At 66.5% G+C, this 110,847-nt stretch carries 107 protein-coding genes and 4 pseudogenes (1 of these 111 only partly in view); 76 read left to right on the forward strand and 35 right to left on the reverse strand.

What is annotated here, in order from left to right:
* On the reverse strand, window positions 1-214 hold a 214-nt coding region (locus ACTPOI_RS08985; RefSeq protein WP_030093369.1), incomplete at its 3' end, for a DUF4158 domain-containing protein.
* A 153-nt stretch (window positions 215-367) separates the two neighbouring features.
* Between ACTPOI_RS08985 and ACTPOI_RS08990 the strand changes: the two genes are divergently transcribed.
* From ACTPOI_RS08990 to ACTPOI_RS09005, 4 genes and pseudogenes are all read left to right on the forward strand, one after another.
* A complete protein-coding gene (locus tag ACTPOI_RS08990) occupies window positions 368-727 on the forward strand; it encodes an HNH endonuclease (protein ID WP_440108303.1) in 360 nt (119 codons plus the stop codon).
* 411 nt (window positions 728-1,138) lie between these two features.
* Window positions 1,139-1,819, forward strand: a complete 681-nt coding sequence (locus ACTPOI_RS08995) for a DNA/RNA non-specific endonuclease (protein ID WP_260669001.1) — start codon at window positions 1,139-1,141, stop codon at window positions 1,817-1,819.
* Window positions 1,820-1,862: 43 nt separating this feature from the next.
* Window positions 1,863-2,201 (forward strand): annotated as a pseudogene (locus ACTPOI_RS09000) (HU family DNA-binding protein); the annotation flags it as partial.
* 107 nt (window positions 2,202-2,308) lie between these two features.
* Window positions 2,309-2,422 (forward strand): annotated as a pseudogene (locus ACTPOI_RS09005) (IS5/IS1182 family transposase); the annotation flags it as partial.
* A 253-nt stretch (window positions 2,423-2,675) separates the two neighbouring features.
* Here the strand turns inward: ACTPOI_RS09005 and ACTPOI_RS09010 are convergent.
* The 3 genes and pseudogenes from ACTPOI_RS09010 to ACTPOI_RS09020 all read right to left on the reverse strand — a co-directional run.
* Window positions 2,676-3,557, reverse strand: a pseudogene (locus tag ACTPOI_RS09010) (MFS transporter); the annotation flags it as partial.
* Window positions 3,558-3,667: 110 nt separating this feature from the next.
* Window positions 3,668-4,564 carry an EamA family transporter RarD gene (gene rarD / locus ACTPOI_RS09015; RefSeq protein ID WP_440108304.1) on the reverse strand — a complete coding sequence of 299 codons (897 nt, stop codon included), beginning with the start codon at window positions 4,562-4,564 and terminating at the stop codon, window positions 3,668-3,670.
* Between the two features lie 268 nt (window positions 4,565-4,832).
* Window positions 4,833-5,408, reverse strand: a complete 576-nt coding sequence (locus ACTPOI_RS09020) for a flavin reductase family protein (protein WP_440108305.1) — start codon at window positions 5,406-5,408, stop codon at window positions 4,833-4,835.
* A 153-nt stretch (window positions 5,409-5,561) separates the two neighbouring features.
* Here ACTPOI_RS09020 and ACTPOI_RS09025 point away from each other — a divergent pair, with 153 nt between their 5' ends.
* The 6 genes from ACTPOI_RS09025 (at window position 5,562) to ACTPOI_RS09050 (ending at window position 9,440) form a co-directional block, all read left to right on the forward strand.
* Entirely contained in the window at window positions 5,562-5,951 is a 390-nt protein-coding gene (locus tag ACTPOI_RS09025) for a VOC family protein (RefSeq protein WP_291517704.1), read from the forward strand.
* Window positions 5,952-6,073: 122 nt separating this feature from the next.
* Window positions 6,074-6,685 (forward strand): class I SAM-dependent methyltransferase, encoded by a 612-nt coding sequence (locus ACTPOI_RS09030; protein WP_440108306.1) that lies wholly within the window; start codon window positions 6,074-6,076, stop codon window positions 6,683-6,685.
* Window positions 6,685-7,497, forward strand: a complete 813-nt coding sequence (locus ACTPOI_RS09035) for a tRNA-uridine aminocarboxypropyltransferase (protein ID WP_440108307.1) — start codon at window positions 6,685-6,687, stop codon at window positions 7,495-7,497. Before ACTPOI_RS09030 ends, ACTPOI_RS09035 begins: the two co-directional genes overlap by 1 nt.
* 78 nt (window positions 7,498-7,575) lie before the next feature.
* Window positions 7,576-8,454, forward strand: coding sequence for a PA4780 family RIO1-like protein kinase (locus ACTPOI_RS09040; RefSeq protein WP_440108308.1), 879 nt, complete (start codon window positions 7,576-7,578; stop codon window positions 8,452-8,454).
* Window positions 8,455-8,572: 118 nt separating this feature from the next.
* Window positions 8,573-8,824, forward strand: coding sequence for a hypothetical protein (locus ACTPOI_RS09045; protein WP_069104068.1), 252 nt, complete (start codon window positions 8,573-8,575; stop codon window positions 8,822-8,824).
* Window positions 8,825-8,867: 43 nt separating this feature from the next.
* The gene (locus tag ACTPOI_RS09050) at window positions 8,868-9,440 is read left to right on the forward strand and encodes a DUF1439 domain-containing protein (RefSeq protein WP_440108309.1); all 573 of its coding nucleotides are present in this window, start codon (window positions 8,868-8,870) and stop codon (window positions 9,438-9,440) included.
* A 232-nt stretch (window positions 9,441-9,672) separates the two neighbouring features.
* Here ACTPOI_RS09050 and ACTPOI_RS09055 read toward each other — a convergent pair whose 3' ends face one another.
* The gene (locus ACTPOI_RS09055) at window positions 9,673-9,810 is read right to left on the reverse strand and encodes a hypothetical protein (protein ID WP_440108310.1); all 138 of its coding nucleotides are present in this window, start codon (window positions 9,808-9,810) and stop codon (window positions 9,673-9,675) included.
* A gap of 798 nt (window positions 9,811-10,608) precedes the next feature.
* On the opposite strand from ACTPOI_RS09055, the gene ACTPOI_RS09060 reads away from it, so the two are divergent.
* The 3 genes from ACTPOI_RS09060 (at window position 10,609) to ACTPOI_RS09070 (ending at window position 13,020) form a co-directional block, all read left to right on the forward strand.
* Entirely contained in the window at window positions 10,609-11,211 is a 603-nt protein-coding gene (locus ACTPOI_RS09060) for an exopolysaccharide biosynthesis protein (RefSeq protein ID WP_440108311.1), read from the forward strand.
* A 202-nt stretch (window positions 11,212-11,413) separates the two neighbouring features.
* The gene (locus ACTPOI_RS09065) at window positions 11,414-12,457 is read left to right on the forward strand and encodes an SDR family oxidoreductase (RefSeq protein ID WP_440108312.1); all 1,044 of its coding nucleotides are present in this window, start codon (window positions 11,414-11,416) and stop codon (window positions 12,455-12,457) included.
* Between the two features lie 110 nt (window positions 12,458-12,567).
* Window positions 12,568-13,020 carry a hypothetical protein gene (locus ACTPOI_RS09070; RefSeq protein WP_440108313.1) on the forward strand — a complete coding sequence of 151 codons (453 nt, stop codon included), beginning with the start codon at window positions 12,568-12,570 and terminating at the stop codon, window positions 13,018-13,020.
* A 170-nt stretch (window positions 13,021-13,190) separates the two neighbouring features.
* On the opposite strand, the gene ACTPOI_RS09075 is transcribed toward ACTPOI_RS09070, so the two are convergent.
* Genes ACTPOI_RS09075 through ACTPOI_RS09085 form a run of 3 tightly spaced genes read right to left on the reverse strand, consistent with a single transcriptional unit; the run spans window position 13,191 to window position 17,334 of the window.
* On the reverse strand, window positions 13,191-15,542 hold the full coding sequence (locus tag ACTPOI_RS09075; RefSeq protein WP_440108314.1) for a xanthine dehydrogenase family protein molybdopterin-binding subunit: 2,352 nt from the start codon (window positions 15,540-15,542) through the stop codon (window positions 13,191-13,193).
* Window positions 15,539-16,663, reverse strand: a complete 1,125-nt coding sequence (locus ACTPOI_RS09080) for an FAD binding domain-containing protein (protein WP_440108315.1) — start codon at window positions 16,661-16,663, stop codon at window positions 15,539-15,541. The genes ACTPOI_RS09075 and ACTPOI_RS09080 overlap by 4 nt, the downstream gene beginning before the upstream one ends.
* On the reverse strand, window positions 16,660-17,334 hold the full coding sequence (locus ACTPOI_RS09085; RefSeq protein ID WP_440108316.1) for a (2Fe-2S)-binding protein: 675 nt from the start codon (window positions 17,332-17,334) through the stop codon (window positions 16,660-16,662). The genes ACTPOI_RS09080 and ACTPOI_RS09085 overlap by 4 nt, the downstream gene beginning before the upstream one ends.
* A gap of 238 nt (window positions 17,335-17,572) precedes the next feature.
* Here ACTPOI_RS09085 and ACTPOI_RS09090 point away from each other — a divergent pair, with 238 nt between their 5' ends.
* The 4 genes from ACTPOI_RS09090 (at window position 17,573) to ACTPOI_RS09105 (ending at window position 23,386) form a co-directional block, all read left to right on the forward strand.
* On the forward strand, window positions 17,573-17,632 hold the full coding sequence (locus ACTPOI_RS09090; RefSeq protein WP_440108764.1) for a hypothetical protein: 60 nt from the start codon (window positions 17,573-17,575) through the stop codon (window positions 17,630-17,632).
* Between the two features lie 44 nt (window positions 17,633-17,676).
* Window positions 17,677-21,303, forward strand: coding sequence for an IPTL-CTERM sorting domain-containing protein (locus ACTPOI_RS09095; RefSeq protein WP_440108317.1), 3,627 nt, complete (start codon window positions 17,677-17,679; stop codon window positions 21,301-21,303).
* A 289-nt stretch (window positions 21,304-21,592) separates the two neighbouring features.
* Window positions 21,593-22,675 carry a pirin family protein gene (locus ACTPOI_RS09100; RefSeq protein ID WP_440108318.1) on the forward strand — a complete coding sequence of 361 codons (1,083 nt, stop codon included), beginning with the start codon at window positions 21,593-21,595 and terminating at the stop codon, window positions 22,673-22,675.
* 240 nt (window positions 22,676-22,915) lie between these two features.
* Window positions 22,916-23,386 (forward strand): FKBP-type peptidyl-prolyl cis-trans isomerase, encoded by a 471-nt coding sequence (locus ACTPOI_RS09105; RefSeq protein ID WP_440108319.1) that lies wholly within the window; start codon window positions 22,916-22,918, stop codon window positions 23,384-23,386.
* A 248-nt stretch (window positions 23,387-23,634) separates the two neighbouring features.
* Here the strand turns inward: ACTPOI_RS09105 and ACTPOI_RS09110 are convergent, their stop codons facing one another.
* The 4 genes from ACTPOI_RS09110 to ACTPOI_RS09125 all read right to left on the reverse strand — a co-directional run bounded on the left by ACTPOI_RS09110 (window position 23,635) and on the right by ACTPOI_RS09125 (window position 27,471).
* Window positions 23,635-23,994 (reverse strand): hypothetical protein, encoded by a 360-nt coding sequence (locus tag ACTPOI_RS09110; RefSeq protein ID WP_440108320.1) that lies wholly within the window; start codon window positions 23,992-23,994, stop codon window positions 23,635-23,637.
* A gap of 237 nt (window positions 23,995-24,231) precedes the next feature.
* Entirely contained in the window at window positions 24,232-25,125 is an 894-nt protein-coding gene (locus tag ACTPOI_RS09115; RefSeq protein ID WP_440108321.1) for a TIGR03915 family putative DNA repair protein, read from the reverse strand.
* A 15-nt stretch (window positions 25,126-25,140) separates the two neighbouring features.
* The gene (locus ACTPOI_RS09120) at window positions 25,141-26,412 is read right to left on the reverse strand and encodes a putative DNA modification/repair radical SAM protein (protein WP_440108322.1); all 1,272 of its coding nucleotides are present in this window, start codon (window positions 26,410-26,412) and stop codon (window positions 25,141-25,143) included.
* A gap of 171 nt (window positions 26,413-26,583) precedes the next feature.
* Complete coding sequence (locus tag ACTPOI_RS09125) at window positions 26,584-27,471, reverse strand: gamma-glutamyl-gamma-aminobutyrate hydrolase family protein (RefSeq protein WP_440108323.1); 888 nt, start codon at window positions 27,469-27,471, stop codon at window positions 26,584-26,586.
* A 334-nt stretch (window positions 27,472-27,805) separates the two neighbouring features.
* Between ACTPOI_RS09125 and ACTPOI_RS09130 the strand changes: the two genes are divergently transcribed.
* A complete protein-coding gene (locus ACTPOI_RS09130) occupies window positions 27,806-28,156 on the forward strand; it encodes an HPF/RaiA family ribosome-associated protein (protein ID WP_440108324.1) in 351 nt (116 codons plus the stop codon).
* Between the two features lie 206 nt (window positions 28,157-28,362).
* On the opposite strand, the gene ACTPOI_RS09135 is transcribed toward ACTPOI_RS09130, so the two are convergent.
* Both ACTPOI_RS09135 and ACTPOI_RS09140 read right to left on the reverse strand, forming a co-directional pair.
* A complete protein-coding gene (locus ACTPOI_RS09135; protein ID WP_440108325.1) occupies window positions 28,363-29,340 on the reverse strand; it encodes a PDR/VanB family oxidoreductase in 978 nt (325 codons plus the stop codon).
* Entirely contained in the window at window positions 29,337-30,392 is a 1,056-nt protein-coding gene (locus ACTPOI_RS09140; RefSeq protein WP_440108326.1) for an aromatic ring-hydroxylating dioxygenase subunit alpha, read from the reverse strand. Before ACTPOI_RS09140 ends, ACTPOI_RS09135 begins: the two co-directional genes overlap by 4 nt.
* 268 nt (window positions 30,393-30,660) lie before the next feature.
* Here ACTPOI_RS09140 and ACTPOI_RS09145 point away from each other — a divergent pair, with 268 nt between their 5' ends.
* The 7 genes from ACTPOI_RS09145 to ACTPOI_RS09175 all read left to right on the forward strand — a co-directional run bounded on the left by ACTPOI_RS09145 (window position 30,661) and on the right by ACTPOI_RS09175 (window position 37,478).
* The gene (locus ACTPOI_RS09145; RefSeq protein ID WP_440108327.1) at window positions 30,661-31,428 is read left to right on the forward strand and encodes a GntR family transcriptional regulator; all 768 of its coding nucleotides are present in this window, start codon (window positions 30,661-30,663) and stop codon (window positions 31,426-31,428) included.
* Between the two features lie 150 nt (window positions 31,429-31,578).
* On the forward strand, window positions 31,579-32,763 hold the full coding sequence (locus tag ACTPOI_RS09150) for an ABC transporter substrate-binding protein (protein ID WP_069104048.1): 1,185 nt from the start codon (window positions 31,579-31,581) through the stop codon (window positions 32,761-32,763).
* A gap of 242 nt (window positions 32,764-33,005) precedes the next feature.
* Window positions 33,006-33,878 (forward strand): branched-chain amino acid ABC transporter permease, encoded by an 873-nt coding sequence (locus ACTPOI_RS09155; RefSeq protein ID WP_440108328.1) that lies wholly within the window; start codon window positions 33,006-33,008, stop codon window positions 33,876-33,878.
* On the forward strand, window positions 33,878-34,834 hold the full coding sequence (locus ACTPOI_RS09160) for a branched-chain amino acid ABC transporter permease (RefSeq protein WP_440108329.1): 957 nt from the start codon (window positions 33,878-33,880) through the stop codon (window positions 34,832-34,834). Before ACTPOI_RS09155 ends, ACTPOI_RS09160 begins: the two co-directional genes overlap by 1 nt.
* Window positions 34,835-35,000: 166 nt before the next feature.
* Window positions 35,001-35,774, forward strand: a complete 774-nt coding sequence (locus ACTPOI_RS09165) for an ABC transporter ATP-binding protein (RefSeq protein ID WP_440108330.1) — start codon at window positions 35,001-35,003, stop codon at window positions 35,772-35,774.
* Window positions 35,767-36,492, forward strand: a complete 726-nt coding sequence (locus tag ACTPOI_RS09170) for an ABC transporter ATP-binding protein (RefSeq protein ID WP_440108331.1) — start codon at window positions 35,767-35,769, stop codon at window positions 36,490-36,492. Before ACTPOI_RS09165 ends, ACTPOI_RS09170 begins: the two co-directional genes overlap by 8 nt.
* Window positions 36,492-37,478 (forward strand): tripartite tricarboxylate transporter substrate binding protein, encoded by a 987-nt coding sequence (locus ACTPOI_RS09175; protein ID WP_440108332.1) that lies wholly within the window; start codon window positions 36,492-36,494, stop codon window positions 37,476-37,478. Before ACTPOI_RS09170 ends, ACTPOI_RS09175 begins: the two co-directional genes overlap by 1 nt.
* Window positions 37,479-37,512: 34 nt before the next feature.
* On the opposite strand, the gene ACTPOI_RS09180 is transcribed toward ACTPOI_RS09175, so the two are convergent.
* Entirely contained in the window at window positions 37,513-38,502 is a 990-nt protein-coding gene (locus ACTPOI_RS09180; protein WP_440108333.1) for a LysR family transcriptional regulator, read from the reverse strand.
* A gap of 142 nt (window positions 38,503-38,644) precedes the next feature.
* On the opposite strand from ACTPOI_RS09180, the gene ACTPOI_RS09185 reads away from it, so the two are divergent.
* From ACTPOI_RS09185 to ACTPOI_RS09235, 11 genes are all read left to right on the forward strand, one after another.
* Window positions 38,645-39,838, forward strand: a complete 1,194-nt coding sequence (locus ACTPOI_RS09185) for a muconate/chloromuconate family cycloisomerase (protein ID WP_440108334.1) — start codon at window positions 38,645-38,647, stop codon at window positions 39,836-39,838.
* Between the two features lie 70 nt (window positions 39,839-39,908).
* Entirely contained in the window at window positions 39,909-40,844 is a 936-nt protein-coding gene (gene catA, locus ACTPOI_RS09190; protein WP_440108335.1) for a catechol 1,2-dioxygenase, read from the forward strand.
* 113 nt (window positions 40,845-40,957) lie between these two features.
* Complete coding sequence (benA, locus tag ACTPOI_RS09195) at window positions 40,958-42,322, forward strand: benzoate 1,2-dioxygenase large subunit (protein WP_440108336.1); 1,365 nt, start codon at window positions 40,958-40,960, stop codon at window positions 42,320-42,322.
* Window positions 42,319-42,807, forward strand: coding sequence for a benzoate 1,2-dioxygenase small subunit (gene benB, locus ACTPOI_RS09200; RefSeq protein WP_291517681.1), 489 nt, complete (start codon window positions 42,319-42,321; stop codon window positions 42,805-42,807). The genes benA and benB overlap by 4 nt, the downstream gene beginning before the upstream one ends.
* 17 nt (window positions 42,808-42,824) lie before the next feature.
* Window positions 42,825-43,856 carry a benzoate 1,2-dioxygenase electron transfer component BenC gene (benC, locus tag ACTPOI_RS09205; protein ID WP_440108337.1) on the forward strand — a complete coding sequence of 344 codons (1,032 nt, stop codon included), beginning with the start codon at window positions 42,825-42,827 and terminating at the stop codon, window positions 43,854-43,856.
* Between the two features lie 16 nt (window positions 43,857-43,872).
* Window positions 43,873-44,649, forward strand: coding sequence for a 1,6-dihydroxycyclohexa-2,4-diene-1-carboxylate dehydrogenase (locus tag ACTPOI_RS09210; protein WP_440108338.1), 777 nt, complete (start codon window positions 43,873-43,875; stop codon window positions 44,647-44,649).
* A gap of 74 nt (window positions 44,650-44,723) precedes the next feature.
* Entirely contained in the window at window positions 44,724-46,091 is a 1,368-nt protein-coding gene (locus ACTPOI_RS09215; RefSeq protein WP_440108339.1) for an MFS transporter, read from the forward strand.
* A 70-nt stretch (window positions 46,092-46,161) separates the two neighbouring features.
* A complete protein-coding gene (gene pcaD, locus ACTPOI_RS09220; protein ID WP_440108340.1) occupies window positions 46,162-46,974 on the forward strand; it encodes a 3-oxoadipate enol-lactonase in 813 nt (270 codons plus the stop codon).
* Between the two features lie 50 nt (window positions 46,975-47,024).
* Window positions 47,025-47,303, forward strand: a complete 279-nt coding sequence (gene catC / locus ACTPOI_RS09225) for a muconolactone Delta-isomerase (RefSeq protein WP_300458049.1) — start codon at window positions 47,025-47,027, stop codon at window positions 47,301-47,303.
* A 61-nt stretch (window positions 47,304-47,364) separates the two neighbouring features.
* A complete protein-coding gene (locus ACTPOI_RS09230) occupies window positions 47,365-48,357 on the forward strand; it encodes a tripartite tricarboxylate transporter substrate binding protein (RefSeq protein ID WP_440108341.1) in 993 nt (330 codons plus the stop codon).
* Between the two features lie 37 nt (window positions 48,358-48,394).
* Window positions 48,395-49,570, forward strand: coding sequence for a benzoate/H(+) symporter BenE family transporter (locus ACTPOI_RS09235; protein WP_440108342.1), 1,176 nt, complete (start codon window positions 48,395-48,397; stop codon window positions 49,568-49,570).
* 30 nt (window positions 49,571-49,600) lie between these two features.
* Here ACTPOI_RS09235 and ACTPOI_RS09240 read toward each other — a convergent pair whose 3' ends face one another.
* Window positions 49,601-50,581 (reverse strand): LysR substrate-binding domain-containing protein, encoded by a 981-nt coding sequence (locus ACTPOI_RS09240; protein WP_440108343.1) that lies wholly within the window; start codon window positions 50,579-50,581, stop codon window positions 49,601-49,603.
* Window positions 50,582-50,731: 150 nt separating this feature from the next.
* On the opposite strand from ACTPOI_RS09240, the gene ACTPOI_RS09245 reads away from it, so the two are divergent.
* From ACTPOI_RS09245 to ACTPOI_RS09280, 8 genes and pseudogenes are all read left to right on the forward strand, one after another.
* The gene (locus tag ACTPOI_RS09245; RefSeq protein WP_440108344.1) at window positions 50,732-51,424 is read left to right on the forward strand and encodes a substrate-binding domain-containing protein; all 693 of its coding nucleotides are present in this window, start codon (window positions 50,732-50,734) and stop codon (window positions 51,422-51,424) included.
* A 35-nt stretch (window positions 51,425-51,459) separates the two neighbouring features.
* On the forward strand, window positions 51,460-52,494 hold the full coding sequence (locus tag ACTPOI_RS09250; RefSeq protein ID WP_440108345.1) for an amidohydrolase family protein: 1,035 nt from the start codon (window positions 51,460-51,462) through the stop codon (window positions 52,492-52,494).
* 1 nt (window position 52,495) lies between these two features.
* Window positions 52,496-53,179, forward strand: coding sequence for a 4-carboxy-4-hydroxy-2-oxoadipate aldolase/oxaloacetate decarboxylase (ligK, locus tag ACTPOI_RS09255; RefSeq protein WP_440108346.1), 684 nt, complete (start codon window positions 52,496-52,498; stop codon window positions 53,177-53,179).
* Window positions 53,180-53,334: 155 nt separating this feature from the next.
* Window positions 53,335-54,336, forward strand: a complete 1,002-nt coding sequence (locus ACTPOI_RS09260) for a Bug family tripartite tricarboxylate transporter substrate binding protein (RefSeq protein WP_440108347.1) — start codon at window positions 53,335-53,337, stop codon at window positions 54,334-54,336.
* A 57-nt stretch (window positions 54,337-54,393) separates the two neighbouring features.
* Window positions 54,394-55,326 (forward strand): amidohydrolase family protein, encoded by a 933-nt coding sequence (locus tag ACTPOI_RS09265; protein WP_440108348.1) that lies wholly within the window; start codon window positions 54,394-54,396, stop codon window positions 55,324-55,326.
* Window positions 55,327-55,488: 162 nt separating this feature from the next.
* Window positions 55,489-55,857: pseudogene (ligA, locus tag ACTPOI_RS09270) on the forward strand (protocatechuate 4,5-dioxygenase subunit alpha); the annotation flags it as partial.
* 159 nt (window positions 55,858-56,016) lie between these two features.
* Window positions 56,017-56,880, forward strand: coding sequence for a class III extradiol dioxygenase subunit beta (locus ACTPOI_RS09275; RefSeq protein WP_440108766.1), 864 nt, complete (start codon window positions 56,017-56,019; stop codon window positions 56,878-56,880).
* Window positions 56,881-56,893: 13 nt separating this feature from the next.
* Window positions 56,894-57,847 (forward strand): Gfo/Idh/MocA family oxidoreductase, encoded by a 954-nt coding sequence (locus tag ACTPOI_RS09280; protein WP_440108349.1) that lies wholly within the window; start codon window positions 56,894-56,896, stop codon window positions 57,845-57,847.
* 102 nt (window positions 57,848-57,949) lie between these two features.
* On the opposite strand, the gene ACTPOI_RS09285 is transcribed toward ACTPOI_RS09280, so the two are convergent.
* Window positions 57,950-58,384 (reverse strand): hypothetical protein, encoded by a 435-nt coding sequence (locus ACTPOI_RS09285; protein ID WP_440108350.1) that lies wholly within the window; start codon window positions 58,382-58,384, stop codon window positions 57,950-57,952.
* Between the two features lie 322 nt (window positions 58,385-58,706).
* Entirely contained in the window at window positions 58,707-60,023 is a 1,317-nt protein-coding gene (locus tag ACTPOI_RS09290; RefSeq protein ID WP_440108351.1) for a flavin-dependent oxidoreductase, read from the reverse strand.
* 126 nt (window positions 60,024-60,149) lie between these two features.
* Between ACTPOI_RS09290 and ACTPOI_RS09295 the strand changes: the two genes are divergently transcribed.
* The 8 genes from ACTPOI_RS09295 (at window position 60,150) to ACTPOI_RS09330 (ending at window position 67,604) form a co-directional block, all read left to right on the forward strand.
* Window positions 60,150-60,857, forward strand: a complete 708-nt coding sequence (locus ACTPOI_RS09295) for a TetR/AcrR family transcriptional regulator (RefSeq protein ID WP_440108352.1) — start codon at window positions 60,150-60,152, stop codon at window positions 60,855-60,857.
* 89 nt (window positions 60,858-60,946) lie between these two features.
* Window positions 60,947-61,492 carry a TRAP transporter small permease gene (locus tag ACTPOI_RS09300; protein ID WP_440108353.1) on the forward strand — a complete coding sequence of 182 codons (546 nt, stop codon included), beginning with the start codon at window positions 60,947-60,949 and terminating at the stop codon, window positions 61,490-61,492.
* Between the two features lie 21 nt (window positions 61,493-61,513).
* Window positions 61,514-62,791: a TRAP transporter large permease subunit gene (locus tag ACTPOI_RS09305; protein WP_440108354.1), complete on the forward strand. Its 1,278-nt coding sequence runs from the start codon at window positions 61,514-61,516 to the stop codon at window positions 62,789-62,791.
* 54 nt (window positions 62,792-62,845) lie between these two features.
* Window positions 62,846-63,850 carry a TRAP transporter substrate-binding protein gene (locus tag ACTPOI_RS09310; RefSeq protein WP_440108355.1) on the forward strand — a complete coding sequence of 335 codons (1,005 nt, stop codon included), beginning with the start codon at window positions 62,846-62,848 and terminating at the stop codon, window positions 63,848-63,850.
* A 54-nt stretch (window positions 63,851-63,904) separates the two neighbouring features.
* On the forward strand, window positions 63,905-64,738 hold the full coding sequence (locus ACTPOI_RS09315) for a shikimate dehydrogenase family protein (protein WP_440108356.1): 834 nt from the start codon (window positions 63,905-63,907) through the stop codon (window positions 64,736-64,738).
* 28 nt (window positions 64,739-64,766) lie between these two features.
* Window positions 64,767-65,645, forward strand: a complete 879-nt coding sequence (locus ACTPOI_RS09320) for a 4-hydroxyphenylpyruvate dioxygenase (RefSeq protein ID WP_440108357.1) — start codon at window positions 64,767-64,769, stop codon at window positions 65,643-65,645.
* Between the two features lie 4 nt (window positions 65,646-65,649).
* Window positions 65,650-66,588, forward strand: a complete 939-nt coding sequence (locus ACTPOI_RS09325; protein ID WP_440108358.1) for a sugar phosphate isomerase/epimerase family protein — start codon at window positions 65,650-65,652, stop codon at window positions 66,586-66,588.
* Window positions 66,585-67,604, forward strand: a complete 1,020-nt coding sequence (locus ACTPOI_RS09330) for an aldo/keto reductase (protein WP_440108359.1) — start codon at window positions 66,585-66,587, stop codon at window positions 67,602-67,604. The genes ACTPOI_RS09325 and ACTPOI_RS09330 overlap by 4 nt, the downstream gene beginning before the upstream one ends.
* Before the next feature lie 89 nt (window positions 67,605-67,693).
* Here ACTPOI_RS09330 and ACTPOI_RS09335 read toward each other — a convergent pair whose 3' ends face one another.
* Both ACTPOI_RS09335 and ACTPOI_RS09340 read right to left on the reverse strand, forming a co-directional pair.
* Window positions 67,694-68,614, reverse strand: a complete 921-nt coding sequence (locus ACTPOI_RS09335; protein WP_440108360.1) for an OmpA family protein — start codon at window positions 68,612-68,614, stop codon at window positions 67,694-67,696.
* 182 nt (window positions 68,615-68,796) lie between these two features.
* Window positions 68,797-69,174 (reverse strand): DUF4398 domain-containing protein, encoded by a 378-nt coding sequence (locus tag ACTPOI_RS09340; protein WP_069104017.1) that lies wholly within the window; start codon window positions 69,172-69,174, stop codon window positions 68,797-68,799.
* Window positions 69,175-69,619: 445 nt separating this feature from the next.
* Here ACTPOI_RS09340 and ACTPOI_RS09345 point away from each other — a divergent pair, with 445 nt between their 5' ends.
* Window positions 69,620-70,783: a mechanosensitive ion channel family protein gene (locus tag ACTPOI_RS09345; protein ID WP_440108768.1), complete on the forward strand. Its 1,164-nt coding sequence runs from the start codon at window positions 69,620-69,622 to the stop codon at window positions 70,781-70,783.
* Between the two features lie 172 nt (window positions 70,784-70,955).
* On the opposite strand, the gene gap is transcribed toward ACTPOI_RS09345, so the two are convergent.
* Both gap and tkt read right to left on the reverse strand, forming a co-directional pair.
* Window positions 70,956-71,954, reverse strand: coding sequence for a type I glyceraldehyde-3-phosphate dehydrogenase (gene gap, locus ACTPOI_RS09350; protein ID WP_440108361.1), 999 nt, complete (start codon window positions 71,952-71,954; stop codon window positions 70,956-70,958).
* 87 nt (window positions 71,955-72,041) lie between these two features.
* The gene (gene tkt / locus ACTPOI_RS09355; RefSeq protein ID WP_440108362.1) at window positions 72,042-74,123 is read right to left on the reverse strand and encodes a transketolase; all 2,082 of its coding nucleotides are present in this window, start codon (window positions 74,121-74,123) and stop codon (window positions 72,042-72,044) included.
* Between the two features lie 112 nt (window positions 74,124-74,235).
* Here tkt and ACTPOI_RS09360 point away from each other — a divergent pair, with 112 nt between their 5' ends.
* A complete protein-coding gene (locus ACTPOI_RS09360) occupies window positions 74,236-74,628 on the forward strand; it encodes an S-adenosylmethionine decarboxylase family protein (protein ID WP_440108363.1) in 393 nt (130 codons plus the stop codon).
* Window positions 74,625-75,392, forward strand: coding sequence for a nucleotidyltransferase family protein (locus ACTPOI_RS09365; protein ID WP_440108364.1), 768 nt, complete (start codon window positions 74,625-74,627; stop codon window positions 75,390-75,392). The genes ACTPOI_RS09360 and ACTPOI_RS09365 overlap by 4 nt, the downstream gene beginning before the upstream one ends.
* Before the next feature lie 27 nt (window positions 75,393-75,419).
* Here the strand turns inward: ACTPOI_RS09365 and ACTPOI_RS09370 are convergent, their stop codons facing one another.
* Window positions 75,420-76,166: a hypothetical protein gene (locus ACTPOI_RS09370; RefSeq protein WP_440108365.1), complete on the reverse strand. Its 747-nt coding sequence runs from the start codon at window positions 76,164-76,166 to the stop codon at window positions 75,420-75,422.
* A 209-nt stretch (window positions 76,167-76,375) separates the two neighbouring features.
* On the opposite strand from ACTPOI_RS09370, the gene ACTPOI_RS09375 reads away from it, so the two are divergent.
* From ACTPOI_RS09375 to pyk, 3 genes are all read left to right on the forward strand, one after another.
* Window positions 76,376-77,770, forward strand: a complete 1,395-nt coding sequence (locus ACTPOI_RS09375; protein WP_440108366.1) for an aminopeptidase P N-terminal domain-containing protein — start codon at window positions 76,376-76,378, stop codon at window positions 77,768-77,770.
* A 15-nt stretch (window positions 77,771-77,785) separates the two neighbouring features.
* The gene (locus tag ACTPOI_RS09380; protein ID WP_440108367.1) at window positions 77,786-78,598 is read left to right on the forward strand and encodes a CPBP family glutamic-type intramembrane protease; all 813 of its coding nucleotides are present in this window, start codon (window positions 77,786-77,788) and stop codon (window positions 78,596-78,598) included.
* Window positions 78,599-78,716: 118 nt separating this feature from the next.
* Window positions 78,717-80,153 (forward strand): pyruvate kinase, encoded by a 1,437-nt coding sequence (pyk, locus tag ACTPOI_RS09385; RefSeq protein ID WP_440108368.1) that lies wholly within the window; start codon window positions 78,717-78,719, stop codon window positions 80,151-80,153.
* 35 nt (window positions 80,154-80,188) lie between these two features.
* On the opposite strand, the gene ACTPOI_RS09390 is transcribed toward pyk, so the two are convergent.
* Window positions 80,189-80,938, reverse strand: a complete 750-nt coding sequence (locus ACTPOI_RS09390; RefSeq protein WP_440108369.1) for a phosphatase PAP2 family protein — start codon at window positions 80,936-80,938, stop codon at window positions 80,189-80,191.
* 112 nt (window positions 80,939-81,050) lie between these two features.
* On the opposite strand from ACTPOI_RS09390, the gene ACTPOI_RS09395 reads away from it, so the two are divergent.
* The 8 genes from ACTPOI_RS09395 to ACTPOI_RS09430 all read left to right on the forward strand — a co-directional run bounded on the left by ACTPOI_RS09395 (window position 81,051) and on the right by ACTPOI_RS09430 (window position 91,156).
* Complete coding sequence (locus tag ACTPOI_RS09395; protein ID WP_440108370.1) at window positions 81,051-81,755, forward strand: response regulator transcription factor; 705 nt, start codon at window positions 81,051-81,053, stop codon at window positions 81,753-81,755.
* A gap of 59 nt (window positions 81,756-81,814) precedes the next feature.
* Complete coding sequence (locus ACTPOI_RS09400) at window positions 81,815-83,140, forward strand: histidine kinase dimerization/phospho-acceptor domain-containing protein (protein ID WP_440108371.1); 1,326 nt, start codon at window positions 81,815-81,817, stop codon at window positions 83,138-83,140.
* A 105-nt stretch (window positions 83,141-83,245) separates the two neighbouring features.
* Entirely contained in the window at window positions 83,246-84,310 is a 1,065-nt protein-coding gene (fba, locus tag ACTPOI_RS09405; protein WP_300476738.1) for a class II fructose-bisphosphate aldolase, read from the forward strand.
* A gap of 415 nt (window positions 84,311-84,725) precedes the next feature.
* Window positions 84,726-85,355: a hypothetical protein gene (locus tag ACTPOI_RS09410; RefSeq protein WP_440108372.1), complete on the forward strand. Its 630-nt coding sequence runs from the start codon at window positions 84,726-84,728 to the stop codon at window positions 85,353-85,355.
* A gap of 61 nt (window positions 85,356-85,416) precedes the next feature.
* The gene (locus ACTPOI_RS09415) at window positions 85,417-87,018 is read left to right on the forward strand and encodes a Re/Si-specific NAD(P)(+) transhydrogenase subunit alpha (protein WP_440108373.1); all 1,602 of its coding nucleotides are present in this window, start codon (window positions 85,417-85,419) and stop codon (window positions 87,016-87,018) included.
* Between the two features lie 35 nt (window positions 87,019-87,053).
* Complete coding sequence (pntB, locus tag ACTPOI_RS09420; protein ID WP_440108374.1) at window positions 87,054-88,466, forward strand: Re/Si-specific NAD(P)(+) transhydrogenase subunit beta; 1,413 nt, start codon at window positions 87,054-87,056, stop codon at window positions 88,464-88,466.
* A 95-nt stretch (window positions 88,467-88,561) separates the two neighbouring features.
* Window positions 88,562-90,241, forward strand: a complete 1,680-nt coding sequence (locus ACTPOI_RS09425; RefSeq protein ID WP_440108375.1) for a long-chain-fatty-acid--CoA ligase — start codon at window positions 88,562-88,564, stop codon at window positions 90,239-90,241.
* Between the two features lie 144 nt (window positions 90,242-90,385).
* Window positions 90,386-91,156 (forward strand): 5'-methylthioadenosine/adenosylhomocysteine nucleosidase, encoded by a 771-nt coding sequence (locus ACTPOI_RS09430; protein WP_440108376.1) that lies wholly within the window; start codon window positions 90,386-90,388, stop codon window positions 91,154-91,156.
* Between the two features lie 388 nt (window positions 91,157-91,544).
* Here the strand turns inward: ACTPOI_RS09430 and corA are convergent, their stop codons facing one another.
* From corA to ACTPOI_RS09455, 5 genes are all read right to left on the reverse strand, one after another.
* The gene (corA, locus tag ACTPOI_RS09435) at window positions 91,545-92,531 is read right to left on the reverse strand and encodes a magnesium/cobalt transporter CorA (RefSeq protein ID WP_440108377.1); all 987 of its coding nucleotides are present in this window, start codon (window positions 92,529-92,531) and stop codon (window positions 91,545-91,547) included.
* 190 nt (window positions 92,532-92,721) lie between these two features.
* Window positions 92,722-93,528 carry a uracil-DNA glycosylase family protein gene (locus tag ACTPOI_RS09440; protein ID WP_440108378.1) on the reverse strand — a complete coding sequence of 269 codons (807 nt, stop codon included), beginning with the start codon at window positions 93,526-93,528 and terminating at the stop codon, window positions 92,722-92,724.
* A gap of 48 nt (window positions 93,529-93,576) precedes the next feature.
* A complete protein-coding gene (gene rimI, locus ACTPOI_RS09445) occupies window positions 93,577-94,062 on the reverse strand; it encodes a ribosomal protein S18-alanine N-acetyltransferase (RefSeq protein WP_440108379.1) in 486 nt (161 codons plus the stop codon).
* Between the two features lie 89 nt (window positions 94,063-94,151).
* Window positions 94,152-94,862: a tRNA (adenosine(37)-N6)-threonylcarbamoyltransferase complex dimerization subunit type 1 TsaB gene (gene tsaB, locus ACTPOI_RS09450; RefSeq protein WP_440108380.1), complete on the reverse strand. Its 711-nt coding sequence runs from the start codon at window positions 94,860-94,862 to the stop codon at window positions 94,152-94,154.
* A 45-nt stretch (window positions 94,863-94,907) separates the two neighbouring features.
* Window positions 94,908-95,924 carry a DMT family transporter gene (locus ACTPOI_RS09455; protein WP_440108381.1) on the reverse strand — a complete coding sequence of 339 codons (1,017 nt, stop codon included), beginning with the start codon at window positions 95,922-95,924 and terminating at the stop codon, window positions 94,908-94,910.
* A 120-nt stretch (window positions 95,925-96,044) separates the two neighbouring features.
* Between ACTPOI_RS09455 and dacB the strand changes: the two genes are divergently transcribed.
* The 3 genes from dacB (at window position 96,045) to ACTPOI_RS09470 (ending at window position 99,353) form a co-directional block, all read left to right on the forward strand.
* The gene (gene dacB, locus ACTPOI_RS09460) at window positions 96,045-97,535 is read left to right on the forward strand and encodes a D-alanyl-D-alanine carboxypeptidase/D-alanyl-D-alanine endopeptidase (RefSeq protein ID WP_440108382.1); all 1,491 of its coding nucleotides are present in this window, start codon (window positions 96,045-96,047) and stop codon (window positions 97,533-97,535) included.
* 88 nt (window positions 97,536-97,623) lie between these two features.
* Window positions 97,624-97,893 (forward strand): SemiSWEET transporter, encoded by a 270-nt coding sequence (locus ACTPOI_RS09465; protein ID WP_440108383.1) that lies wholly within the window; start codon window positions 97,624-97,626, stop codon window positions 97,891-97,893.
* Between the two features lie 152 nt (window positions 97,894-98,045).
* Entirely contained in the window at window positions 98,046-99,353 is a 1,308-nt protein-coding gene (locus ACTPOI_RS09470) for a lipase family protein (RefSeq protein WP_440108384.1), read from the forward strand.
* A gap of 151 nt (window positions 99,354-99,504) precedes the next feature.
* Here the strand turns inward: ACTPOI_RS09470 and ACTPOI_RS09475 are convergent, their stop codons facing one another.
* The 4 genes from ACTPOI_RS09475 to purE form a co-directional block, all read right to left on the reverse strand.
* Window positions 99,505-100,458 carry an SGNH/GDSL hydrolase family protein gene (locus tag ACTPOI_RS09475; protein ID WP_440108385.1) on the reverse strand — a complete coding sequence of 318 codons (954 nt, stop codon included), beginning with the start codon at window positions 100,456-100,458 and terminating at the stop codon, window positions 99,505-99,507.
* A gap of 134 nt (window positions 100,459-100,592) precedes the next feature.
* Window positions 100,593-101,609, reverse strand: a complete 1,017-nt coding sequence (locus tag ACTPOI_RS09480) for an L-threonylcarbamoyladenylate synthase (RefSeq protein WP_440108386.1) — start codon at window positions 101,607-101,609, stop codon at window positions 100,593-100,595.
* A gap of 39 nt (window positions 101,610-101,648) precedes the next feature.
* Window positions 101,649-102,821, reverse strand: coding sequence for a 5-(carboxyamino)imidazole ribonucleotide synthase (locus ACTPOI_RS09485; RefSeq protein ID WP_440108387.1), 1,173 nt, complete (start codon window positions 102,819-102,821; stop codon window positions 101,649-101,651).
* A 79-nt stretch (window positions 102,822-102,900) separates the two neighbouring features.
* The gene (gene purE / locus ACTPOI_RS09490; protein ID WP_440108388.1) at window positions 102,901-103,389 is read right to left on the reverse strand and encodes a 5-(carboxyamino)imidazole ribonucleotide mutase; all 489 of its coding nucleotides are present in this window, start codon (window positions 103,387-103,389) and stop codon (window positions 102,901-102,903) included.
* A gap of 151 nt (window positions 103,390-103,540) precedes the next feature.
* Here purE and trxA point away from each other — a divergent pair, with 151 nt between their 5' ends.
* Together trxA and ACTPOI_RS09500 are read left to right on the forward strand one after the other, a co-directional pair.
* On the forward strand, window positions 103,541-104,449 hold the full coding sequence (gene trxA / locus ACTPOI_RS09495; RefSeq protein ID WP_440108389.1) for a thioredoxin: 909 nt from the start codon (window positions 103,541-103,543) through the stop codon (window positions 104,447-104,449).
* A 20-nt stretch (window positions 104,450-104,469) separates the two neighbouring features.
* On the forward strand, window positions 104,470-105,360 hold the full coding sequence (locus ACTPOI_RS09500; protein WP_440108390.1) for an META domain-containing protein: 891 nt from the start codon (window positions 104,470-104,472) through the stop codon (window positions 105,358-105,360).
* Between the two features lie 73 nt (window positions 105,361-105,433).
* On the opposite strand, the gene ACTPOI_RS09505 is transcribed toward ACTPOI_RS09500, so the two are convergent.
* Window positions 105,434-106,354 carry a phosphoribosylaminoimidazolesuccinocarboxamide synthase gene (locus tag ACTPOI_RS09505; protein WP_440108391.1) on the reverse strand — a complete coding sequence of 307 codons (921 nt, stop codon included), beginning with the start codon at window positions 106,352-106,354 and terminating at the stop codon, window positions 105,434-105,436.
* 317 nt (window positions 106,355-106,671) lie between these two features.
* On the opposite strand from ACTPOI_RS09505, the gene ACTPOI_RS09510 reads away from it, so the two are divergent.
* The 4 genes from ACTPOI_RS09510 (at window position 106,672) to hprK (ending at window position 110,049) form a co-directional block, all read left to right on the forward strand.
* Window positions 106,672-107,898, forward strand: a complete 1,227-nt coding sequence (locus tag ACTPOI_RS09510) for an MFS transporter (RefSeq protein WP_440108770.1) — start codon at window positions 106,672-106,674, stop codon at window positions 107,896-107,898.
* 238 nt (window positions 107,899-108,136) lie between these two features.
* Window positions 108,137-108,472: a ribosome hibernation-promoting factor, HPF/YfiA family gene (hpf, locus tag ACTPOI_RS09515; RefSeq protein WP_069103986.1), complete on the forward strand. Its 336-nt coding sequence runs from the start codon at window positions 108,137-108,139 to the stop codon at window positions 108,470-108,472.
* A 112-nt stretch (window positions 108,473-108,584) separates the two neighbouring features.
* Entirely contained in the window at window positions 108,585-109,052 is a 468-nt protein-coding gene (locus ACTPOI_RS09520) for a PTS sugar transporter subunit IIA (RefSeq protein WP_291518666.1), read from the forward strand.
* Between the two features lie 40 nt (window positions 109,053-109,092).
* Window positions 109,093-110,049, forward strand: coding sequence for an HPr(Ser) kinase/phosphatase (hprK, locus tag ACTPOI_RS09525; RefSeq protein ID WP_440108392.1), 957 nt, complete (start codon window positions 109,093-109,095; stop codon window positions 110,047-110,049).
* Window positions 110,050-110,148: 99 nt separating this feature from the next.
* On the opposite strand, the gene fur is transcribed toward hprK, so the two are convergent.
* Window positions 110,149-110,565 (reverse strand): ferric iron uptake transcriptional regulator, encoded by a 417-nt coding sequence (gene fur / locus ACTPOI_RS09530; protein ID WP_440108393.1) that lies wholly within the window; start codon window positions 110,563-110,565, stop codon window positions 110,149-110,151.
* 82 nt (window positions 110,566-110,647) lie between these two features.
* Between fur and ACTPOI_RS09535 the strand changes: the two genes are divergently transcribed.
* Window positions 110,648-110,847, forward strand: partial view of an outer membrane protein assembly factor BamE gene (locus tag ACTPOI_RS09535; RefSeq protein ID WP_440108394.1) — the 5' portion only. Its footprint extends 361 nt past the window's final position; 200 of the gene's 561 nt are visible here — the first part of the coding sequence; its start codon is at window positions 110,648-110,650; its stop codon lies off the right edge, out of view.

Genomic DNA, 110,847 nt, shown 5'->3' on the forward strand with positions numbered 1-110,847 from the left:
GTACTGGAATTACCCGAAAGGCACCGAGCAAACGCCCACTCATGCGCAGGAAACCAATATGGAGCGCCAGACCAAGCTTGTGGGAATCACCTCGGCGTGCATTGATTGCGTCGCGCTCGGCACCATCGAAGGTGAAAAATGCCTTCATCTCGAAGTCGCTGATATCGCGGGGGAGCCCACGCATCCCCAAAAACGTTGTGTGCCAACCCTGCATCGTGAACCTCAAAAGTGGGAGGCCACCATACCCGTTTACAAAGCGAACAGGAAAGTCAATGAAATCAACGGTCTACCCAGACCACCCCCGCGCCAGTGCTAGCTTTGCGTACCGTCACTTATTGCACTGAAAACGAGGAGACCCCAACCTGCGTTGCCTGAGTTCACGCCCAAAGAACTCAAGCCTAAATTCCAAAAGTACCTTCGTTGCACGGCTGAGCATCTAACTGCTCGCCAGGATCAAGGGCGCGATTCCGCACAAAACATCGTTGCTGCATGTTGGTGGTGCAACACTCGGCGACACAAAGGGCGTGAGGAGAATGCGCCAAATCCACAGAAATATCGGCAACGGGTGCAAAGCTTGATGAAAAAGGGCCGTTGGCACCCAGTTAGCGCGATAGCTGCCGCTTTCCGAGCCAACGCCTACGGAGTGGGCGAGCCTTCAAAACCAAGGGCAAGCGTGACTTCAGCAAAACTGACGAACCTGCAGGCGTTCCCGCAAGGCGGCTTGTGAATGCCTGCGTATCTGGCAGACCAACTGTTTGAGTTGGATTAAAGCAGTTGCGGGACTTCCATGGCGGTGGCACTTCGCGCGGTGCGGGTGCTGCTGCCATGGGAAGTATTAATTGAATCGCAGGGGCGGGCAGGCAGATCGGGCTCCCTTTGGGGGCCCTCTCTGTTAGTGGACTCCATCTCTGCAAGCAGCTGTAAAACCCTGCGGGATCCGAGCATTCGGGCCAGAAGCGAGAGGTGAACGGTGCTCCAATCGGGCTCCGTCAAATTCGACTCGAATGCCTCTTCTGTGAATCGCTTCCTCTCTTGGCCAGGCCGTGTGCGCCTGGCAGCTGTGCTGGCCCTGTCTCTCGTCAGCGTTGCTCTCCCGAATCTTTCCTGGGCGCGGTCTCCGCAGTTCGACAGCACAGCCCTGCTCACACCCGAGCCCAGCTCCTTTGCGCAGTGTCCGCAGTTCTTTGCGAACGGCGCGCCACCCGCCATCACGCCCCGGCCGCAGCTGCGCGAGCTTTGCTATGAAGCCTTTGCGGTCCTGCACTCTGGCGCCACAAAGACACCGGTGTTTGTGGCCCAGCGGTTGAACCGCAGGCTCATCGAGGATGCCGATGAGAAGCGGGCCAAGCGGTTCTTTGCAGATGCGCGACTCCCGAGTGGCGAGCGGGCGGAGCTGGAGGATTACAAAAACTCAGGCTATAGCCGTGGGCACATGGCCCCTGCAGGAGATATGCCAACGCCAACGGCCATGGCGCAAAGCTTCAGCTTGGCGAACATGGTTCCCCAAAACGCTCAGCACAACGGGGGCGCCTGGAACAAGATCGAGCAGGACACGCGGCACTATGTGAAGCGGGCCAAGGGAGATGTGTTTGTGATCACGGGGCCGGTGTTCACGGATGCGGGGCCACGTATTGGGGCCAATGGGGTGAAGGTGCCGACCTATCTGTACAAGCTGGTCTATGACGCCACGACCAACAAGGCCTGGGCGCATTGGCAGGAGAATCGCGAGGGCGAGACGGTGGGGCGGCCGATCAGCTACCAGGAGCTGGTGAAGAGAACCGGAGTGGAGTTTTTGCCAAGAAGTGCACTGCAGCATTGAGTGGTAGCAAGAGCCGTGTCAGGGGCGGCGGTATAAATCGGTCCTTTCCAACCTCTACACGCGAGCATCCATGAACCGCGCAGAACTCGTTGAAATCCTGGCTTCCAAGAATGATCTGTCCAAGGCCGCAGCCAATGCGGTGCTGGAAACGCTGATCGACACCATCCAGACCGCCGTCAAGAAGGGCGACGCCGTTCAGCTGGTGGGCTTTGGCACCTTCAAGTCCGCCAAGCGTGCAGCACGCACGGGCAAGAACCCATCGACTGGTGCTGCGCTCAAGATCCCTGCGAGCACGGTGCCGAAGTTTGTGGCGGGTGCGAAGTTCAAGGCGGTGGTGGACCCCAAGGCTGCCAAGCGCAAGGCGGACAAGGCTGGGAAGTAAGTACAGCGTTCTCGGTCGCTACCAAAACAAACCGCCACAGGCTCTTGCCGCTGGCGGTTTTGTTTTTGGGGGGCGCAGAAGGATTGCGACACCGGCTGTGCACCAGATACACCAAGGTGCGCTACCGGGGGCTGAAGAAGAACACGCTGCAGCTCAAGACGCTGTTTGCGCTGTCCAATCTGTGGATGGTGCGCCACCAATTGCTGGGGGCGCAGGGATGAGTGCGCCTGAAAACAGGCAAGGGGCCGCGAAAGCGGTGCAAGCGCCCCGAAATGGGGCCGCAAAACAAGGCTCAAGTGCTGCCAAAACGGCATCCATCGCCTCATCTGAAAACATCGGACTTGTAGCACTCACGAATCCGAGTTATTCAGGACATCCTTAGAGCAACGCGATCCATTCGACGTTGAGAACACCAGAGTACCCCATGGTTGAAGTATTTGAGCAATTCTTCTTGGGAAAAATTTCAAAAATACCGTTGACACATTCCATAACACCGTGCGGCATTGCCATGGCCACGCAGCACGCCACGGCCGCTACGCACAGCAGCAGCTGCGCGTGCAGCGGGCGCAGGCCAAACGGGCGGCTGCGGTCCAGTGCCAGCGGCGCGGGTGCGGCCGCTGTCGCAACCGCTGATGCGGCGGTCGCAGTGGAAGCCATTGATGCCGCAGAAGCGCCTGCAGCAGGCAACGCGGAAGCCGCAGGCGATGCGGATGCAGCCACCGCATCCAGCAGCACCAGCGGCGCCCTTTGCCGCATGCGCAGCGCCAGCAGCAGCATGCCCACGCCACACACCAGCCCCAGCAGCACATAGGTGTGGCGCCAGCCGATGGCGTCAATGCCATGCTGCACGATGGGCGGCCACAGCGCGCCCGCAATGTAGTTGCCGCTGGCGCAGATCGCCACCGCAATGCCGCGCCGCCTGTTCCACCACAGGGCGGTGTCGGCCATCAGCGGCGCAAACGTGGCCGAGCTGCCCACCAGCCCCATCAGCCCGTGCGCCAGCCCGAATATCCAGATGCTGCCCGACAGCCCCGCCCACACAAACCCGCCACACACTGCCACCGCCCCCACGCACAGCACCGGCATCAGCCCGTGCCGGTCGGCCATGCGCCCCGTCCACAGCCCGCCGATTCCCAGGCACACCATCATCAGCGTGTAGGGCAGCGATGCATCGGCACGGCCCACGCCAAACTCTGCCTGCACGGCGGGCAGCACCACCGAGACGACGTACATGCTGCTGTTGCCCAGCACCACCAGGCCCAGGGTGGTCAGCAGCCGCCACGCAGCCTGCGGGGAGTCGATGAGGGAGGCCGGGGCGGCGGCTGCGGCTGTGGTGGAGACGGGTCTGCGGGGCATCGGTGCAATTTACTCCAGGGTGTGGCAGGGTCAGGCGCAACTGGCGATCGAAAAAGGCGAGCAAGCGCTGTCCTGACAAGAGCGCCGGTCCTGGACCTGCGCGCTACCTTCTAAGCTGCGCGCGGTTCAGTTGTCTTGGCCGCTGCCGCCCGCCGCCCAGCCCACAACCCCTCCGCGCTGTACAGCGCCAGCGCCACCCAGATCAGCGCAAACCCCACGGCGCGCGGGCCGCTGAAGGTTTCGCCGTACAGGAACACGCCCATCAGCGCCAGGATGGACGGTGTGATGTACTGCAAAAAGCCCATGGTCGACAGTGGCACGCGCCGCGCGCCGGCGGCAAACAGCAGCAGCGGGATGGCAGTGACGGGGCCGCTCAAGATGAAGAACAGCCAAGTGTGGCTGTCGTGTGCGGGTAGCTGGCCGGTGTGGTTGCCCCACAGCAGCGCAGCGAGGGCCAGGGGCGCCAGCAGCATGGTCTCCAGCGACATGCCCTCCAGCGCGCCCAGCGCGGCTGTCTTGCGCATCAGGCCGTAGAAGCCGAAGGTCAGGGCCAGCAGCAGGGCGATCCAGGGCATGCGGCCGGTCTGCAGTGCCATCCACAGCACGCCGCTGGCGGCCAGCGCAAAGGCCACCCACTGGGCCTTGCGCGGGCGCTCGTGCAAAAACACAAAGCCCAGCGCCACGTTCACCAGCGGCAGGATGAAGTAGCCCAGGCTGGCGTCCAGTACATGGCCGTTGTTCACCGCCCAGATGTAGGTGAGCCAGTTGGCTGCCAGCAGCACGGCCGACACCGCAAACTTGCCCAGCAGCGCAGGGTTGCGGCGCACATCGGCCAGCCAGGCAAAGCGGCGCAGCGCCGCCAGCACGATGAGCACAAACACCAGCGACCACACCATGCGGTGCAGCACCACTTCGGTGGCGGCAGCGGCCTGCAGCTGCTTGAAGAACAGGGGGAACAGACCCCACAGGACATAGGCCGACAGGCCGTACAGGATGCCGCTGGACATGGAAGTGGATGAGGTGGAAAGGAAGAAAAACCGGGGCGGTGCGGGCCCGCAGCGCTAGCGGCGCATTCGCAGGCAGCGCCCGGAATAGCCACTCAGCGAAGAGGGAATGGACGGTACCACGAATGCCGCAGGGGCATCGGCCACCGCGGCGCTGCGGGAGGGCTGGCGCGGCGACGCCAAACGGGCATCTCTGCGGCCCTGTCGCGTACCGCGTGCGGCCGGGCTTTGGCAAGGGAGACGGCGCGTGAGCGCTGCCTATCCTTTTTAATCAGCCCACCTTCACCGATGCCCCGGTGGCATAGAACTGGCCGCCTGCCACGTAGTGCAGGGTGCGCAGCGCGTCCGGGGCGCCATCAAACTCCCAGTGGCCGTTCCTGAACACGCGGTCATCCGCCCAGGCGGCCTCGACCTCGCCGATGAAAAGGTCGTAGGCCTGCTGGTTGTGCGGCTCGGGGACCACGCGGCATATCAGCCACGCAGCGCAGCCCTGCACCAGGGGCGTTTCGTGCCCAGGCACCTCCAGCCACTGCACGCCGTGGCGCTCGGCTTTGTCGGGCGTGGTGCGGGCGCTGTCGGTGCCCACACCCAGGGTGAGCGTCGCCATGGCCACCGTGGGCAGCTGCAGCGCAAAGTGGCCGCTGGCCTCCACCAGTTCGCGCGTGCGGGTGGCCTTGTCCAGCACCACCGTCACCTTGGGCGGCACAAAGTCGAGCGCACAGGCCCACGCGGCGGCCATCACGTTGCGTTCGCCTCCGTGCGCGGCAGACACGAGCACGGTGGGGCCGTGGTTGATAAGGCGGTAGGCCTTGTCCAGGGGTACGGGGCTGAAATGGGTGGGCAGCATGCGCCCATGATGCCAAGGCCCCCTGCGCTGTGCCGTTGTGGGGGCGTTTCGTGCGCGACATGCGCTTGCGCTGCACCGCACGTACGATCGCCACCGGCCCCCTGCGGTTTGTCGGGGCGCCGCCGTTTCACTTATCAGAATCAAGGAGCAGGCATGTTCAGCCATGTGATGTTGGGGGTCAACGACCTCGAGGTTTCGCGCAAGTTCTATGACGCCGTGCTCGGCACCCTGGGCGTGGCCCCGGGCATGGCCAACAAGAACCGGTATTTCTACCGCAGCGCTGCCGGTACGTTTGCCATCTCCACCCCCATCAATGGCGAGCCCGCCTGCCATGGCAACGGCACCACCATCGGCTTTGCGGCGGCCTCGCCCGAGCAGGCCGATGCCTTCCACGCTGCAGGCGTGGCAAACGGCGGTGTGACGTGTGAAGACCCGCCTGGCTACCGCGAAGGCCCCACAGGCAAGCTGTACCTGGCGTATGTGCGCGACCCCGACGGCAACAAGCTGTGCGTGCTGCACCGCCCGGCGAAGCCTGCGCAATAACTGGCGACAAAGGGGCATGCCGGGGCGCCCTGGGCCCCGGCACCGCGCGGTGGGGGATACTCTGCGCCCCTGCCGCACTCACTGCCGCATGTGCGCAGGGCCTCCACCACAGGACCCCGCCTTTGAAATCCGCCAGCCCCACCACCTTCGACGAGGCCTACTACCAGCGCTTTTACTTCGACAAGAAGACCAGCGTGGTGGACCCGGAGCACATGGAGCGGCTGGGCAATTTCGTGTGCAGCTACCTCAAGTACCTGCGCGTGCCGGTACAGCGCGTGCTGGACGTGGGCTGCGGCATCGGCCTGTGGAAGGGCATTGTCGAGAAGCACTTTCCCGGCGCCAGCTACCAGGGCGTGGAGTTCAGCCCGTACCTGTGCGAGCGCTTCGGGTGGCAGCAGGGCTCGGTGGTGGACTACACGGCCAGCGCGCCGTTTGACCTCGTCATCTGCCAGGGCGTGCTGCCCTACCTGAGCCCGCCCGATCTGAAAGCCGCACTGCTCAACCTGGGCCGCCTGAGCAAAGGCGCGCTGTATGTCGAGGCCGTCTCGCGCGACGATTACGAGCAGGACACCATCGACGAAGACCTGACCGACAACCGCGTGTTCCGCCACCGGGCCGAGCTGTACCGGCGCGGGCTGCGCGAAGGCTTTGTGGAGCTGGGCGGCGGCGTTTGGCTGAGCCGGCAGGCGGAAGTGCCCACGTTCGCACTGGAGCGCACGGGCGGGCCTGGCTGATGCCCGGTCCTTCGGGCTTGCCTCGTCCATCCGCTGCCGCAGGCACGCCCGCTGCGCCCCACGCCGTATCGCGCCTGCGCACCGCGCGCCTGGCCCGCAGCGCCAAGCCCTTCCTGGCGCGCGGCGGCATCAAGGGCGAGCGCTGCCCCGGCTGCCGCCTCGTGCCCAGCCATTGCCTGTGCGCATTGCATCCCCTGGTGCCTACCCGCGCCGGCATGTGCCTGCTGATGGCCGACATCGAGCCCCTGAAGCCCAGCAACACCGGGTGGCTGATTGCAGACGTGGTGCCCGACACCTTCGCCTTTGCCTGGGCCCGCACGGAGGTGGACCCGGCCCTGCTGGCGCTGCTGGCCGACCCGCAGTGGCAGCCGTATGTGGTGTTCCCTGGCGAGTTCGTGGCACCCGAGCGTGTGGTGACGCAGGTGGCGGTGCCCCGAGCTGGAGTCGAACCGGCACGCGGCAAGCGCCCGCTGTTCGTGCTGCTCGATGCCACCTGGGCCGAGGCGCGCAAGATGTTTCGCAAGAGCCCATACCTGGCCCAGTTGCCGGTGCTGAGCCTGCAGCCCGAGCAGATCTCGCGCTACCAGCTGCGCCGCTCCCACCGCAGCGACCATTTCTGCACCGCCGAAGTGGCCGCGCTGTGCCTGGACCTGGCCGGAGAGCCGCAGGCCGGCGAGACCCTGCAGGCCTACCTGGACGTGTTCACGCACCACTACCTGCAGTCCAAGCACCAGTTGCCGCCGGATTGGCAGGGCGAAGCGCACGCGCGCCTGCGTGCGGCCCGCACGGCGTCCCCCACAGCGCTGCTGTAGCCGCTGTCCGGCCCCGCGCGCCCCGGTTCGGGTTTGCAACGACGACAATCCAGCGTTCCCCTTCCCTCACAGGACCCGATGAAAGCTCCCCCCCGCCTGCAGTCCCTCATCGAGGAAGGCCTGATCGACACCGTGGTCCGGCAGCTCATGAGCGGCAAGGAGGCCATGGTGTTCGTGGTGCGCAGCGGCGACAACACCCTGTGCGCCAAGATCTACAAAGAGGCGAACAACCGCAGCTTCCGCCAGGCGGTGGACTACACCGAAAACCGCAAGGTCAAGAACTCGCGCTCGGCCCGCGCCATGGCCAAGGGCAGCAAGTTCGGCCGGCAAGAGCAAGAGGCCGCCTGGCAGAGCGCCGAGGTCGATGCGCTGTACCGCCTGGCCGCTGCGGGCGTGCGCGTGCCCCAGCCCATCAACTTCCATGACGGCGTGCTGCTGATGGAGCTGGTGACCGATGCCCACGGCGACGCCGCCCCGCGCCTGAACGATGTGAGCTTTACCCCCGAAGACGCGCGCACCCACCACGCCACGCTGGTGGCCGAGGTGGTGCGCATGCTGTGTGCGGGCGTGGTGCACGGCGACCTGTCGGAGTTCAACATCCTGCTGGCGCACCTGCCGGGCGCGGATGGTGAAGAAGGCCACGACGGCCCCGTCATCATCGACCTGCCGCAGGCGGTGGACGCCGCCGGCAATAACCACGCCCAGCGCATGCTGATGCGCGACGTGGCCAACCTGCGCGACTTCTTTGGCCAGTTCGCGCCCGAGCTGCGCAGCACCCAATACGGCCCCGAGATCTGGAGCCTGTACCAGAGCGGCCTGTTGAGCAACGAAACGCCCCTGACCGGCCGCTACGCGCCCGACCGCGTGGATGTGGACATGCAGGCCGTACTGCGCGAGATTGACGACGCCCGCGATGAAGAGGCCGCACGCAGGCTGCGCATGGCCTCGCCCGCCTGAGCGTGCCCGCGCCCTTGCCGTACATTAGCCGCCCGCGCCGACGAACCGCTGCCACACACCCACTGCCGCACACTCCGTCGAACCCCGCCTACACACAACACGCCCCACCTGCCTCACCATGACCAAAGACCTCGCGCGACAGAACGAACTCAAGCCCATGGCCCTGTGCGAGCCCTGCCAGGGCATCCAGCGCAACTGGCGCAAGGCCCCCGGCCATGCCGAGCTGGTGCAGCGCGGCAACCGCAAGGAAGCACGCGACCATGGCGACGTAACCATCACCCGCTATGTGTGCGACCGCTGCGGCACCGCGTGGGAATACGAAAACGACAAGTCCAACCAGAAGGCGGGCTGGTCCGTGGTGGGCCGCTGAACCTGCGCGGCCATTTCCGGCCCCGCACGCCACGGAGCCCCACATGCTGCAACGCCGACAACTGCTGACCGCCGCCACCCGCACAAGCCTGGCCGCCACCGCACTGGCGCTGGGCCTGCCGCACGCTGCGCAGGCGCAGCCGGCCTACACCGTGTCGGCCCAGCAGCTGCACGACATGCTGGCGCAGAAGTTTCCGCGCACCGTGCCGCTGGCAGGCCTGCTGGACCTGACCCTGCAGGCACCGCGCCTGCGCCTGCTCCCCGCCACCAACCGGCTAGGCGCCACCATGGATGTCCAGGCCGCGGGCCCTGCGCTGCGCCGCAGCCACCCCGGCTCGTTCGACGTGGAATTTGCGCTGCGCTACGAGGCCAGCGACCGCACGCTGCGCGCGCACCAGCTGCGGCTGGGCCGGCTGGAGCTGGAGGGCCTCAAGCCCTCTGCGACCGAGCTGCTCAACGTCTACGCCCCTGTGCTCGCCGAGCAGTCGCTGCGCGAGGTGGTGCTGCACCAGCTGCGCCCGCAAGACACCGCGCTGCTCGACGGCCTGGGGTTGGAGCCCGGGCCCATCACCGTGACCGAAAAGGGCCTGAGTGTGGCCTTTGTGCGCAAGCCGTAGGCAGCGCCCGGGCCGCATCACCGCGCGCATGTGGCCCGGCAGCTCGCAGCGCAACCCAACACGGGTGCTATCGCTGCTTTGCCCAGGCGGGGCCCGCCTTCACGGTGCGCGCCGCTTGCCCGCAAATCTCTCCGCCTCATGAAAAAGGGCCGGCACCTCGCGGTGCCAGCCCTCGAAGGCGCGGGTTCTGCCATGCCTGCATCACAGGCAGGTCACCCGTGCGCTGGTGCATTTACATGCAGCAGTCCAGCATCTGCATGCAGCACTCGGCCAGCGTGTCGCAGCAGCAGCAATCGGCCGCGGCCATGGCAGCGCCAGAGCCCAGCAGCAAGGTGGCCAGCGTGGCCAGTTGGATGAAACGTCGCTTCATGATGGAAGTCTCCGAATAACGAATGGATGGATGGGACCAGGGGATTCAGGGCCTGTGCCGCGGTGAAACGCAGGCACTGGCGCGGCGCAAAAGCCGCTATCCCGGGGGCCGCCAGGGCATGAGGAAAGGTGCCGCAATCGCCGGGCCCAGCACCGCAAGCCCGTGGGCTGCAGGCACGGCCTGCGCCAGTTGCGCGCTGTGCGGGGCGGCGGCAGGTTGTGCGCACGCGGTGCAGGCAGCTTCGCACGCACCCGCAGCGTCCTGGCAGTCAAGGATGCAGCACAAGTCGTAGCGCTGTGCCACGGAAACGGTGGCGTGGGCTGCAAAAACACAGCCCAGAAACAATACGCATACAGCCCACCATGAACGCATGGCGCACTGTAAGCGGGCTGGCGGGCACATGCGCGCCGCGCGCACAGTAACCCGTGGCGACGGCGGGCCAAACGCTCCTTTGCCACGGGCGGCATGGGCACTGCCAGGCAGGCTTTGGCCATGGGATGTGGGGTCTATCTGACACCGGCGCACGCCGTTCACTGTCAGCCATCAACGTGCGGGCGGGGGATGCTGCGATAGCTGGCCTTCTGTCCGCGCTAGGAACCCTCTGCACGAATCGAGCGGGAAGTGTGCGCTGCGGATCGGGATGGGCTGCGAGGCGCAAAACGCAGCAATAGCCGTAGCTATTGCGAGTATTTGCAACTACGCAGACCACCCGAGACCGCAGATGCGCACGGCGCGGTGATTCGTGCAGAGGTTCCCTAGAGGTCCGCTCCACCACTGCCTTTGCCGCATTCGTTGCCCATGCCTTCCTGTCCCATCCCGCCACCCCGTCCGGAATCACTGGGCGACATCCTCGACTGCATGAGCGCTTTGGCATGCCGCGACGAACGCGTGGCGGTGGAAGACATGGTGGACGTGATCGGCACGCGCAGCTACGGCCCTTTTCTGGTGGTGCCCGCGCTGATCGAGCTGTCGCCCGTGGGCGGCATACCCGGCGTACCGACTGTGCTGGCCGCGGTGGTGGTGCTGTTTGCCGCGCAGATGCTGTGGGGGCGCAAGCGCCTGTGGGTGCCCGCCATGCTGGCGCGGCGTGCGGTGGCTGCGCGCCAGCTCATGCGGCTGGTGTCCGCCGTGCGGCCGGTGGCGCAGCGGGTGGACCGCTGGTTCCACGGCCGCCTGCATGCGCTGACCACCGGGGTGTGGATGCGGCTGGCAGCGCTGGTGTGCGTGGCCCTGGCCGTGCTGGTGCCGCCGCTGGAGCTGTTTCCGTTTGCCAGCTCGGCCCCCATGGGCGCCATCGCGCTGTTTGGTCTGGCGCTGATGGTGCGTGATGGCCTGCTGATGATCGGTGCCACGCTGCTGGCCGGTGCGGCCGTAGGTGTAGTGCTGGTGCTGCTGATCTGATCGTGCATGCCGGGTTGCGCTGTGCCTTTTGCCGCAGGCAAGCTTCTGGCGCCGTCCTACATCACCGCCGCGGCGGCCGCCCTACAAACGGATGGACCGGAGCGCGGCACACCACCGGGCTGCGCTGCCCCGTCACCTGCACCCGGCCGGCATGCCTGGTACCCGTGCAGCACCCATCCGACCCAACCCGAAGAAGAATCCCATGGCTTTTCTCCGCAAGAATTCCCCCGTATCCAGCCTTGCCGCGTCTGCCGGTACCGCGCCCGCATCTGCCCAGGTGGTGGTGATCACGGGTGCGTCCAGCGGCATCGGCCACGCCACAGCGCTGGCCTTTGCAGCACGCGGCGCCAGCCTGGTGCTGGCCGCCCGCAATGCCGACACCCTGGCCCCGGTGGCCATGGCCTGCCGCAATGCGGGCGCGGCCGCCGCGCTGGGCGTGCCTACCGACGTGACCGACCCCGAGGCCGTGGCCAACCTGGCCAGCACGGCGCTGCGGCACTACGGGCGCATCGACGTCTGGGTGAACAGCGTGGGCGTGGGGGCGGTGGGCCGGTTTGACGAAACGCCGCTGCAGGCGCACCGCCAGGTGGTGGAGGCCAACCTCATCGGCCACCTGAATGGGGCGCACGCGGCACTGCGGCATTTCCGCGAGCGCGGGCGCGGCATGCTCATCAACATGATCTCGGTAGGCGGCTGGGTGCCCGCGCCGTTTGCCGCGGCCTACACCGCCAGCAAGTTCGGCCTGCGCGGCCTGTCCGAATCGCTGCGGGCCGAGGTGGCCGACCTCCCCGATGTGCATGTGTGCGATGTGGCGCCCACGTTTGTCGATTCGCCGGGCCTCTCGCACGGCGCCAACTACACCGGGCACAACATCCATCCCAAAATTCCGCTGCTGGACCCGCGCCGTGTGGCCAGCACCATAGTGGCCCTGGCGCAATCCCCGCGCCCCCGCGCCGTGACGTGGATAGGCGCCGCTGCGCTGCCCGGCCGCGTGGCCCATGCCGTGGCGCCGCAGAGCCTGGGCGCGTTCATGCGCTGGGCGACCAGCCGCGCGCTGAACAAGGCCCGGCCTGTGCCGCAATCCGACGGCAACCTGTTTGCCCCATCGCGTGGCACAGGGATTGACGGTGGGCAACGCAAAGCGCAGCGCACGGCCGTGGGCCGCGTGGCCGCACTGGGCGCGCTGGGGTTGGCTATCGGCATCTGGGCCGCCCGCCGCGCACCCGTGCCGCGGCGTGGGTACTGACCGACGCGCTGAACGACGCTGCGCCGAGCCAGGAGGTTCGCGTTGGGTGGCACCCGCCGCGCACGGCAAGCGCACTGACTGACTTTTCTGTCCATTTCCAGGAGTCCCCCGTGGCTACAGCATCTCCCGATCCCACGACCCCATCCTCGCAGTCGGCCGCAGAGCGCGCCGAGGCGCCCTTCGCAGACACCTCATCTGCAGCTTCGCCATCCGGCGGCGCGCCTGCCGGGATTCCCTTTGTGCTGTACGCCCTGCGTGGGCGCGTGTACGCGGGCAACATCAAGCACAAGCTCATCGACCTGGGCCGCATGGGGCCCGAGCAGGACGGTGCCTGGTCATACCTGCTGGACGGTGACAAGGCCACCGGCAGCGGCTTTGTCGGCCCCGAGGAGGCGATGGAACATATTGCGGCCACCACCACGTTCCTGTTTCTGGATGGCCAGTTCACCGCGTTGGAAGACTTGGGCGGAACCGACCGGCCCGACCTGCAGGACGCGCCCAAGTGCGAGGTCACGCTCGACCCGCTGGGGCGCGGCGAACGGATGATCGACACGCAGGCTTAGCGCGATTGTGGTTGCCTTATTGCTATGTAAATAATAGCTAGTAGGGCAATTAAAACAAACGCTACAGCCTGTTTTTGCTCAAATTCTTGCGACCAACGGAAGTTTCAGGCGCATTGGTCGCCGGAAAGGCTGCCAGGAGGCACGGGGCACAAGGCTCGCCCCTCATCCACTCATACCTTGCCGGGCGCGTTCCGCGCGGGCAGCACGGCCGAATCGCCCGCCGCCCAGCCATCGCCGGGCGCCATTACCTTGTCCGGCGTCATCGGCGTGCTGCGCAGGCGGCGGCCGGTGGCGTGGTGGATGGCGTTGCTGATGGCGGCGGCCACGCCCACGATGCCGATCTCGCCCACGCCCTTGGCGCCCAGGCGGCTCACGATGCGGTCGTCCTCTGGCACAAAGATCACGTCGATGTCGTGGATGTCGGCGTTCACCGGCACGTGGTATTCGCCGTAGTTGTGGTTCATGAAGCGGCCCAGCGACTGGTCGCACAGGGTTTCCTCATGCAGTGCCTGGCTGATGCCCCACACCACGCCGCCCACCACCTGGCTGCGCGCGGTCTGCGCGCTCAGGATGCGGCCGGCTGCCACCGCGCTCACCACGCGCGTCACGCGCACGGTGCCAAACGCCTCGTCCACCCGCACCTCCACAAACACGGCCGAGTGCGTGGCGCGGGTGTATTTCTTTTGCTTGAGCACGTTGGGCAGCAGTAGGTGCTTCGACTCGATGCGGTCTTCGCCCGCCGCTGCCAGCGCAGCGGCGTACGTCACGCCAGACGATGGCTGGCCGCGCAGCTGCACGCACCCGTCCACAAACTCGACCTGTGCAAAACGCGAGTGCACCAGCGGGGATTCGGGCACGCGCCGCGCCAGCGCCCACAGGCGCTTTTGCAGCTTCTCGCACACGCCCTCCACCGCCGATCCCACGGTGGCCACGTGCGACGAGCCGCCCTCCACGGGCGCTACCGGCAGGCGCGAATCGCCCAGCCGGAAGGTGACGTTTTCCAGCGGCAGGCCCAGTGCCGCGGCGGCGATCATCGCCATCACGGTGTAGGTGCCGGTGCCGATGTCCGACGCGGCGCTGGACACCTCCAGCCGGCCATCGGCATGGAAGACTGCATGCGCGCGCGCAAACATCTGCATCGCGTCCCACTGGCCAGTGGCCATGCCCCAGCCGATCAGCTCGTGCCCCTCGCGCATGCTGCGCGGCTCGGGGTTGCGCCGCTCCCAGCCAAAGCGCTCGGCCGCCTGCGCGTAGCAGGCGCGCAGCTCCTTGGTCGAATACGGCAGGCCCTTGGCCTGGTCGCGTTCGGCGTAGTTCTTCAGCCGCAACGCCACCGGGTCCATCTGCAGCGCGCAGGCCAGCTCGTCCATGGCCACTTCCAGCGCGTGCATCCCGTGGGCGCCGCCGGGCGCGCGCATGTCCATGGGGGTGTACTGGTCCAGGTCCACCAGCTGGTAGCCCAGCCGCACGCTGGGGCATTGGTACAGCTGGCCCGACCAGTTGACCACCACCTCGCAGTAGTCTTCCTTGCGCGATGTCTCGGCAATGGCCTCGTGCACGACGCCTTGCAGCGTGCCGTCCGCGGCGGCGCCCAGCTTCACGCGCTGCCACGTTTCGGGCCGGTGGCCGAAGGTGAACATCTGCTGGCGCGTGAGCACCACGCGCACCGAGCGCTCCAGGTGCAGCGTGGCCATCACGGCCAGCACCAGGTTGTATTGCGGCCGCAGGCCCGAGCCGAAGGCACCGCCCACAAACGGGTTCATCACCGTGACCTTGTGCTTGCCCAGCCCGAACACGCGCGAAACCAGCCAGCGGCAGTTCTGCGAGCCCTGCGTCTTGTCGTAGATGGTCAGGTGCCCGTCTGCGCCGCGGATGACGGTGCTGGCATGCATCTCCATCGGGTTGTGGTGCTCAGCGCCGCTGTAGAACTCGGCATCTACCTTGGCTGCGGCCTGCGCCAGCGCTGCATCGGCATCGCCGGTGGGCTTGGGCGGGGGTGAGTACCCGGCCTTGAGCGGTGCGGGCTTGTGCCCCCGTGCCAGGCTGCCCAGCAGGTCGGTGTCGTGCGGCGCGGTGTCGTACTGCACCCGCACCAGCGATGCGGCGTAGCGCGCGGTCTCGAAGGTCTCGGCCAGCACCAGCGCCACGGGCTGGCCGCTGTAGTGCACCTGGTCATCGGCCAGCGGCTTGAAGGGTGACCCGGCCGGTGCCGTCATGTCCTTGTAGAACAGGTCCATCTTGCGGATGTGGGGCCGGTGGGCGTGGGTGAGGATGTCCAGCACGCCGGGCACGGCCAGGGCGTCATCCAGCTGCAGCGCCGTGATGCGCCCGCGCGCCACGCTGCTGTTGACCACCACGCCCCACACCAGGTCGGGCGCGGGGTATTCGGCGGCGTAGCGGGCCTGCCCGGTCACCTTGGCTTCGCCGTCGATGCGCGGCACGGCATTGCCCAGCGCAACGCGCCCGGTGCCCTGCGGCGCCAGCGGCTGCACGGGCTTCATCGGTTCGAAATATCCGTTCATGGTGCGGTGTCCTGCGCGAAGGGGCTGCCGTTGCTGTCATGGCTGTCCTGACGGTCGTGGTTGGCTCCGGTGTCGCCGGTGTTGGCCACCGTGCCCGCTGCCGCAGTGGCCAGCGCCCGCACCACGGCGCGGCGCGCGAGCGGGATCTTGAAGCCGTTGTGGCCTACGCCGCTGCCATGGGGCGTGGCGCCTTCGGTCAGCAACGCAGCGGCGGCTTCAAATGCGGCGGTGTCGGGGAGTTGGCCCTGCAGCAGGGCCTCAGCCTCGGGGCGGCGCCAGGGCTTGTGGGCCACGCCGCCCAGGGCAATGCGTGCACGGGCAATGCGGCCGTCGGCGCCGATCTCCAGCGCGGCCGCCACCGACGCCAGCGCAAACGCATACGAGGCCCGCTCGCGCAGCTTGAGGTACACCGAGTGCGCGGCAAAGCCGCCCGGCCCGGGCAGGTCGATGTGGGTGATGAGTTCGTCGTGGCGCAGCACGGTGTCCTGCTCGGGCCGGTCGCCGGGCAGGCGGTGAAAGTCGGCAAACGCAATGTCGCGCGCGCCAGCCGGGCCCTGCACATGCACCACGGCTTCGAGCGCGGCCAGCGCCACGCACATGTCGGACGGGTGCACGGCAATGCAGTGCGCGCTGGCCCCCAGGATGGCGTGTTGCCGCGCAATACCGGCCTGGGCCGGGCAGCCCGTGCCGGGCTCGCGCTTGTTGCAGGGCGTGGCCGTGTCGTAGAAGTACACGCAGCGCGTGCGCTGCAGCAGGTTGCCGCCGTTGCTGGCCATGTTGCGGATCTGCGGCGACGCGCCCGCCAGAATGGCCGACGACAGCAGCGGGTAGCGGCTGCGCACCAGTGGGTGGTAGGCCGTGGCCGCGTTGCGCGCCAGCGCGCCCAGGCGCAGGCCGCCACCGGGCAACTCGGTGATGTCGGCCAGATGCAGGCGGTTGATGTCGACCAGCGTGGCGGGCCGCATCACGTTTTCCTTCATCAGGTCGAGCAGGTTGGTGCCGCCCGCGATGGGCCGCGCCGTGCCGGCTGCGGTGGTGGACGGCGGCTGCGTGCCCACCATGGCCATGGCGGCCACCGCGGAACCCACCGAATCGGCCGTGCGAAAGCTGAAATTGTTCATGCCGGCACCGTGCCGGTGACCACGGGCGTGTGCGCCGTGCGGGAGGCCGGGTGGGCATCGCCCAGCGCCACCTGGCACACCGCGGCGGTGATCTGCGGGTAGGCGCCGCAGCGGCAAAGGTTGCCGCTCATCAGCTCGCGCACCTGGTCCACGGTGCGCGCTTCGCCCTCGCGGATGAGCCCTACGGCTGAACACAGCTGGCCCGGGGTGCAGTAGCCGCACTGGAAGGCGTCGTGCTGCATGAAGGCCTGTTGCAACGGATGCAGCGGGATGGTTTTGTCGGCGTCTTGCCCATTGGGCGCCGCTGGCGCACCGCCGGTCTCCAGCGCCGCCAGCCCTTCCACCGTGGTGATGCGGCAGCCATCGCGCATCACTGCCAGCGTCAGGCACGAGAGCACGCGTTCGCCGTTGACCAGGACGGTGCACGCACCGCACTGGCCCTGGTCGCAGCCCTTCTTGGTGCCGGTGAGGTTCAGTCGATCGCGCAGCAGGTCCAGCAGGCTCACCCAGGTCTCGACAGGCAGGGAATGCGGCTGGCCGTTGACGGTGAGCTGCACTGTGTGCTTTTCCACCGCTGCAGCAGGCGCCGCGGGGACGAAGCCCGGGGCTGCATGCTTCGGTGTCGGTAAGGCTGCGGCTGCCGCAGCAGCAGGGGGCGTGGCGAGGCTCATGCGGGGGCTCCTGGGGCAGGGACCCTGCAGGGTCCGGCTTTGTTGCGATGATTTTTGGACCGCGGCCCGCCGGACGGCTGTCAGACAGGGCCGCTATTGCCCCGTGGTGCGGGTGGTGGGTCGCCTGAATTCCATCACCCGGTCGCGCAGTGGATGCGGCCAGCTGACGGGCGACGCTGGGGTACGACCCTTCAGATAACGTGTTCGCTGCACCTGGGTGGGATCGATGATGGCCCACATGTTTGTGTACCAAGGCACGTTCGACGCAAGCCAGAAGGGGCTGATGCTGGAGGCTTAAGGCCCAGCTTCAAGGGCGATGGCCAGACCGCGCGCTACCGTGACGTGATCACGCTGGTGCGCGCGAGCGAACGCACGCTGACCTCCTTCGGCCACCAGCCGGACGGGAGCTGGTACGGGCCTGGAAATAAACCGTGGTTATTTGTGGATATCCATGGTGTACTGCTTTTCTACATACACATCCGGATCGCGCCAGTGAAAACATTCATGAGAAATCTGGCCGGTCTGCACGCGCTTTGGTGCGCGACATTCGCGTGGGCCTTGCTTGCCTTGGCCTCGCCGGTCTCCGCCGGGTCGCACCCTCTTCCAGTGGTTCAACCCGCCGGCATCCTTTTCATCGTGAGCGATGTGGGCGACCACCAGCAATTGGCGGCGGCGGCGGGCCCTTCGCTTGAGGTGGTGGTGCTGGATGCGAAGGGAGACGGGCTGGACCAGATGGCCGATGCCTTGGCCGGGCGCACGCATGTTCCTGCTGTGCATCTGATCTCGCACGGCAGCAGCGGCGCATTGAATCTGGGATCTGTAACGCTGAACCGGTCAACGCTTGCGCAGCGTGGTGCAGCCCTGGCGCGCATAAGGGCAGCGCTGGCAAACGATGCAGACCTGCTTTTGTACGGCTGTGAAGCCGGCCTGGGGCAGGAGGGGCAGGAGTTTGTGGCCATGCTGGCGAGCGCAACCGGGGCCCGGGTGGCCGCCTCCACCAACCTGACGGGTGCGCGCGAACTGGGCGGTGACTGGGTGCTGGAGCGCACGACGGGAGTGTTGCGCAGTGCGGCGCTGGACTTCCCCGATTACGGCGCCGTCCTGGCCACGGTGGCGGGAACGGTGGCGATTCCCTTTGGTCTTCCGGATGGGAGTTTTTTCACCCCGAAGATGGTTGATGGCCAAGCGTCCACGGGGACCGCCGACATTTCTGGTGTGGTTTACGAGTTTTACTTTGCGGATTTTGGAAATGTCCAGACCGGCCAAGTGACCAACTACGACCTGACGGGGGGCACAGGTTCGATGCTGCTGTATTCCAGCAATGGCATTGGCCAGTACGACCCTGTGGGCGCTTTGATCATCAAGACACAGCTGAACCGGCTGTTCGGGTTGTCCAGCTTTCGGATCCAAGATGCGCAAGGGTTAAGCTCGACCTACATCGCGACCGGATATCGCAACAACGCGACGGTCGGTGCGGCCTGGACCTTTACGACAGGCGGCAATTTGAATCCGGTCCTCATCACGTTGCCAGCCCAGTTCAAGGATGTCGACGAGGTCCGTATCACCAGCAATGGCGGGATAGGCGGGGTGGGGCCCAAACTTTGGCAGGAGGGATTCAACTACTTCGTGTTCATTGATCCCACCACGAATGCTGACCTGGCCGGACTGAGCGCCTCCGCCGCTGCCTTGAGCCCGGCGTTCACGAGCGGCACGACCAGCTATGGTGCTACGGTAGCGTTCGCGACTACGAGCACGACCATCACGCCCACGGCCGATATCCCCGGCTCCACCATCACGGTCAATGGCGTGACCGTGGCCAGTGGCGCCGCGTCAGGCGCGATCGCATTGAGCCCTGGGGCGAACACGATCACAACCATCGTCACATCCAGCGGCGGTACCACCAAAACCTACACCCTCACTGTCAACCGTGTGCCGTCGACCAACGCCAACCTTTCAGCGTTGAGTCTGTCGAGCGGTACTCTGGCGCCTGCCTTTGCTGCGGCTACCACCAGTTACACAGCCAGTGTCAGCAACGCCACGACCTCAATGACGGTCACGCCAACGGTCGCTGACAGCACGGCGACGGTGACGGTCAACGGTGTGGCGGTGACCAGTGGCAGTGCTTCGGGTGCGATTGCGCTTGCCGTTGGTGCCAACACCATCACCACGGTGGTGTCCGCCCAGGACGGCACCACCACCATGAGCTACACGATCACTGTGACGCGTGCGGCCTCCGCCAATGCAAACCTGAGCGCGCTGTCGCTCTCAAGCGGCACTCTGTCTCCCGTCTTCAACGCCGCCACGACCGGCTACACGGCCAGCGTCGGCAACGCCACCACTGCTCTGACGGTGACACCATCGGTTGCCGACGCAAATGCGTCCGTGACGGTCAATGGGGTCGTGGTCAGCGGCGGTAACGCGTCTGGCGCCATCGCCCTCAATGTCGGCAGCAATACCATCACCACCGTGGTCACGGCACAGAATGGCGCTACCAAGACCTATACGGTGACGGTGACGCGCGCCGCGTCGTCCAACGCGGATCTGAGTGCGCTGTCATTGTCAAGCGGTACCTTGGCGCCAGCCTTTGCTGCTGCCACCCTGGGCTACACAGCCACCGTGGGTAACGCCACAACATCGCTGACCGTCACCCCCACCCTCGCTTCGGGCGCCGCCAGCGTTACCGTCAACGGAGTCGCTACTACCAGTGGGAGTGCGTCTGGAGCCATCGCCCTGGCCGTTGGTAACAACATCATCACGATAGTCGTCACGGCGCAGGATGGGGTGACCACCAACACCTACACCGTCACGGTGACCCGTGCTCTCTCATCCAACGCCGACCTGAGCGCGCTGTCACTGTCGGGCGGCACACTGACCCCCGCCTTTGCCTCGGCTACCACTAGCTACACGGCCAACGTGGGCAACGCTACGACGTCACTGACCATCACACCCACCGTCGCGTCTGGCTCATCCAGCGTCACCGTGAACGGTGTTGCCACCACCAGCGGCAATGCCTCTGGTGCGATCGCACTCAATGTCGGCGGCAACACCATCACGACCGTCGTCACGGCCCAGGATGGTGTGACCACCAAGACGTATACCGTCACGGTGACACGTGCTGCGTCCACCAACGCGGACCTGAGCGCGCTGTCACTGTCAAACGGCACGCTGGCGCCGGCCTTTGCCGCGGCCACCACGGGCTACACGGCCAGTGTGGGTAGTGCCACGACGGCTCTGACTGTCACCCCTACCGTGGCTTCGGGCTCGTCTAGCGTCACCATCAACGGGGTCGTTACCGCCAGCGGCAGCGCCTCGGGCCCGATCGCACTCAACGCTGGCAGCAACACCATCACCACCGTGGTCACCGCCCAGGACGGCATCACCACCAAGACGTACACCGTGACGGTGACACGGGCTTATCCGATCACGGCAACGGGCACTAGCCCTGCCGGCGGGGGTAACGTCAATGCCAGCCTTGCCGGCCCCGCGGGGTGCGGCTTCGGTCGCGCAGCTTTCATTCCCCGCACGGGTGGGGCCAACTCGCCACCGGTGGGCGGCGCCGCGGGGTATGTTTTCTCTCAGGGGTTGTTTGATGTGGTCGTGGACGGATGCCCCGGTGCGGCGGCGGTCACGATCACCCTGACCTATCCGCAAGCCTTCCCGGCGGGCGCGGTGTACATGAAGTACGGGCCGACGCCCACGCAGAACGCCCCGCACTGGTATCCGTTTCCAGCAGCGACCATCGCCGGGAACACCGTGACATTGCCGCTCACCGACGGTGCGGTGGGCGATGACGATCTGGCGGCAAACGGTTCCATCGCCGATCCGGGCGGAGTCGGCTTGGCAGTTGCCGCGAGCGGGGGCGCCTCGATTCCGACGCTCTCGCAGTGGGGGATGCTGCTGCTCTCGTTGTTGCTGGCGGCGTGCGGGCTGTATGCAGCACGCCATCAGCGACTGGGCAGGAGCACTTGACGAAATTAGCGAACGCAGCGGAAAGAACGCGCAAGTCGATGTGGCGTCTCCTGCTTTGCTATGCAAGTAATAGCGTGCAGGGCGTATAAGAAGAGCGCTGGGGCCCAATTCAGCTAGTAATGCTGCCTCTCGGGGGGGCATGGGGTCCTCAAGGGGCGCAACATCCTGCCCACCGTCCCACGCACGCACCGCACTGTTCCATCTCCGGCACTTCTGCCCGGGCACCATTGGCGGCATATTCGGTAGACCTGCCGCCCGTCCGGGGCGGCGCCACCTTCAGGAGCCCCGCATGTCGTCGCCCACCACTTCTGCACCCACTCTGGTCCCCATCGTGCAGGCCCAGTTGCTGGGGCCGCAATGGCCCACGCTAGACCCTTTTTTGTTCTGCGCCCACCACGACGATGCCTACCCGGCCGGCAACGCCGCCTTTGGCCCCGCCGTGCCCATTGACGACCGGCAGATCGGCAGCGACTTCAGCCGCAAGGATGGCTGGAGCATGTACCACGGGGATACCGTGCCAGGCTTTCCGGGCCACCCGCACCGCGGCTTTGAAACCGTGACGCTGGTGCGCAAAGGGCTCATCGACCACTCCGATTCGCTGGGCGCCGCAGCGCGTTTTGGCGGCGGCGACGTGCAGTGGGTCACGGCGGGCAAGGGCATCGTGCATTCCGAGATGTTTCCGCTGCTCAACGCCACCGCGCCCAACCCGCTCGAACTCTTCCAGATCTGGCTGAACCTGCCTGCCAAGAGCAAGATGGTGGAGCCGCACTTCACCATGCTGTGGAACGAGCGCATTCCGCGGCTGGAGCACCTCGACGCGGCGGGCCGCAAGACCACCGTCACCGTGGTGGCCGGCGCGCTGCCGGGCACACCCGCGCCGCTGTCGCCCCCGCCCGAGTCCTGGGCGTCGCAGCCCGAGGGTGACGTGGCGATCTGGACCCTGCATCTGGAACCTGGTGCTGCATGGACCCTTCCCGCTGCAACGGGTGCCGGCACACAGCGCATGCTGTACTTCTTTGTGGGCGACAGCCTGCTCGTAGGCCCGCAAGAGGTGGACCGCCACGCAGCGCTGCAGCTGCGGGCCGGGCACGACTGGCTGCTGGCCAACACCGGTACCACGCCGGTGGAATGCCTGTTGCTGCAGGGTCGGCCCATTGCGGAGCCCGTGGCGCAGTACGGCCCGTTCGTGATGAACACGCAGGCCGAGATCATGCAGGCCATGAACGACTACCGCCGCACGCAGTTTGGCGGCTGGCCCTGGCCCGATCAGGACCCCGTGCATGGCACGGAAGCGCGGCGCTTTGCGCGTTACCCGGGGCGGAGCGACGAGGAGATTCCCGAGGCATCGCAGGCCACTACTGCGGCAAGCTGACGGCGGCGCAGACCCCGACGCGAAGCGCGGGCTGCGCTGGACGTTCCAGCACGTGAGCGCCGGGGGGGCTGCCTGCCCTGCGAATCCGTTGCCCGTGCTCCCACATCTCGGCGCTGGCGCCTCGTGGACAATGCGCGGTCCCGGCCCACGCGCGGTGGTCTGGCCTGGCCCGTTGGGCTGGTGCCGCATCCAGTTGCCGCGCCCTGGCGGGCCCCACCGATTGATTGAAAGCGCACAACCATGAACATCACCAAAGACTCCGCCGTCACCATCACGTACAAGGTGACCAGCCCGCAAGGCAAGCCGCTGGACGCGGGCAGCCTGGCCTACCTGCACGGTGGCTATGAAAACATCTTTCCCAAGGTCGAGGCCGCCCTGGAAGGCCAGACGGTGGGCTTTGCCACCACGCTCGACCTGGCGGTGGAAGACGCCTTTGGCGCGCGCGATGAAAGCCTGGTGCGCACCATTCCCAAGAGCGAGTTTCCACCCGGCGTGAAGGTGGGCGGTCAACTGCAGGGCGTGGGCAATGACGGCCAGCCCGCCGTGTTCAATGTGGTCAAGATCAAGGGACCCGAAGTACACCTGGACGGCAACCATCCGCTGGCCGGCCAAACGCTGAAGTTCAGCTGCAAGGTCACGGACGTGCGCGCTGCATCGGCCGAAGAAATTGCACACCGCCACGTACACGGCGCGCACGGGCACCAGCATTGATGCTGTGCGGCTGCAGCTGGCTGTACCTGGCTGTCGGCGAATTGCCGGAGCGGGTGACGACGGCTGCAGCGGCTGGGCGCTAACCCCGCGGCAACTGCGCAAGGTGCACCTGCCGTGGCAGTGCCCGCTGCCCTAAACTGTTGCTTGCGTTGCCCGCGCTTTCGCGCGTTGCGCCTCTCGCTGCGCACGGCGCATAAAAAAGCCCGCTCATGCGGGCTTTGTCACGAGAGGCGGGGGCGCTGCACAGGCTACTTGGTGGTGCCCGTGTGTCCGTCTGCAGCGGCGTTGGTCTTGGCCTTGGCCTTGTGGTCTTTCTTGTCGACCTTGTGGCTGGCGTCTGCGGCCTTCTTGTCAGCCTTTTTAGCCGCTGACGCAGGAGCTGCAGGTGTCGTGGCACCGGCCGTGGTATCGGGCTTGGCTGCGGGTGTTGCCGGTGTCGCCGGTGTTGCAGGAACTGCTGGCGTTGCTGAGGTCATCGCAGGCGTTGCAGGCATTGCCGGCTTGGCAGGAGTCGCTGGCGCTGCCGGGGTTGCGGGTGCGGCAGGCGCCTGGGCAAACGTGGACGCAGCAAAGAAACCGGCGAGCAGGGCAGCGAAAAGCTTGTTCATGAGAAATCCTTTCAGATCGGACCAGCGGCCCGGCAAAGTGCCTGACCTGTGTATGCAACGGCCCCGTGCCAACGCGCGCTGACGCAGCGGGCAGCAACTTGGCAACCGGGTGTTACGGAGCCCGCTCGCCGCGTGCACGTACCGCAGCGGCGCTGGTGCGTGTTGTGCATTCGGCGCGCGTCGATGCAGCCGGTGCTGGTGCGTTCAGACTGCGGGCCGCAGCACGCGCAATGGCTCTCACCCGCGTTGGCGGTTTGCATCTACCGGGCGCTGCATTGGCGCGATGCGCTTGCGCGGCGTGGTCGGACCGGCGGCCACCATCTGCCCGCTGCGCTCGTGCGCTGTCTGCGCCAGCTCGGTGATGAGCGCGGCTTCCGGCAGGTTGTGCCAGTAGCGCGTGGGCATCTCCTTTTTCATCATGTTGAGCTTGAGCCGCGCAGGGTTGAAGATGTGGCGGTAGTAGGTGAGCCACAGCGCCTCGCCAGCATCGGGCGGCGGCGCGTCGCTGCGCTGGCCCCCGGGGCCGGTGTGCAGGTGCGTGCCGTCCCAGCGCACGCTGGCGTCGGGCGTGAGGATGGCCCAGCGCATTTGCGTGAAGCGGCGGATGAAGAAGCCCGCGTTGGCCTCGGTGATGTAGTGGTCGGGCTCGAACCACGCCATGTGCAGCGTTTGCCCGTCGGGCTCCACCACGGGGCGAAAGCGCACAAAGGCGTGCATCTTGTGCTTGTCGCGCGCCACGGCCCGGGCCATGTGGTGGGCCTGCATGCGGTCGGCGTCCAGCGGGTCGTTCCGCGCGGCTTCGGCGTCCGCTCCGCCCTGCGCCATGCGCCACAGCAGTCGGTACATCAGCGTGAAGCGGGCCGGGTCGCGGTGCAGGATGAGCTGTTCGCACAGGCGCACAAAGTCGGGCGACACGCGCAGACGCGGTGCCTCGGGCGCCGGGCTGGGCAGGCGGTTGCCCACGATGCCGCTGCCGGGGGCTTCTGGCGCGAACAGGTCTTCGGCCGTATCGGCCGGGCAGTGCCAGTCCACCGCATGTGGCGGCACGTTGGCCTGCACCAGGGCGCGGGCGGCAGTGCGGAAACCGGCCCAATCGGTGGGGTGTTCCAGTGTGATGGTGTGGCGCTGCATGCGGACCTCACGCGCTCAAAACAGGCTGCGCTGTAGCGGCGGCGCCAGTTGCGCGGCGAGGTCCGTGGCATCCAGCGCGCGGCCGGGGCGGTAGTCGGCGGCTTCCACAAACGGCAGCACTTTCTTCAAAGGCACGTGCAGCCTCGCCAGATCGGCATGGCGCAGGCGGCGCACGCGGCGGGCGGCCAACAGGCGCTCGACTGTCTGCACGCCAAAGCCGGGCACGCGCAGCAGCAGCTCGCGCGGGGCGGTGTTGAGGTTGACGGGAAAGCGCTCGCGGTGCGCCAGTGCCCAGGCCAGCTTGGGGTCCATGTCCAGTGACAGCATGCCCGCCTGGGCAGGGGGCACGATCTCGTCATGGGTGAAGCCGTAAAAGCGCATCAGCCAGTCGGCCTGGTACAGCCGGTGCTCGCGCACCGTGGGCGGCGCGGCCAGGGGCAGGGCGCGCGCGGCGTCGGGGATGGGGCTGAAGGCCGAGTAGTACACCCGCCGCAGCTGGTGCGCGCCATACAGCCGCGCGCTGGTGGCCAGGATGGTGCGGTCGCTGGTGGCGTCGGCCCCCACGATCATCTGCGTGCTCTGCCCGCCCGGCGCAAAGTGCGGCACGCTGGCGCGGCGCGTGGTGCGCGACTGCGGCATCGACACGATGGACTGCGCGGCCTGCTCCTTGCGCGCGCCGCGCGATTCACCAATGTGCACGGCCATGCGGGCCATGGACCGGTCGATGGCGGCGCTGTCTTTTTCGGGCGCCAGCGCCTTCAGGCCTTCGGCCGTGGGCAGCTCGATGTTGATGGACAGCCGGTCGGCATAGCGGCCTGCGCGCTGCATCAGCTCGGGCGATGCATCGGGAATGGTCTTCAAGTGGATGTAGCCGCGAAAGTCGTGTTCCTCGCGCAGTACGCGGGCCACCTCCACCACCTGCTCCATGGTGTAGTCGGGGCTCTGGATGATGCCGCTGGACAGGAACAGCCCCTCGATGCAGTTGCGCCGGTAAAAGTCCAGCGTGAGTTGCACTACCTCATCGACCGTGAAGCGCGCCCGGGGCACGTTGCTGGTCACGCGGTTCACGCAGTACAGGCAGTCGTACTGGCAGAAGTTGGTGAGCAGAATCTTGAGCAGCGAGATGCAGCGTCCGTCCGGAGCGTAGCTGTGGCAGATGCCCATGCCCTCGGTCGAGCCCATGCCGCGCCCGCCCACCGAGTTGCGCGGCGCAGCGCCGCTGGAGGCACATGAGGCGTCGTACTTGGCGGCGTCGGCGAGGATGGCGAGTTTGGACTGTAATTGCACTGTATGAATTTACAGCTTTTTGATCCCTTGTGCCATTCAAGGGTCAAATCATGGCCCTCAATTGCTATTTAATAAATAGCAATGGGTGCAATCAAATAAAGGGCTTCTGGCTGATTTTGCCCATTTTTCGGTGGCGGACGGCCGCAGTGGCTTCGAGCTGGCCTTTCGGCGCTACCGGGCCACTTCACGGTTGCGCCGCAGCGCCGTGCGCAGCAGCCGGGTGGCGCGGTCCCGCAGGCCTACCGGCTTGTCGGACGGTTGCACGGGAGCGCGGCCCCGAGCCTCGTGGCACGCCGCCAGAAAGTCGTTCAGGATGGCCGTGTCGTCCAGCGTGTCGGAGCCCTGGGTGTGGAACTCCGGGTGCCACTGCGTGGCCGCGATGTAGCTGCGCCCCGGTGCGGGCTTGAGGCGAATGGCTTCGGGCACGCCATCGGGTTCACTCAGGGCCTCCACCACAAACTCGGGCGCCACGCGCTTGATGCCCTGGTGGTGGATGCTGTTGACCCGCGCACGCGGCATGCCGGGGTAGAGCTGCGCCAGGCGCGAGTCGGGCACGATGTGGATGTCGTGAAAGTGCTGGTCGTACGTGGTGGCGTTGCGGTGCTGCAGCGCGCCGGGGTGCTGGGTTTCGATGTCTTGGTACAGCGCGCCGCCAAAGGCCACGTTGATGAGCTGCAGGCCCCGGCACACGCCGAAGATGGGCTTGCCCACCTCGGCAAAGGCCTTCACCAGTGCCAGGTCGTAGATGTCGCGCACGCGGTCGCCCGTCCACTCGTCGCGCAGGGGCTCCTCGCCATAGTTGCCGGGCCACACGTCGGCGCCGCCGTGCATCACCACGCCATCGAGCCACTGGGCGTAGTGCTGCAGCGTGACATCGCCGCGCGCCGTCTCGCCCGTGGGGCAAGGCACCATCACCACGATGGCGCCCGACGACATGATCCAGTGGGCAATGGACTGCTCCACGTACTGCAGCGTCTTGTTGGTGAACAGCGGGCGGGTGGGGTCGGCATGCTGAAAGCAGGCCGACAGGCCGATCTTGAGGCGGGGTGCGGAGGCCATGGGGATTGGGGGCTTGGGGCAACGTTGCTGCGCACAGCGCCGCTGCAAAAGAACAGGGTGAAGGTCGTCCTGCATTCTGCGCGGCGCGGCGCCAGGCAGGTGTAGGAATTGGGCTTGCCCGGTGCGTGGCACGCGGTGTGGTGCGATGCCATGAGGGGCGGCAGGCCCGTGTCTGCGTTCGGGCGGCTGCGCGGCGTGCGGCCCTAAGCCCCGCCGCTGCACATGTTCTTACCCGCAGGGTTGCCGTTCGGTGCGACGATGCGCCTTACGCGGGGCATGCCCGGCTCACCTCGCCGGGCCGTCCCAGGCCTTCACCCTTTTCACAGGAGATTCCATGCAAGTCCAAGTCAACACCGACGACCACATCCAGGGCGGCGAGTCGCTCGCGCAGTGGATCAGCGATGAGTGCAAGAGCCGCCTGTCGCGCTTTCAGGACCATGTGACGCGGCTCGAAGTGCACCTGTCGGATGTGGACGCCGGCAAGTCGGGCGCCAACGACAAGCGCTGCCGCATCGAGGCCCGCGTGACCGGCCGGCAGCCCGTGACGGTGAGCGACGACTCGGACAAGATGGCCACCGCCTTCATCGGCGCCTCCGACAAGCTCGCCCGCGCGCTCGACACCGACCTGGGCCGACTCAAGGACCGCCACGGGCGCGACACGATCCGTACGGCTGTGGAAGAGTAAATTTGGAATGAAATTAGCCGCTAGCGCTTGTTGAATAAGCGCTAGTAGCTACACATTCAGGAGCAATCCGGCCTCCATCTTTTGAGGCCCTGCCGCATGAAACTGGCGCGCCCCACGCGAGGGACGCCGAGCAAGGGCCGCCCCGCAGCGAGGGCGTCGTCCCCTTGGGGGGAAGGCGCCGCAGGCGACTCAGGGGGGCACCACATTCACAAATCCAGCACCAGCACCTTGCTGCGCGCCCGCGAGCAGCAGGGCATGAATTGCTCGTTGCCCGCTTTTTCTTCGTCGGTCAGGTACATGTCGCGGTGGTCCACCTCGCCCTCCAGCACGCGGGTGATGCAGGTGCCGCACACGCCCTGCTCGCAGGAAGTGAGGATGTCGATGCCCTCGCAGCGCAGTGCCTCCACCACCGAGGTGTCGGCCGCAATGGTGTAGGCCTTGCCGGTGCTGGCAATGAGCACCTCAAAGGCCTGGTCGCCCGAGGTGTCCTGCGGCGGCGCGCCGAAGTATTCGAGGTGGATGCGGTCCTGCGGCCAGCCCATGGCCTTGGCGGTGTTCACCACATGGTCGATGAAACCCGCCGGACCACACACGTACACGCGCTGGTCGCTGCCGGGCGCGGCCAGCACGGCCGCCAGGTCGAGCTTTTGTTCGGGTGGACCCGCATCGAAATGGAAATGCACATGTGGCGCCATGGCCGATGCCGCAATCTCGGCGGTAAAGGCCGTGCGTTCGGCAGAGCGTGTGCAGTAATGCAGTGCAAAGTCGGCTCCCGTGCGCGCCAGCCGGTCGGCCATGCACAGCAGCGGCGTCACCCCGATGCCACCGGCCAGCAGCAGCGTGCGCTGTGCCGGGTGCAGCGGGAAGTGGTTGCGCGGCGTGCTGATGGTGACCACGTCGCCCTCGTGCACGCTGTCGTGCATGGCCATCGAGCCGCCGCGCGATGCTGCATCGCGCAGCACGGCAATGCGGTAGCGATGCAGTTCGTGCGATGCGTTGCACAGCGAGTACTGGCGCACCAGGCCACCGTTTTGCCCGTGTGGAAGGTGCACGTCGATGTGCGAGCCCGCGCTGAACGGGGGCAGTGGCGCGCCGTCCACACGGGCCAGCTCGAAGCTGGCGATGCCTTCGGCCTCGGCGTGCTTCTTGACGACGCGGACCTGGAAGGTTTCCTGCGCGGTCATGCAGCCACCGTCAGGGGTGATGCGGCGGCCTGCTCGGCGGCGATCAGGCGGTCCAGAATCTTGCGCGATTGCACGCCGCCTGCGTCGATGTTGAGCATGAGCAGCTTGCGGTCTGGGTAGCGCAGCAGGTTTTGCTGCTGCATCTCCAGCATGTCCTGGTCTTCGGCAAAGATCTTGCCCTGGCCTTCGCGGATCTGCGTGGTCAGCGCCGGGTCCTGCGGCTTGAAGTTGCGCGCCATGCCCCAGAAGTAGTGGATCGAGGTGTCGGTTTCGGGCGTGATGAAGTCCACCACGATGCTCGATGCCTTCTTGTCCGCCGGTGCGTTGTAGCCGCCATGGCCGGCCAGCGCAACGCCCACTTCAATGAGCACATGGCTGGGCGGCGTGAAGTGGCAGATCTGCCAGCGGTCCACCGGCTGGTCGTCGGGCAGGCCGTTCATGCGCATGGCCATCTTCCAGAAGGGCGGCGCCTCAATACCCTCCATGAAGCGGCTGGTGATGACTTCATCCCCCTCCACGCGGGTCTTGCACGGCACCTCGTCGATTTCCTTCTGGCCGATGCTGGTGGAGTGCACGTACGTCTCGTGCGTCAGGTCCATCAGGTTGTCGATCATCAGGCGGTAGTCGCACTCGATGTGGTACAGCCCGCCGCCGTAGGCCCACTCCGGGTTGTCGGCCCAGTGCAGGTGGTGGATGGTGGTCGGGTCGGCCTTGTCGGCATCGCCGGGCCACACCCAGATGAAGCCGTAGCGCTCCACCACCGGGAAGCTGCGCGCCTTGGGGAACCCCTGCACGCGCTGGCCGGGCATCGACACCGACTTGCCCGTGCATTCCACCCGCAGGCCGTGGTAGCCGCATTGCAAATGGCCTTCGCACACCGAGCCCAGCGACAAGGGCGCGCCCCGGTGCGGGCAGAAGTCGTCCAGCGCGGCGACCTGGTCGGGCGCGGGGCGGTAGAACACGATTTTTTCATTGCAGATGGTGCGCCCCAGGGGCTTGTCGGCAATTTCGTCGGCGGTGCAGGCAACGTACCAGGCGTTTTTGGGGAACATGGCGGGCTCTCGTTTCGTGGGGCGGGGCGGCAGCCCCGTTGCGTTGACCGGGCTGCGGTGCATCGCATTGTGCGAAAAGGCCGGATCGCTGTATACAGAAAAAACCTGCACATCAGTTATGCCAATGCGGCATTTCTCATAAGTTACTGATTTATATATATTTCCTGATTTTTGGATTTTATTTCAGTGATGTTTGTGTATACATTAGGTGCTGACCGCGCGCCTCGACCAGGGGCGCTTGGCAGCCTCCTTCCCTGGATACAACCCTATGCACCCTGCTGACGAAGCCCCGACCTCCCCTCTGGCCGAAGCCGGTACATCGCAGGCCGTGAAAGCCCAGCTGCGCCTGCGCGAGATGGTGCTGGCCGGCGAGCTGCCCGGCGGTGCGCGCATTGCAGAGCTCACGCTGGTCGAAAAGCTCGGGGTCTCGCGCACGCCCATCCGCGCTGCCCTGATGCGGCTGGAGCAGGAGGGGCTGCTGCACCGACTGCCCGGCGGAGGCTACGCGGTGCGGACGTTTTCCGAGACCGATGTGGCCGATGCCATCGAACTGCGCGGCACCATGGAAGGCTTGGCCGCGCGCCTGGCGGCCGAGCGCGGCGTGCCTGCCGACCTGATGGCCGAGGCAAATGCGTGCCTGGATGCCATCGATTCGGTGCTCGCGCCGCCCACGCTGGACGATGAAGGCTTTGCCAGCTACGTCAAGCTCAACGCCGAATTCCATGTGCTGCTCAGCCGCATGGTGGGCAGCGACGTGATCGCCCGCGAGCTGGACCGCGTCAAGAGCCTGCCCTTTGCATCGCCTTCGGCCTTTGTGGTGGTGCAGACCCATTCATCGCAGGCGCGCGACATGCTGGTGGTGGCGCAAGACCAGCACCGCCAGGCACTCGACGCCATCGCTCGCCGCGAGGGCGCCCGGGCCGAGGCCATCCTGCGCGAGCATTCACGCATTACCCGGCGCAACCTGCTGGCGGCGGTGCAGGCGGCGCAGGTGCAGGGCCTGCCGGGTGTGCAGCTCATCCGCGAAGCGGCCTGAACCAGGCATTACGCTGGGCGTTGGTAACGCAGCCGGATATTGCATTTGGTGATACCTGAATGCTTGATTTCTTGCTTGTGCAATAACGGCCCGCGGGACACACTCGCCGCAGCATTTTTCTGTATACAACGACACCCACAGGAGACAACGATGCACAAACGCCACCTTCTTCGCGCCTCGGCCGTCGCCGCCATGGCCCTCGCCACAGGCATCGCTGCGCTGCCTGCCGCGGCCCAGGACAACGTCTTCAAGATCGGCCTTGTGCTGCCCATGACGGGCCAGCAGGCCACCACCGGCCGCCAGATCGAAGCGGCAGCCCGCCTGTACATGGCGCAAAACGGCGACACCGTGGCCGGCAAGAAGATCCAGCTCATCATCAAGGACGACACCAGCCTGCCCGACGTGACACGCCGCATGGCCCAGGAGCTGGTCGTGAATGAAAAGGTCAACGTGCTGGCCGGCATGGGCATCACCCCATCGGCCATGGCCACGGCGCCTTTGGCCACCCAGTCGAAGACACCGCTGGTGGTGATGGCCGCCGCCACGTCGAGCATCACCGAAGCATCGCCTTATGTGGTGCGCACCAGCTTCACGCTGCCGCAGGTGTCGGTGGCCCTGGCCGACTGGGCGCCCAAGAACGGCATCAAGAAGGTCGTCACCCTGGTGAGCGACTACGGCCCGGGCATCGATGCCGAGAAGTTCTTCAACCAGCGCCTCACCTTCAACGGCGGGCAGGTGACCGAATCGCTTCGCGTGCCGCTGCGCAACCCGGACTTCGCACCGTTCCTGCAGAAGGTGCGCGACGCCAAGCCCGACGCGCTGTTCGTCTTCGTGCCCTCGGGCGCGGGCGCTGCGGTGATGAAGCAGTTTCTGGAGCGCGGCATGGACAAGGCCGGCATCAAACTCATTGGCACCGGCGACGTGACGGACGACGATCAGCTAAACGACATGGGCGACGGCGCGCTGGGCGTGGTTACCTCACACCACTACTCGGCTGCGCACCCTTCGCCCATGAACAAGAAGTTCGTTGAAGCGTTTGAGAAGGCCAACAAGGGCCTGCGCCCCAACTTCATGGCCGTGGGCGGATATGACGGTATGCGCGTGATCTACGAAGCACTGCGCGCCACCAAGGGCGCCGGCGGCGGCGACGCACTGCTGGCCGCCATGAAGGGCCAGATCTTCGAGAGCCCGCGCGGCCAGGTGTTCATCGATGCGCAGACCCGCGACATCGTGCAGAACGTGTACCTGCGCAAAGTGGAGCGCGTGAACGGACAGCTCTACAACGTGGAATTTGACGTGATCAAGGACGTCAAGGATCCCGGAAAAACCAAGTGACCCCCCTGAGCCGCTGCGCGGCTTCCCCCGGAGGGGGACGCCGCCCCTGCGGCGGGGCGGCCCTTGCACGGCGGCGCTGGCCTAGGGCGCGCCGGTTTTTGTGGGTGGGGGCTTATCCCGATCTGTTTGGGCCGAGCCCGTCGAAGCCGGGGGCGAGTTCATTGCGCGCACAGCCTCGGTAGTTCCGGCACCGCCACAGCCCTAACGCCGTGGCCCATTCTTGTCTTCAATGAAGTGATTTCATGCTGACCATACTTTTCGACGGCGTGGCCTACGGCATGCTGCTGTTCATCCTGGCGGTGGGCCTCGCCGTGACCATGGGGCTGATGAACTTCATCAACCTGGCTCACGGTGCGTTTGCCATGGCAGGCGGGTACATCACGGTGCTGCTCATGCAGCGTCTGGACGTGCCGTTTCTGCTGTGCCTGCCCCTGGCGTTTGTCGGCACGGCCGTGCTGGGCGGTGTGCTGGAGCGCACGTTGTACCGGCCGCTGTACCACAAGCCCCATCTGGACCAGGTGCTGTTTTCCATCGGCCTGGTGTTCATGGCCGTGGCCAGCGTGGACTACTTTGTGGGCTCCACGCAGCAGATCATGCAGCTGCCCGAATGGCTCAAGGGCCGCACCGAGATCGGCAGCGGCGCGCTGATGCTGGGCATGGGGCACTACCGCCTGTTCATCATCGCGGTGTGCGCGGCGCTCACGGTGGGCCTGCAGTATGTGCTGACCAAGACGCGCTTTGGCAGCCGCCTGCGCGCGTCGGTGGATGACCAGCGCGTTGCTGCCGGCATGGGTATCAACGTGAACATCGTGTTCCTGTCGACCTTCGCGTTCGGCTCGGGCCTCGCGGGCCTGGGCGGTGCCCTGGGGGCGGAAGTGCTGGGGCTCGACCCGAGCTTTCCGCTCAAGTTCATGATCTATTTTCTGATCGTGGTGGCCGTGGGCGGCACATCGTCGATCACCGGCCCGCTGCTGGCTGCGCTGCTGCTCGGCATTGCCGATGTGGCGGGCAAGTACTACATCCCTAAGCTGGGCGCTTTCATTGTGTACAGCCTCATGATCCTGATCCTCATCTGGCGCCCGCAGGGCCTCTTCGTGCGCAAGGGAGGCAAATGATGGTGAACCATTCCAACCCCCTGCTGCAGGCGCGCCGCTTTCGCTGGTGGGAACCCGTGCTGTGGCTGCTGGCCTTTGTGGCGCCGCTGGCGCTGCCCAGCCACGCGCTCATCATCAACGAGATCGCCATCGTGGCGCTGTTCGCCATCTCGCTGGACCTGATCCTGGGCTATACCGGCATCGTGTCGCTGGGCCATGCGGCGTTCTTTGGCCTGGGCGGCTACGCGGCGGCACTGCTTGCCAAGCATGTGATGCCCGACCCGCTGGTGGGCCTGGCCGTGGGCATTGCCGCCGCTACCCTTCTGGGCGCCGTGGCGTCGCTCACCATCATGCGCGGCACGGACCTCACGCGGCTCATGGTCACGCTGGGCGTGGGCCTGGTGATGCTGGAGCTGGCCAACAAGCTCGACTGGCTGACCGGCGGCGCCGACGGCCTGCAGGGCGTGATGATGGGGCCCGTGCTGGGCCAGTTTGAGTTCGACCTGTACGGCCGCACGGCTGCCTGGTATTCGCTCACCGTGCTGCTGGTGTTCTTCCTGCTCGCGCGGCGCATCGTGCAGTCGCCGTTTGGCGCCACGCTCAAGGCCATCCGCGACAACCGGCTGCGCGCCATGGCCATCGGCATTCCGGTAACCGTCAAGCTCGCGCAGGTGTACACGCTGGCCGCTGCGCTGGCGGGGGCTGCGGGGGCGCTGCTCACGCAGACCACGGGCTTTGCCTCGCTGGACCTGTTCGAGTTCCACCGCTCGGCCGACGTGATGCTGATCCTGGTGATCGGCGGCGTCGGCTGGCTGTACGGCGGCATCCTGGGCGCCATCGGTTTCAAGCTGCTGCAGGACGTGATCTCGTCCATCACCCCGCAGTACTGGACGTTCTGGATCGGCTTGTTCCTCGTGGTGCTGGTCCTCGTGGGGCGCGAGCGGCTGTTCCGCCCGTGGACCTGGTTTAGGAAATGAAACACCCCCTGAGTCGCTTCGCGCCTTCCCCCTCTCTCTACGCGCTGCGCGCTAGGGGAGGGGGACGCAGCCAGCGCGGCGGGGCGGCCCTTGCGCGGCTGCCCGCGCAATGCGCCGCGCCAGTTTCACGGGGTGCGTGCTGTGCGCAGTGCAATGGATCACCGACATGAATATCTCTACCTCCAACACCGTGCTGTCGGCCCAAGGCCTGGTCAAGCGTTTTGGCGGCATCACGGCCACCAACAATGTCACGCTGAACCTGCAAAAGGGCGCGCGCCATGCGCTGATTGGCCCCAACGGCGCAGGCAAGACCACGCTCATCAACCTGCTGACCGGCGTGCTGGAGCCCACCGAGGGCTCCATCACCCTCGAAGGTCAGGACATCACGCGCCTGGCGCCGCACCAGCGCGTGCAGCGCGGCATGGTGCGCACGTTCCAGATCAACCAGCTGTTCGACACGCTCACGCCGCTGGAAACCCTGGCGCTCACCGTCTCGCAGCACCAGGGACTGGGCGGAAAGTGGTGGCAGCCGCTGGGCGCGCGCAGGGCCGTCACCGAGCGCTGCGAGCAGCTGCTGGAGCAGTTCCACCTGACCTCGGTGATGACCGAGGAAACGCGCGTGCTGGCCTACGGCAAGCGCCGCCTGCTGGAAATCGCCATTGCCCTTGCGTGCGAGCCGCGCGTGCTGCTGCTCGACGAACCCGTGGCCGGCGTGCCTGCGGGCGAGCGTGAGGAACTGCTGCAGACCGTGGCAGCCCTGCCCGCCGATGTGTCGGTGCTGTTGATCGAACACGATATGGACCTGGTTTTCAGCTTTGCCAACCGCATGACCGTGCTGGTCAACGGCACCGTGCTCACCGAGGGCGACCCCGAGACCATTGCCAACGACCCGCAGGTGAAGGCGGTGTACCTGGGCCATGGGGAGCAGGCTCATGTCTGAGTTGCTGCGCATTGAAGGACTGAGCGCAGGCTACGGCGAAGCCGTGGTGCTGCAAGGCGTTTCGCTGGCCCTGCCTGAAGGCGAGACGCTGGCGTTATTGGGGCGCAACGGCACGGGCAAGACCACGCTGATCAACACCCTGGCCGGGGCCACGCGCCAGCATGGCGGGACCATTGCCCTGGGCGGTGCGGCACTGCACAAGCTGCCCTCGCACGAGCGCGCGGCAGCGGGCATCGGCTGGGTGCCGCAGGAGCGCAACATCTTCAAGTCGCTCACGGTGCATGAGAACCTGACCGCCGTGGCACGCCCGGCTCGCAAGGGCTCCAGCGCCCGGCAGTGGACTCCTGAGCGCGTGTACGAAATGTTCCCGCGCCTGGCCGAGCGCAAGACCAACCTGGGCACGCAGCTGTCGGGCGGCGAGCAGCAGATGCTGGCCGTGGGCCGCGCGCTGGTGCTCAACCCGCGCCTGTTGCTGCTCGATGAGCCGCTGGAAGGCCTGGCGCCCATCATCGTGGAAGAGCTGCTGCGCGCCATCCGCCGCATCACCCGCGAGGAGGGCCTGTCGGCCATCGTGGTGGAGCAGCACCCGCAGGCCATCCTGGCCATTTCAGACCACGCTGCCGTGCTGGACCGTGGCACCCTGGTGCATACCGGATCGGCCGACGACCTGGCGTCCCAGCCGGCCCTGCTGGACCGGCTGCTGGGCGTGGCGCGCTGATGCCACTGCCGATGCAGTCCGGGCGGCGTCGCCTGCTGGCTGCAGCCGCCCTCGCGACGCTGAGCCCTTTCGCGCGTGCGCAGGCCTACCCCGTGCGCCCGGTGCGCATCGTGGTGCCCAACGCGGCCGGCGGTGCGGCGGACATCACTGCGCGCACGGTAGGGCAGAAGCTGGCCCCAGCACTGGGCCAGAGTGTGGTGATCGAGAACAAGCCCAGCGCGGGCGGCGTGGTCGCCGGCGAGCTGGTGGCGCGCGCCGAGCCTGACGGGCACACCCTGTTGCTCGTGAGCAGCGGCACGGCCGTGAGCGCGGCGCTTTTCAACACCCTGCCGTTTGATGCGCTCAAGGACTTCGCGCCCATCTCGCTGCTGGCCACGTTCGATCTGGCCATAGTCGTACGAGAAGGCGGGCGCTTTGCCACTTTGGCCGACCTGTTGGCCCACGCCCGCGCGCATCCCGGCCAGCTCAACATCGGCACGCCGCAGATCGGCACGACGCAACATCTGGCGGCCGAACTGTTCAAGGCCATGGCGGGCATCGACGCGCAGACCGTGCCTTTCAACGGCACGCCGCCGTTGATCACGGCCGTGCGCGGCGGCGAGGTGGACGTGATGGTCGACATCCTCGGCGGGCTCATGCCGCAGATCGCCGCCAAGGCGCTGCGCCCCCTGGCCGTGCTGGGCGCGCAACGTGCGCCGCAGTTGCCCCAGGTGCCCACCGTGCGCGAAAGCGGCGGGGCACTTGCCTCGTTCAACGTCACGTCCTGGAATGCCCTGGCCGCACCAGCCCGCACGCCGCCGGCGGTGGTGGAGCGACTGGCGCGCGAGGTGCAGGCCGCGCTGTCACAGCCCGACGTGAAGCAGCGCCTGCAGGACCTGAACCTCCATGCGCAAGGAAGCACTCCTGCGCAGCTGGCTTTGCATCTGGCGGCTGATGTGCGCCGCTGGAGCGACGTCATCGCACGGGCCCGCATCCCGCGGCAGTAGGCGGGCCATCCCATGCCGGGAAACGGTTCGCGCCTCAGGCTGCGGGCTGCTTACGTACGCGGGGCGGTTTTGCAGGCGGCGCGTCCTCGGGCTGCGCGTCGCCGCCCTGGAACACGCTGTGCTCCACATCCAGCCAGGGCGGGTTCTCTGCGTACATGGCCGCCACCATCTCCTTGAGGGCTGCGATGTACCACGCGTTGTCGTTGAGGCGGTGACTCATGATGATCGGCGAGGTGATGCGCGGGTCATCGATCAGGCGGTAGTGCACGTCGCTGCGCAGCCTCGCAGACGCCGGGATCACGCAGATTCCCGAGTCCGCAGCCACCAGTCCGAGTGCTGTCTGGATCTCGCGCACCTCGTGCACTGTAGCGGGCCGCACGGCGTGGTCGTTGAGCAGGCTCAGCACATGATCAGCGAAGCTGGGCCGCGGCTCCTTGGGGTACACGATGAGTTTCTGGCCCTGTATCGCACTGAAGGGAATGCGGCTGGATGCCCCTGCCAGCGGTGAATCAGGCGGCAGCGCCAGCACCAGTCGCTCCTCACGCAGGATGGTGCGCGCCACCGTGGCATCGTTACCCCGCACACGCCCGAAACCCACATCGATGCGGCCGGAGGTGAGCGCCGCAAACTGCTGCTGCGAGGTCAGCTCCACCAGCTGGATGTCCACATCGGGGTAGTGCTGGCGCAGCTTGCGCACCAGCATCGGTAGCCCGCCGTACAGCGTGGACGCCACGAACCCGATGGACAGCGTGCGCTGCTGGTTCAGGCCGATCTGGCGGGTGGCTGTCTTGAGCTGGTCGAGCCTGCTGATGATCTGCAGCGCTTGCTCATAAAACGTGCGGCCCGCTTCCGTCAGGCGCAGCGGGCGGCTGTTGCGCAGGATGAGCTGCACGCCCAGTTCTTCCTCCAGCAACTGGATCTGCCGGCTGAGCGGCGGCTGTGCAATGTGCAGCACCTCGGAGGCCCGCGTGAAGTTGCGCGCATCGGCCACGGCCACGAAGTATTTGAGCTGGCGGATATCCATCAGGGTAAACCATAGGTGTGCAGATGGTTGGTCTGCAAGTCGTTGATTTGATTGGCTGAAAAGCTCAACTATACCTGCAGGGTATCGAATCAGACCTATTTGGTGTTGGATCGTTTTGGGGCTGCGCGGTCCAATCCAAACCATGCAACAAACACCACGCCCTGAATCCCTCGCAGGCTCGGCCGTTGTCGAGCGTGTCGAGACCCTGCTGCTGGACCTGCCCACGATCCGCCCGCACCAGCTGTCGATGGCCACCATGAACGGCCAGACGCTGATGATCGTGCGCCTGTACTGCTCGGACGGCACGGTGGGCGTGGGCGAAGGCACCACCATCGGCGGCCTGGCCTACGGCGCCGAGTCGCCCGAAGGCATGAAGCTGGCTGTGGACACCTACTTTGCCCCGCTGCTGATCGGTGCCGACGCCAACCACGTGCCCGCCATCATGGCCCGGCTCAACAAGGCCATCAAGGACAACCGCTTCGCCAAGTGCGCCATCGAAACCGCACTGTTCGACGCACTGGGCCACCGCACCGGCCTGCCCGTCTCGCAGCTGCTCGGCGGCCGGGTGCGCGACAGCCTGCCCATTGCCTGGACCCTGGCCTCCGGCGACACCGCCAAGGACATCGACGAGGCCGAGCGCATGCTGGCCCAGCGCCGCCACAACATCTTCAAGCTCAAGATCGGCCGCCGCAGCGTGGCCGATGACGTGGCCCACGTGGCCGCCATCAAGAAGGCCATGGGCAGCCGCGCATCGGTGCGTGTGGATGTGAACATGGCCTGGAGCGAGCTCGATGCCCAGCATGGCATGGCCGCACTGGTGGACGCTGGCTGCGATCTGGTGGAGCAGCCCGTGGCATCGGTCGATGCGCTGGCGCGCCTCAAGGGCCGCTACCCCATCGCGGTGATGGCCGATGAATCGCTGACCGGGCCCGCCTCGGCCTTTGCCCTGGCCCGTGTGGCGGGCGCGGATGTGTTCGCAGTGAAGATCGAGCAATCAGGCGGCCTGCTGGAAGCCCTGCAGGTGGCCGCCATTGCCGATGCCGCCGGCATCGAGCTGTACGGCGGCACCATGCTCGAAGGCGCGGTGGGCACCATGGCCTCGGCCCATGTGTTTGCCACGTTCCGCCAGCTGCAGTGGGGCACCGAGCTGTTCGGCCCGCTGCTGCTGACCGAAGAAATCCTGGCAGAGCCCCTGCAATACAAAGACTTCCAGCTGGCGGTGCCGACGACGCCAGGCCTTGGAATTGCGCTGGACGAAGACCGGCTCCAGCACTTCCGTCGCGACCGCAAACGCAGCAATGCCGTGGGGGTGGGGCAACCCGCCGCCGCGCACTGATCCCGGCACGCGTCTTTCACGTTCCCCCAGTCCAGTTCCCGTACCCATCCCACGATCCGAGGAGACAACCATGACCACCCACATTTTCAACACCCCTGAAGTCCAGGACTTTCTGCGCATGGCCAGCGGCCTGACCCAGCCTGGCGGTGACGCACGCGCCAAGCAGATCGTGCACCGCCTGCTGTCGGACCTGTTCAAGGCCATCGACGACCTGGACATCACCTCGGATGAATACTGGGCGGGCATTGCCTACCTGAACACGCTGGGTGCGCGCAGCGAAGCCGGCCTGCTGTCGCCCGGCCTGGGCCTGGACCGCTTCCTGGACATGCGCATGGACGCCAAGGACGCCGCACTGGGCATTGAAAACGGCACGCCCCGCACCATCGAAGGCCCGCTCTATGTGGCCGGTGCGCCTGAAGCCACGGGCTTCGCACGCCTGGACGACGGCAGCGACAAGGCCGGCCACACGCTGATCATGCACGGCACCGTGCACGGCGCCGACGGCAAGCCGCTGCCCAATGCCAAGGTCGAGGTGTGGCACGCCAACACCAAGGGCTTTTACTCGCACTTCGACCCCACGGGCGAGCAGCAGGGCTTCAACATGCGCCGCACCATCATCACCGACGCGCAGGGCCGCTACAAGTTCCAGAGCATCGTGCCCAAGGGCTACGGATGCCCGCCCGACGGCCCCACGCAAGCCCTGCTGACCACGCTGGGCCGCCACGGCAACCGCCCTGCGCACATCCACTTCTTCGTCACAGCCGACGGCCACCGCAAGCTGACCACGCAGATCAACATCGACGGCGACCCGCTGGTGAACGACGACTTCGCCTACGCCACCCGCGAAGGCCTGGTGCCACCGCTGGTCGAGCGCACCGATGCCGCCAGCATCAAGGCGCAGGGCGTGGATGGCCCGTTCGCCGAAATCGTCTTTGACTTCACGCTGAGCGCGCTGGTCAACGGCGTGGACAACCAGCTGGTGGACCGCCCCCGCCTGGCGGCCTGATCGAGCGCGGCCGGGCCCACACCCGCCCGGCTGCTCCCTGCTCCCTTTTGCTTTCTCCCCTGTACTGCCGCGCACGGCGCGGCGGGGGGACAGCTGCACCCTGAGGAATCACCATGAACACCACCGCTGCCCCAGCCGTGCGATCGGATGTCGAGACACTGATCGAAGGCGCCCTGCAGGACGACAAGGAAAACGGCGTTTTCCGCTGCCGCCGCGACATCTTCACGGACCCCGACCTCTTCGAGCTGGAGATGAAGCACATCTTCGAAGGCAACTGGGTCTACCTGGCACACGAAAGCCAGATCCCCGAGATCAACGATTACTTCACCACACACATCGGCCGCCAGCCCATCGTGATCACGCGCGGCAAGGACGGGCAGCTGAACGCCGTCATCAACGCCTGCGCCCACCGCGGCGCGATGCTGTGCCGCAAGAAGCACGGCAACAAGGGCAGCTTCACCTGCCCCTTCCACGGCTGGACGTTCAACAACACCGGCAAGCTGCTCAAGGTCAAGGACGAGAAGACCACCGAGTACCCGGTGCAGTTCAACAAGGAAGGCTCGCACGACCTCAAGAAGGTGGCGCGCTTTGAAAGCTACAAGGGCTTTCTGTTCGGCAGCCTGAACGCCGACGTGCAGCCCCTGCAGGACTACCTGGGCGAGACGAAAGTCATCATCGACCAGATCGTGGACCAGGCCCCCGATGGCCTTGAAGTGCTGCGCGGCAACTCGTCCTACATCTACGACGGCAACTGGAAGCTGCAGATGGAAAACGGCTGCGACGGCTACCACGTGAGCTCGGTGCACTGGAACTACGCCGCCACCATGGGCCGCCGCAAGGAAGGCGGCACCAAGGCCGTGGACGCCAATGGCTGGAGCAAGAGCGTGGGCGGTGTGTACGGCTTTGAAAACGGGCACATCCTGCTCTGGACCAACACCATGAACCCCGAGGTGCGCCCCGTCTACAACCGCCGCGAAGAGCTGAAAGAGCGGCTGGGCGAGGAGAAGGCCGAGTTCATCGTCAAGCAGACGCGCAACCTGTGCCTGTACCCCAACGTGTACCTGATGGACCAGTTCTCCACGCAGATCCGCGTGGCGCGCCCCATCAGCGTGGACAAGACCGAAATCACCATCTACTGCTTTGCCCCCAAGGGCGAGAGCGCCGAAGACCGCGCTATCCGCATCCGCCAGTACGAGGACTTCTTCAACGTCTCGGGCATGGGCACGGCCGATGACCTGGAAGAGTTCCGCTCGTGCCAGAACGGTTACGCCGGCAAGGCCGCGCCCTGGAACGACCTGAGCCGCGGCGCACCGCTGTGGATCGAAGGGCCGGACGAAAACGCCCGCAAGATGGGCATGAACCCCCTGCTGAGCGGCGAGCGCAGCGAAGACGAAGGCCTGTTTGTTTGCCAGCACGAATACTGGGCGCAAGAGATGCGCAAGGCCGTGGCCGCCGAGCGCAAGGGAGACGCAGCATGAACGCCGACTACAACGCCATCTGCACCTTCCTGTACCGCGAAGCGCGCCTGCTGGACGACCGCCAGTGGGACGAATGGCTGGAGCTGTACGCCGAAGACGTCGAGTACTGGATGCCCTCTTGGGATGACGACGACCGCATCACCGAAGACCCGCACAGCCAGATCTCGCTCATTTACTACGGCAACCGCCATGGTCTGGAAGACCGCGTGTTCCGCATCAAGACCGAGCGCTCCGGCGCCTCCACGCCCGAGGCCCGCACGGGCCACGCGGTGCTCAACGTCGAGGTGCTGGCAGACCGTGGCACCGAGGTGGACGTTCGCTACAACTTCCACACGATGTGCCACCGCTACAAGGCCACCGACGCGTTCTTCGGCACCATGTTCGTGACGCTGCGCCGCCAGGAAGGCAGCTTCCTCATCGGCCGCAAGAAGATCGTGCTGAAGAACGACTACATCCGCCAGGTCATCGACGTGTACCACGTCTGACCAGCCAGGAGACCATGATGAGCAGCAGCTACAACATCGCCCTGAATTTCGAAGACGGGGTCACCCGCTTCATCGCCTGCGGTGCCCAGGAGAAAGTCCTGGATGCCGCCTTCCGCCAGCGCATCAACCTGCCCATGGATTGCTCCGACGGCGTGTGCGGCACCTGCAAGTGCCGTGCCGAAAGCGGTGACTACGACCTGGGCGACGATTTCATCGAAGACGCGCTGACGGCCGAAGAGGCCGGGCAGCGGCTGGTGCTGACCTGCCAGATGGTCCCCCGGTCTGACTGTGTGATCGCGGTACCCGTGCCCTCCACGGCCTGCAAGACCGGCACGGCCAAGTTCAGCGGCACCGTGGGCAGCGTGGAGCGTTTCAGCGACGCGGCCTATGAGCTGGCGCTCGATGTGCCCGGGGACGCACCCGCCTTCCTGCCCGGGCAGTACGTGAACATCGGCGTGCCCGGCAGCGGGCAGCATCGCTCGTACTCGTTCAGTTCGGCCACCGGCGCACGCCGCATGACGTTCCTCATCAAGCATGTGCCCGAAGGCCTGATGAGCAGCTGGCTCACGCAGGCGCAGCCCGGCAGCAAGCTGGAAATGACCGGCCCGCTGGGCAGCTTCTACCTGCGCCCCGTGGCGCGGCCGCTGCTGTTCCTGGCTGGCGGCACAGGTCTGGCACCGTTCCTGTCGATGCTGGAGACGCTGGCCGTGGAGGGCTGCGCGCAGCCCATCCATATGCTGTACGGCGTGACGCGCGACCAGGACCTGGTGCTGGTGGAGCGCCTGGAAGACTACGCGCGCCGCATCCCTGGCTTCACCTTCGGCACCTGCGTGGCCGACGCTGCCACCACCCATCCGCAGCAGGGCTATGTGACCGACCACCTGCCACCGCAGGCTCTGCATGAAGGCAATGTGGATGTGTACCTGTGCGGTCCGCCGCCCATGGTCGATGCGGTGCAGCGTTATTTCAAGGCGGCGGGAATTGCACCTGCCAGCTTCCACTACGAAAAGTTCACGCCCACGCAGGCCGCAGCGCCAGCCACCGCGTGAACCAGGAGTCGAGAAAATGACCAAGCGATTTGAAGGCAAGGTGATGCTCATCACCGGCGCTGCACAAGGTATTGGCGAGCGCGTGGCCGAGCGCGCCGCCGCAGAAGGCGCCACGCTGGCCCTGGTGGACCGCTCGCCCCTGGTGCGCGAGCTGCGCGACCGGCTGGCCGAGATCACCCGCGTGATCGCCATCGAGACCGACCTGGAAAATTTCGAAGGCGCAGTGCAGGCCGCCGAGGCCACGCACAAGGCCTTTGGCCGCATCGACGTGCTGGTGAACAACGTGGGCGGCACCATCTGGACCAAGCCCTACGAGCACTATGGCCCCGACGAGATCGAGGCCGAGGTGCGCCGCTCGCTGTTCCCCACGCTGTGGGGTTGCCGCGCGGTGCTTCCCTACATGCTCAAGAAGAAAAAGGGTTCCATCGTCAACGTGTCGTCCATCGCCACGCGCAGCGTGAACCGCGTGCCGTACGGTGCAGCCAAGGGCGGCGTGAACGCCATGACGGCCTGTCTGGCATTCGAGAACGGCGAGCGCGGCATCCGCATCAACGCCGTGGCGCCCGGCGGCACCGAGGCACCGCCCCGCCGTATTCCGCGCAACAGCGCCAGGCAGAGCAAGAAGGAACAGGGCTGGTACCAGCAGATCGTGGACCAGACCGTTTCCAGCACCCACATGAAGCGCTACGGCACCTTGGACGAGCAGGCATCGGCCATCCTGTTCCTGGCGTCGGACGAGTCGTCCTACATCACCGGCACTGTCGTCCCCGTCGGCGGTGGTGACCAGGGCTGACCTGCCACCGCAACCCTTCCTGGCAAGGCGCCCGCCACAGGGCGCCGGTCCATCCTTTGAGGAGACAGAGAGACATGAAAACGATCGAGATCAACCCGGTCATCGACAACGCCCGCTTCACGCGGTTCCACTGGATGGTGGTGGCGCTGTGCGCCCTGCTGCTGATTTTTGACGGCTACGACCTGTTCATCTACGGCGTGGTGCTGCCTGTGCTGATGGCCGAGTGGGGCCTCACGCCCGTGCAGGCCGGCGCTTTGGGCAGCTATGCGCTGTTCGGCATGATGTTCGGCGCCTTCATCTTCGGCCCGCTGGCCGACCGCATCGGCCGCAAGAAGGGCATTGCGATCTGCTTTGTGCTGTTCAGCCTGGCCACGTTCCTCAACGGCTTTGCGAAGACGCCCACCGAGTTCGGCATCTTCCGCTTCATCGCCGGGCTGGGCTGCGGCGGTCTCATGCCCAATGCCGTGGCGCTGATGAACGAATACGCCCCCAAGCGCGCCCGCAGCACGCTGGTGGCGCTGATGTTCAGCGGCTATTCGCTGGGCGGCATGCTGTCGGCCGGGCTGGGCATCTACATGCTGCCGCGCTTTGGCTGGCAGGCCATGTTCTTTGCGGCTGCCGTGCCACTGGTGCTGTTGCCGCTGATCCTGTGGAAGCTGCCGGAATCGGTGGGCTTTCTGGTGCGCCAGGGCAAGGACAAGGAGGCGCGCGACATGCTGGCCCGTGTGAACCCCGAGGTAAAGATCGGCGCCGATGTGCAGCTGGTGGCCACCGACGCCAAGGGCGCCGGCGTACCCATGCTCGATCTGGTCAAGGACGGCCGCGCTGCCGGCACCATCATGATCTGGCTGGCGTTCTTCTGCTGCCTGCTCATGGTGTATGCGCTCGGTTCGTGGTTGCCCAAGTTGATGGCGGGCGCGGGCTACAGCCTGGGTTCGAGCCTGTCGTTCCTGCTGGCGCTCAACTTTGGCGGCATGGCCGGGGCCATTGCCGGCGGCTGGCTGGGTGACCGCTTCAGCCTGCCCAAGGTGGTGCTCGCGTTCTTTGCCGTGGGCACGGTAGCCATCGCCCTGCTGGGCTTCAACAGCCCCATGCCGGTGCTGTACCTGCTGATCTTCATTGCCGGCGCCACCACCATCGGCACGCAGATCCTGCTGTATGCGAACACCGCACAGTTCTACCCGCTGGCCATGCGTTCCACCGGGCTGGGCTGGGCTTCGGGTGTGGGCCGCACGGGCGCCATCGTAGGCCCGCTGCTCGGGGGCTCGCTGCTGGCTGCCGCCCTGCCGCTCAAGCTCAACTTCCTGGCGTTTGCCGTGCCGGGGCTGGTGGCGGCACTGGCCATGGTGGCCTTCATCATCTGGTACCGGCGTGACGACAGCCAGGCCCAGGCGGCCTCTGTCGGGAGCCTGCAGCCTGCCCGGGCCGGTGCAGCGCGCTGAAATACAGCGCAACATAGACAGCCGCCAGTGACTGCAAAGCGCTGGCGGTTTTGAGTATTCAAGGAGAACCATGAGCAACCCACCCACCGCACTCGCCACCGCGCGGGGCACCTTCCGGGTCGCCGTCGATGGCGATGCCACCGCGCCCGCACTGGTGCTGGGCAACTCGCTGGGTACCACCCTCGAGATGTGGGAGCCCCAGGTGCCTGCGCTGTCCCAGGCGTTCCGCGTGATCCGCTACGACACGCGCGGCCACGGCGGCAGCCCCGTGACGCCCGGGCCCTACAGCTTTGAAGAGCTGGGCCGGGATGTGCTGGCTGTGCTGGACGCACTGGGCGTGGACAAGGCATCTTTTTGCGGCATCTCCATGGGCGGGCATACCGGCTTGTGGCTGGGTGTGCATGCCGGCCACCGGCTGCAGGCACTGGCGGTGTGCAACAGTGCCGCCCGCATTGGCGCACTGGGCCCGTGGATGGAGCGCGCAGCCATGGTGCGCAGCGCGGGCGCAGCCGGCATGCGAACGCTGGCCGACTCTGCCCCCGGGCGCTGGTTCACCCCCGAGTTTGCGCAGGCGCACCCGGCAGTTGTGCACGCCGCCCAGGAATGGCTTGCAGGCATTGACCCCGAAGGCTATGCCGCCTGCTGCGAGGCACTGGGCGCATCGGACCTGCGCAGCGCGCTCGGCCGCATTGCCACGCCTACGCTGCTGGTGGCGGGCGATGCCGACCCCGTGACTACCGTGGCCGATGCACAGGCCATGGAGGCTGAGATCCGCGGGTCCAGGCTGGTCGTGCTGCCCGCGTCACACCTGTCCAACCTGGAAACACCCCAGGCGTTTTCCGCCGCTTTGCTGGGCTTCTTGGCCAGCGCGCTCGCTGCCTGACGAGGCTCCGGATTGCCGTTCCCCTTTCTCAAAACCCCTGAAGGAAACCTATGCTGTACCTCGTCCACATGATTGTCGATATCCCCGCAACCCTGGCTCCCGAGGAGGCCGCGCGCATCAAGGCCGAGGAGAAGGCCTATTCGCAGCAGCTTCAGCGCAGCGGCCAGTGGGCGCACCTGTGGCGCGTGGTGGGCGAATACGCCAACTACAGCGTGTTCGATGTGCCGGGCAACGACGAGCTGCACGACATGCTGAGCAAGCTGCCGCTGTTCCCGTACATGAAGATCAGCGTGACGCCCCTGGCTCGGCATCCATCGTCGATTGCCTGACTTGCCTGGCTGGCCCACGCGCACCGCGGCCAGCTGTTTCCGCACGCATCAGAGAGACGCCATGAACCCCACCCGCCGAATCCTTGCAGCCGCGGCAGCCGTCGCTGCCACAACGCTGTTGCTGCCCGCACCCGCATGGGCCCAGACCGATGCGGCCTGGCCTTCCAAGCCCATCAAGTGGGTGGTGCCGTTTCCGCCCGGGGGCGCCATGGACGTGATCGCCCGCACGCTGGGCGAGAAGGCCGCGCGTGAACTGGGGCAGGCCGTGGTGGTCGAGAACCGGCCGGGCGCGGGCGGCAACATTGGCGCCGACTACGTGGCCAAGCAGCCGGCCGATGGCTACACCATCATGATCACGTCCATCGGCATGGCGACCAACCGGGCGCTGTACCCCAAGCTCACGTACGACCCGGTCAGGGACTTTGCCCCCATCAGCCTGCTGGCCGTGGTGCCCAACGTGCTGGTGGTCAACGCCGCCAACACCAGCGACCGCAGCGTGAAGGACGTGGTGGCGCGCGCTGGCAAGGAGCCAGGCAGGCTCACCTACGCGTCGGCGGGCAACGGCACATCGATCCACCTGGCGGGAGAGGTGTTTGCGTCCATGGCGGGTGTGCAGATGACGCACATCCCCTACAAGGGCAGCGGCCCCGCCGTGACCGACATGCTGGGCGGCCAGGTGGACCTGATGTTTGACAGCATCACATCGGCACGCCCGCACATCCAGTCGGGCAAGCTGCGCGCCCTGGCCGTGACGACGGCGCGGCGCTCGCCCGCGCTGCCCGACGTGCCCACCGTGGCCGAAGCCGGCGTGCCCGGCTACGAGGTGTCGCCGTGGTTTGCCGTGTTTGCCCGCACGGGGACGCCGCCCGAGGTGATTGCGCGCCTGAACAAGGTGCTCAACGACGCCATGAAGCAGCCCGAGACACTGCGCAAACTCGAAGGCGTGGGCGCAGAGCCCATCGGCTCCACGCCGCAGGAACTGGCCACGCACCTGAACCGCGAGCTCGAGCGCTGGGGCAAACTCATCCAGCAGCGCAACATCCGCGCAGACTGACACGCGGCCCGCGGGGCGCACAGAAAGGCGTACACACATGCGGTTCCAAGACTGGTCTCTGACCGCCTGGGTGGCGGGCTTTCTGGCGGTGCTCATCTCGTACTGCGGGCCGCTGGTGATCTTCATCCAGGCGGCGCAGGCGGGGCACATTCCTGCGGAGCAGGTGTCGTCGTGGATCTGGGCGATCTCCCTGGGTGCGGGCGTCAGCGGGCTGCTGCTGAGCTGGTGGCTGCGGCTGCCCATCGTCACGGCGTGGTCGGCGCCGGGCACAGCGCTGCTGCTGACGCTGTTCCCGCGCATCGGCATGCCCGAGGTGGTGGGCGCCTATCTGGTGGCGGCAGCCATCGTGGTGCTGCTCGGCGCCACCGGCTATTTCGAGAAGGTGGTCCGCCGCATTCCCAAGGGCATTGCGGCCGGCATGATGGCCGGCATCCTTTTCCAGTTTGGCGTGCAGGCCTTCCGCGTGAGCGGCGATGCGCCTGCGGTGGTGCTGGCCATGCTGGCGGCCTACCTGCTGGGCCGGCGCCTGTGGCCGCGCTATGCGGTGGTGGGGGTGGCCTGCACCGGCTTTGCCGTGGCGTGGGCGCTGGGCACCACGCACCTGCAATCCCTGTCGCTGGCACTGGCGACGCCAGTGGCCATCACGCCCCGGTTCGAGGCGGGCGCCATGCTTAGCCTGGCGGTGCCGCTGGTGCTGGTCAGCCTCACCGGGCAATACCTGCCCGGCATGGCCGTGCTGCGGCTGGCCGGCTACCCGGTGCCCTCGCGCGCCATCGTCACGGGCACCGGCGTCGCATCGCTGGCCGTGGCCTGCTTTGGCGGCATCTCCATCGTGCTGGCGTCCATCACGGCAGCGCTGTGCACCGGCAAGGACGCGCACCCTGACCCTGAAAAGCGCTATGTGGCCGGCATGGCCAACGGGGTGTTCTACATCGTGGGCGGCACGTTTGCGGGCACCATCGTGCAGGTTTTTGCCGCGTTCCCTGGGCCGCTGATTGCGGCGCTGGCGGGGCTGGCGCTCATCGGCGCGGTGGTGTCCAACATCCGCGCGCTGGCAGACGAGGGCGCTTACATCGAGCCCTCGGTCATCACGTTTGTGGCCACGGCGTCGGGCATGTCACTGTTTGGCCTGGGCGCCGCGTTCTGGGGCGTGGTGCTGGGCATGGCGGCCTACTGGCTGATCCCGCGCACGGGCGGCACGGCGGCCCGCTGACGCCGCGTCCGGCGCGTGACCCACGCCGCATCAGGCGACGACGGACGAGGGGTACAGCGTGCGCAGCGTGTGGCGGATCAGCTCTGCCATGGCCTGCTGTGTGAGCGTGGCCGGGCGCTGGGAACTCACGGCCAGAAAGAGCTTGCTGCGCAGGCGCGCACCGCCCTCGGAGGCATTCACGGAATCGCCCGCGCCTTCGGGGCTGGCTCCCTGGATCGGCCGGGTGTGGAACACCTCGGGCTTGCCCGACGTGGTGACTGCGTTCATGGGAAGCACGGCACAGCCTGCGCCATCGGCCACCAGATCCAGGATGGCGGCCACGCCATCGATCTCCAGGCTGATCTGCGGGCGTTTGCCGCGCGCGGCCAGTTCGGACTCCACCAGCATGCGGATCGAGTTGGGTCGGGTGGGGATGACCAGCGGGTAGCGGGGCAATTCATCCAGCGGCAGGGCGCGGTCGGCCAGTGCATCGTCGGGCGCGCCCGTAGGGCCTGGTGCACGGCGCTGCACCAGAAAAAGGTCTTCCTCCAGCAGCGCGGTGGTCTCGATGCCGGGCGAGGGCGTGGTGTTGTAGAGCAGGGCAATGTCGAGCAGCCCGGTGGTCAGCGATTCGCGCATGGCTACCGTCAGGCCCTCGCTGATCGCCAGGGCGGCGTCGGGCATCTTCACGCGGAAGGCACGGGTGAGCGGCACCGTCAGCACCTTGGCAATGCTGGGCGGCAGGCCGATGGCCACGCGCCCTGCCAGCGCACCGCGCACGCGGCCCAGCTCTTCGCGCGCGCGCTCCACCTGGTGCAGGATGCCGCGGCCGTGTTCCAGCAGCAGCCGGCCCGCCTCGGTGGGTGTGGCACCGCGGCCGTTGCGCACCAGCAGGTTCTGGCGCAGCTCCACTTCCAGCAGGCGCACCTGCCGGCTCAGGGCAGGCTGGGCAATGTCGAGCATGACGGAGGCACGGGTGAAGCTGCCCAGTTCGGCCACGCGGACGAAATACTCGATCTGCTTGAGATCCATGCGAAAACGCTCTCTGCTATTTGCAATAGCTCTGGGGTTGCAATCACACAATGATATATCTGGTAGTGGCGGTGATCCCTTCATCCAGAGGGCGCTGCTGCCCACAATCGGCAGGATGAACAAAAGCCGCTTGAGTGGGGGAGACACGCCATGACGCAAGGGCAGATCCGCGGAATTTCATCCATGGCCACGCGGCAGGTGCTGGCCGATCTGGTGGCTGATTTCACGCAGCAGTCCGGCACCGGTGCCGCCATTGAGTCTGTGGGCGGTGTGGACGCTGCCAAGCGCGTTGCGGCCGGTGAAGCCTTTGATGTGGTCATCCTCGCGTCGGACGCCATCGACAAGCTCATGGCTGCCGGCCACCTGCTGCCCGGCACCAAGGTGGACTGGGTGCACTCCGGCGTGGCCGTGGCCGTGCCTGCAGGCGCGCCGCTGCCCGACATCGCCAGCGAAGACGCCGTGCGCAACGCCGTGCTGGCCGCGCCCAGCATCAGCCTGTCCACCGGCCCCAGCGGGGTGGCACTGGCCAGGCTGTTCGAGCGCTGGGGCATTGCCGATCAGATCGCGCCGCGCATGGTGCAGGCGCCCCCCGGCGTGCCCGTGGGCTTGCTGGTGGCCAGGGGCGAGGTGGCGATGGGCTTTCAGCAATTGAGCGAGCTGCTGCATGTGCCCGGCATCCAGATCGTGGGGCCGCTGCCGCCGGCGATCCAGATCACCACCACTTTTTCAGCGGGTATCGGCGCGTTGTCTCAACAGGCCGAAGCCGCGCGCGCCTTGCTGGCCTATCTGGCCTCCCCAGCCGCGGAAGAAGCCAAACGCAAGCAGGGCATGGAGCCCGCCTGACCGATCACAAGAACACATCCCAGGAGCACCCCGACATGAGCCTCATCATCGACTGCCACGGCCACTACACGACGGCCCCCAAGGCGCTGGAGAACTGGCGCAATGCGCAGATCGCCGGCATCAAGGACCCGGCGGCGATGCCCAAAGTGGCAGACCTGCGCATCAGCGACGACGACTTGCGCGAGTCCATCGAAGCCAACCAGCTCAAGCTGATGAAAGAGCGCGGCAGCGACATCACGCTATTCTCGCCACGCGCGAGCTTCATGGCCCACCACATTGGAGACTTCAACGTCTCCAGCACCTGGGCCGCCATCTGCAACGAGCTGTGCTACCGCGTCTCCACCCTGTTCCCAGACCACTTCGTGCCCGTGGCCATGCTGCCGCAGTCGCCCGGGGTAGACCCGGCCACCTGCATCCCCGAGCTGGAAAAGTGCGTGCACGAATACGGCGCCGTGGGCATCAACCTGAACCCCGACCCCTCTGGCGGCCACTGGACCAGCCCGCCGCTGACCGACAAGCACTGGTACCCCATTTACGAAAAGATGGTGGAGTACGACCTGCCCGCCATGATCCACGTGAGCACCAGCTGCAACGCGTGCTTTCACACCACCGGCGCGCACTACCTGAATGCCGACACCACGGCCTTCATGCAGCTCATCCAGGGCGATTTGTTCAAGGATTTCCCCACGCTCAAGTTTCTGATTCCGCATGGCGGCGGCGCGGTGCCTTACCACTGGGGCCGCTTCCGGGGGCTGGCACAAGAGATGAAGAAGCCGCTGCTGGACGACCATGTGATGAACAACGTGTTCTTTGACACCTGCGTGTACCACCAGCCTGGCATCGACCTGCTCAACACCGTGATCCCGGTGAAGAACGTGCTGTTTGCCAGCGAGATGATCGGCGCGGTGCGGGGCATCGACCCCACCACCGGCAATTACTACGACGACACCAAGCGATACATCGAGGCCTCCACCATCCTGAGCGCCGACGACAAGCACCAGATCTACGAAGCCAACACGCGCCGCGTGTTCTCCCGACTCGACTCACGCCTGAAGGCGAAAGGGCTCTGACATGTTTGAACTGGGCGTTGTCTACCGCAACATCAACCGCGCCGACCGCGCAGCCGCTGACGGCCTGGCCGCCCTCGGCTCCGCCACCGTGCACGAGGCCATGGGCCGCGTGGGCCTGCTCAAGCCCTACATGCGCCCCATCTACAGCGGCCAGCAGGTCAGCGGCACGGCCGTCACCGTGCTGCTGCAGCCCGGCGACAACTGGATGATGCATGTGGCGGCCGAGCAGATCCGGCCCGGCGACATCGTGGTGGCGGCCGTCACCTCGGAGTGCACCGACGGCTACTTTGGCGACCTGCTGGCCACCAGCTTTCAGGCCCGTGGCGCCCGCGCGCTCATCATCGATGCGGGTGTGCGCGACGTGAAGACGTTGCAGGAAATGAGCTTCCCCGTGTGGAGCCGCGCGATCAGCAGCAAGGGCACCATCAAGGCCACGCTGGGCTCGGTCAACATCCCCGTGGTGTGCGCTGGTGCGCTGGTCACGCCGGGCGATGTGATCGTGGCCGACGACGATGGCGTGGTGTGTGTGCCCGCCGCCCGCGCGGCAGAGACCCTGGCCGCAGCGCAAAAGCGCGAGAGCTTTGAAGGCGAAAAACGCGCCAAGCTGGCCAGCGGCGTGCTGGGCCTGGATATGTACAACATGCGCCCCGGGCTGGAGAAGGCGGGCCTGAAGTACGTCGATTGAGCACGTTTCAGGCGTTTTTGGCCGCTAGCGCTTGTTCTGTAATGCCCGATAGCTATAAAAACAATAGTGAATCCCATGGCGATGGGCTGATGCATCGGCACCTCGCCCTGCCAGGTCACTCCCCTACGACAACGGTTCCGGAGACACCCTCGCCCATGTTCACACTTGCCACGTCAACGTACCGCCGCCTGCTGGGCGCGCTAGGAGCCTGCCTGGTGGTGGCAGGGGTCGGCCCTCTGGCCGCCACCGCGCAGGCGCAGGAATATCCGGTCAAGCCGGTCAAGGTCATCGTGGGCTACTCGGCCGGGGGGGCGGTAGATGCCGTGGCGCGGACCGTGGGGAAAGCCATGCAGGGCAGCCTGGGCCAGCCGTTTGTGGTGGAGAACAAGCCCGGGGCCGGCACCAACATTGCAGTCAGGGCCGTGATCGATGCGCAGGCCGACGGCTACACCCTGCTGATGGCGGCCAACGCCCTGGCGGCCAACATGGCGCTGTACCAGCCCATGCCGTTCGATGCCGAAAAGGACCTGGTGCCGGTCTCGCTGGTGGGCCGCGTGCCCGTGGTGATTGCGGCCAACGCCAGCGCGCCGTTTGGCACCATCAAGGAGCTGATCGCCGCAGCCCGTGCCAAGCCCGGCAGCATCTCGTTTGCCAGTCCGGGCAACGGTTCCACGCCGCACATGGCGGTGGAGTTCTTCAAGCGTGCGGCGGGCATTTCGCTGTTGCACATACCGTACCGCGGCGGCTCGCCCGCGCTGACCGATGTGATCGGCGGGCAGCTTCCGCTGGTGGCCGTCAACGCGCTGGAGGTACAGCCCCATGTCAAGAGCGGGCGCTTGAAGGTGCTGGCGGTGCTCAGCACCAGCCGATCCAGCGTTTTTCCCGATGTTCCCACCATCGCCGAATCTGGCTTCCCGGGCTTTGAGGCCTCCGTCTGGTACGGCCTGGTGGCACCGGCGGCAACGCCCAGGCCCGTCGTGGCCAAGCTGCACGCCGAAGTGCAAAAGGCGCTCCAGACCAAAGAGATTCGCGATCGCATGGCGGCAGTGGGCGGCGAGGTGCTGCCCGGTAGCGCCGACATGTTTGCAGCGTTGATCCGATCAGAGCGCCAGCGGTACGAAAAGCTGGTGCGCGAAGCCAACATCAAACCCGATTGACCTGACCCACCCTGCCCTGGCTGGCGATGGCTACCTGGGCTGTTCATGAGCGTAGAAATGTCCCAACCCACTTCCGGTGACTTCACCAAAACCCCCGGCTGGATCGATTGGTACACCGGCCCCAGCCAGCCGCGCTTTCAGGTGCCTGCAGGCGCTGTCGATGCCCATTGCCACGTGTTCGGCCCTGGCGCTGAATTTCCGTACGCCCCCGAGCGCAAGTACACCCCGTGCGATGCCAGCAAGCAGCAGCTCTATGCGCTGCGCGACCACCTGGGCTTTGCGCGCAACGTGGTCGTGCAGGCCACCTGCCACGGTGCGGACAACCGGGCCATGGTCGATGCGCTGGTGCATTCGGGCGGCAAGGCGCGCGGCGTGGCCACCGTACGGCGCACGGTCACCGACGAGGAACTGCAGGCCATGCATGCAGCCGGGGTGCGTGGCGTGCGCTTCAACTTCGTCAAGCGCCTGGTGGACTTCACGCCCAAGGACGAGCTCATGGAGATTGCCGCGCGCATCCACCAGCTCGGCTGGCATGTGGTGATCTACTTCGAGGCGGTGGACCTGCCCGAGCTGTGGGACTTCTTCACCGCACTGCCCACCACCGTGGTGGTGGACCACATGGGACGGCCCGATGTGAGCAAACCGGTGGACGGGCCCGAGTTCGAGCTGTTCCTCCAATTCATGCGCCAGCACCCGAATGTGTGGAGCAAGGTGAGCTGCCCCGAGCGCCTTTCCGTGACCGGCCCCAGGGCGCTGAACGGCGAACAGAACGCGTACACCGACGTCATCCCCTTCGCCCGCCGCGTGGTCGAGGAGTTCCCCGACCGCGTGCTCTGGGGCACCGACTGGCCGCACCCCAACCTCAAGGATCACATGCCCGACGACGGCCTGCTGGTCGATTTCATTCCGCACATCGCGCCCACTGCCGAGCTGCAATACAAGCTGCTGGTGGACAACCCGATGCGGCTCTATTGGCCTGAGGAAGCATGACCCCCCCCGCTGAGTCGCCTGCGGCGCCATCCCCCAAGGGGGACACGGCCTTTGCTGCGGGGCGGCCCTTTCTCGCCGTCCTCGCGGCGGCAGCGCCGGTTTCAATCTCCGCGTGACATGTCCGCGCGGCGAACCAATGACGAGGTCTGAATAGGAAACACGATGGCCCTCCACAAACCCTACCTGGACGTGCCCGGCACGACCATCTTCGACGCAGAGCAAAGCCGCAAGGGCTACTGGCTCAACCAGTTTTGCATGAGCCTGATGAAGGCGGAGAACCGCACCCGCTTCAAGGCCGACGAAGACGCCTACCTGGCCGAATGGCCCATGACCGACGAGCAGCGCGCAGCAGTGCGCGCCCGCGACCTGAACTGGGCCATGCGCACGGGCGGCAACATCTACTTTCTGGCCAAGCTGGGCGCCACGGACGGCCTGTCGTTCCAGCAGATGGCCGGCAGCATGACCGGCATGAGCGAGCACGCCTACCGCGACATGATGATTGCCGGTGGCCGCAGCGCCGAGGGCAACCGCGTCACGGGCGAAGGCGGTAACGCCCAGGGCCCTGCAGCCCAGTCAGACGCCTGGAAACAGTGGGAACTGACGCAGCAGCAAGCGCTGGCTGCGCAGATCATGAGCGACCACGCCACGCAGCAAACCGCCACCGGCAACGCCGCAGCTGGACCGGGTGCGGTGGAGCACGCGCGCATCACGGCATCGGTCTACACCTCGCACGTGCCCGCCATCGGCGCCGCCATCGACCTGGGGAAAACTGGTGAGCCCTACTGGCAGCCCCTGTTTGCAGGCTACGAGCCGTCCAAGCAATGGATGCGCGAGAACCAGCCCGACGTCGTGTTCCTGGTCTACAACGACCACGCCACCAGTTTTGACCTGGGGCTGATCCCCACGTTTGCCATCGGCACCGCCGCCGAGTTCGAGCCGGCGGACGAGGGCTATGGCCCGCGCCCCGTGCCCAAGGTCATGGGCCACCCCGACCTGGCCGCACACATTGCGCAGTCGGTGATCCAGCAGGACTTTGACCTCACCATCGTCAACGACCTCAAGGTGGACCACGGCCTGACCGTGCCCATGAACCTGCTTTTTGGTTCGCCCGATGCGTGGCCCGTGAAGGTCATTCCGTTTGCCGTTAACGTGGTGCAGTACCCGGTGCCATCGGGTGCGCGCTGCTTTGCGCTGGGCCAGGCCATCCGCCGCGCCATCGAGTCGTACGACGCGCCGCTCAAGGTGCAGATCTGGGGCACGGGCGGCATGAGCCACCAGCTGCAGGGCCCGCGTGCAGGCCTGATCAACAAGGAATGGGACAACAGGTTCCTGGACCGGCTGATCGCCGAGCCCGCCGAGCTGGCCAAGGTGCCGCACATCGAATACGTGCGCGAAGCCGGCAGCGAAGGCATCGAGCTGGTGATGTGGCTGATTGCCCGCGGCGCCATGAGCGACGTGGCCGGCACGGGGCCTGCGCCCACCGTGAAGCACCGTTTCTTTCACGTGCCCGCCAGCAATACGGCGGTGGGCCACCTGATCCTTGAGAACCAGTAAAGGAAACCACAGCATGACCATCAAAGTAGCCCTGGCCGGCGCAGGTGCCTTCGGCATCAAGCACCTGGACGGCATCAAGAATATCGACGGCGTCGAAGTCGTCTCGCTCATCAGCCGCGATCTGGACAAGACCCGGGAAGTGGCCGCCCAGTACGGCATTGGCCACGTCACCACCGACCTGAACGACAGCCTGGCGTTGAAGGAGGTCGACGCCGTCATCCTGTGCACTCCTACGCAGATGCACGCCGAACAGACCATCGCCTGCCTGCATGCGGGCAAGCACGTGCAGGTAGAGATCCCGCTGGCCGATAGCCTGAAGGGTGCGCAGGACGTGGTGGCGCTGCAAAAGCAGATCGGGCTGGTGGCCATGTGCGGCCACACCCGCCGCTTCAACCCCAGTCACCAGTACGTGCACCACCAAATCCAGAAGGGCGAGTTCAACATCCAGCAGATGGATGTGCAAACCTACTTCTTTCGCCGCACCAACACCAACGCGCTGGGCCAGGCCCGCAGCTGGACGGACCACCTGCTGTGGCACCACGCCGCTCATACCGTGGACCTGTTTGCGTACCAGGCCAACAGCCCCATCGTCAAAGCCAACGCCATCCAGGGCCCCATCCACCCCGTGCTGGGCATCGCCATGGACATGAGCATCCAGCTCAAGGCGGCCAATGGCGCCATCTGCACATTGAGCCTGAGCTTCAACAACGACGGCCCGCTGGGCACGTACTTCCGCTACATCGGTGACACGGCTACGTACCTTGCGCGCTATGACGACCTGTACAACGGCAAGGACGAGAAGATCGACGTGAGCCAGGTGGACGTGTCGATGAACGGTATCGAGCTGCAAGACCGCGAGTTCTTTGCCGCCATCCAGGAAGGCCGCGAACCCAACGCCAGTGTGGGCCGGGTGCTGGCCTGCTACGAAGTGCTGCACGGGTTGGAGCAGCAGCTCAACGCGGGCTGACAGTCCAACGCGTGCGGGAGACCGGGCCTTTCGGCTCGGCAAAAGGCACAGGGACTCTGGGCACCAGAGACGGGGCCAATTCGGCAGCGATCCCGTTTGCTCTCAGGCCGACATCGCACGCGACAGCGCAAGAAGTCCCCAGACCACCACCACCAGCTGCGCGAGGTTGATCAACAGCACTGCCGTGTGGATGCGGCGAAACCGCTGCACTGCTTCCGCCTGGCCTGACTCGATCTGGCGGCCCAGCTGCTGCATCAGCGGCAGCACGTATTTGCGCAGGAGTGTGGCTGCCACACTGAGAATCGCAGCGCCTATTGCAAAGACGTATCGGCCCCACAGCGCATAGCTGACGGCGGCACCTATTGCCACCCAGAAGGCAGCCCGGTAATGGAGATCGAAAAAGCTGCGGACGAACCGGGCATCCATGGGCTCGTCGTGCTTGAGGATCAGCAGAGGCAGTCCGCCCAGCAGAAAGTAGCCCATGTTCACCAGCATTGCCACGGTAAACAACAAGGATGCAAAAGTAGCTGAGGTCATGGTACTCACCGGACGTTTGCTTACCGTTGGGGGGTGAACGAGGCTGTAACGCAGTGTATCTGCTGCGGGGGGCACGATGCCAGGGATGGGCTGATGCGAGCCAAATTGGCCTGTAGCCCTTTCGATAAAAGCCGTCACTGCTATCTAAGTAATAGCATGTGGGCCTGCGCATGCGTGGTGGCAACCAGTCGCCTCAGCGGCTCTGCGCTGCTGGCGTCCAGTGCAACCGAGGGCCTGCCGACATCGGCCAATGCGCATCGGGGCAGGCAGACGCCACCCGGTACGGCGGGGCGGCCACGCTGCGCAGTGCTGGCGGGGCCGCTCAGCCCGCGGCCACCCGCTGCCCCGGCGAGATGGTGGGCGGTGCCGCATTCAGCGTTTCAATGGCAAACCCCGCAGCCGCCTTGTAGCGCGCCATGAAGCCCTCGCGCTCCTCGCGCGGCAGCACATCGTCGATGTGGTCGAACACCCCGCCGCAACGCTCGTCCACCAGCCCCAGCAGGCCAAACGGGCCGGAGCCGCGATTGCGCAGTACCAGGGCAGAGATGTCCTTGCACAGCCTGTCGTCGTAGGCGCGCAGCGCCTGCGGTCCCACGCCGTGCGCAATCAGCTGCGCACCCAGCACCCGCGCATCCACAATGGCCTGGCTCGCGCCATTGGAGCCCACGGGGTACATCACATGCGCGGCATCGCCCAGCAGCGCCACGCGGCCGTCCACCCAGGTGGGTACCGGGTCGCGGTCGATCATGGGGTATTCAAAAACATGTTGGGCGCCGCGCAGCATGGCGGGTATGTCGAGCCAGCTGTAGTTCCAGTCCTCGAAGTGGTGGATGAAATCTTCCAGCGCCACGCGCCGGTTCCAGTCGCCCTGCTGCCAGCCGCCCTGGTTGTCCACCGTGATCTCGGCGATCCAGTTGATGGTGGCCAGGCCCGTGGCCGGGTCGGGTGGCGTGATGGGGTAGCACACCACGCGGTGCCGCAGCGAGCCCACACCCACAAACGAAGCCCCCGTGCGCACCGGCACGCCCGGTGTGGTGCCGCGCCACATGATGGCGCCACCCCACTGGATGGGCGGCTGCGCGGGGTGCATCTGCGCCCGCACGGCCGAGTGCAGGCCATCGGCCGCCACCAGCAGCGAGCCGGCCACCTCGCGCCGCGTGCCGTCGCGCGCCTCTACGATGGCCGTCACGCCGTCGGCATCCTGCCGGTAGCCCACCACGCGTTGCCCCAGCTGCACGGCATCGCCGCCCAGGCGGTCCTTGACGGCCTGGTACAGCATCATCTGCAGCTGCCCGCGGTGTACCGCGTACTGCGGCCAGCGGTAGCCCGCCTGCAGCCCGCGGGGCTCGGCATAAACCTCGTTCCCGTTGCGGCCCACCAGCGCCCACTCGCGTGCCTGCAGTCCGATGGTGTCGAGCACATCGTTGCCAAACCCCAGGTCGTGCAGTTCGCGCACAGCGTTGGGCTGCAGGTTGATGCCCACGCCCAGCGGCTGCAGTTCCGGTACCGATTCAAAGACGATGCAGGGCACGCCGATCTGGTGCAGGGTGAGGGCAGTGGCCATGCCAGCGATGCCGCCGCCGGCGATCAGCACAGGGTGAGGGGAAGAAGCGTATGAAGGTGTAGGTGCGACGGACATGCGGCGATTGTCCATGCAAGAGCGCGCTATGGTCTGCGCGAGCAGTGGGTGAGAGGAGGTGCTGCTGTAGGCAGTTTGGCGTGCTGGCACAGGCAGTCACGCCAACGCCCGTCCTATACTTTGGCAATGAACCAGACGGTACATTCCCCTGCATCCCGGCCCGCAGCCAGGGCGGCGGCCAAGCCTGCCCCCAAGCGCGCCACCACCCGCACGAACGATCCCGAACGCACCATGGCGGGCATCCTGGAGGTGGCCACTGCCGAGTTTGCGGCAAAGGGGTTTGACGGTGCGCGCATTGATGCGATTGCCGATGTCACGCACACCAGCAAGCGCATGATCTATTACTACTTCGGCAGCAAGGAAGGCCTGTACCTGGCCGTGCTGGAGGAGGCCTACCGCCGGATGCGCTCGATCGAGTCGCAGCTGCACCTGGATGACCTGGCGCCCGAGGCCGCCATGGCGGCGCTGGTGGGGTTCACCTTTGACCACCACCTGGACAACCAGGATTTCATCCGGCTGGTGATGACCGAGAACATGCAGCGGGGGCAGCACCTCGCGCGAAGTGCCATGATCCAGGAGCTGAACGTGCCGGCGATCGAGGCCATCCAGCGCCTGTATGACCGCGGCGTCGCGCAGGGCGTCTTCAGGCCGGGGCTGCACGCCATCGACCTGCACGCGTCCATCTCGGCGCTGAGCTTTTTCAACGTGTCCAACCAGTACACGTTCGACCTGATCTTCAAGAGCCAGACCCTGTCGCCCGCCCAGCGCGCCCTGCGCCGCCAGAGCGTGGTGGACATGGTGCTGCGCTTTGTGCGCCATTCCAATCCGGCATAGCTGCTAGCACGGCCAAGGTGGCCGGGGTAGGGAAAAACACGCATGCATAAGAACTAACCAGTTCGTACATTACGGGTTGGAGACCTTGCATGACCCGACTCATCTCACGCATCTGCTGGCTGCTGGACCAGACCCTTGCTGCCATGCTCGCCCTGATGGTGGTGCTGGTGTTTGGCAACGTGGTGCTGCGCTATGCATTCAACTCGGGCATCAGCGTGTCTGAAGAACTGTCGCGCTGGCTCTTTGTCTGGATGACGTTCATGGGCGCCGTAGTGGCGCTGCACGAACGCGCGCACCTGGGTACCGACATGCTGGTCGGCCGCCTGGGGCCCGCCGGGCGCAAGGTGTGCCTGGCGATCTCGTACCTGGCGATGATGGGTATCTGCTGGCTGATCTTTCGCGGATCGCTGGACCAGACGCGCATCAACTGGGAGACCACCAGCGCCGTGATGGAAGTGCCCGTGGCGGGGTTCTATGCCTGCGGCGTCGTGTTTGCCGTGCTGGCCTCCTGCATCCTCGCGCTGGATCTGCTGCGGCTGCTGCGCGGCGAGATGGCAGAGAGCGAGCTGCAGATGTTCCAGGAAAGCGAAGAGCGTCCCCACCCGGACAACGTGGATAGCGCCAAGCCCCGCTGAACCCGACCCGAGGCCACTCCCATGACGATCACGATCTTTCTCGCCTCGCTGCTGGGTGCCATGGCGCTGGGCATCCCCATCGCGTTTTCGCTGCTGATCTGCGGTGCGGCGCTGATGTGGCACCTGGACCTGTTCGATGCGCAGATCTTGGCGCAAAACCTCATCAACGGGGCCGACAGCTTCCCACTCCTGGCCGTGCCGTTCTTCATGCTGGCGGGCGAGCTGATGAATGCAGGCGGCCTGTCGCGCCGCATCGTGCAGTTCGCGATGGCGCTGGTGGGCCACATCAAGGGCGGGCTGGGCTACGTCACCATCGTGGCCGCTGTGATCATGGCGGCGCTATCGGGCTCGGCGGTGGCCGATGCGGCGGCGCTGGGCGCATTGCTGCTGCCCATGATGGTGGCCGCAGGCCATGACAAGGCGCGCTCGGCCGGGCTGATCGCATCGGCCAGCATCATCGCGCCGGTGATCCCGCCGAGCATCGGCTTCGTCATCTTCGGCGTGGCGGGCAATGTGTCGATCTCCAAGCTGTTCCTGGCGGGCATCGTGCCCGGCATGCTGCTGGCTGTGGCCCTGTGGGCGACCTGGTGGTGGCTGGCTCGCGGAGAAGCCGTGACACCCCCGCCGCGCAAGAGCCGCGCCGAAGTCCTGCTGGCCCTGCGCCAGGCGACCTGGGCGCTGGTGCTGCCCGTGATCGTCGTGTTCGGCCTGAAGTTCGGCATCTTCACCCCCACCGAAGCCGCCGTGGTGGCCGCTGTCTATGCGTTGCTCGTGTCGATGCTGGTGTACCGCGAGATCGGTCTGCGCGACCTGCGGCGGCTGTTCATCAACGCCGCCAAGACCAGTTCCGTGGTCATGTTCCTGGTGGCTGCTGCCATGGTGTCCGCGTGGCTGATCACCGTCGCGCAGCTGCCGGCCCAGGTGGTCGCCCTGCTGCAGCCGCTGCTCGACAGCCCGCGGCTGCTGATGCTGGCCATCATGGTTCTGGTGATCGTAGTGGGCACCGCGCTCGACATGACGCCCACCATCTTGCTGCTCACGCCCGTGCTGATACCCGTCGTCAAGGCCGCTGGTATCGACCCGGTGTACTTCGGCGTGCTGTTCATCATCAACAACGCCATCGGCCTCATCACCCCGCCCGTGGGCACTGTGCTCAACACGGTGGCGGGGGTGGGCAAGGTGTCCATGGACGAAGTCACCCGCGGCGTGATGCCTTTCATGCTGGCCCAGTTTGCCGTCATGTTCCTGATGGTGGCGTTCCCGCAAATCGTGATGGTGCCAGCGCGCTGGTTCTATTGACAGCGCGCCACCGCAGCTTCCAGACACAACCGATTCAACCCACGGAGACAAACCATGAAACGCCTGTTCCTCAAGACCCTGGTGGCCGCCCTGGCCTTGGCCGCTGCCGGTATCGCCACCGCGCAGGACATCCGCGAGCGCAGCTTCAAGCTCGCGCTGCAGAACCCCAAGGGGCACCCGCTGGCCAGCGGCGCAGAGAAGTTTGCCGAAATCGTGGCGGCGCGCTCGGGCGGCAAGCTCAAGGTCAACGTGTTCCCCGGTGGCACGCTGGGCGGCGATGCCGCCAACGTGAGCGCACTGCAGGGCGGCACCATTGAATTCGTGGTCTTGAACTCCGGCATTCTGGCCGCGCAGGTCAAGGACTTCGTGGTGTACGACTTCCCGTTCATGTTCGCCAACGCCCGCGAGGCCGATGCCGTGGTGGACGGGCCGCTGGGGCAAAAGCTGCATGCCAAGCTGCAGGACAAGGGCATCGTGGGCCTGGCGTACTGGGAGCTGGGCTTTCGCCAGCTGACCAATGGCCGCCGCGCGGTGAACAAGGTCGAGGACATCGCGGGCCTGAAGCTGCGCGTCATTCCCAACCCCATCAACATCGACTGGGTCAAGGCGCTGGACGCCAACCCCACGCCGCTGGCTTTCCCCGAGCTCTACGCTGCGCTGGAGCAAAAGGCAGTGGACGGTCAGGAGAACCCGGTCAGCGTGATCCAGGCCAACAAGTTCAACGAGGTGCAGAAGTTCATCACGCTGACCAACCACCAGTACAACCCGCAGTCCGTCATTTTCAGCAAGAAGGTGTGGGACGGCCTGAACGCTGCCGAGCGCAAGGTGCTGCAGGACGCCGCTGTGGAGGCTGGCAAGTTCCAGCGCCAGCTCACACGTGACCAGGCCGGTGGCAGCCTGGACGAACTGCGCAAGGCAGGCATGCAGGTATCCGAGTTCTCGCCGGCCGAAACTGCGAAGCTGCGCGACCGCATGAAGCCCGTGATCGAAAAGCACGGCGCCGCCGTGGCAGACACCGTCAAGGAGCTGCAGGCCGAGCTGGACAGGCTGCGCAAGTAAGCCCGATCGCCGCGCACACAGCTGCGCGGCATTGCAACCCACCCTTGCGTCTCCATGATCTGCGGAACCACCTCGCTCATTGCGCACATCGGCTACCCGACTTTCACCTTCAAGTCGCCGATGATCTACAACCCCTATTTCGAGCACGCCGGCATTGACTCGGTCGTCGTGCCCATGGGGTGCCAGGCGGCCGACTACCCGGGCTTTCTGCGCGCGGTGTTCCGCCTCACCAACATCCAGGGCGCCCTGATCACCATGCCGCACAAGGTGACCACGGTGGGCCTGCTCGACCATGCCAGCACGGCTGTCCGCATTGCGGGCTCGTGCAATGCCGTGCGCCGTGATGCGCAGGGCCAGCTGCATGGCGACCTGTTCGATGGCGAAGGCTTTGTGCGCGGCGTGCGCCGCAAGGGCCACCTGCTGGCGGGAGCCCGTGCGCTGGTGGTGGGGGCCGGCGGGGTGGGCTCGGCCATTGCCGCATCTCTGGCTGCCGCCGGCGTGGCGCAGCTCAAGCTGTTTGATGTGAACGCCGAATCCGCCCAGGGCCTGGCGCATCGCCTGCGCGAGCACTACCCGGCGCTGGATGTGACCACGGGTGACCGCGACCCGGCAGGCATGGGCCTGGTGGTCAATGCCACGCCGATGGGCATGCATGAAGGCGATCCGCTGCCGCTGGATGTGGACCGGCTCGCGCCCGGCACCTTCGTGGGCGAGGTCGTGATGCGTGCCGAGATGACGGCGTTCCTTCAGGCCGCGCAACAGCGCGGCTGTCCCATCCAGGTCGGCTCGGACATGCTGTACGAGCAGATCCCGGCCTACCTCGAATACTTTGGCCTTCCCGTCACCACGCCCGAACAGCTGCGGGCGCTGGCGGCAGCGGGGGCCTGATCCTGTTGCCCGCAACCGAGCCCCGACCATGATCCAGCCCCACCGGGAAGATGTTCCCGACCTGCCCAACCGCCTGGGCATCGACGGCATCGAGTTCGTTGAATACGCCACCACACGCCCGCAGGCGCTCGGGCAGGTGCTGGAGCGCATGGGCTTTCGCCCGGTGGCCAGGCACCGCTCCCGCGAGGTGACGCTGTACCGCCAGGGAGCGATGAACCTGGTGGTCAATGCGCATCCCGAAGACGCGCGGGTGAGCGCCACTGTGGACGGCCAGCCCGTGATCTCGGCCGTGGCACTGCGCGTGCGCGACGCACTGCAGGCCCACCAGCGCTGTATCGAGATGGGCGCCTGGCCGGTGGCCACGCACGCGCAGGCGATGGAGTTGCACATTCCGGCCATCCACGGCCCCGGAGCCAGCCGCTTTTACTTTGTGGACCGCTGGCAGGAGTTTTCGATCTTCGACATCGACTTCACGCCGATCCCCACGGTGGAGCAGCATCCTCCGGCCCTTGCCGGCCTGGGCTACTTTGGCGTGGTGCAATACATCGGTTGCGACCGCGCGCCCGACTGGATCGCTTACTTCGAGCAGATGTTTGATTTCCAGCTGCTGCCCGACGACGAACGCTTTGGGATCCTGCCCAAGGGGTACCTCATGCGCAGCCCCTGCGGCGGCTTCCTGTGGCAGCTGGTCGAGCCCGAGCCCGCGCTGGAGCAGTCCCTGGACGCACCCGAATGCCTGCAACGCCTGGGGTTGGGTACGCCCGATGTGGGCACCGCGGTGGCGGCGCTGCGGGCGCGCGGCGTGGAGTTTGTCGAGTCGAGCCGGCTGCACCCGGAGGACCGCGGGGCGTTGACCCGCAGCACCCTGGGCAGTGTTGCCTTTGAACTGGTGCACCGCGATGCCTGAGCGGATGACCAGCGCACCGGGTCCCCTGGCGGGCTTCGGAATGGACACGATCACGCTGGCCGGCACGCTGGAGGCCAAGCTGGCCGCGATGGCGCGCGCCGGCTTCAGCCAAGTGATGCTCAGCGCGCGCGACCTGGTGGGCCATGCAGGCGGCGTGGAGGCCGCTGCGGCGACGGTGCGCGCCAGTGGCCTGCGGCCCACAGGCTTTCAGGTGCTGCGCGACTTCGAGGGGCTTTCGGGCCACCTGCACGGCTACAAGGTCGACATTGCCAAGGCCATGCTCGAGATGTGCGTGGCCACAGGCAGCCGCGTGTTGCTGGCGTGCTCGTCCACGTCGCGCCACGCCACCGACGACCTGGACGCCATCGCCCGCGACCTGCGCAAGCTGGCCATGCTGGCGATACCGCTGGGCATCCGCATTGCCTACGAAGGGCTGTCGTGGGGGCGCACCGTCAACGAGTTCACCACCAGCTGGGACGTAGTCTGCCGCGCCGATTGTCCCAACCTGGGCGTGGGGCTGGACTCGTTCCACATCTTTGCGGCCAACACCCCGCTGGAAAGCCTGGATGCCATGGATCCCGACCGCATCTTTCTGGTGCAGCTGTCGGACTTCATGTGGCACGAGGCCCCCACCTTTGAAGAGCGCATGACCACCGCCCGTACCTTCCGCGTCTTTCCCGGTGAGGGCGTGCACAGCGATCAGCTGGCCGACCTGGTGCTGCGGCTGGAGCGCCTTGGCTACCGCGGGGACTACAGCTTTGAAGTCTTCAATGACGACTACCAGCAGCTGCCGCTGGAGGTGGTGGCAGCGCGCGCGCGGCGCAGCGCGCTGTGGCTGCACGACGACGTGCTGCACAGGCCTTCGCCCCTGCCGCTGTGGACGCGCGCGCCGTCGCCTTTGCAGCCGTCAGCACATCTGTTGAGCAGCACAATGGCGCCATGAAAACACGCTCTCTTGGCCCCTTTTCCGTTTCAGCCATTGGCCTGGGCTGCATGAACCTCTCGCACGCCTACGGCGCGCCGGTCTCGCCCGAGCAGGGCGAACGCGTGCTGCTGACGGCGCTCGATGCCGGCGTGACCCTTTTCGATACAGCCACGCTGTATGGCTTTGGTGCCAACGAAACGCTGGTGGGCCGGGTGATGAAGCCGCACCGCAGCCGCTTCACCCTGGCCAGCAAGTGCGGCATGCAGGGCGTGGATGTGAATGGCGACGGCAAGCTGGTGCGCGTGATTGACGGCCGCCCCGCCACGCTGCGCCAGACCTGCGAAGACAGCCTGCGCCGCCTGCAGACCGATGTGATCGACCTGTACTACCTGCACCGCTGGGACAAGAGCGTACCCATTGAAGACAGCGTGGGCGCGCTGGCCGACCTGGTGCGTGCGGGCAAGATCCGCTGCATCGGCCTGTCGGAAGTGTCGGCCGCCACGCTGCGCCGTGCGCATGCGGTGCACCCGATTGCGGCGCTGCAGACCGAATACTCGCTGTGGACGCGTAACCCCGAGATTGCGGTGCTCCAGGCCTGCCGCGAACTGGGCGTGGCCTTTGTGGCGTTCAGCCCGGTGGGGCGCGGCTTCCTGTGTGGCGGGCGCATCGATGTGGACGCGCTGGACGCCAAGGACATTCGCCGCAGCATGCCGCGCTTTGCGCCCGAGGCCTATGCGGCCAATGTGCGCCTGCTGGATGCCTACCAGGCCCTGGCGCTGGAGGCGGGCTGCACGCCGGCTCAACTGGCAATCGCCTGGCTACTGCACCAGGGCGAAGACATCATCCCGATCCCGGGCACGACCAGCGTCGAACACCTGCAAGACGACCTGGGTGCCGCCAATGTGCAGCTCAGCGCTGCGCTGATGGCCCGCGTCGAAGCGCTGATCAACGAGCGTACGGTGGTGGGCAACCGCTACAACGCGCAGGGATCCAGCGAAGTGGATACCGAAGCGTTTGAAGACCGCGCAGCGTAAGCGGCGCGGCCCTCTCTTGGACTGCAGGGTCCGTAATGCCGACACGTGACCTTTGCAAGGGGACCGAACGCCGTCTTGGTTCGGTCTCGTTACCTCCCGCGCAAGTTGCCCCGGTCGTCTGCAATCACGATCTCCACACGGCGGTTCATCGCTCGGCCTTCGGGTGATGCGTTGTCGGCCACGGCGTGGGCCTTGCCATAGCCACGGGCGGTGATCCGGCCCGTGTCCACGCCGCGCTGCACCAGTGCATCGCGCACGGCCTGTGCGCGGCGCTCCGACAGTTCCTGGTTGTAGCTGTCGCTCCCCACGCTGTCGGTATAGCCCTCGATCAGTAACTTGCGGTCGGGGAACTGGCGCAGGAAATTCGCGAGCTTGTCCAGGCGCGGAAAGGCCTGCGTTGACAGCTCGGCCTTGTTGAAAGCAAACAGCACATCGCCCAGCGTGACGAGCAGGCCGCGCTCGGTCTGCTGTGCCTCCATGTCGCGCAGCTGCGCTTCGAGCATGCGCACGCGGTCTTGTGCTGCTGCTGCCTGGGCCTGTTGCTGGGCGGCGCGCTGCTCGGCACTCAGGGCCTGCTGCTGGGCCAGTTGTGCATTGCGAGCCTGCGCGTCGGCGCGTAACCGCGCGGCATCCGCCTCTTGTGTGCGTGCCTGCAGGCGGATGCGGTCGGCCTCGCTACCGGCCTGCTGGATCGTCGCATCCAGCTGGCGTGCGCGGGCGGCATTGGTGGCCACTTCAGCGCGCTGGCGCGCCACGTAGGCCAGGTGGCTCGTCTCGGCGTTGTCTCGGTCTTTTGACCACGCCTGGTCCGCGCGGGCCAGGGCGTCGGTGGCTTCCTTGAGTTCCAGTTGGGCGTACTGGTTGACGGCCGGGTCGCCCGCGGCAGTGCTGACTGCCGTGCGTGCGGATTCGAGTGTGGCCGGTGGCACGGTGCTGGCGCAGGCGACCAAAAGGCCGGCGGCCAGGAGGCTGGTGCACAGGGTGGTGGTGCGTTGGATCAACGTCTTCATGGCTTGGATTCCTTGGAAAGGCACGGGGCGGTACACGGACTGCGGGTGCACGTTGTGTGGAGCCGCCAGCTGCAGGAGGACTGGTCAGCGGAGCCGAGCGTCTGCCGTGCGGGGTGTGTGGGTACGAATGGGTGCGAGTGGGCGGGCGGGCCGGCGCAGCGTGTGCCTGGCCCCGCTATCCATCAACGCGGGGAGCGCCGGTTGATTTCTTCCTGCAGCGCGCGGATGCTTTCCTGCACCTGTGCCAGGTTGGCGGCGTTGCGCGTGGCGTCGGCACGTGTCTCTGCCACGCGGGCATCCACTTCGGCCTCTGCGGCAAGGCGGCGCGCCGTCACATAGTCTTCGGTGGCCATGGCGCGCTCAGCCTGCATGAACTTGTCCCGCGCCATCTGCAGCTCCACGGGCGCGCCGGTAGCCACTGCGGGGGCCGCGGCAACGCGGTTGACGGTGGTGCGTGTGACGGCCATCTGTTCGGTGGGCGGCGGTGTGGATGAGCACGCGGCCAGCGCGGCCAGCGCAAGCGCTGCAGCGGAAGTTCGGATGGTTGCATGTGAGGGCATGGTGCTGGAGCCTCCTTGAAGTGCGTTGGGGAACAGTGGGGTGCAGGGCCGGCAGGTGTGCTGCATGAGGGGGCGCATCGCCAGCCACGCGACGTGGTGCGATTGTTCGGCTCGCTTGCCGCGGCGGGCGTAGGCCCTGCATCGGCATGTCTGTGGGCAATGTCTTACGAATGCTTGCAGTTCCCCATGCCAAAGTGACCGCGGCACCCGCCGGGCGGAAATCAGGGGGAACCTGCGGAATGTGTGAACGTCCATCCATACACACGGGTAGCAGGACCGCACCACGCGCTTCGCCCTGCAACAGCTTTGGCGCTGGATGCGGCGGCGTGTACCAGTACCCCAAACGGAAATTGCCCGGCTGATGGCTCGCGTGATTGCGCGAGCCCGCGCCTTCATCACCCCGCCGCGCCTTGCGCCCATCCACCACGAAGAGGAGATTCACCGCATGCAGCAGTCTTTGTTCATCGCCTGGATTCAGCAAACCACCTTTGCCGGCGTGCCCCTGTGGAGCCTGCTGGTCGCGCTGACGGCGGCTGCGGTCACGTATGTGGCCATCCTCACCGCGCTGCACCTCCTTACGGGCCGCGCCAGGAGCTGGGCCACGCATTCGGGCAGCGCCGCTGCCACCACCATGGTCGACGTGCTCGAAGGCACGAGCCGGCTGCTGATGCTGCTGGTGGCCGTGCTGGTGGGCCTGGGGTTCCTCGAGCTGCCACGGCGCTGGGAAAGCCGGGTGGCGCAGCTGTGGTTTGTGGCGGTGGCGCTGCAGATGGGGTTGTGGGGCATGCGGGCCATCGGTATCGGCGTGCAGCGCTATGTCACGCGGCACAGCTCCAGCGGCATGACACAGGTAAGTGCTTCGGCCACGCTGCTGTCGTGGGGGCTGCGCACGCTGCTGTGGAGCATCGTGGCGCTGGCGGTGCTGTCGAACCTGGGCGTCAACATCACCGCATTCGTGGCCAGCCTGGGGGTGGGTGGCATTGCGGTGGCGTTGGCCGTGCAAAGCATCCTGGCCGATCTGTTCGCATCGCTCTCCATTGCGGTGGACAAGCCTTTTGAAGTGGGCGACTTCGTGGTGGTGGGCAGCGTGGCCGGTACGGTGCAGATGATTGGCCTGAAGACCACGCGCATCCGCAGCCTGCAGGGCGAGGAGGTGGTGATGTCCAACACCGACATCCTCAAGCAAACTATCAGCAACTACCGGCCCATGCAGGAGCGGCGCATTGTCTTCACCTTTGGCGTGGCATACGACACCCCGGTGGACAAGGTCGAGGCGATCCCGGGGGTGGTCAGGCGATTGGTCGAGGCGCAGGCGGCGCTGCGGTTTGACCGCGCACATTTCAAGGGGTTTGGCGACAGCTCGCTGGATTTCGAGGTGGTCTACATCGTCAAGGATCCGGGCTTCAACGTGTACATGGACATGCAGCAAACCATCAACCTCGGGCTGATGCGCGAGTTTGGGGCGATGGGGGTGGAGTTCGCGTTCCCCACCCGCACGATCCACATCGCCACGGTTCCCGCAGGCCAGCCTCGGACGTCGGCGGGCGCTACGCCGGCTGCAGCCGATGCCACCGCAGGGCCGCTCGCGGCCCTGCGCGCGCAGGCCTGAAGTCCGCGCCGCGCCTCCTCCACCCTGCTGAAGCCCGGGCCAAAAAAAGGCCGACCACCTTTGCGGGGGGTCGGCCTGAACGGGTAGTTGCTGTCTTAACGCTTCTTCAACTTCTCTTTGTGGATGGGGTGCATTGTGCGTTACATCCGAATGGCCACACCGGCCACCCTGATCACTTGGCGACCACGCGCACCATTTCCAGGCACTTGTTCGAGTAGCCCCATTCGTTGTCGTACCAGCTGACGATCTTGATGAACGTGCCATCGAGTGCGATACCGGCGTCAGCGTCAAAGATGGACGTGCGGGTGTCGCCGCGGAAATCGGTGGCCACCACCTTGTCTTCGGTGTAGCCCAGCACGCCCTTCAAGGCGCCTTCGGACTGGGCCTTCATTTCGGCCTTGATTTCTTCGTAGGTGGCAGCCTTTTCCAGCTCCACCGTCAGGTCCACCACCGACACGTCGGAGGTGGGCACGCGGAACGACATGCCGGTCAGCTTCTTGTTCAACGAAGGGATCACCACGCCCACGGCCTTGGCAGCGCCGGTGCTCGAAGGAATGATATTTTCCAGAATGCCGCGGCCGCCGCGCCAGTCCTTGTTGGACGGGCCGTCCACCGTCTTTTGCGTGGCAGTCGCTGCGTGCACGGTGGTCATCAGGCCGCGCTTGATGCCCCACTTGTCATTGAGCACCTTGGCCACGGGGGCCAGGCAGTTGGTGGTGCACGAGGCGTTGGACACGATGGCCTGGCCGGCATACGTGTCGTGGTTCACGCCGAACACGAACATGGGTGTGTCGTCCTTGGAAGGAGCCGACAGGATGACCTTCTTCGCGCCAGCATCAATGTGCTTTTGCGCGGTGACCTTGTCCAGAAACAGGCCGGTGGATTCGATCACCACGTCGGCGCCGACTTCGTTCCACTTGAGGTTGGCGGGGTCACGCTCTTGCGTCAGGCGGATCTTCTTGCCGTTGACGACCAGGGTGTTGCCTTCCACCGAGACTTCGCCCTTGAAGCGGCCATGGACCGAGTCGTACTGCAGCATGTACGCCAGGTACTCTGGCTCCAGCAGGTCGTTGATGCCAACGACTTCGATGTCGCTGAAATTCTGGATGGCCGAGCGCAGCACGTTACGGCCGATGCGGCCAAAGCCGTTGATACCAATCTTGATCGTCATGGGGAGCCCCTTCAAAGTTGCAAAGTCGAAATCGGAGACCTGCGCCGCGCGCCCGCCGGCAGCGGGGCACAGCGGGCAGGGGGAGTCTTAACGGGCCTTCTTGGCAGGCTTGCGGCGTGCGGCGCCGATGGCCACCAGCACCGTGTCGACCACGTTCTCTTCGGTGAAGCCGAAGTGCTTGAACAGCACGGGTGCAGGGGCCGATTCGCCGTAGGTGTCGATGCCTACGACGGCAGCGCAGCCGTACTTCCACCAGCCATCGGTCACGCCCATTTCCACGGCAACACGCGGCACGCCGGCGGGCAGCACGCTGGCCTTGTACTTGGCATCTTCGCGGTCGAAGGTGGTGGTGCTGGGCATGGAGACCACGCGCACGGGGATCTTGCGGTCGGCCAGCATGCGCTGGGCCTTCAGGGCCAGCTGTACTTCAGAGCCGGTGGCAATGATCACGCCCACGGGCTTCTTCTTGAGGCCCACATCGGCCGGGTCGCTCAGCACATAGGCGCCGCGGCTGATGTCGCCCAGATCGCGCTTGGGCGCGTAGGGGAGGTTCTGGCGCGACAGGGCCAGCGCGGTGGGCTTGTTGCGGTTGGACAGCGCCACGCTCCAGGCCACGGCGGTTTCTGCTGTGTCGGCAGGGCGCCATACGTCCAGGTTGGGGATCAGGCGCAGGCTGGCCACGTGTTCGACCGACTGGTGTGTGGGGCCGTCTTCACCCAGGCCGATGGAGTCGTGCGTGAACACGTGGATCACGCGCTGCTTCATCAGTGCGGCCATGCGGATGGCGTTGCGGCTGTAGTCGCTGAACGTGAGGAAGGTGCCGCCGTAGGGGATGAAGCCGCCGTGCAGTGCCACGCCGTTCATGATGGCGGCCATGCCGAATTCGCGCACGCCGTAGTTGATGTGGCGGCCACCGACCTTGTCGCCGTTGGCGGCATCGGTCTTGACCACGTTGCCCTGCATGTCAAAGCGCAGGTTGGGCGTGCTCTTGGTGTTGGTGAGGTTCGAGCCCGTCAGGTCGGCGCTACCGCCCAGCAGCTCGGGCAGCGCGGCGGTGAAGGCTTCCAGCGCAATCTGGCTGGCCTTGCGGCTGGCCACGGTCTCGCCCTTGGTGTGGGCGGCCACCACGGTGTCCACGGCTACCTGCGCGAAGTTGGCGGGCAAATCGCCCTTCATGCGGCGCGTGAGTTCGGCGGCCAGTTCGGGGAAGGCGGCGGTGTAGGCGGCAAAGCGATCGTTCCAGGCGGCTTCAGCGCTCTGGCCCTGGGCCTTGGCGTCCCAGCCGGCATACACGTCTTCAGGGATGGCAAAGGGCTCGCTCGTCCAGCCCAGCGCTTCGCGGGTGAGGGCAATTTCGTCGGCGCCCAGGGGCTCGCCGTGGGCCTTGGAGGTGTTGGCGCGGTTGGGGCTGCCCTTGCCGATGTGCGTCTTGCAGATGATGAGCGACGGGCGCTCGTTCTGCTTCTTGGCTTCGGCCACTGCATCGGCCACCTTGTCGGCGTCGTGGCCGTCGATGGGGCCGATCACGTTCCAGCCGGCCGACACAAAGCGCAGCGCGGTGTTATCGGCAAACCAGGGCAGAACCTGGCCGTCGATGGAGATGCCGTTGTCGTCGTACAGCGCGATCAGTTTGTTGAGCTTCCAGGCGCCCGCCAGCGAAATCGCCTCCTGGCTGATGCCTTCCATCAGGCAGCCGTCGCCCAGGAACACGAAGGTGTTGTGGTCGACCACAGCGTGGCCTTCGCGGTTGAACTCGGCGGCCAGCAGCTTTTCAGCCAGCGCAAAGCCCACGGCGTTGGTAATGCCCTGGCCCAGCGGGCCGGTGGTGGTTTCCACGCCAGCGGTGTAGCCCACTTCGGGGTGGCCCGGCGTCTTGCTGTGCAGCTGGCGAAAGTTCTTGAGCTCACCAATCGGCAGGTCGTAGCCGGTAAGGTGCAGCAGCGCGTACAGCAGCATCGAGCCATGGCCGTTGCTCAGCACGAAGCGGTCGCGGTCAAACCACTGGGGGTTGGTCGGGTTGTGCTTGAGGTGGCGAGCCCACAGGCCCACGGCCATGTCGGCCATGCCCATGGGGGCGCCGGGGTGGCCGGAATTGGCTTGTTGAACGGCGTCCATGGCCAATGCGCGGATCGCATTGGCCATTTGTTGGGATTGCTGGGTGTTGGCCATGGGGGTGGGGTGGGTTCAGGGGAAACCCGGCATTTTACCGGGGGTGGCTGCCGCCCCCGCGCGGCGCCCGCGCGCATGCGCTGGCGCCATGCGATGCACTACAGTGCGGGCCATGCAAGGACTGCACCTCACTGCCGATCTGCGTGGCTGCCGCTGCGCCCCCTTGTGGCTGCTCGACGCCGCTGCCCTGGGCCGCGCCTGTACCGAGGCCGTACACGCCGCCGGTCTGCAGCCCGTGGGCGAGCTTTTCCATTCGTTCCCGGCCACCGAGCACGGCCCTGGCGGAGTGACTGCTACTGTTTTGCTAGCTGAATCACATTTGTGCGTGCACACCTGGCCCGAGCAGATGGCAGTGACACTGGATGTGTACGTGTGCAATTTCGGCGCCGACCATTCGGGTCGCGCTCATGCACTGATGGATGCGCTTCTGGCGCTTTTCGAGCCTGACACCGTCGAGCGCCATGCGCTGCAACGGGGTTCCATCGCCATGGAAAGCGCCCCATGAGTCAGCCCGTTGCGCCCGCGGGCCAGGTGCCTGCCATGCTGCTGGCCGCAGGGCGTGGCGAGCGCATGCGTCCGCTGACCGACGCCACACCCAAGCCGCTGCTGCAGGTGCAGGGGCAGCCGCTGCTGCAGTGGCACCTGCAGGCCTTGGTGCAGGCAGGGGTGGTGCAGGCGGTCATCAACACCGCATGGCTGGGCGGGCAGATCTGTGACCGGTTTTCAAGTGTTTTCGGCCTGGAGTCCAGTCAGAATAATGGCCTGGCGCTATCAATTTCATACTCGCATGAGGGCGCCGACTTCGGCGGTGCGCTCGAAACCGCAGGCGGCATAGCGCGGGCCCTGCCGAAACTGGGCCCTGTTTTCTGGCTGGCGGCAGGCGATGTGTTTGCGCCGGATTTCGTCTTCGACAGTGCGGCCGTGCAGGCCTTTGCTGCCAGCGGCCATCTCGCGCATCTCTGGCTGGTACCCAACCCGGCGCACAACCCGCGCGGTGACTTCGCCCTGTCGGCCGATGGCATGGCGCTGAACCTGCCTGGTGACGACCCTTCCCCGCGTTTGACGTACAGCACCATCGCCCTGCTGCGTGCCGAACTGTTCACGCCGCCTTGGTGCGACATTCCCGCCGGGAATCCTGCCGGCGTGGCGGCGCCACTTGCGCCGCTGCTGCGCCGCGCGATGGACGCCGGGCGCGTGTCGGCATCGCTGTACACCGGTCGGTGGACGGACGTGGGCACACCCGAGCGCCTGGCCGAACTCAACCGCTGAGCGGCCCCGCAGGGCCTGGGTTGCGCGTTATTGCGCCGCCGAAGCGCCGGCGGCGTGTGCAGGCTCCACCACCAATGCAGGCCCGTTCTCGCAGTTGCGGAACAGCCACTGGCTGGGCATGAACCGCGCCTGCGGTCCGTCCGGTGGCGGCTTGCCGATTTGGGCCTGCACGTCATGGTCAATGTGCGGCACGTGGAAAAGCGCCAGCTGCCCCTTGCGGCACAGCAGCGCCGGCATGACCTTGTTGGGCGTCCAGCCTTGCGTGGCGTTGTCAAAGCGGTAGATGGGCCCGATGCGCTGGTCCTGCGCAAGCTCCAGCCGCGGGGGATGCAGCTGCAGCGCGCTGGCCCACACGCCCGCCACCTGCACCGGTTGCGCAAAGCGTATGGCTTCCAGCCCGTGCAGTGCCAGCGCGCGACCGGGTTCGCCCTTGTCGAACGGGTCCTTGCGGTTGATGATGCTGCCAGCGGGGATGGTCAGTTCACCGTACTGGAAATCCTGCACAAGGGCAAAGCGTTCGCGGCTCGCCCGCAGCGCGGCGCCGTCCTCCCATGCCTGCCGGGCGCTGTGGGCGCTGTACAGGCGCCAGACCAGCAGCCCGTCCCCCAGCAGTGCGAGCACCAGCAGCACCCCCAGAGCGCGTGGCGCCAGGACCCATTTGCCGGGAACGTCGACAAGGCGCAGGTACGCCGCATACACCGCGTACACCAGCAGAGCGCCGGTCAGTACCACGCCGGTCGTGGGAAGCAAGGTTGCGTACAGGAGGGACCACATTGGAACGGGGAAGGATTCGGGGGGGGGCGCGGATTGGCGGGAGACGGGCGGAGCGTTCTGCAGTCCGCCGCGTGGCGGGCCAGTCTGCCATGGGTTGCCGCGCGCTCGGCCACCTGAAGGGCCTGCAGGAGCGGCGGGAATGTCGCGAAATGTAAGGTGAATGGCCATGAGGCTCCCGGCCCGCGAGCAACAGGCGGCAAAATGCACAGATGAGTCCTCAGCAGCAATCCATCCATGCGCAACGCCGCGCCCGCCTGGCTTCCCAGCTGGGAGAAGGCGGCATCGCCATCATCCCTACGGCCGTGGAGCGCCAGCGCAACCGCGACAGCGACTTCCTCTTCCGGCACGACAGCTACTTCTATTACCTGACAGGCTTCACCGAGCCGGGCGCCTGCCTCGTGCTGACGGCCGAGGGGCAGAGCACGCTGTACTGCCAGCCCAAGGATCTTGAGCGCGAGATCTGGGATGGCTACCGCCTGGGGCCTGCAGAGGCGCCATCCGCGCTGGGCGTCACGACCGCTGCGTCCATTGCGGACCTCGACACCAGCCTGCCGCGCCTGCTGGAAAACCGCAGCCGCGTATGGTTCCCGTTTGCCACGCACACCGGCCTGGCTGCGCGCGTGGAGGGCTGGCTCAATGCCGTGCGCGCGCGTGTGCGCTACGGCGCGCTGTGCCCGGCTGAGCAAAACGACGTGTGCACGCTGCTCGACGAGATGCGCCTCATAAAGGACGCGCATGAGCAGGACATCATGCGCCGCGCCAGCGCTATCAGCGCGCAGGCCCACATCCGCGCCATGCAGCGCTCGGCGCGCATGCTGCGTGCCGGGCAGGACGTGCGCGAATACCACCTGGATGCCGAGTTGCTGCACGCATTTCGCGATGAAGGTTCGCAGTACCCGGCGTACAGCTCCATCGTGGCGGCTGGCGCCAATGCCTGCGTGCTGCACTACCGCGCAGATGCTGCCCCGGTGCGCGATGGCGAGCTGGTGCTGATCGACGCCGGTTGCGAACTCGATGGCTACGCCAGCGACATCACGCGCACCTTTCCTGCCAACGGCAGGTTCACCGGCCCGCAGCGTGCGCTGTACGACCTGGTGCTGGCCAGCCAGGACGCGGCGGTGGCGGCCACACGGGCGGGCGCGCGCTTTGTGGACCCGCACGACGCCACCGTTGCCGTGCTGGCGCAGGGGATGCTCGACCTGGGGCTGCTCGACCGGAACAAGGCGGGCACCGCGCAGGACGTCATCGAGCAACGCGCCTATTTCCAGTTCTACATGCATCGCACGGGCCACTGGCTGGGCATGGATGTGCACGACTGCGGCAGCTACGTGGAGCCTGGCGAGGTGGGCCAGACCAGCGAGCGCAAGGACCCGCTCTCGGGCGAAACCATCACCAACCGGCCCAGCCGGGTGCTGCGGCCCGGCATGGTGCTCACCATCGAGCCCGGCATCTACGTGCGCCCTGCGCCTGGCGTTCCCGAGCAGTTCCACAACATCGGCATCCGCATCGAGGATGACGCCATCGTGACGGAGTCGGGTTGCGAGCTGATCACGCGTGGAGTGCCGGTCAAGGCGGACGAGATCGAAGCGCTGATGCGCGACTGACGGCGGTGCTGCGGCATGGAATCCCGGCCTGAAACGAGCGCCTCCGCCAGCCGCGCGGAACATGCCGTGACGCTGCCCGATGGCGCGCCGAAACGCTGGCGCCTGGGCATTGCCCTGTGGCTGCTGGGCACGCCGGGCGTCGTTGCGGTGGTGTGGGCCCTGCTGCCGCCACTGGCGGCGAGCCAGGCGTTGCTTCCCATACCACTGTGGGCCGTCCTGCTGCTCAGTGGCTTGCAGACGGCCGTGATGCTGGCGCTGGCTGTGGCGGTGGGCGTGCTGCTGGCGCCCAGGGTCGGGCTTGCTGCGCCTGTGGTGTCTGCGTGGCTTGCGGGCGGGCCGGGTGCGCAGGCTGCGCCCGCGCGCTGGCTGTTGCCTGGCGTGTGGGGCGGCATCGCCGGTGCCGCGTGGCTGGTGGCGCTCTCCGCGATGGCGCCCGAGGCGCTTCGGCCCGCCGCTGCGACCACCGACATCGGCACCGTGCTCGTCAAGCTGCTGTACGGCGGCATGACCGAGGAACTGCTGGTGCGCTGGGGTGTGATGACGCTGGTGCTGTGGGCGGCGTGGCGCATCGTCCAGCGGGGCAACGGTGCGCCGCGCCCTGGGCTGATCGCTGTCGCCGTGCTGGTCAGTGCCGTGCTTTTTGCGCTGGGCCACTTGCCGGCCGCGCAGGCCATGGCCGGTGCGCTGACTGCGCCGGTGGTGCTGTTCGTGCTGGTGGGCAACACCGCATTCGGGCTGCTGGCAGGCTGGCTGTTTGCGCGCCGCGGGCTGGAGGCCGCCATCACGGCCCATGTGCTGGCCCACGCCCTGTCCATGCCTTTGCTCTGAGCGCGCCGTGCAGCGCAGCTTGCAAGTTGCGGGGTTGCTGCCGCGGTGGTAACGGCCATGTAACCGCGTCGTGTGAGAATTGGAAACCCGATTACAAAACCACTGAAAGAGACAACAGATGCCAACACGCCGCGCCACCAAGATCGTTGCCACCCTGGGCCCCGCCTCCAGCGACCCGGCGCTGCTGGAGGCCATGATCCGCGCAGGCGTGAATGTGGTCCGGCTGAACTTCAGCCACGGCAAGGCGCAGGACCACATCGACCGCGCCGCCACCGTGCGCGCCGCAGCCCAGCGCGCCGGGCGCGAGGTGGCCATCATGGCCGACCTGCAGGGCCCCAAGATCCGCGTGGGCAAGTTTGCCGAAGGCAAGGTTCAGCTCGAGTCGGGCGCCAAGTTCGTACTGGATGCGTCGCGCACCGAGCTGGGCGACATGGATGGCGTGGGCCTGGATTACAAGGAGTTGCCGCGCGACGTGAAGGCGGGCGATTTGCTGCTGCTCAATGACGGCCTGATCGTGCTGACAGTGGACGCCGTGCGCGGCGAAGAGGTGCACACCACCGTGAAGATCGGTGGCGAGCTCTCCAACAACAAGGGCATCAACAAGAAGGGCGGCGGCTTGACGGCGCCGGCGCTGACGGCCAAGGACATGGAAGACATCCGCACCGCGATGAGCTTCCAGGCCGACTACGTGGCCGTGAGCTTTCCCAAGAACGCGACCGACATGGAAATGGCCCGCCAGCTGTGCAACGTGGCTGCCTCCGAATACCGCCATAAGCCCGGCCTGATCGCCAAGATCGAACGCGCCGAAGCCATCCCGCACCTGGAAGCGATCCTGCGCGTGAGCGACGGCATCATGGTTGCGCGGGGTGACCTGGCGGTGGAGGTGGGTAATGCCGCCGTGCCCGCCTTGCAGAAGAAAATGATCCGCATGGCGCGCGTGCTCGACAAGGTTGTGATCACCGCCACCCAGATGATGGAAAGCATGATCACGGCGCCTGTTCCGACGCGCGCCGAGGTGAGCGACGTGGCCAATGCGGTGCTCGACGGGACCGATGCGGTGATGCTCAGTGCCGAGACCGCGGCCGGGCGCTACCCGCTCGAAACCGTGGAAGAGATGGCCACCATCTGCGCTGCCGCCGAGGCCGCGGAAGACCACCACCTGGATGCCGACTTCACGGGCCAGACCTTCGGCCGCATTGACCAGTCCATCGCCATGGGCGCACTGTTCACCGCGCACCACCTGGGCGCCAAGGCCATCGTGGCCATGACCGACAGCGGTGCCACGGCGCTGTGGATGAGCCGCCACAGCATCGACATCCCGATCTACGCGCTGACGCCCAAGGTGGCTACGCAACGCAAGATGGCCATGTACCGCAACGTGCGCCCCCTGCTGATGGACACCAGTGCCGACCGCGACACCGCGCTGGAGCAGGCCGAGCGCCACCTCAAGAGCCGCAACATCGTGCAAAAGGGGGATGTGTACGCCATCACCTGCGGTGAGCCCATGGGGGCCCCCGGCGGCACCAACATGCTCAAGATCTGCGTGGCCAGCTGATCCGCCACCGCCAATGCGGAGCTCAGCGGAGGGGCTCACCTCCCCGGGCTGGGTGCCTCTGGCGGCGTGGCCGTGTTGGCAAACACCGGAAAGCGGGCTCGCAAGGCGCTGGCGGCCAGGTCGCACAGCCAGCCGACTGTCCAGCACAGCCAGCCCGTCCACAGTGTGTGGCTCATGAAGTGCGCTCCGCGCATCTGCTGCGCGGCACCCAGGACGAGGCCGGCCACCAGGGACCCGGCAAGCCACCACCGCGCTGCTGCGGGCGCCTTGTGCCGCAAGGCGAAGTAGCCCCCGAGAAACGCGAATCCGGCGGACGCGTGCCCTGCGGGAAAGCACCGCCCGCCACCTCCGTCGAGCACACCCATCGACCAGTGCGACACGTGCCGTGCAACCCCGCCGAACTGGGCCAGGTCCCAGGGGCAGCTGGTGGTGCTGAGGTTCTTGGCGATGCTGACCACCGCCAGCGCCAGCAGTGCACTCACCGCCATCTGCAGCCTCTCCATGGCGTCGATGCGGCGGAGCACGCCCTGCGGCCACCAGACGGCCAAGGTCAGCAGCAGCACCAGCAGCCAGCCCAGGCGCCGTGCGTCCTCGTGCATCACCTGCACCAGGAACCAGTGGTCGCGCCACGGAAAACCTGTGGCTGTGCCAAACGGTTGCGCCAGCAGCAGGTCGCCCCCGCCTGCATCCCACGCCACCGCGGCGGCCAGCCCTGCGAGCGTCCACCAGAGCAGGGTGCGGAGGGTGGCGGCGGAGCCGGCAGCGGGAAAGGAATCAGAAGACATCCCCGGGAAGATAGCCTGGGGCACTTAAGGTGGCCTTAACGCCAGCGCTGCGGTGCCGCAGGCAGGTGCCGCCGCCCCGGCGTCCAGGGCGCATCGCTGCGACAATGCGCCGATGCGAATCCTCGTGGTGGAAGACGATCCCGGCATTGCCAGTGGCCTGCGTGCAAACCTGCAGCAGCGCGGGTACGCGGTGGATGTAAGTGACGGTGTGGCCCCCGCATGGAGCGCCCTGCGTGCCGAGCGGTTCGATGCGGTGCTGCTCGACCTCGGGCTGGTGGACGGGGATGGCACGGAACTGCTGCGGCGCCTTCGCCGGAGTGCAGGCGAAAAGGGCGCGACCCCGGCCCTGCCCGATCCCGCCACGCCGGTGTTGATCGTGACGGCGCGCGACCACGTGCACCAGCGCATTGCCGGGTTGGACGAGGGTGCCGACGACTACCTGACCAAGCCCTTTGACGTGGACGAGCTAGACGCCCGCTTGCGCGCCCTGCTGCGCCGTGCGGCCGGGCGGGCGTCGCCTGTGGTCCGCCACCGTGACATCGAACTGGACCCGGCGACGCGGACCGTACGCCAGGCTGGCCACCTGGTGGACATGTCCCCGCGGGAGTTTTCGGTGCTGCGGGTGCTGCTGGAGGCGCCGGGAAGGGTCTTGTCGCGCCAGCAGATCGAGGAGCGGCTGTACAGCTGGGATGCCGCCATCGAAAGCAATGCGGTGGAAGTGCACATTCACCATTTGCGCCGCAAGCTGGGCAGCGCATGCATACAGACCATGCGCGGTGTCGGCTATTTCATGCCCCGGGAAGACAGACTGCCATGAGTGGCTCCGGACCGCTCCCGCATTCCCGTGGCCGGCGGCCGTCGCTAACGCGGCAGCTCATGCTGTGGTCGATGGGTGCGCTGGTTCTCGTCTGGGCCAGTTTTGTGCTCGTGGGCTATCAGACCGGGGTGCACGAAGCCGACGAGCTGACTGATGGGCACCTGGCCAGCGTGGCGGCGCTGCTGCTGAATCTGCGTACGGCCGAGGCAGGCCCCGGCGCCGAGTTGACCGAGCGCGCGGCCACTCCCTGGCTCAAGGCGCATGACTACCAGCAGTCGCTCAGCGTGGTGCAGTGGGATGCCCAGGGCGTGCTGCTGACCCGAAGCGGCAGGGCGCCGCTGCCGCCGTTTGCCGCGCCTGAAGGTTTTGCCAACATCACGCTGGGTGCGCCGGCCACTGTATGGCGTACGTTTGCGCAGTGGGATGCAGCCCGCACCCGCAAGATCATGGTGCTGGTGGAACTGCACGAGCGCGACGAGCTGGCCGAGGACATTGCCGAGCAGATGATCGAACCCGGCTTGTGGTTGTTGCCTGTGGTGGCACTCGCGCTCGGGCTGGCCCTGTGGCGCGGTCTGCGCCCCCTCTATGTCCTGTCGGCTGATGTGGCGGCGCTCGACCCGGCCAGCGCCCAGCGCCTGACGGTGCGGCATTCCTGGAGCGAGTTTGCGTCGGTGGTGACCTCCATCAACACGCTGCTGGACCGCCAGCACGAGGCCATGGTCCGTGAGCGACGGCTGGCCAACGAGGTGGCGCATGAGCTGCGCACGCCGCTTTCGTCCATCGCCTTGCAAGCCCGGGCGCTGGAAGGCGAACTGGACGCTGGTGCCCGCACCGAAGCGGTGGCGCGCATTGGCCAGGATGCCCTGCGCGCCGGCCATGTGCTCAACCAGCTTCTGGCGCTGGCCCGCGCCAGCCGGGCCGAGCTGCACGAGGCCAAGGCGCCAGTGGACCTGTCTGCCCTGGTGCGCGATGTCTGTGCTGATTACGCCCAGGCCGCCTGGCAGCGCGGCGATGACGTTGCCCTGGTGGCCCCGCCCGGGGTGGTGGTGCAAGGCCACGCGGTGCTGCTGGACATCGCGGTGCGCAATCTGCTGGAAAACGCACTCAAGCACACGCCAGACGGCACCCGCATTGCCGTCGAGGTGGGCCAGACGCCGCAGATGGGGGCCTGGCTGCAGGTGTCGGACGACGGTGGGCGCACGCTGGCTGGCGAGGCGGCCGCACCCGCACGGCGCCCGGTGGACAGCCTGCACCTGGGGCACGAAATCCTGCGCCGGGTGGCCGACCTGCATGGCGGCCGGTTCGCCCCGGCCGCGCCCGGTTCGGGTTTTACAACCTGCTTCCGGCTGGATTTGCCTACATCGCCTGCCCAGGCCGCCGGTTAAAATTGCGGGTTACAACGCGGTTACGGCCGCAGGAGCCGGTGTCGGCACGCTACCCGCACGCGTCGGCTGCTCCGTTTTTCAACCCTCCCACCGGACCTTACGACCATGCCCCTCGTCTCGATGCGCGAACTGCTCGACCATGCTGCCAGCAACGGCTATGGCATTCCTGCCTTCAACGTCAACAACCTGGAGCAGGTGCAGGCCGTGATGGCCGCGGCCGACGAAGTAGGCGCGCCGGTGATCCTGCAGGCGAGCGCGGGTGCGCGCAAGTACGCGGGCGAGCCCTTCATCAAGCACCTGATCCAGGCCGCGGTGGAAGCCTTCCCGCACATCCCGCTGGTGATGCACCAGGACCACGGCACGTCACCCAAGATCTGCCAGGGCGCCATTGACCTGGGCTTTGGCTCGGTGATGATGGACGGCTCGCTGATGGAAGACGGCAAGACGCCATCGAGCTTTGAATACAACGTCGAAGTGACCCGCAAGGTCGTGGACATGGCCCACAAGGTGGGCGTGACGGTGGAAGGCGAGCTGGGTTGCCTGGGCAACCTTGAAACCGGTGACGCTGGCGAGGAAGACGGAATTGGCGCCGTGGGCAAGCTGGACCACAGCCAGATGCTGACCGACCCCGAGGAAGCCGCCACGTTCGTCAAGGCCACCCAGCTCGACGCGCTGGCGATTGCCATCGGAACCAGCCACGGCGCTTACAAGTTCAGCCGCAAGCCCACGGGTGACATCCTGGCCATCAGCCGCGTCAAGGAAATCCACAAACGCATTCCCAATACCCACCTGGTGATGCACGGCTCCTCGTCGGTGCCGGCCGAGCTGCTGGCCATCATCAACCAGTACGGCGGCAAGATGAAGGAAACCTACGGCGTGCCGGTCGAGGAAATCCAGGAAGCCATCAAGCATGGCGTGCGCAAGATCAACATCGACACCGACATCCGCCTTGCCATGACCGGCGCGGTGCGCAAGTTCCTGTTCGAGAACCCCGACAAGTTCGATGCCCGCGAATGGCTCAAGCCCGCCCGTGAAGCGGCCAAGCAGGTGTGCAAGCAGCGCTACCTGGAGTTCGGCTGCGAAGGCCAGGGCGCCAAGGTCAAGGGCCACAGCCTGCAGGTCATCGCCGCGCAGTACGCATCTGGCGCGCTCGCCCAAGTGGTGAACTGACCGCGTCCAGCCAGCGCCAAAGCGCCCCGCCGCCTCGTGTGGTCGGGCGCTTTTTCACGCCCTTGCCGCTTGCGGAATGCTCGTGAACCCTTGGTTTGTCTGGGTAGTTCCCTCTACATCAGTCAAACGCGACAGCGATAAGTATTTCTTCATGTAAGCTCGCGGTCAGCTTCCGCCGGAGGGTGTCTGGCACTGCGTTACAGCCGGACTTGGGTCCCGAAAAACTGCAGTGCCAGGCTGTCGAAACGGGCTACGGCTGCAATGAGAGTTCAAGCAGTCCGGCCCGTTCGCCATGGGATGATGGACCCCACTCTGCACTAAGCCATTTCTCCATATGACTCTGATGATTTCGCCGCTCCGGTGTCTGTTGCCCTGTGTACTGGCGGTACTCACCGCGGCGTGCGCGCCCCTGACGGTGCCCCCTCAATCGGAATACCCCGTAGGGCGTGCCCGCCTGGTGCTTCCGCCCGGGGGATGGCAGGACCTGGGAGCCGCTGACACCGCTGTGCTCGCCCCGGCTGGGCGCACGCTTCTGGACACACGCGCTGCCGCTCTGCGCGGCACCCAAGGCGAATGGCTGGCCGTGTTACGCGTGCAGACCAATCGCACGGGGGATCTTCGCGGGTTCCCGGCAGGTGCTGGCGCTTGCGCGCTGCAGCGCGACGTCACGGTGGAAGACGCTGCACAAGGCAGCCCCGTGCGTGCCGACTGCCTGCGCCTCAAGCGCTGGGGCAGCAGCGCCCAGTGGCTGGAAAAGAACCGTCCCGACCTCGTGCAGTGGCTGGCCAGCCGCAGCATCGCACTGGGGCAGCCCTACACCTACATGAGCTACCGCTACGCCACCGAGGCGGGCGCGTGGGTTGAAGTGGATGCGCTGGTGGACCAGCGGCTGCTGCGCCCCAAGACCTCCAACAACGAAGAGTTCCTGGCAGCCGGCCGCCTTGCGCTGCAGTGGGGCCATGAGGTGGCCCAGGCCGCGCGCCTGAGCGTCGGGATGATGGATGGGTATCTGGCCATCCCGCCTTTCCCGCTGCCCGCGCCGTAGCGCGACAGCCCCCAGCCTGGCGGCGTTGCATGACGATTTCAAAAACTTGAGGAGACCTCTGATGCAGACAAGCCCAGTACCGCAGCCGCAGCGCATTGGTGTGCCGCGGGAGACCTTCCCCGGCGAAAAGCGCGTGGCCACCGTGCCCGACGTGGTGGAAAAACTGATCAAGCTGGGCTTTTCTGTGGCCGTGCAATCGGGCGCCGGCGATGCTGCCAATTTCAGCGATGACGCCTACCGCGCTGCCGGGGCCGAGGTCGTGGCAGACGCTGCCGCGCTCTGGGCCGCGGCCGACATCGTCCTCAAGGTGCGCCCGCCCAGCAGCGACGAAGTCGCGATGATGCGTGAGGGCACCACGCTCATCGACTTCATCTGGCCTGCGCAAAACCCCGACCTGATGCAGCAGCTGGCAGCGCGCAAGGCCACGGTGCTGGCCATCGACTGTCTGCCGCGCACGCTCTCGCGTGCCCAGAAGATGGATGCGCTGACCTCAACCGCAGGCGTCAGCGGCTACCGGGCTGTCATCGAAGCGGCCAATGCCTTCGGCCGCTTTTTCAACGGCCAGATCACGGCCGCGGGCAAGGTGCCCCCGGCCAAGGTGTTCATCGCCGGCGCCGGCGTGGCCGGCCTCGCGGCCATCGGCACCGCCGCCAATCTGGGCGCCATCGTGCGGGCCAACGACACCCGCGCTGAAGTGGCCGACCAGGTCAAGTCGCTGGGCGGCGAGTTCGTCAAGGTGGACTACGAGGAAGAAGGCTCGGGCGGCGGTGGTTACGCCAAGGTCATGAGCGAGGGCTTCCAGGCTGCGCAGCGCAAGATGTATGCGGAGCAGGCCAGGGATGCCGACATCATCATCACCACCGCGCTGATCCCCGGCAAGCCTGCGCCCAAGCTGATCACCGCCGAGATGGTGCAGAGCATGAAGCCCGGCAGCGTGATCGTGGACATGGCCGCCGAGCAGGGCGGCAACTGCGAGCTGACCGTGCCCGGCGAGGCTGTGGTGCGCCACGGCGTGACCATCGTGGGCTACACCGACCTGGCCTCGCGCCTGGCCAAGCAGTCGTCCACGCTCTACGCCACCAACCTGCTGCGCCTGACCGAAGAGCTGTGCAAGGCCAAGGACGGCGTAGCCGTGGTCAACATGGAAGACGAAGCGATCCGGGGCCTCACGGTCATCAAGGATGGTGCCATCACCTGGCCCGCACCACCCCTCAAGCAAGCCGCGGTGCCTGCGCCCAAGCCAGCGGCCGCACCCGTGGCCGCCAAGAAATCCAGCCACGGCACGGGGGCGCCCATGTCCGCCAAGACGCTGACCATCGTGTTCGCGGTGCTGGCGGTGCTGTTCTGGGCCATTGGCGCCTATGCGCCCGTGGCGTTCCTGGGGCACTTCACGGTGTTCGTGCTGGCCTGCTTCATCGGCTACATGGTGGTGTGGAATGTGACCCCCGCGCTGCACACGCCGCTGATGAGCGTGACCAATGCCATCTCCAGCATCATCGCCATCGGTGCGCTGGTGCAGATTGCCCCGCCCGATGCGGGTGTGAACGGACGGCCGGATAGCCTCATCCTGTGGCTGGCGTTTGCCGCGCTGGTGCTCACGGCCGTCAACATGTTCGGCGGCTTTGCGGTCACGCGTCGCATGCTCGCCATGTTCCGCAAGTAATCCGATAACGACAAGAACAACGAGGAGCACAGAACATGTCCCAAAGTCTCGCAACCGTGGCCTACCTGGGCGCGGCCATTTTGTTCATCCTGAGCCTGGGCGGGCTCTCCAACCCCGAAACCTCGCGCCGCGGCAACCTGTTCGGCATGGTGGGCATGGCGCTGGCCGTGCTGGCCACCGTGTTCGGCCCCCGCGTCAGCCCCGCGGGCGTGGCGTGGATCGTGGGTGCGCTGGTGATTGGCGGCGGCATTGGCCTGTATGCGGCCAAGGTCGTGAAGATGACCCAGATGCCCGAACTGGTCGCGCTCATGCATAGCCTTGTCGGGCTTGCGGCCTGCCTGGTGGGTTTCGCCAGCTATGTGGATACGTCCATTCAACTGCAGGGCGCGGAAAAGGTCATCCACGAAGTGGAGATCTATGTTGGCATTCTGATTGGTGCCGTCACGTTCTCGGGTTCGCTCGTGGCCTTTGGCAAGCTCAACGGCAAGATCGGCGGCAAGCCGCTGCTGCTGCCTGGCCGCCACTGGCTCAACCTGACGGCGCTGCTGGTGGTGATCTGGTTCGGCCGCGAATTCCTGCGCGCCGAAACCATCGAGCACGGCATGGTGCCCCTGATGGTGATGACGGCGATTGCGCTGCTGTTCGGCATCCACATGGTGATGGCCATTGGCGGTGCCGACATGCCGGTGGTGGTGTCCATGCTCAACAGCTACTCGGGCTGGGCGGCTGCCGCCACGGGCTTCATGCTCAGCAACGACCTGCTGATCGTCACCGGTGCCCTGGTGGGCTCCTCGGGTGCCATCCTCTCTTACATCATGTGCAATGCGATGAACCGCAACTTCATCAGCGTGATTGCCGGTGGTTTCGGCTCAGGCGCAGGCACGCCAGCCAAGAAGGGCGATCCTTCCGAGCCCCAGGGCGAGGCCGTGCCCGTGACCTCTGCCGAGACGGCCGAGCTGCTGCGCGATGCCAAGAGCGTCATCATCGTGCCCGGCTACGGCATGGCCGTGGCCCAGGCGCAGCACACGGTGTACGAGATCACCAAGACCCTGCGCGAAAAGGGTGTGAACGTGCGCTTTGCCATCCACCCCGTGGCGGGGCGCATGCCCGGCCACATGAACGTGCTGCTGGCCGAAGCCAAGGTGCCCTACGACATCGTCATGGAGATGGACGAGATCAACGAGGACTTCCCCGAAGCTGACGTGGCCATGGTCATCGGTGCCAACGACATCGTGAACCCCAGCGCTCTGGACGACCCTTCAAGCCCCATCGCCGGTATGCCCGTGCTCGAAGTGTGGAAGGCCAAGACCTCGATCGTGATGAAGCGCTCGATGGCTTCGGGCTACGCAGGGGTGGACAACCCGCTGTTCTACAAGGAAAACAACCGCATGCTTTTTGGCGACGCCAAGAAGATGCTAGATGAAGTGCTTGCCGTACTCAAGGCTTAGCCAGCTGGCGGGCATAATCCGCCGGCGATAAAAGCACGATCGTGCTTAAAAACTTCCAGTTTCAAATTTCAATAAAACCCATCAGGAGACAAAAAATGACCGACCGCCCCTGGCTTGCTTCGTACCCCCAAGGCGTGCCTGCCGACATTGATCCCTCGCAGTACCCGTCCCTCGTGGCGCTGATGGACGAGGCGTTCTCCAAGTATGCGGACCGCGTGGCCTACAGTTTCATGGGCAAGGACGTGACCTACGCCCAGACCGATTCGCTGAGCAACGCCTTTGCCGCCTACCTGCAGGGCCTGGGGCTGGCCAAGGGCGACCGCGTCGCGATCATGATGCCCAACGTGCCGCAGTACCCCGTCACGGTGGCGGCCATCCTGCGCGCGGGTTTTGTGGTGGTCAACGTCAACCCGCTGTACACGCCGCGCGAGCTGGAGCATCAGCTCAAGGACTCCGGCGCCAAGGCCATCGTCATCATCGAGAACTTTGCCGCCACGCTGCAAAGCTGCATCGCCAATACCCCGGTCAAACATGTGGTGCTGTGCGCCATGGGCGACCAGCTGGGCCTGCTCAAGGGCGCCCTGGTGAACTACGTGGTGCGCAACGTCAAGAAGATGGTGCCCACCTTTGAACTGCCCGGAGCGGTCCGCTTCAACGATGCAGTGGCCCAGGGCACCCGCGGCACGCTGCGCAAGACCGACATCCGCCCCGATGACATCGCACTGCTGCAGTACACCGGCGGCACCACGGGCGTGAGCAAGGGCGCCGTGCTTCTGCACCGCAACATCATCGCCAACGTGCTGCAGTCCGAAGCGTGGAACCACCCGGTGATGAACAAGATTCCGGCGGGCCAGCAGCCCACCAGCGTGTGCGCGCTGCCGCTGTACCACATCTTCGCCTTCACGGTGAACATGATGCTGAGCATGCGCACCGGCGGCAAGACCATCCTGATCCCCAACCCGCGCGACCTGCCCGCCGTGCTCAAGGAGCTGTCCAAGCACACGTTCCACAGCTTCCCGGCGGTCAACACGCTGTTCAACGGCCTGGCCAACCACCCTGATTTCAACACCGTCAACTGGAAGAACCTCAAGGTCTCGCTGGGCGGCGGCATGGCCGTGCAGGGCGCCGTGGCCAAGCTCTGGCTGGAGAAGACCGGCTGCGCGGTGTGCGAAGGCTATGGCCTGTCGGAAACCAGCCCGTCGGCCAGCTGCAACCCCGTGACCAGCACCGAGTTCACCGGCACCATCGGCGTGCCGATTCCCGGCACCTGGATGAAGCTGCTGGACGACGACGGCCATGAAGTCACCACGCTGGGCCAGCCTGGCGAGATCGCCATCAAGGGCCCACAGGTGATGGCCGGCTACTGGCAGCGCCCCGATGAAACCGCCAAGGTCATGACCGAAGACGGCTACTTCAAGTCGGGTGACATCGGCATCATGGACGCCCGCGGCTACTTCAAGATCGTGGACCGCAAGAAGGACATGGTGCTGGTCAGCGGCTTCAACGTGTACCCGAACGAGGTCGAGGAAGTGGTGGCCAACTGCCCCGGCGTGCTCGAATGCGCTGTGGTGGGCGTGCCCGACGAGAAGACCGGCGAAGCCGTCAAGCTCGTGATCGTCAAGAAGGACCCTGCACTCACCGAAGCCCAGGTCAAGGAGTTCTGCCGCGCTGAACTCACAGGCTACAAGCAGCCCAAGGTGATCGAGTTCCGCACCGAACTGCCCAAGACCCCCGTGGGCAAGATCCTGCGCCGCGAACTGCGCGATAAGAAGTAGTACATCCCCCTGAGCCGCTTTGCGGCTTCCCCCTTCTCTCGCTGCCCTGCGCGCTGCGGGAAGGGGGACGACGCCAGCGCGGCGGGGCGGCCCTTGCGCGGCGTCCGCTGGCCTGAGCCGCGCCAACTTGGACGCTTGTTGACCATGACCACAGCCATCCTGAGCGCCCTGCCGGAAGAGCAGAGTTCGCTCGTACACCATCTGTCTCGGCCACAGCGACTCACGCACGCGGGGCGCGCCTTCTGGACGGGCGACATCGAAGGGCGTGCAGTGGTGCTGGCGCTCTCGGGCATTGGCAAGGTTGCGGCGGCCACCACGACCACGGCATTGATTGAGCGCTTTGGCGTGGCTCGCATCGTGTTTACCGGCGTGGCCGGTGGCATGGGCGATGGCGTGAAGGTGGGTGATGTGGTGGTGGCCGAGGACTACCTGCAGCACGACCTGGACGTATCGCCCCTGTTCCCGCGCTGGGAAGTGCCGGGCTACGCGCGGCACCGGTTCGTCTGCGATGCAGGGCTGACTGCTCTGCTTTCAGGAGCTGTCAGCGCTTATATGAAAAGCGCTACGGGCCAATCTGACCCCAAAACTTCGCTCCATTCGATCGACACCACCTCCGCCCCGCCCCGGCTTCACCACGGCCTCGTCGTCAGTGGCGACCGCTTTGTGAGTGCCGCCGACGAAGTGCTGCGCCTGCGTACCGCCCTGCAGGAAGGCGGCCACGATGTGCTGGCCGTGGAAATGGAAGGCGCCGCAGTCGCCCAGGTGTGCCACGACTACGGCGTGCCCTTTGCCGCCATGCGCACCATCTCCGACCGCGCCGACGACACCGCTCATGTCGATTTCGCCGCATTCGTGCAAACGGTAGCCAGCCGCTATGCCGAGCACATCGTGCGCAACCTCATGCAATCGCTATAAAAATAGTAGCTATACCGGCAATTGATACATGCGCCAGCGGGTAATTTGACCCAATTTCCGCCCCCGACGGCCGTTTTGAGGGCTGACGGCCCCGTGAAACCCGCGTGCCCCAAAGCCAGCGCCACCGCGGAACCGGCTCCGCCGGGCCGCTGGACAGCCGCTATGCCGAGCACATTTTGCTCACTCTTGTGCGATAACTATAAAAATAGTAGCAACAAAGGCAATCAACACAAGCGCCAGAGCGTGATTTGACCCAAATTCCGCCCCAGGCGGCCCTTTAGAGGGCTAACTGCCCCATGAAACCGGCGCGCCCGAATGCCAGCGCCACCGCGGAACCGGCTTTGCCGGGCCGCTGGAGGCGTCCCCCCTAGGGGGGGGACAGGGGGGGCTACTTCAACCAACCCCGCTTGCGGAAATACCACATGGGCCCCAGCGCGCTGGCCACCATCAGGCCCAGTGCATACGGGTAGCCCCAGGTCTGCGCCAGCTCGGGCATGTACTGAAAGTTCATGCCGTACACGCTGGCGATCAGCGTGGGCGGCAGCAGCGCCACGCTGGCCACCGAGAAGATCTTGATGATCTTGTTCTGGTTGATGTTGATGAAACCGACCGTGGCGTCCATCAGGAAGTTGATCTTGTCGAAGAGGAACGCCGTGTGGTTGTCCAGCGACTCGATGTCGCGCAGGATCTGGCGCGCTTCCTCGAACTGCTCGGCGTTGAGCATCTTGGAGCGCATCATGAAGCTCACCGCGCGGCGCGTGTCCATCACGTTGCGGCGGATGCGGCCGTTCAAGTCTTCCTGGCGCGCGATGGCGGCCAGCACCTCGCCGGCGCGTGTGTCGGTCACGTCGCCGGCCAGCACCTGCTTGCTGACCAGCTCCAACTCGTCGTAGATGCCTTCGAGCGTGTCAGCCGAGTATTCGGCGTCGGCGTCAAACAGCTTGAGCAGCACTTCCTTGGCGTCCTCGATGAGCCCCGGCGCACGGCGCGCGCGCATGCGCAGCAGGCGGAACACCGGCACGTCTTCGTCGTGGATGGAAAACAGCACGCCCCGGCTCTTGAGGTTGGCGTTGTGCTGGTTCAGGATGAAAGCCACGCGCACCGAGCGCGGGTCTTCATCGTCGTCGATCAGAAAGTCGCTGCGGATGTGCAGCTCGCCGTTGTCTTCTTCGTAGAAGCGGGCCGATTCCTCGATGTCCTCGTCCATCGCATCCTCGGGGATGGACAGGCCGTAGTGCTGCTTGATCCAGCGCTTTTCTTCCAGGGTGGGGGCTTCCAGGTCCACCCAGATCGGCTGGAACCGGGTCAGCTCCTCCAGCGATTCGATTTCTTCCTGGAACAGCCGGCCATTGGCAAGCGTAAAGATGTTGAGCATGGGCTCACTCCCGGGTCATGTGGCGTCTGCGGTGGGGCGGTGGGGTGCTTTCAGACCCCGCGGCAGGCCGGGAGCTGAAAGCTACCAACTGGGGTAGGTTTCCAAGGATCTGTCTCCGTCAGGTTTTATGGATGAGCAGGCGGCGGATTATGGCACCGCAACATCGCTATACGGTGGCGGCGAGGCTGCTTCAGGCCCGCACGATGGCCAGCGCACGGCACAAGTCAGCCCAGGCTGCGGCCTTGTTGTCCTGCGAGCGCAGCAAAAAGGCTGCATCGTAGGTGACGACCGCCGGAAACCCGGCGATCTGGTGCGGGCCCGCGCGCAGGCGCCCCAGGGGTTCGCTGCGGCCCAGCGCGGCACGGGCCGCGACATGGCCTAGCACCAGCACCATGGCGGGCTGCAGGTCTGCCACCGTGGCATCCAGCCCGCCGGGGGTGTCGTCAAGGGCCGCCAGCCCCGCCCCGTTGCGCTCCACGACCGTGAGAAACACGCGCGGGTGGCGGTGCAGCTGCATGGCCCGCAGCATGTTGTCGAGCAGCCGGCCCGTGTCGCCCGCCAGCGGGTCCGCCGGGGTGGGGCATTCGGTCACGATCAGCCAGCCAGAGCCCAGGCCCGTGGGCACCTGGGAAGGGTCTGCGGACGGGTACAGCAGGCGCGGCGGGTGCAGCACCAGCGCGTTTCCGTGCGACCCGGATGCTGCGTGGACGGCGGGCGTCTGCGCTGGCGTACCCGGCCGCGCAGGTGGGGGCTCGGCCGCCGGGGAGTCTGTCCGGACTGGCGCGGGCGCCGGTTGCCGGGGCGCAGCCGTATCGGCGACTGCTACCGGCGGTGCGGGCGGCATGCCCGGCCCTGCCGTACCGCGCCCGGCGCCTGCAGCCGGCACACCCGTGGCAGCCGTTGCTGCCTCGCGCACGGCGGTGCCGCCATCGCTCCAGACGGTGATGCCCATTTCCTGCAGCATTGCGCGCTGCCGCGCATCCAGTGAAAGGCTCATGTGTGCGAACGGGGTGGGGTGTGAAACAAAAGCGTTTTCCGGTGTCGTTCAAAGTGCCAGGCTCATGACGACCGCATCTTCGCGCTCGCCGCCGGCCGCAGGGTAGTAGCGTTTGCGCTCGCCCACGCGCCGAAAGCCGTTGGCCTGGTAGATGTGCTGGGCCCGCAGGTTGCTCATGCGCACTTCCAGCCACAGCCATTGCGCGCCCTGGCCGCGGGCCCACAGCGCCAGGGCATCCAGCAGCGTGCGGGCCCAGCCCTGGCGCTGGAACTCCGGCGCCACGGTGATGTTGAGCAAGTGCACTTCGTCCACTCCTATCATCGCCACAAAGTAGCCCAGCAGGTGGTCATCGGCCATCAGCAGCTGGGCCTGGTAGCCCGATGCCATCGCATCGGTGAAGTTGCCGCGCGTCCACGGGTGCGAGTATGCGCGCTGCTCCACGTCCAGCACGGCATCCAGCTGGGCCAGCGTCAGCGCCTGAAAGCGCACTTCGGCGGGGGTGGCGGCAGATGGAGGGGTGGGCAGGGCGCTCATGCGGAAACAGCGGTTCGCTTCAACGGTTCACGGTGGACAAGGCGGCCACGCGGGCAATCAGATCGATGATGCTTGGCGGTAAGGAGCGATCAGGTCGCAGGCGCTGCTGCTGCCCGCAGGGCAGCCCGTTCGGCGGTGGTCTGCGCCACTTTATCGCGAATGTAGCGGGGCAGCGCGTCGCTGGCCGGCACGGCGCCACCGGCAGCCAGCAGGGCGGGTGCCAGCCGCAGCAGGGCAGCCGCGGTGGGCAGGGCGTGAACGTGGGTGGCGCCCGGGGCCAGGCGCTCGCCGTAGGGCAGCTGGGCATTGCCCGCCACGGTCCATCCGTCTGGCGCCTGTACCTGTTCGGGCGACGAAAGGCCGAAATCGGCGTCGGTCATCCATTGCCCGGTGGCCGCCTGCCATTCGCAGCATGCGTGGTAGACCTCGTCCATGCGCGCATCGAGCACGGCCACCACGCGCTGGGCACCGTGCCGGTGGCGGGCTTCCTCGGCCACGGCCAGCAGGGTGTCTACCGGCAGCACGGGTATGCCCTGGCCCCCACGTGCCCCAAATGCCAGACCCTGTGCTACCGCACAGGCCGTGCGCAGCCCGGTGAACGACCCGGGGCCGCGGCCAAAGACGATGATGTCCAGCGTGTCAAACGAGCAGCCGGCCTGCGCCATCAGGCTGCTGACAGCGGGGATCAGCGTGGCCGATGCCTGCGGCCCGCCCGGGCCCTGGTGCTCCCACACGGTGCCGCCGGCCTGAACGGCAATGGAGAGCATGTCGGTGCTGGTGTCAAAGGCGAGCAGGTTCATGGTGCGAAATCAATGGATCGGAGAGCGGCGGCGGGACGTGGGGCTTCAGCCCGGCGCGCGGCCGTGTGGCGCGGCAGCGTGCGCCGCAACGGGCGAGGGCGCATTCTGGCCCCTGCGCAGCACCCCCAGCAGGATGCCGGCCGTGACCAGCAGCAGGCCGGCCAGCAGGTTCCAGTGCATGGGCTCATCCAGAAACACGACAGCGCCCATGGCCGACAGGCCGGGCACCAGCGCGGTGATCATGGTCGAGCGCACCGGGCCGAAGTGCTGGATCATGCGCGTGAAGCTGATGCCGGAAATGACCACCGAGCCGCCCCCCTGGAAGGCCATGTGGAAGGCAATTTCGCTCCACGGGGCGGCGGCCAGATGGCTCGCAATGGCGCCCAGGCTGCTGAGCAGGATGTACCCGGGCACATACACCAGGCAGGCAAAGGCCGTGATGGCAATCGTGGCCTGCACCGCATCGACCGCATGGCGGCGTGCCAGCACGCTATAGGCGGCCCAGCACGACGCCGCCAGCATGAACAGCACGTCGCCTTTCCACGCATCGCCGCCCTCAAACGCGGCCAGCAGGCTGCGGCCGCCCACCAGCAGGTCGCCCGCCACGATCAGTGCGAGCCCCGCGGCGCGCAGAGGCGTGATGTGGTCGCGCAGGATCACCGCCGCTAGCAGCGCCGTCCACAGCGGCAGGCTGCCCGGCATCAGCACCGAGGCGTGGGTGGCTGGCGCATGGAAGAACCCCGCATAGGCCAGCATGGCGTAGAGCAGGCCGCCAAACGTACCCAGTAAAGCCGTGGTGCGCAGGGGCAGGGGCGAGATGCCCAGCAGGCTGGACGGTGCCGGCTGTGCGCCGCCGGCGATGGCCACGCGCGTGCGCCGCCGTACCAGCCACCAGCCCCAGGGCACCAGGACCAGGCTGGCTCCCACGATGCGCAACAAGGCAATGTCGAACGGCCCGAGCGTGCGCTGCGCCGAGGCGCGCGCGATCACGATGAACCCCGTCCAGATGGTGACGGTCACGATGGCCGCCAGAAGGCCCATGGCGCGGGGAGACAAACGCATCGGGCGATTATCGGCGGGCAATGCCCGCGGGGTCAGCCTAGGCTGCGGACCGCTTCATCCATCCGCCCGGTACAGGGCTAAACGGGCCTGCATACGCCCCGGGCGATAGACTCCGTCGCCATGCGATCTGCCTCCCGCTCCCCTGGCCTCAAACGCCTGCCTGTATTGCGCGCTTTCGTGGTGGCCGCCTTCTCATGGCTGTGCGCGGGCCTTCCCGGTCTTGTTCAGGCTCAGACCGCCACATCGGCCCCTGCACCCCAGGCAGCGCTGCCTGCCGAGGTCGAGGCCGCGCTGGCCCGCGCCAAATTGCCCCGCGATGCACTGGCCGTGATGGTGGTGGATGCCCAGCCGGGCGGCCGCACAACGCCCCGCCTGGCGCACCGGGCGCAGGTGCCGGTCAATCCCGCATCGGTCATGAAGCTGGTGACCACTTACGCGGCGCTGGAGCAACTGGGCCCAGCCTACACCTGGAACACCCCCGTGTACGTGCAGGGCACGGTGCAGGACGGCAGCCTGCGCGGCAACGTCTACATCGAAGGCCGCGGCGATCCCAAGCTGGTCATGGAACGCGTGTGGATGCTGATGCGCCGGCTGCAGGCGCAGGGCATCCAGGTGATCGTCGGCGATATCGTGCTGGACCGGTCGGCCTTTGACGTGCCCGAACAGGACCCGGCGCGCTTCGACGGTGAGCCCCTGCGCCCCTACAACGCCGCGCCCGATGCGCTGCTGATCAACTACAAGTCGTCGGTGATGACCTTTGTGCCCGACGCGGCGGCAGGCCTGGCGCGGGTGCAGTACGACCCGCCGCTGGCTGGCGTGCAGCGCCAGGTCACCGTGGCGCTGGCGGCCCCCGGGGCCGAGTGCGGCGACTGGCGTGCTGCCCTGCGTGCCGAACTGGCCGACCCGGCCAAGGTGGTGTTCCAAGGGGTTTATCCGAGCGCCTGTGGCGAGCGGGTGTGGCCGGTGGCGGCCGCCGACCCGCGGGGATTTGCGGCCCGCGCGGTGGAAGGCATGTGGCGCGAGCTGGGTGGCAAGCTCACTGGCAGCGTGCGCGACGGCAAGGTTCCGCAGGGGCTCAAGCCCGCGTTTGTGGTCACCTCGCCCACGCTGTCCGAGGTGGTGCGCGACGTGAACAAGTTCAGCAACAACGTGATGGCGCAGCAGGTGTTCCTGACGCTGGCGCTGCAAAAAAACGGCGTGGCCAGCTTCGATGGTGCGCGCGAAGTGCTGCGCCAGTGGTGGGTGGCCCGCATGGGCGATGCCGAACTGCCGCTGGCCGACAACGGTGCAGGCCTGAGCCGCGACGCCCGGCTCACGGCCCGGGCGCTGGCGCGCATGCTGCAGGTGGCCTGGGCATCGCCCGTGATGCCCGAGCTGGTGGCATCGTTGCCCATCTCCGGCGTGGATGGCACGCTGCGCCGCAGCCAGAGCCGCGCAGGCACTGCACACCTCAAGACCGGCAGCCTGCGTGATGTGATGGCCATTGCGGGCTACGTGCACGGGGCCAGCGGCCGGCGCTATGTGCTGGTCGCCATGGTCAACCACCCGAGCGCAGGCGCGGCACGGCCGGTGCTGGACAGCCTCATCGACTGGACCGCGCGCGACCAGTGAGCACCCTTGCAGCGGACATCCGTCCTTCTTTCACCCGACCATGCGGCGCAGGCCTCGCGGCCATCGCTTAGCGGTACCTTCCTCGTCCATGCCTTTTTCTGAACTCATCGGCTACCTGGCTGCCACGTTGACCACCTGCAGCTTCGTGCCGCAAGCCTGGCACACCTTTCGCACCCGTGATGTGAGCGGGATATCGCTGGGCATGTACAGCGTCTTCACGGTGGGTGTGGCCCTGTGGCTGGCCTACGGGCTGGCGCTGGGCGCGTGGCCCATCGTCATCGCCAACGCCATCACGCTCATGCTGGCCAGCGCGATTCTGGGCATGAAGCTGATCTACGGGGCGCGCCGGGGCGACTGAGTTTGCCCGCTCGTGCGCCAGTGCGGCCGTCCCTCGGGGCGCTGTCGCGCAGGTGTCTGGCCCGGCCGCTCTTGCGCGTTATCCCCTATGGATGGTGCAGTGCAGGTGCGAGCACGATGCGCCTGTCTGTTTCTGACCAGAGGAATCCATCCATGACACCCTTGCGCCTTACCAGCGTGGCTGCAGCCGCGCTTTTGCTCGTTGCCTGCGGCGGCTCTGACGATCCCGTCCGCGGCGCGCTGATCGATCCACCTGCCACGTTGACCACACTGACTGCCGCCCAGATTGACGCGGGCACAGCTGGCAGCGGTCTGCAGGCCATCACTGGCAAAGCCAAGTGCGACGTCAAAGTGGTTGCGCTGAACTATGTGACGCCGGGCGCCAAGAGCGGCGAAAGCAGCAACGCCTCGGGCGTGATGCTGGTGCCAGCAGGCAGCTGTACCAGCGCTGCGGCCCTGGTGGCTTATGCCAAGGGCACCGATGTGCAAAAGCCGCGCACGCTGGCCAACCCGCAGGATGGCGAGACCTTCCTGCTGGCGGCCATGTACGCGGCGCAGGGTTACGCCGTGGTGGCCACTGACTACCTGGGCTATGCCAAGTCCAACTACAGCTTCCACCCCTATCTGCATGCCGATTCCGAAGCCACCACGGTCATCGACTCGGTACGTGCAGCGCGCAACGCCGCAGGCGCGGTGGGTGCCAACCTTTCGGGCAAGGTCATGTTCACCGGCTATTCGCAAGGCGGTCATGCATCGATGGCGGCCCACCGTGCGGCCGAACGTGACTACGGAACCGAGTTCAATGTGGTCGCCGGTGCACACCTGGCGGGCCCTTACAACATGTCGGGCTCGCTCAGGCTGACGGAGGCCATCGCTGGCTACCAGTTCTTCGTCCCCTTCCTGGTGACTGCGTGGCAAAAGGTGTACGGCGACGTCTACACCGACGTGAACCAGGCGTTCAAGGCACCTTATGCCAGCTACATCGAGACGCTGTTGCCCAGCCCGACGCTGACCTACACCACTCTGGTGACCACCGGCCGCCTTCCTGGCGGCCCGGGTGTGACGCCCAACCAGGCGCGCGATGCGGTCTTCCAGCCGGCGTTCCTGCAAGGGGCCCAGACCAGCGCAACCCACCCCTTGGCCGTGGCTGCGAAAAAGCAGGACTTGCTGGGCTGGAGTCCGAAGTCCCGCCTGATGCTGTGCGGCGGCGCTGGCGACCCGACCGTGCCCCCTGCCGTGCATCAGATCCCCATGAAGGCCGACTTTGACAGCCGTGGCCTGACCAATGTGACCTCGGTAGACGTCGATCCCTTCGTCCAGGCCACCTTCGGCCCTGGCGGCAAGGCTCCTACCGATCCGACCTCCGAGGCGTTTGCCACCTACTACGGCAACTACCACGGCACGTACGAGCCACCGTTCTGCCACGCCCAGGCGCGTGGCCTGTTCGATCTGGTGAAGTAAGTAACAGTGCGGCGGCCGGCCTCTGGCCTGCAGCCTGCGCTTGCCGGCGGAAACGGACCCTGGTCCGCGCCCGCCGGGCATGAAAAAGCCGACCATAGGTCGGCTTTTTTGCGGGCCAGCCCCCGAAGCAAGGGCTGCAAAACCGGCTGACTTACCAGCGTGCGCGCAGGCGGTCGTACGCGTAGGTGGCAAACTGGCGATGGGCTGATGGCGTGAGGTACACGTTGTCTGCAAACACGTAGCTTGTTGCGTTGGCATTGGGCAGCAGGGTTGAGGTGTTGCACAGGGACGAATTCACCTGGCCTGCGCCGATGCCGATGCCTGGGCCTGCATCCACCGAGGTGCACACCGCCGTGGTCGCGTTGCTGAAGCCGAAGTTGCCGGGCGTGCTGGTGTACAGGTTCACGTAGTAGGCCAGGTCCACGTACAGCACGTTGGCGCCCAGGTCCACGATGTCCACCAGCAGGCCTTCGTTGAAGCGGCTGCTGGCGGTGGACAGCAGCGATTCGCGCTGGATGGCCTTGGCCCAGGGGGTCTTGCCCAAGTCGTACGTGCCGGTGACGACCACGTACTTGGCGCCAGCGTTCACCAGGCGGCGCACCTGCGCGGCCAGGTCTTCGCCAGCCTTGCGGGCGGCGGCGGCCATCTGGGCCTCGGTCTGTGTGCCGGCATTCACAGCGGCCATGCCGGCGATCACGTCGCTCACGCCGCCCGTGATGAACACGACCTCATTGCCTGCAAAGGTGCCACTGGCCAGGTAGGTGCTGATCTGCTCGGCCACGGTGGGCGTGGTGGTGTTGCCCGCAGCATCGGGCTTGGCATTGACGCGCGCATTGCCCACCGCGTAGCTCAGGCCACCGGCCGAGGCAGCGGCCAGGGACTTGCCGTAGTTGGCCGCCACCTGCAGCGTCCAGTTGTTTACGCTGCCGTCGTTGACGGTGTAGCGCGAGCCCTTTTGTCCCACATCGCTCACCGCATCGCCAAACGCGATGAAGCGCTGGGGCGAGATGGCCGATTCGGTGGTGCTTGAACCGCAGGCCGCAAGCAACGCGGCCGACGCACATGCGGCGACCACAACGGTACGACGCATCCAATTTGCTGCCATGTGTATTTCTCCAGAAAAGTGGCGCTTAGTTTAACGACGCAATGCGAACCCATGTAAAGCAGCGGGAGCCAGTGTCCGGGCCGTCGGTCGCGCACCCTCGGGGGCAGCCGCTGTGCGTTGCCTGCGCGGCATGCTTACGCGGCGGCCGCGCGCTGCAGCCTGTCGCGCACGCCTTCCCAGTCGGGCGTGGCGGGTGGTGCTTCCACCCAGATCAGCTTCACGCCCTGCTCGTCAAAGCCGCGCAGCACGGCAAAGAGCTGGTGTGCAGCAGCCGCGGCGTCATCAGGCATGCGGCGCAGCACCAGCCGGGCCGACGGGGTCCGCAGGGGGGTGCGCGAATACACCGCGATGTGCGCCGCGTCAGCGCCCAGCAGGTCCAACCCCGTCTGCAGCGCCTTGGCGTCCATCAGGCGAACCTTGGCATTGGGCGCGTAATGGGCCTCCAGCGTGCCGGAGGCGCGCGGTGTCAGGCTGGGCAGGTCGTCCCGCGACAGCGGCTTGATGCCGCAGGCCTGCTGGATCTGCTCGCGTGTGATGCCACCGGGGCGCAGCAGCACCGGCACGCCCCGCGTGCAGTCGACGATGGTGCTCTCGATGCCCACCTGGCAGGGGCCGCCGTCCAGCACCAGCAGCTGTTCGCCCAGTTCGTCCTGCACATGCCGGGCGGTGGTGGGGCTCACGCGGCCAAACCGGTTGGCGCTTGGCGCTGCCACGCCCCAGACGGGCGCATCGCCGGGGACGGAGTCGTCCGCCGGCGCGGCACAGGCCACCAGCAGCGCGTGTGCCACGGGGTGTGCGGGGCAGCGCAGCCCCACGCTGTCCTGCCCGCCCGTGGCGGCACCGGCCACCCCGGGCAGGCGCGGCAGGATGAGCGTGAGCGGGCCTGGCCAGAAGGCATCGACCAGCTTTTGCGCAAAGGCGGGCACGTCGCGCGCGAAGTGCGCGATGCCCGAGGCGTCGGCCACATGCACGATCAGGGGATGGTCGCTGGGGCGGCCCTTGGCGGCAAAGATCCGCGCCACCGCGGTATCGCTGCCGGCGTTGGCGGCCAGCCCGTACACCGTTTCGGTGGGCAGACCCACCAGGGCGCCGCTGCGCAGGGCGCGAGCGGCGGCGGCGATGGCTGTGGGGTCGTTGCCGTCAAGAATCATGGAGGCGATGTCTGCCGAAAAGGGGTCTGCCGCAGCGCGTCAGAACGGGGCAATGCCCAGGATGGCCGCGGCCTGCAGCGCCGTGGCACGCGCAGCTTCGGGCGTGGCGGCCGTGATATTGAGGTGGCCCATCTTGCGGCCGCGCTTGGCGTCGTGTTTGCCGTACAGGTGCAGGTGTGCGCCGGGCAGCGCCAGCACTTCGGCCCAGGGCGGGGTTTGCGCCGTTTCGCCGTGCGCAAACCACAGGTCGCCCAGCAGGTTGAGCATGACCGCTGCGCTGTGCTGGCGCGGCTGCGTGAGCGGCAGGCCCGCCATGGTGCGCACCTGCAGCTCAAACTGTGACACATCGCAGGCGTTCTGGCTGTAGTGGCCGCTGTTATGCGGGCGCGGGGCGATCTCGTTGACCACCAGGCTGCCGTCCTGCAGCACGAAGAATTCCACGCACAGCACGCCGATGTACTGCAGGACTTCTGCTACAGACTTTGCAGCACTCACTGCTTGATTTGCAAGGGCTTGCGGCAGATTTGATTCAAAAACCTCGGTCACGGCCAGGATGCCGTCGCGATGCAGGTTGCGCTGCACGGGCAGGTGCACCATCGCGCCGTCATGACCGCGGGCCACGATCACGGAGCATTCGAGCTGCAGTGGCAGCATTTTCTCAAGCACGCAGGGCACCTTGCCCACCGCATCCCAGGCGGCGGCCAGCTCGGTGGGCGTCTTCACGCGCACCTGGCCCTTGCCGTCGTAGCCCATGCGGGCCGTCTTGAGGATACCGGGCAGCAAATCGGCGGACACGGTATCGAGTTGTCCGGCGGTCTCGATGACGGCATACGGCGCGCAGGGCACGCCACAGGCCACAAAGTGCGCCTTCTCGCGCGCACGGTCCTGCGCCACCGAGACAGCGCTGGCCGCGGGCGATACCGGCAGCTGGGCGGCCAGCGTGGCCAGCGCGGCAGCGGGTACGTTCTCGAATTCGGTGGTCACCGCATCGGCCACCCGGGCCAGCTCGGCCAGCCCCGCCGGGTCTTCGTAGCCCGTCTGGATGTGGTGGTGGCTCACCAGCCCGGCGGGGCTGGTGGGGTCGGCATCGAGCACGGCGGTGAAGTAGCCCATGGCCTGCGCCTGGTGCACGAACATGCGGCCCAGCTGACCACCGCCGAGAACGCCTAGTGTGCTACCGGGCAGAAGGGGTTGATGGGTGGATTTTTTCATCGCCGGGCCGCCCCAAGATGAAAAAGCGGCCCCCTCGGGGGGCAGCGACCCGCGCAGCGGTGGAGCGTGGGGGTCGTGTTCATGCGGGCAGGGTCATGTTGCGGGCCACTTCCGTCTGCTCGGCGCGGAAGGCGTCCAGGCGCTGGCGCAGTGCGGGGCTTTCGTTGGCCAGCAGCGCCACGGCAAAGAGCGCCGCATTGGCGGCACCGGCAGTACCGATGGCAAACGTGGCCACCGGAATGCCCTTGGGCATCTGCACGATGGAGTGCAGCGAATCCACACCCTGCAGGTGGCGGCTGGCCACGGGCACGCCCAGCACGGGCACCGTGGTCTTGGCGGCGATCATGCCGGGAAGGTGGGCGGCGCCGCCGGCACCGGCAATGATGGCCTTCAGGCCCCGGCTTGCTGCGGCCTCGGCGTAGGCAAACATGTCGTCGGGCATGCGGTGGGCCGAGACCACGCGGGCCTCATGGGCGATGCCGAACTGCTCAAGGATTTGCACTGCATGCTGCATGGTGTCCCAGTCGCTGCTGGAACCCATGACCACGCCGATCTGGATGGGATTCATGGTGTGTGGGGTGGCGCTGCCCCGGGCCGGGTGCCCGCTGGCGCTGTAGGTGGAACCCGCGATTTTACGTTTTGCGTCCACCTGCCAGAAGGGCCAACGGGCGATGGGCGAAAATAGGGGTCACGCTTCACAGGCCCGTGCCCGCACCATCATGATTGACGTCACCGTAGAAAATTTCGAAGCCGAGGTGGTTGCCGCCTCGATGAACGGCCCCGTGCTGGTCGATTTCTGGGCCCCGTGGTGCGGGCCCTGCAAGTCGCTCGGACCCGTCCTGGAGAAGCTCGAAAACGACTACGCCGGTCGCTTCAAGCTGGTCAAGATCGACTCCGACCAGGAGCAGCAGATCGCCGGCATGTTCGGCATCCGCAGCATTCCCACCTGCGTGCTGCTGATGAACGGCCAGCCCGTGGACGGCTTCATGGGCGCCCTGCCCGAAGGCCAGGTGCGCGCATTCCTGGACAAGCACATCCCCTCGGCCGAGGTGATCGAGGCCGAGATCGAGGAAGACGAAGCGCTTGAGGCGCTGTCGGCGGGCGACACCGGCGCTGCCCTGGAAAAGCTGCAGCACGCCGTGGTCACCGACCCCGGGAACGACGATGCGCGCTTTGACTACGTGAAGCTGCTGCTGCAGCTGGGCCGCGACGACGATGCCAAGGTGGCGTTTGCGCCGGTCATCGCCAAGGCGGCAGGCTCGGCGCGGCTGGGGGCGCTCAAGGCCTGGATGGATGCTATTGATTTCGCAGCTGCCAGTGCTTATGGAGAAAGCGCTGGAGCCGAATTTGATGCAAAAATTGCCGCCAACAAGCGCGATTTTGACACCCGTTTTGCCCGTGCGCGCTGGCATCTGGCGCACCAGCGCTTCACCGACGCAATGGACGAGCTGCTGGAGATCCTCATGCGCGACAAGGCGTGGAACGACGAGACGGCGCGCAAGACCTACGTGCATATCCTGGAGCTGATCGAGCCGCCCCGAGTCAAGGTGGCTGACGGCCAGATCCCGCCATCGGACCCCGTGGTGGCCACCTATCGGCGCCGACTGTCCAGCGTGGTCCTGAGCTGACGCGTCTTCGCGCCGCATCCATGGTCGATGCGCTGCACCGCATGTCGGGCGCGTCCAGGGCATTGCGCCCTGAGGCAGGGGTGTATTCAGTCGATGGGCCCGGGCTGAGCGGCAGCGCCAGCCGCCTGCTGTTGTGCAGCCTGGGTTTTGCCCTCGTGCTTTCGGTGGCCGGGTGTGCCTCACGCCCCCCGACGCCCGATGCCGTCGTGACGGGCGTTGCCCTCTCGCGCGAACGGGTGGTGCTCCCCCCCGAAGCCGTGCTGGAAGCGGCACTGCTGGACGTCAGTGATCCCGACGCCCCGCCTCTCGTGCTGGGCCGTCAGCGGCTGGCTCCTGCGGGTCAACCTCCGTTCGCATTGGCCATTCCGTACCCGGCGTCTCGCTTCGTGGTGAAGGGCCGCTACGAGGTGCGCGCCACCGTCACCCTCGAAAACCGCATGTTGCTCGCGACCGTGCAGCGCTACCCGGTGCCGCAGGACGCGGCATTTCGCCACGTGAGCTTGCAGCTGCAGCGCATGTGGCCTCAGGCCGCCACGGCCGACGCCGCGGTGCCGCTCCTGCTCACGCACTGGCGGCTGACCGAAATCCAGGGCGAAGCAGTGGCACGGCCCGCAGCCGCCGCGCCGCCGTCGCCGCACCTGGTCTTTCAGGCGGATGAGGCCCGCGTCACCGGGTTCGGAGGGTGCAACCGTTTCTTTGCCGACTACGCGGCGCAGGGCGCGGCGCTGCGCTTCGGGCGCGTTGTCTCCAACATCACGCTGTGCCTGCCGAGCGCGGCCACCGAGGAGCGCTTGTTTGCTGCGCTGGCGCAGGTGGCAAGCTACCTCCAGCAGGGCACGCAGCTGTTGTTCAGGGATGCGGACGGGCAGCCCGTGCTCAGATTCGAAGCGGACGAAGCGGTGTTGCAGTAAGCGACACACCGATGTACCCACAGCCCGCGGCCGGCGTGCGGGCGCCGACGCGCGGCCAGCGCCTTGCAATGCCTCAGGCAGTGAGCCGGTCCAGGGCTTCGCGGTACTTGGCGGCGGTTTTTTCGATCACCTCGCGCGGCAGGCGCGGCGCAGGTGCGGTCTTGTCCCAGGGCTTGCCGGCAATCTGGGCCTGCTCCAGCCAGTCGCGCACAAACTGCTTGTCGTAGCTGGGCGGGTTTTCGCCACGGGCCAGCGCGTCGGCATAGCCTTCCACGGGCCAGTAGCGCGAGCTGTCGGGAGTAAGCACTTCGTCCATCAGCACCAGCGTGCCGTCCGGCGCCAGGCCGAACTCGAACTTCGTGTCGGCAATGATCATGCCCTTGGTCAGCGCAATCTCGGCCGCGGCCTTGTAGATGGCAATGCTCAGGTCGCGGATGCGCGTGGCCAGGTCGGCGCCGATCATGGCCACCGTCTGCTCGAAGGTGATGTTCTCGTCGTGCTCGCCAGCCGCGGCCTTGGCAGCCGGGGTGTAGATGGGCTCGGGCAGCTTGGCCGCATTCGTGAGGCCTTCGGGCAGCGGCACGCCGCATACCGACCGCGATTCCTGGTATTCCTTCCAGCCGCTGCCGGCCAGGTAGCCGCGCACGACGGCCTCGACAGGGATGGGCTTGAGGCGCTGCACCAGCATCGAGCGGCCGCGCACCTGCGCCGCTTCGGCCGGGCTCACCACGCTTTCGGGCGCATCGCCGGTGAGGTGGTTGGGGCAGATGTGGCCGAGCTTGTCGAACCAGAAAAGCGCCATCTGCGTGAGCAGCGCGCCCTTGCCCGGAATCGGTTCGCCCATGATCACGTCAAACGCCGACAGGCGGTCGCTGGCCACCATCAGGATGCGGTCGTCGCCCACGGCGTAGTTGTCACGCACCTTGCCCCTCGCCAGCAGGGGCAGGGATGTGAGGGCAGAGGTGTGCAAGGCGGGGGAGCTTGGCTGGTTCATGGTGTGGTGTGGCGGTCGGTATCCACCGCGGCCTGGCCTGCGGGGCGGTGTGGTGTCGGGGCACTGCCCCGCGCAACCGGCTGATTTTACGCGGCAGGCGCGCGCCCGCGGGTGGGGCCGATCGCGTGGGCCATGGGGGCCGCGCACGCCGCAGGTAGCGGCGGCACTCGGCCTGCACAGTGCGGCGCCGGCGTTTGCCCGTGCTCCCGCTGCAGCGTCTGGCGCATTGCGGCACACTGCGCTGCTTCGATCTGTTCGGCCGCCGTCCGGCGACTCCTGTGTCCTCCACCCCCTCCGACCCTCCCCACCCCGCCCCGGTGCCTGCCTCCAACGCCGTCCTTCAGCGCCGCGAACTCTGGCTGCTGATCACGCTGGCAGGCGTGCAGTTCACGCACATCCTCGACTTCATGATCATGATGCCGCTGGGGCCGCAGTTCACCCAGTTGTTCAGCATCAGCGATGCCCAGTTTGGCCTGCTGGTGTCGGCCTACACCCTCGCTGCGGGCGCATCGGGCCTGCTGGCTTCCACCTACATCGACCGCTTCGGGCGCAAGCGGTTGCTGCTGGTGCTGTATTCGCTGTTCGGCCTGGCCACGCTGGCCTGTGGGCTGGCGCCGACGTATGGATCGCTGATGGTGGCGCGGGTGCTGGCCGGTTTCTTTGGCGGGGTGCTGTCCGCCCTCTCGCAGACCATCGTCGCCGACGTGGTGCCGTTTGAGCGGCGCGGCCGCGCCATGGGCATCGTGATGACGTCGTTTTCGGTGTCCACGGTGGCTGGGGTTCCGCTGGGGCTGTTGCTGGCGCAGTGGGGCAGCTGGCACACGCCGTTCTTTGCCATCGCGGCCATGGTCGGCCTGCTGGCTGTGGTGGCGGCACGCACCATGCCGCCGCTGTCAGCCCATGTGCAGGGGGCCGCTGGCAGGTCGGCTGTCCAGGGCATCACGCAGGTGCTGGGGGACGCCAACCACCGCTGGGCGTTCCTGTTCACCGCGCTGCTGATGTTCACGGGGTTCACCGTGATTCCGTACATCACCATCTACCTGCAGACCAACGCCGGCGTGCGTGCCGACCAGATCCCGCTGGCCTATTTGTGCGGCGGTGTGGCCACGCTGTTCACCGCGCGTCTGTTCGGGCGCCTGACCGACCGCTACGGCAAGGTCGAGACCTTCCGGGTGCTGGCGCTGGGCGCAGCGCCGTGCCTGCTGGGGATCACGCTGGTCGAGGGGTTTTCACTGTGGGTGGTGCTGGCCGTGTCCACGTTGATGTTCGCGATCGTCAGCGGGCGGATGATTCCAGGCATGGCGATCGTCGCCTCGGCGGCCCGGCCGCAGCTGCGCGGCACGTTCATGACGCTCAATGCGTCGGTCCAGTCGGCATCGATGGGCGTGGCATCGGTGGTGGGCGGACTGGTCATCAGCCGCGATGCGCAAGGGCTGGTGCAAGGCTACTGGATGTGCGCGGTGCTGGGCATTTCGGCAAGCCTGCTGTCGATGCTGGTCGTTGCCAAGCTGCAGATGCACGGGGCGCCGGCCAGCGCTCGCTGAGTCGCAGGGTCCGCGAATGCGGGCTGCAACCTGTTCACTCCAGCATTGTGCGCGGGTTTCAGGCCGACCGCACCTTGCCGGGCATAACCCAGCAATACATGACGGTATGGGATTGCTTTTCGCCGGTGGCAGGGGCATAGTGAACTCAAGTCAGCGGATCCATCGACGCGTTCTTCCCCGGGCCATTCCTCTACCCAAGGATGGCGTTTTTCCACCGAGAGCCACAGGAGACTACTTTATGAATCTGACGATCAGCGGGCATCACCTTGAAGTCACTCCAGCCCTGCGCAGCTATGTCACCACCAAGCTGGAACGCGTCACACGGCACTTCGACCAGCTGGTGGATATCAAGGTCCTGCTCACGGTAGAAAAGCAAAAGGAAAAGGAAAAGCGACAGCGGGCAGAATGCAACATTCACGTCAAGGGCAGCGACCTGTTTGCGGAAAGCTCCCACTCCGACCTGTATGCCGCTGTCGATGAACTGATCGACAAGATGGACCGGCAGGTGGTGCGCCACAAGGACCGGCTGCAAGACCACCACCACGAAGCCGCCAAGCGCGAGATGCACGCCTGACGCGCCGGCCCTGAGCCCGGCACCGCAACCGCCCTGACGGGCGGTTTTTTTGTTGCCTGATGCGCCGGAATCAGGGTTTTCGCCAACATGTGCATAATTGTTACCCTTGACCATGAACCGACTTGCCTCCATCCTGCCCGCCGCTCAAGTGCTTGTGAGCGTGGACGCCACCAGCAAAAAGCGTGCTTTTGAAGAGGCAGGTCTGCTGTTCGAGAGCCAGCACGGGCTTTCGCGCGCGCTGATCACCGACAGCCTTTTTGCACGGGAGCGCCTGGGCTCCACTGGCCTGGGTCATGGCGTGGCCATTCCCCACGGCCGGATCAAGGGCTTGAAGGCCCCGATGGCCGCCGTGTTCCAGTTGCTCAACCCCATCGGGTTTGATGCGCCGGACGAGCTGCCGGTTGGCTTGCTGATCTTTTTGCTGGTGCCCGAAGCGGCCACGCAAAAGCACCTGGAAATCCTGTCTGAAATCGCGGAGCTGCTCAGCGATTCCGCCTTGCGCGAGAAGCTCAAGTCCAGCAGCGACGCCGCCGAACTGCACGGCATGATTGCCGGCTGGCAGTCCACCCAGGCCGCCTGACTGCTACCCATCTCTCAACGCGCAGTCGCTGCCCCCTGCCGTGAAACCCAATGTTGTCAGTGCCGATGTCCTGTTCGAGGAGTTTCGCGGCCTCCTGAAATGGGAATGGGTGGCCGGCCTTGGCGCATCCGAGCGCCGATTTGACGAAGTCGCCGTCCGTTCGGCCCGCTCTGGCGCCGACCTGGTCGGGTACCTCAACTACATCCATCCGTACCGCGTGCAGATCCTGGGCGAGCGCGAGATCGCCTACGTGGGGAGTGCATCGCCCGAGGATTGCAAGCGCCGCATCGCGCGCATCGTCACCCTGGAGCCACCCGTGCTGGTGCTGGCCGACAACCAGGTCGCGCCTGATGAACTGGTGTCGATGTGCGAGCGGGCCCAGATCCCGATGTTCTCCACGCACGAGTCGTCGGCGTTCGTCATCGATGTTCTGCGCACCTACCTGTCCAAGCACTTTGCCGACCGCACCACGATGCACGGCGTGTTCATGGACATCCTGGGGCTGGGCGTGCTCATCACCGGCGAATCGGGCCTGGGCAAGAGCGAACTGGGGCTGGAGCTGATCTCGCGCGGCAACGGCCTGGTGGCCGATGATGCCGTGGACCTGTTTCGCATCAACCAGACCACCATCGAAGGCAAGTGCCCCGAACTGCTGCAGAACCTGCTGGAGGTGCGCGGCATCGGCCTCCTGGACATCCGCGCCATCTTTGGCGAGACAGCCGTGCGACGCAAGATGCGCCTCAAGCTCATCGTGCATCTGGTGCGCAAGGAAACGCTGGAACGCGACTACGAGCGCCTGCCGTACGAGCCCCTCACCCAGGATGTGCTGGGCGTGCCCGTGCTCAAGGTCGTCATCCAGGTGGTGGCCGGTCGCAACATCGCCGTGCTGGTCGAAGCCGCCGTGCGCAACACCATCTTGCAACTGCGCGGTATTGATACCTATCAGGAATTCGTCGAGCGCCACCGCCGCGCCATGGAGCGCGACACCGGCGGTTGAAACTGGCGCGACCCATGCCAGCGCTCCCGCGCAAGGGCCGCCCCGCCGCGCTGGGAGCGTCCCCCTCAGGGGGAAGGCGCGCAGCGCCTCAGGGGGAACCTATTTAGTTGCACAGGCAGCGCACTGCCCATACAGCGCCATCGTGTGGTCCTGCACCACCCAGCCTTTGGCCTTGGCCACGGCCTGCTGGCGCTTTTCGATCTCGGCGTCGTAGAACTCTTCCACCTTGCCGCACGAGGTGCAGATGAAGTGGTCGTGGTGCTGGCCCTCGTTGAGCTCATACACCGCCTTGCCGCTCTCGAAGTTGCTGCGGATGAGGATGCCCGCCTGCTCGAACTGCGTGAGCACGCGGTAGACGGTGGCCAGGCCGATGTCAGACCGCTCTTCCAGCAGCACGCGAAAGACATCCTCGGCCGTCATGTGCCGCTGGGCGCCCTTCTGGAAGATTTCCATGATCTTCAGGCGCGGCAGGGTGGCCTTCAGGCCGGTGCTCTTGAGTTCGTCGATGTTGGTCATGGCATGCGCTTTCGGGGGAAGGCCCGGTCCCGGGGAGGCCAGCCGCTACAATGGTCCGATCATATCCTCAGCCCTTTTATCCATGCCCGTTCAAGCCCGTTGCAGCACCCGTCCGGCGCTCGCCCTGATGATCGGAGCCAGCCTGATCGCCCTGGCCGGGTGTGGCAGTTTCAGTGGTGCATCTGACCGCATTGCCGGCATCGTCAAACCATACCGCATCGATGTGGTGCAGGGCAATTTCGTTTCGAGCGAGCAGGTTGCTGCGCTGCAGCCTGGCATGGG

It is taken from the genome of Acidovorax sp. BL-A-41-H1 (assembly GCF_051942715.1).

Excerpts from the sequence above, each read along its gene's own strand:
- tsaB (WP_440108380.1), bottom strand. The coding sequence starts at position 94,862 with ATGAACCTGCTCGCCTTTGACACCAGCACCGACATGCTCTCCATTGCC.
- ACTPOI_RS09085 (WP_440108316.1), bottom strand. The coding sequence starts at position 17,334 with ATGAGCCTCGCCACGCCCCCTGCTGCTGCGGCAGCCGCAGCCTTACCG.
- rarD (WP_440108304.1), bottom strand. The coding sequence starts at position 4,564 with ATGTCCAGCGGCATCCTGTACGGCCTGTCGGCCTATGTCCTGTGGGGT.
- ACTPOI_RS09325 (WP_440108358.1), top strand. The coding sequence starts at position 65,650 with ATGACCAGCGCACCGGGTCCCCTGGCGGGCTTCGGAATGGACACGATC.
- ACTPOI_RS09245 (WP_440108344.1), top strand. The coding sequence starts at position 50,732 with ATGACGCAAGGGCAGATCCGCGGAATTTCATCCATGGCCACGCGGCAG.
- dacB (WP_440108382.1), top strand. The coding sequence starts at position 96,045 with ATGCGATCTGCCTCCCGCTCCCCTGGCCTCAAACGCCTGCCTGTATTG.
- ACTPOI_RS09110 (WP_440108320.1), bottom strand. The coding sequence starts at position 23,994 with ATGAACAAGCTTTTCGCTGCCCTGCTCGCCGGTTTCTTTGCTGCGTCC.
- fur (WP_440108393.1), bottom strand. The coding sequence starts at position 110,565 with ATGACCAACATCGACGAACTCAAGAGCACCGGCCTGAAGGCCACCCTG.
- ACTPOI_RS09455 (WP_440108381.1), bottom strand. The coding sequence starts at position 95,924 with ATGCGTTTGTCTCCCCGCGCCATGGGCCTTCTGGCGGCCATCGTGACC.
- ACTPOI_RS09075 (WP_440108314.1), bottom strand. The coding sequence starts at position 15,542 with ATGAACGGATATTTCGAACCGATGAAGCCCGTGCAGCCGCTGGCGCCG.
- ACTPOI_RS09265 (WP_440108348.1), top strand. The coding sequence starts at position 54,394 with ATGTCCCAACCCACTTCCGGTGACTTCACCAAAACCCCCGGCTGGATC.
- ACTPOI_RS09360 (WP_440108363.1), top strand. The coding sequence starts at position 74,236 with ATGCAAGGACTGCACCTCACTGCCGATCTGCGTGGCTGCCGCTGCGCC.
- ACTPOI_RS09520 (WP_291518666.1), top strand. The coding sequence starts at position 108,585 with ATGAACCGACTTGCCTCCATCCTGCCCGCCGCTCAAGTGCTTGTGAGC.
- ACTPOI_RS09295 (WP_440108352.1), top strand. The coding sequence starts at position 60,150 with ATGAACCAGACGGTACATTCCCCTGCATCCCGGCCCGCAGCCAGGGCG.
- ACTPOI_RS09100 (WP_440108318.1), top strand. The coding sequence starts at position 21,593 with ATGTCGTCGCCCACCACTTCTGCACCCACTCTGGTCCCCATCGTGCAG.
- purE (WP_440108388.1), bottom strand. The coding sequence starts at position 103,389 with ATGAATCCCATCCAGATCGGCGTGGTCATGGGTTCCAGCAGCGACTGG.
- ACTPOI_RS09390 (WP_440108369.1), bottom strand. The coding sequence starts at position 80,938 with ATGTCTTCTGATTCCTTTCCCGCTGCCGGCTCCGCCGCCACCCTCCGC.
- tkt (WP_440108362.1), bottom strand. The coding sequence starts at position 74,123 with ATGGCCAACACCCAGCAATCCCAACAAATGGCCAATGCGATCCGCGCA.
- ACTPOI_RS09320 (WP_440108357.1), top strand. The coding sequence starts at position 64,767 with ATGATCCAGCCCCACCGGGAAGATGTTCCCGACCTGCCCAACCGCCTG.
- hpf (WP_069103986.1), top strand. The coding sequence starts at position 108,137 with ATGAATCTGACGATCAGCGGGCATCACCTTGAAGTCACTCCAGCCCTG.
- ACTPOI_RS09055 (WP_440108310.1), bottom strand. The coding sequence starts at position 9,810 with ATGAAGCGACGTTTCATCCAACTGGCCACGCTGGCCACCTTGCTGCTG.
- ACTPOI_RS09165 (WP_440108330.1), top strand. The coding sequence starts at position 35,001 with ATGAATATCTCTACCTCCAACACCGTGCTGTCGGCCCAAGGCCTGGTC.
- ACTPOI_RS09115 (WP_440108321.1), bottom strand. The coding sequence starts at position 25,125 with ATGCAGCGCCACACCATCACACTGGAACACCCCACCGATTGGGCCGGT.
- ACTPOI_RS09250 (WP_440108345.1), top strand. The coding sequence starts at position 51,460 with ATGAGCCTCATCATCGACTGCCACGGCCACTACACGACGGCCCCCAAG.
- ACTPOI_RS09300 (WP_440108353.1), top strand. The coding sequence starts at position 60,947 with ATGACCCGACTCATCTCACGCATCTGCTGGCTGCTGGACCAGACCCTT.
- ACTPOI_RS09215 (WP_440108339.1), top strand. The coding sequence starts at position 44,724 with ATGAAAACGATCGAGATCAACCCGGTCATCGACAACGCCCGCTTCACG.
- ACTPOI_RS09425 (WP_440108375.1), top strand. The coding sequence starts at position 88,562 with ATGACCGACCGCCCCTGGCTTGCTTCGTACCCCCAAGGCGTGCCTGCC.
- catA (WP_440108335.1), top strand. The coding sequence starts at position 39,909 with ATGACCACCCACATTTTCAACACCCCTGAAGTCCAGGACTTTCTGCGC.
- ACTPOI_RS09125 (WP_440108323.1), bottom strand. The coding sequence starts at position 27,471 with ATGGCCTCCGCACCCCGCCTCAAGATCGGCCTGTCGGCCTGCTTTCAG.
- ACTPOI_RS09395 (WP_440108370.1), top strand. The coding sequence starts at position 81,051 with ATGCGAATCCTCGTGGTGGAAGACGATCCCGGCATTGCCAGTGGCCTG.
- ACTPOI_RS09285 (WP_440108350.1), bottom strand. The coding sequence starts at position 58,384 with ATGACCTCAGCTACTTTTGCATCCTTGTTGTTTACCGTGGCAATGCTG.
- ACTPOI_RS09060 (WP_440108311.1), top strand. The coding sequence starts at position 10,609 with ATGCCTTCCTGTCCCATCCCGCCACCCCGTCCGGAATCACTGGGCGAC.
- ACTPOI_RS09155 (WP_440108328.1), top strand. The coding sequence starts at position 33,006 with ATGCTGACCATACTTTTCGACGGCGTGGCCTACGGCATGCTGCTGTTC.
- ACTPOI_RS09315 (WP_440108356.1), top strand. The coding sequence starts at position 63,905 with ATGATCTGCGGAACCACCTCGCTCATTGCGCACATCGGCTACCCGACT.
- ACTPOI_RS09105 (WP_440108319.1), top strand. The coding sequence starts at position 22,916 with ATGAACATCACCAAAGACTCCGCCGTCACCATCACGTACAAGGTGACC.
- ACTPOI_RS09140 (WP_440108326.1), bottom strand. The coding sequence starts at position 30,392 with ATGTTCCCCAAAAACGCCTGGTACGTTGCCTGCACCGCCGACGAAATT.
- ACTPOI_RS09240 (WP_440108343.1), bottom strand. The coding sequence starts at position 50,581 with ATGGATCTCAAGCAGATCGAGTATTTCGTCCGCGTGGCCGAACTGGGC.
- rimI (WP_440108379.1), bottom strand. The coding sequence starts at position 94,062 with ATGAGCGCCCTGCCCACCCCTCCATCTGCCGCCACCCCCGCCGAAGTG.
- ACTPOI_RS09040 (WP_440108308.1), top strand. The coding sequence starts at position 7,576 with ATGAAAGCTCCCCCCCGCCTGCAGTCCCTCATCGAGGAAGGCCTGATC.
- ACTPOI_RS09170 (WP_440108331.1), top strand. The coding sequence starts at position 35,767 with ATGTCTGAGTTGCTGCGCATTGAAGGACTGAGCGCAGGCTACGGCGAA.
- ACTPOI_RS09025 (WP_291517704.1), top strand. The coding sequence starts at position 5,562 with ATGTTCAGCCATGTGATGTTGGGGGTCAACGACCTCGAGGTTTCGCGC.
- fba (WP_300476738.1), top strand. The coding sequence starts at position 83,246 with ATGCCCCTCGTCTCGATGCGCGAACTGCTCGACCATGCTGCCAGCAAC.
- ACTPOI_RS09375 (WP_440108366.1), top strand. The coding sequence starts at position 76,376 with ATGAGTCCTCAGCAGCAATCCATCCATGCGCAACGCCGCGCCCGCCTG.
- ACTPOI_RS09345 (WP_440108768.1), top strand. The coding sequence starts at position 69,620 with ATGCAGCAGTCTTTGTTCATCGCCTGGATTCAGCAAACCACCTTTGCC.
- ACTPOI_RS09065 (WP_440108312.1), top strand. The coding sequence starts at position 11,414 with ATGGCTTTTCTCCGCAAGAATTCCCCCGTATCCAGCCTTGCCGCGTCT.
- ACTPOI_RS09505 (WP_440108391.1), bottom strand. The coding sequence starts at position 106,354 with ATGAACCAGCCAAGCTCCCCCGCCTTGCACACCTCTGCCCTCACATCC.
- gap (WP_440108361.1), bottom strand. The coding sequence starts at position 71,954 with ATGACGATCAAGATTGGTATCAACGGCTTTGGCCGCATCGGCCGTAAC.
- ACTPOI_RS09080 (WP_440108315.1), bottom strand. The coding sequence starts at position 16,663 with ATGAACAATTTCAGCTTTCGCACGGCCGATTCGGTGGGTTCCGCGGTG.
- ACTPOI_RS09290 (WP_440108351.1), bottom strand. The coding sequence starts at position 60,023 with ATGTCCGTCGCACCTACACCTTCATACGCTTCTTCCCCTCACCCTGTG.
- pntB (WP_440108374.1), top strand. The coding sequence starts at position 87,054 with ATGTCCCAAAGTCTCGCAACCGTGGCCTACCTGGGCGCGGCCATTTTG.
- ACTPOI_RS09475 (WP_440108385.1), bottom strand. The coding sequence starts at position 100,458 with ATGGCAGCAAATTGGATGCGTCGTACCGTTGTGGTCGCCGCATGTGCG.
- pcaD (WP_440108340.1), top strand. The coding sequence starts at position 46,162 with ATGAGCAACCCACCCACCGCACTCGCCACCGCGCGGGGCACCTTCCGG.
- ACTPOI_RS09440 (WP_440108378.1), bottom strand. The coding sequence starts at position 93,528 with ATGAGCCTTTCACTGGATGCGCGGCAGCGCGCAATGCTGCAGGAAATG.
- ACTPOI_RS09310 (WP_440108355.1), top strand. The coding sequence starts at position 62,846 with ATGAAACGCCTGTTCCTCAAGACCCTGGTGGCCGCCCTGGCCTTGGCC.
- benA (WP_440108336.1), top strand. The coding sequence starts at position 40,958 with ATGAACACCACCGCTGCCCCAGCCGTGCGATCGGATGTCGAGACACTG.
- ACTPOI_RS09370 (WP_440108365.1), bottom strand. The coding sequence starts at position 76,166 with ATGTGGTCCCTCCTGTACGCAACCTTGCTTCCCACGACCGGCGTGGTA.
- ACTPOI_RS09465 (WP_440108383.1), top strand. The coding sequence starts at position 97,624 with ATGCCTTTTTCTGAACTCATCGGCTACCTGGCTGCCACGTTGACCACC.
- trxA (WP_440108389.1), top strand. The coding sequence starts at position 103,541 with ATGATTGACGTCACCGTAGAAAATTTCGAAGCCGAGGTGGTTGCCGCC.
- pyk (WP_440108368.1), top strand. The coding sequence starts at position 78,717 with ATGCCAACACGCCGCGCCACCAAGATCGTTGCCACCCTGGGCCCCGCC.
- ACTPOI_RS09150 (WP_069104048.1), top strand. The coding sequence starts at position 31,579 with ATGCACAAACGCCACCTTCTTCGCGCCTCGGCCGTCGCCGCCATGGCC.
- ACTPOI_RS09365 (WP_440108364.1), top strand. The coding sequence starts at position 74,625 with ATGAGTCAGCCCGTTGCGCCCGCGGGCCAGGTGCCTGCCATGCTGCTG.
- ACTPOI_RS09480 (WP_440108386.1), bottom strand. The coding sequence starts at position 101,609 with ATGATTCTTGACGGCAACGACCCCACAGCCATCGCCGCCGCCGCTCGC.
- ACTPOI_RS09135 (WP_440108325.1), bottom strand. The coding sequence starts at position 29,340 with ATGACCGCGCAGGAAACCTTCCAGGTCCGCGTCGTCAAGAAGCACGCC.
- ACTPOI_RS09430 (WP_440108376.1), top strand. The coding sequence starts at position 90,386 with ATGACCACAGCCATCCTGAGCGCCCTGCCGGAAGAGCAGAGTTCGCTC.
- benC (WP_440108337.1), top strand. The coding sequence starts at position 42,825 with ATGAGCAGCAGCTACAACATCGCCCTGAATTTCGAAGACGGGGTCACC.
- ACTPOI_RS09335 (WP_440108360.1), bottom strand. The coding sequence starts at position 68,614 with ATGAAGACGTTGATCCAACGCACCACCACCCTGTGCACCAGCCTCCTG.
- ACTPOI_RS09230 (WP_440108341.1), top strand. The coding sequence starts at position 47,365 with ATGAACCCCACCCGCCGAATCCTTGCAGCCGCGGCAGCCGTCGCTGCC.
- ACTPOI_RS09330 (WP_440108359.1), top strand. The coding sequence starts at position 66,585 with ATGAAAACACGCTCTCTTGGCCCCTTTTCCGTTTCAGCCATTGGCCTG.
- ACTPOI_RS09020 (WP_440108305.1), bottom strand. The coding sequence starts at position 5,408 with ATGCTGCCCACCCATTTCAGCCCCGTACCCCTGGACAAGGCCTACCGC.
- ACTPOI_RS09180 (WP_440108333.1), bottom strand. The coding sequence starts at position 38,502 with ATGGATATCCGCCAGCTCAAATACTTCGTGGCCGTGGCCGATGCGCGC.
- ACTPOI_RS09175 (WP_440108332.1), top strand. The coding sequence starts at position 36,492 with ATGCCACTGCCGATGCAGTCCGGGCGGCGTCGCCTGCTGGCTGCAGCC.
- ligK (WP_440108346.1), top strand. The coding sequence starts at position 52,496 with ATGTTTGAACTGGGCGTTGTCTACCGCAACATCAACCGCGCCGACCGC.
- ACTPOI_RS09045 (WP_069104068.1), top strand. The coding sequence starts at position 8,573 with ATGACCAAAGACCTCGCGCGACAGAACGAACTCAAGCCCATGGCCCTG.
- ACTPOI_RS09160 (WP_440108329.1), top strand. The coding sequence starts at position 33,878 with ATGGTGAACCATTCCAACCCCCTGCTGCAGGCGCGCCGCTTTCGCTGG.
- catC (WP_300458049.1), top strand. The coding sequence starts at position 47,025 with ATGCTGTACCTCGTCCACATGATTGTCGATATCCCCGCAACCCTGGCT.
- ACTPOI_RS09415 (WP_440108373.1), top strand. The coding sequence starts at position 85,417 with ATGCAGACAAGCCCAGTACCGCAGCCGCAGCGCATTGGTGTGCCGCGG.
- ACTPOI_RS09185 (WP_440108334.1), top strand. The coding sequence starts at position 38,645 with ATGCAACAAACACCACGCCCTGAATCCCTCGCAGGCTCGGCCGTTGTC.
- ACTPOI_RS09500 (WP_440108390.1), top strand. The coding sequence starts at position 104,470 with ATGGTCGATGCGCTGCACCGCATGTCGGGCGCGTCCAGGGCATTGCGC.
- ACTPOI_RS09470 (WP_440108384.1), top strand. The coding sequence starts at position 98,046 with ATGACACCCTTGCGCCTTACCAGCGTGGCTGCAGCCGCGCTTTTGCTC.
- ACTPOI_RS09485 (WP_440108387.1), bottom strand. The coding sequence starts at position 102,821 with ATGAAAAAATCCACCCATCAACCCCTTCTGCCCGGTAGCACACTAGGC.
- ACTPOI_RS09400 (WP_440108371.1), top strand. The coding sequence starts at position 81,815 with ATGCTGTGGTCGATGGGTGCGCTGGTTCTCGTCTGGGCCAGTTTTGTG.
- ACTPOI_RS09380 (WP_440108367.1), top strand. The coding sequence starts at position 77,786 with ATGGAATCCCGGCCTGAAACGAGCGCCTCCGCCAGCCGCGCGGAACAT.
- ACTPOI_RS09280 (WP_440108349.1), top strand. The coding sequence starts at position 56,894 with ATGACCATCAAAGTAGCCCTGGCCGGCGCAGGTGCCTTCGGCATCAAG.
- corA (WP_440108377.1), bottom strand. The coding sequence starts at position 92,531 with ATGCTCAACATCTTTACGCTTGCCAATGGCCGGCTGTTCCAGGAAGAA.
- ACTPOI_RS09305 (WP_440108354.1), top strand. The coding sequence starts at position 61,514 with ATGACGATCACGATCTTTCTCGCCTCGCTGCTGGGTGCCATGGCGCTG.
- ACTPOI_RS09260 (WP_440108347.1), top strand. The coding sequence starts at position 53,335 with ATGTTCACACTTGCCACGTCAACGTACCGCCGCCTGCTGGGCGCGCTA.
- ACTPOI_RS09130 (WP_440108324.1), top strand. The coding sequence starts at position 27,806 with ATGCAAGTCCAAGTCAACACCGACGACCACATCCAGGGCGGCGAGTCG.
- ACTPOI_RS09340 (WP_069104017.1), bottom strand. The coding sequence starts at position 69,174 with ATGCCCTCACATGCAACCATCCGAACTTCCGCTGCAGCGCTTGCGCTG.
- ACTPOI_RS09050 (WP_440108309.1), top strand. The coding sequence starts at position 8,868 with ATGCTGCAACGCCGACAACTGCTGACCGCCGCCACCCGCACAAGCCTG.
- ACTPOI_RS09235 (WP_440108342.1), top strand. The coding sequence starts at position 48,395 with ATGCGGTTCCAAGACTGGTCTCTGACCGCCTGGGTGGCGGGCTTTCTG.
- ACTPOI_RS09145 (WP_440108327.1), top strand. The coding sequence starts at position 30,661 with ATGCACCCTGCTGACGAAGCCCCGACCTCCCCTCTGGCCGAAGCCGGT.
- ACTPOI_RS09210 (WP_440108338.1), top strand. The coding sequence starts at position 43,873 with ATGACCAAGCGATTTGAAGGCAAGGTGATGCTCATCACCGGCGCTGCA.
- benB (WP_291517681.1), top strand. The coding sequence starts at position 42,319 with ATGAACGCCGACTACAACGCCATCTGCACCTTCCTGTACCGCGAAGCG.
- ACTPOI_RS09035 (WP_440108307.1), top strand. The coding sequence starts at position 6,685 with ATGCCCGGTCCTTCGGGCTTGCCTCGTCCATCCGCTGCCGCAGGCACG.